At 72.9% G+C, this 115,343-nt stretch carries 78 protein-coding genes and 1 pseudogene (2 of these 79 only partly in view); 41 read left to right on the top strand and 38 right to left on the bottom strand.

Translation table 11 applies throughout. The annotated features are described in order from the left end of the window. Nucleotides 1-192 carry the 5' end (the start) of a threonine ammonia-lyase gene (locus J421_RS20885; RefSeq protein ID WP_025413123.1) on the bottom strand. It extends 771 nt beyond the left edge of the window, so the window shows 192 of its 963 coding nt (coding positions 1-192); the start codon lies at nucleotides 190-192; its stop codon lies off the left edge, out of view. Between the two features lie 134 nt (nucleotides 193-326). Between J421_RS20885 and J421_RS20880 the strand changes: the two genes are divergently transcribed. The 5 genes from J421_RS20880 to J421_RS20860 are packed head-to-tail and all read left to right on the top strand — an operon-like array spanning nucleotide 327 to nucleotide 8,399. Further along, nucleotides 327-794, top strand: coding sequence for a hypothetical protein (locus tag J421_RS20880; RefSeq protein WP_025413122.1), 468 nt, complete (start codon nucleotides 327-329; stop codon nucleotides 792-794). 13 nt (nucleotides 795-807) lie between these two features. After that, a complete protein-coding gene (locus J421_RS20875; protein ID WP_025413121.1) occupies nucleotides 808-1,551 on the top strand; it encodes an ATP-binding protein in 744 nt (247 codons plus the stop codon). Between the two features lie 18 nt (nucleotides 1,552-1,569). Then, a complete protein-coding gene (locus J421_RS20870; RefSeq protein ID WP_025413120.1) occupies nucleotides 1,570-2,571 on the top strand; it encodes a hypothetical protein in 1,002 nt (333 codons plus the stop codon). Continuing rightward, a complete protein-coding gene (locus tag J421_RS20865) occupies nucleotides 2,564-6,745 on the top strand; it encodes an FHIPEP family type III secretion protein (protein WP_148306441.1) in 4,182 nt (1,393 codons plus the stop codon). The genes J421_RS20870 and J421_RS20865 overlap by 8 nt, the downstream gene beginning before the upstream one ends. Continuing rightward, nucleotides 6,729-8,399, top strand: a complete 1,671-nt coding sequence (locus tag J421_RS20860) for an FHIPEP family type III secretion protein (protein WP_025413118.1) — start codon at nucleotides 6,729-6,731, stop codon at nucleotides 8,397-8,399. Before J421_RS20865 ends, J421_RS20860 begins: the two co-directional genes overlap by 17 nt. Before the next feature lie 3 nt (nucleotides 8,400-8,402). Here the strand turns inward: J421_RS20860 and J421_RS20855 are convergent, their stop codons facing one another. From J421_RS20855 to J421_RS20845, 3 genes are all read right to left on the bottom strand, one after another. Continuing rightward, nucleotides 8,403-8,636 (bottom strand): hypothetical protein, encoded by a 234-nt coding sequence (locus tag J421_RS20855; RefSeq protein ID WP_025413117.1) that lies wholly within the window; start codon nucleotides 8,634-8,636, stop codon nucleotides 8,403-8,405. Between the two features lie 53 nt (nucleotides 8,637-8,689). Next, entirely contained in the window at nucleotides 8,690-11,224 is a 2,535-nt protein-coding gene (locus J421_RS20850) for a hypothetical protein (protein ID WP_148306440.1), read from the bottom strand. Nucleotides 11,225-11,334: 110 nt separating this feature from the next. Then, on the bottom strand, nucleotides 11,335-14,031 hold the full coding sequence (locus J421_RS20845; RefSeq protein WP_025413115.1) for a protein kinase domain-containing protein: 2,697 nt from the start codon (nucleotides 14,029-14,031) through the stop codon (nucleotides 11,335-11,337). Nucleotides 14,032-14,273: 242 nt separating this feature from the next. Here J421_RS20845 and J421_RS20840 point away from each other — a divergent pair, with 242 nt between their 5' ends. Together J421_RS20840 and J421_RS20835 are read left to right on the top strand one after the other, a co-directional pair. Further along, nucleotides 14,274-14,750 (top strand): helix-turn-helix transcriptional regulator, encoded by a 477-nt coding sequence (locus J421_RS20840; protein WP_025413114.1) that lies wholly within the window; start codon nucleotides 14,274-14,276, stop codon nucleotides 14,748-14,750. A 126-nt stretch (nucleotides 14,751-14,876) separates the two neighbouring features. After that, nucleotides 14,877-15,431, top strand: coding sequence for a DUF4199 domain-containing protein (locus tag J421_RS20835; protein WP_025413113.1), 555 nt, complete (start codon nucleotides 14,877-14,879; stop codon nucleotides 15,429-15,431). 136 nt (nucleotides 15,432-15,567) lie between these two features. Here J421_RS20835 and J421_RS20830 read toward each other — a convergent pair whose 3' ends face one another. Further along, nucleotides 15,568-15,918, bottom strand: a complete 351-nt coding sequence (locus J421_RS20830) for a hypothetical protein (RefSeq protein WP_025413112.1) — start codon at nucleotides 15,916-15,918, stop codon at nucleotides 15,568-15,570. A 114-nt stretch (nucleotides 15,919-16,032) separates the two neighbouring features. Beyond that, complete coding sequence (locus J421_RS20825; RefSeq protein WP_025413111.1) at nucleotides 16,033-18,660, bottom strand: glycoside hydrolase 5 family protein; 2,628 nt, start codon at nucleotides 18,658-18,660, stop codon at nucleotides 16,033-16,035. A gap of 153 nt (nucleotides 18,661-18,813) precedes the next feature. On the opposite strand from J421_RS20825, the gene J421_RS20820 reads away from it, so the two are divergent. The 5 genes from J421_RS20820 to J421_RS20800 all read left to right on the top strand — a co-directional run bounded on the left by J421_RS20820 (nucleotide 18,814) and on the right by J421_RS20800 (nucleotide 27,407). Next, nucleotides 18,814-21,795, top strand: a complete 2,982-nt coding sequence (locus J421_RS20820) for a SusC/RagA family TonB-linked outer membrane protein (protein WP_104022884.1) — start codon at nucleotides 18,814-18,816, stop codon at nucleotides 21,793-21,795. An 11-nt stretch (nucleotides 21,796-21,806) separates the two neighbouring features. Next, nucleotides 21,807-23,399, top strand: coding sequence for a RagB/SusD family nutrient uptake outer membrane protein (locus tag J421_RS20815; protein WP_025413109.1), 1,593 nt, complete (start codon nucleotides 21,807-21,809; stop codon nucleotides 23,397-23,399). Between the two features lie 50 nt (nucleotides 23,400-23,449). Further along, on the top strand, nucleotides 23,450-25,087 hold the full coding sequence (locus J421_RS20810) for an alpha-amylase family glycosyl hydrolase (RefSeq protein ID WP_201773058.1): 1,638 nt from the start codon (nucleotides 23,450-23,452) through the stop codon (nucleotides 25,085-25,087). After that, nucleotides 25,084-26,667 carry an alpha-amylase gene (locus tag J421_RS20805; RefSeq protein WP_025413107.1) on the top strand — a complete coding sequence of 528 codons (1,584 nt, stop codon included), beginning with the start codon at nucleotides 25,084-25,086 and terminating at the stop codon, nucleotides 26,665-26,667. The genes J421_RS20810 and J421_RS20805 overlap by 4 nt, the downstream gene beginning before the upstream one ends. An 89-nt stretch (nucleotides 26,668-26,756) precedes the next feature. Beyond that, nucleotides 26,757-27,407: an NAD(P)-dependent oxidoreductase gene (locus tag J421_RS20800; RefSeq protein ID WP_025413106.1), complete on the top strand. Its 651-nt coding sequence runs from the start codon at nucleotides 26,757-26,759 to the stop codon at nucleotides 27,405-27,407. A 37-nt stretch (nucleotides 27,408-27,444) separates the two neighbouring features. On the opposite strand, the gene J421_RS20795 is transcribed toward J421_RS20800, so the two are convergent. Both J421_RS20795 and J421_RS20790 read right to left on the bottom strand, forming a co-directional pair. After that, nucleotides 27,445-29,247: an amidase gene (locus J421_RS20795; RefSeq protein WP_025413105.1), complete on the bottom strand. Its 1,803-nt coding sequence runs from the start codon at nucleotides 29,245-29,247 to the stop codon at nucleotides 27,445-27,447. A 13-nt stretch (nucleotides 29,248-29,260) separates the two neighbouring features. Continuing rightward, on the bottom strand, nucleotides 29,261-29,782 hold the full coding sequence (locus tag J421_RS20790) for a hypothetical protein (protein ID WP_025413104.1): 522 nt from the start codon (nucleotides 29,780-29,782) through the stop codon (nucleotides 29,261-29,263). Nucleotides 29,783-29,982: 200 nt separating this feature from the next. Between J421_RS20790 and J421_RS20785 the strand changes: the two genes are divergently transcribed. Continuing rightward, nucleotides 29,983-31,005: a glycoside hydrolase family 43 protein gene (locus J421_RS20785; protein WP_025413103.1), complete on the top strand. Its 1,023-nt coding sequence runs from the start codon at nucleotides 29,983-29,985 to the stop codon at nucleotides 31,003-31,005. A 7-nt stretch (nucleotides 31,006-31,012) separates the two neighbouring features. Here the strand turns inward: J421_RS20785 and J421_RS20780 are convergent, their stop codons facing one another. The 3 genes from J421_RS20780 to J421_RS20770 are packed head-to-tail and all read right to left on the bottom strand — an operon-like array spanning nucleotide 31,013 to nucleotide 34,348. Beyond that, on the bottom strand, nucleotides 31,013-31,669 hold the full coding sequence (locus tag J421_RS20780; RefSeq protein ID WP_025413102.1) for a DsbA family oxidoreductase: 657 nt from the start codon (nucleotides 31,667-31,669) through the stop codon (nucleotides 31,013-31,015). Between the two features lie 45 nt (nucleotides 31,670-31,714). Continuing rightward, on the bottom strand, nucleotides 31,715-33,664 hold the full coding sequence (locus tag J421_RS20775) for an LVIVD repeat-containing protein (protein WP_201773057.1): 1,950 nt from the start codon (nucleotides 33,662-33,664) through the stop codon (nucleotides 31,715-31,717). Between the two features lie 30 nt (nucleotides 33,665-33,694). After that, entirely contained in the window at nucleotides 33,695-34,348 is a 654-nt protein-coding gene (locus J421_RS20770) for a DUF305 domain-containing protein (protein WP_104022883.1), read from the bottom strand. 133 nt (nucleotides 34,349-34,481) lie between these two features. Here J421_RS20770 and J421_RS20765 point away from each other — a divergent pair, with 133 nt between their 5' ends. Both J421_RS20765 and J421_RS20760 read left to right on the top strand, forming a co-directional pair. Beyond that, the gene (locus J421_RS20765; RefSeq protein ID WP_158508858.1) at nucleotides 34,482-35,975 is read left to right on the top strand and encodes an MATE family efflux transporter; all 1,494 of its coding nucleotides are present in this window, start codon (nucleotides 34,482-34,484) and stop codon (nucleotides 35,973-35,975) included. An 18-nt stretch (nucleotides 35,976-35,993) separates the two neighbouring features. After that, a complete protein-coding gene (locus J421_RS20760; protein WP_025413098.1) occupies nucleotides 35,994-39,344 on the top strand; it encodes an FHA domain-containing serine/threonine-protein kinase in 3,351 nt (1,116 codons plus the stop codon). Between the two features lie 14 nt (nucleotides 39,345-39,358). Here J421_RS20760 and J421_RS20755 read toward each other — a convergent pair whose 3' ends face one another. Beyond that, nucleotides 39,359-39,868 carry a DinB family protein gene (locus J421_RS20755; protein WP_236646275.1) on the bottom strand — a complete coding sequence of 170 codons (510 nt, stop codon included), beginning with the start codon at nucleotides 39,866-39,868 and terminating at the stop codon, nucleotides 39,359-39,361. Between the two features lie 140 nt (nucleotides 39,869-40,008). Between J421_RS20755 and J421_RS20750 the strand changes: the two genes are divergently transcribed. Genes J421_RS20750 through J421_RS20740 form a run of 3 tightly spaced genes read left to right on the top strand, consistent with a single transcriptional unit; the run spans nucleotide 40,009 to nucleotide 43,387 of the window. Next, complete coding sequence (locus tag J421_RS20750) at nucleotides 40,009-40,377, top strand: PadR family transcriptional regulator (RefSeq protein ID WP_025413096.1); 369 nt, start codon at nucleotides 40,009-40,011, stop codon at nucleotides 40,375-40,377. Next, nucleotides 40,374-42,962, top strand: coding sequence for an ABC transporter permease (locus tag J421_RS20745; RefSeq protein WP_025413095.1), 2,589 nt, complete (start codon nucleotides 40,374-40,376; stop codon nucleotides 42,960-42,962). Before J421_RS20750 ends, J421_RS20745 begins: the two co-directional genes overlap by 4 nt. A gap of 14 nt (nucleotides 42,963-42,976) precedes the next feature. Continuing rightward, on the top strand, nucleotides 42,977-43,387 hold the full coding sequence (locus tag J421_RS20740) for a VOC family protein (RefSeq protein WP_025413094.1): 411 nt from the start codon (nucleotides 42,977-42,979) through the stop codon (nucleotides 43,385-43,387). Between the two features lie 152 nt (nucleotides 43,388-43,539). Here the strand turns inward: J421_RS20740 and J421_RS32190 are convergent, their stop codons facing one another. The 5 genes from J421_RS32190 to J421_RS20715 all read right to left on the bottom strand — a co-directional run bounded on the left by J421_RS32190 (nucleotide 43,540) and on the right by J421_RS20715 (nucleotide 52,072). Continuing rightward, a complete protein-coding gene (locus tag J421_RS32190; RefSeq protein WP_025413093.1) occupies nucleotides 43,540-44,160 on the bottom strand; it encodes a response regulator in 621 nt (206 codons plus the stop codon). Nucleotides 44,161-44,163: 3 nt separating this feature from the next. Further along, on the bottom strand, nucleotides 44,164-45,690 hold the full coding sequence (locus tag J421_RS20730) for a sensor histidine kinase (RefSeq protein ID WP_025413092.1): 1,527 nt from the start codon (nucleotides 45,688-45,690) through the stop codon (nucleotides 44,164-44,166). Then, nucleotides 45,687-50,096 carry a PAS domain S-box protein gene (locus J421_RS20725; RefSeq protein ID WP_025413091.1) on the bottom strand — a complete coding sequence of 1,470 codons (4,410 nt, stop codon included), beginning with the start codon at nucleotides 50,094-50,096 and terminating at the stop codon, nucleotides 45,687-45,689. The genes J421_RS20730 and J421_RS20725 overlap by 4 nt, the downstream gene beginning before the upstream one ends. 231 nt (nucleotides 50,097-50,327) lie before the next feature. Further along, nucleotides 50,328-50,975: a DUF2934 domain-containing protein gene (locus J421_RS20720; RefSeq protein ID WP_104022881.1), complete on the bottom strand. Its 648-nt coding sequence runs from the start codon at nucleotides 50,973-50,975 to the stop codon at nucleotides 50,328-50,330. A gap of 179 nt (nucleotides 50,976-51,154) precedes the next feature. Continuing rightward, the gene (locus tag J421_RS20715; RefSeq protein WP_025413089.1) at nucleotides 51,155-52,072 is read right to left on the bottom strand and encodes a hypothetical protein; all 918 of its coding nucleotides are present in this window, start codon (nucleotides 52,070-52,072) and stop codon (nucleotides 51,155-51,157) included. Between the two features lie 437 nt (nucleotides 52,073-52,509). On the opposite strand from J421_RS20715, the gene J421_RS20710 reads away from it, so the two are divergent. Continuing rightward, the gene (locus tag J421_RS20710) at nucleotides 52,510-54,303 is read left to right on the top strand and encodes an alpha-amylase family glycosyl hydrolase (RefSeq protein ID WP_025413088.1); all 1,794 of its coding nucleotides are present in this window, start codon (nucleotides 52,510-52,512) and stop codon (nucleotides 54,301-54,303) included. Between the two features lie 72 nt (nucleotides 54,304-54,375). Here the strand turns inward: J421_RS20710 and J421_RS20705 are convergent, their stop codons facing one another. The 5 genes from J421_RS20705 to J421_RS20685 form a co-directional block, all read right to left on the bottom strand. Next, nucleotides 54,376-56,460, bottom strand: coding sequence for a S9 family peptidase (locus tag J421_RS20705; RefSeq protein WP_025413087.1), 2,085 nt, complete (start codon nucleotides 56,458-56,460; stop codon nucleotides 54,376-54,378). 81 nt (nucleotides 56,461-56,541) lie between these two features. After that, nucleotides 56,542-57,606 carry a tetratricopeptide repeat protein gene (locus J421_RS20700; protein ID WP_148306438.1) on the bottom strand — a complete coding sequence of 355 codons (1,065 nt, stop codon included), beginning with the start codon at nucleotides 57,604-57,606 and terminating at the stop codon, nucleotides 56,542-56,544. A gap of 23 nt (nucleotides 57,607-57,629) precedes the next feature. Then, nucleotides 57,630-59,243 carry an Ig-like domain-containing protein gene (locus tag J421_RS20695; RefSeq protein WP_025413085.1) on the bottom strand — a complete coding sequence of 538 codons (1,614 nt, stop codon included), beginning with the start codon at nucleotides 59,241-59,243 and terminating at the stop codon, nucleotides 57,630-57,632. Continuing rightward, nucleotides 59,240-63,325, bottom strand: a complete 4,086-nt coding sequence (locus tag J421_RS20690) for a beta strand repeat-containing protein (protein ID WP_104022879.1) — start codon at nucleotides 63,323-63,325, stop codon at nucleotides 59,240-59,242. Before J421_RS20690 ends, J421_RS20695 begins: the two co-directional genes overlap by 4 nt. Then, nucleotides 63,322-65,856: an RCC1 domain-containing protein gene (locus J421_RS20685; protein ID WP_025413084.1), complete on the bottom strand. Its 2,535-nt coding sequence runs from the start codon at nucleotides 65,854-65,856 to the stop codon at nucleotides 63,322-63,324. The genes J421_RS20690 and J421_RS20685 overlap by 4 nt, the downstream gene beginning before the upstream one ends. A 402-nt stretch (nucleotides 65,857-66,258) precedes the next feature. Between J421_RS20685 and J421_RS20680 the strand changes: the two genes are divergently transcribed. The 7 genes from J421_RS20680 (at nucleotide 66,259) to J421_RS20650 (ending at nucleotide 75,771) form a co-directional block, all read left to right on the top strand. Beyond that, nucleotides 66,259-68,220 (top strand): TonB-dependent receptor, encoded by a 1,962-nt coding sequence (locus J421_RS20680; protein WP_025413083.1) that lies wholly within the window; start codon nucleotides 66,259-66,261, stop codon nucleotides 68,218-68,220. After that, a complete protein-coding gene (locus J421_RS20675) occupies nucleotides 68,217-68,618 on the top strand; it encodes a hypothetical protein (protein ID WP_158508857.1) in 402 nt (133 codons plus the stop codon). Before J421_RS20680 ends, J421_RS20675 begins: the two co-directional genes overlap by 4 nt. A gap of 119 nt (nucleotides 68,619-68,737) precedes the next feature. After that, complete coding sequence (locus J421_RS20670; RefSeq protein ID WP_148306437.1) at nucleotides 68,738-69,547, top strand: hypothetical protein; 810 nt, start codon at nucleotides 68,738-68,740, stop codon at nucleotides 69,545-69,547. 67 nt (nucleotides 69,548-69,614) lie between these two features. Next, the gene (locus J421_RS20665; RefSeq protein WP_025413080.1) at nucleotides 69,615-71,921 is read left to right on the top strand and encodes an ADOP family duplicated permease; all 2,307 of its coding nucleotides are present in this window, start codon (nucleotides 69,615-69,617) and stop codon (nucleotides 71,919-71,921) included. Then, the gene (locus J421_RS20660) at nucleotides 71,870-72,289 is read left to right on the top strand and encodes an FtsX-like permease family protein (protein WP_158508856.1); all 420 of its coding nucleotides are present in this window, start codon (nucleotides 71,870-71,872) and stop codon (nucleotides 72,287-72,289) included. The genes J421_RS20665 and J421_RS20660 overlap by 52 nt, the downstream gene beginning before the upstream one ends. A gap of 286 nt (nucleotides 72,290-72,575) precedes the next feature. Further along, complete coding sequence (locus J421_RS20655; protein WP_148306436.1) at nucleotides 72,576-74,525, top strand: hypothetical protein; 1,950 nt, start codon at nucleotides 72,576-72,578, stop codon at nucleotides 74,523-74,525. A gap of 94 nt (nucleotides 74,526-74,619) precedes the next feature. Beyond that, nucleotides 74,620-75,771 (top strand): alpha/beta hydrolase family protein, encoded by a 1,152-nt coding sequence (locus tag J421_RS20650; protein WP_025413077.1) that lies wholly within the window; start codon nucleotides 74,620-74,622, stop codon nucleotides 75,769-75,771. A gap of 87 nt (nucleotides 75,772-75,858) precedes the next feature. Here the strand turns inward: J421_RS20650 and J421_RS20645 are convergent, their stop codons facing one another. Continuing rightward, complete coding sequence (locus J421_RS20645; RefSeq protein WP_025413076.1) at nucleotides 75,859-77,031, bottom strand: zinc-dependent alcohol dehydrogenase; 1,173 nt, start codon at nucleotides 77,029-77,031, stop codon at nucleotides 75,859-75,861. Nucleotides 77,032-77,047: 16 nt separating this feature from the next. Then, the gene (locus J421_RS20640; protein WP_025413075.1) at nucleotides 77,048-78,100 is read right to left on the bottom strand and encodes an SRPBCC family protein; all 1,053 of its coding nucleotides are present in this window, start codon (nucleotides 78,098-78,100) and stop codon (nucleotides 77,048-77,050) included. Nucleotides 78,101-78,267: 167 nt separating this feature from the next. Between J421_RS20640 and J421_RS20635 the strand changes: the two genes are divergently transcribed. Then, the gene (locus J421_RS20635) at nucleotides 78,268-78,855 is read left to right on the top strand and encodes a DUF2239 family protein (RefSeq protein ID WP_025413074.1); all 588 of its coding nucleotides are present in this window, start codon (nucleotides 78,268-78,270) and stop codon (nucleotides 78,853-78,855) included. Nucleotides 78,856-78,915: 60 nt separating this feature from the next. Beyond that, nucleotides 78,916-79,491 (top strand): YceI family protein, encoded by a 576-nt coding sequence (locus tag J421_RS20630; protein WP_201773055.1) that lies wholly within the window; start codon nucleotides 78,916-78,918, stop codon nucleotides 79,489-79,491. A gap of 76 nt (nucleotides 79,492-79,567) precedes the next feature. Here J421_RS20630 and J421_RS20625 read toward each other — a convergent pair whose 3' ends face one another. After that, nucleotides 79,568-80,362, bottom strand: a complete 795-nt coding sequence (locus tag J421_RS20625) for a TonB family protein (protein ID WP_148306435.1) — start codon at nucleotides 80,360-80,362, stop codon at nucleotides 79,568-79,570. A 130-nt stretch (nucleotides 80,363-80,492) separates the two neighbouring features. After that, entirely contained in the window at nucleotides 80,493-80,651 is a 159-nt protein-coding gene (locus J421_RS32940) for a hypothetical protein (protein ID WP_158508855.1), read from the bottom strand. Between the two features lie 29 nt (nucleotides 80,652-80,680). On the opposite strand from J421_RS32940, the gene J421_RS20620 reads away from it, so the two are divergent. The 5 genes from J421_RS20620 to J421_RS20600 all read left to right on the top strand — a co-directional run bounded on the left by J421_RS20620 (nucleotide 80,681) and on the right by J421_RS20600 (nucleotide 88,476). Continuing rightward, nucleotides 80,681-81,247 (top strand): OsmC family protein, encoded by a 567-nt coding sequence (locus J421_RS20620; RefSeq protein WP_025413071.1) that lies wholly within the window; start codon nucleotides 80,681-80,683, stop codon nucleotides 81,245-81,247. Nucleotides 81,248-81,484: 237 nt separating this feature from the next. Beyond that, nucleotides 81,485-82,768, top strand: a complete 1,284-nt coding sequence (locus J421_RS20615; RefSeq protein ID WP_025413070.1) for a serine hydrolase domain-containing protein — start codon at nucleotides 81,485-81,487, stop codon at nucleotides 82,766-82,768. Between the two features lie 16 nt (nucleotides 82,769-82,784). Further along, nucleotides 82,785-85,379: an amylo-alpha-1,6-glucosidase gene (locus tag J421_RS20610; RefSeq protein ID WP_148306434.1), complete on the top strand. Its 2,595-nt coding sequence runs from the start codon at nucleotides 82,785-82,787 to the stop codon at nucleotides 85,377-85,379. Nucleotides 85,380-85,493: 114 nt separating this feature from the next. Beyond that, on the top strand, nucleotides 85,494-87,953 hold the full coding sequence (locus J421_RS20605) for an MGH1-like glycoside hydrolase domain-containing protein (protein WP_148306433.1): 2,460 nt from the start codon (nucleotides 85,494-85,496) through the stop codon (nucleotides 87,951-87,953). 10 nt (nucleotides 87,954-87,963) lie between these two features. After that, a complete protein-coding gene (locus J421_RS20600) occupies nucleotides 87,964-88,476 on the top strand; it encodes a CcdC family protein (protein WP_025413067.1) in 513 nt (170 codons plus the stop codon). Here J421_RS20600 and J421_RS20595 read toward each other — a convergent pair. Genes J421_RS20595 through J421_RS20585 form a run of 3 tightly spaced genes read right to left on the bottom strand, consistent with a single transcriptional unit; the run spans nucleotide 88,427 to nucleotide 91,683 of the window. After that, the gene (locus J421_RS20595) at nucleotides 88,427-89,755 is read right to left on the bottom strand and encodes a fibronectin type III domain-containing protein (RefSeq protein ID WP_025413066.1); all 1,329 of its coding nucleotides are present in this window, start codon (nucleotides 89,753-89,755) and stop codon (nucleotides 88,427-88,429) included. The two genes, J421_RS20600 and J421_RS20595, sit on opposite strands and share 50 nt — an antisense overlap. Nucleotides 89,756-89,773: 18 nt before the next feature. Further along, complete coding sequence (locus J421_RS20590; RefSeq protein WP_025413065.1) at nucleotides 89,774-91,126, bottom strand: TolB family protein; 1,353 nt, start codon at nucleotides 91,124-91,126, stop codon at nucleotides 89,774-89,776. Between the two features lie 32 nt (nucleotides 91,127-91,158). Further along, nucleotides 91,159-91,683 carry a hypothetical protein gene (locus J421_RS20585; RefSeq protein WP_025413064.1) on the bottom strand — a complete coding sequence of 175 codons (525 nt, stop codon included), beginning with the start codon at nucleotides 91,681-91,683 and terminating at the stop codon, nucleotides 91,159-91,161. A 160-nt stretch (nucleotides 91,684-91,843) separates the two neighbouring features. Here J421_RS20585 and J421_RS34790 point away from each other — a divergent pair. The 5 genes and pseudogenes from J421_RS34790 to J421_RS20565 all read left to right on the top strand — a co-directional run. Further along, nucleotides 91,844-92,431: pseudogene (locus tag J421_RS34790) on the top strand (AfsR/SARP family transcriptional regulator); the annotation flags it as partial. A 65-nt stretch (nucleotides 92,432-92,496) separates the two neighbouring features. Next, nucleotides 92,497-94,761, top strand: coding sequence for a tetratricopeptide repeat protein (locus tag J421_RS32185; protein ID WP_025413062.1), 2,265 nt, complete (start codon nucleotides 92,497-92,499; stop codon nucleotides 94,759-94,761). Nucleotides 94,762-94,824: 63 nt separating this feature from the next. Continuing rightward, the gene (locus J421_RS20575; RefSeq protein WP_025413061.1) at nucleotides 94,825-96,456 is read left to right on the top strand and encodes an alpha-D-glucose phosphate-specific phosphoglucomutase; all 1,632 of its coding nucleotides are present in this window, start codon (nucleotides 94,825-94,827) and stop codon (nucleotides 96,454-96,456) included. Nucleotides 96,457-96,644: 188 nt separating this feature from the next. Then, a complete protein-coding gene (locus tag J421_RS20570; protein ID WP_025413060.1) occupies nucleotides 96,645-97,493 on the top strand; it encodes a DUF72 domain-containing protein in 849 nt (282 codons plus the stop codon). 105 nt (nucleotides 97,494-97,598) lie between these two features. Continuing rightward, complete coding sequence (locus J421_RS20565; RefSeq protein ID WP_312845242.1) at nucleotides 97,599-99,395, top strand: protein kinase domain-containing protein; 1,797 nt, start codon at nucleotides 97,599-97,601, stop codon at nucleotides 99,393-99,395. Nucleotides 99,396-99,483: 88 nt separating this feature from the next. On the opposite strand, the gene J421_RS20560 is transcribed toward J421_RS20565, so the two are convergent. Beyond that, nucleotides 99,484-100,146 (bottom strand): hypothetical protein, encoded by a 663-nt coding sequence (locus J421_RS20560; RefSeq protein WP_025413058.1) that lies wholly within the window; start codon nucleotides 100,144-100,146, stop codon nucleotides 99,484-99,486. A gap of 183 nt (nucleotides 100,147-100,329) precedes the next feature. On the opposite strand from J421_RS20560, the gene J421_RS20555 reads away from it, so the two are divergent. Then, nucleotides 100,330-100,785 (top strand): NanQ anomerase/TabA/YiaL family protein, encoded by a 456-nt coding sequence (locus J421_RS20555; RefSeq protein WP_025413057.1) that lies wholly within the window; start codon nucleotides 100,330-100,332, stop codon nucleotides 100,783-100,785. 8 nt (nucleotides 100,786-100,793) lie between these two features. Here the strand turns inward: J421_RS20555 and J421_RS20550 are convergent, their stop codons facing one another. Next, on the bottom strand, nucleotides 100,794-102,068 hold the full coding sequence (locus J421_RS20550; RefSeq protein ID WP_025413056.1) for an amidohydrolase family protein: 1,275 nt from the start codon (nucleotides 102,066-102,068) through the stop codon (nucleotides 100,794-100,796). 282 nt (nucleotides 102,069-102,350) lie between these two features. Between J421_RS20550 and J421_RS20545 the strand changes: the two genes are divergently transcribed. Both J421_RS20545 and J421_RS20540 read left to right on the top strand, forming a co-directional pair. Then, nucleotides 102,351-105,371: a S9 family peptidase gene (locus J421_RS20545; protein WP_025413055.1), complete on the top strand. Its 3,021-nt coding sequence runs from the start codon at nucleotides 102,351-102,353 to the stop codon at nucleotides 105,369-105,371. 166 nt (nucleotides 105,372-105,537) lie between these two features. Beyond that, a complete protein-coding gene (locus J421_RS20540) occupies nucleotides 105,538-107,472 on the top strand; it encodes a pyrroloquinoline quinone-dependent dehydrogenase (RefSeq protein ID WP_025413054.1) in 1,935 nt (644 codons plus the stop codon). A gap of 14 nt (nucleotides 107,473-107,486) precedes the next feature. Here J421_RS20540 and J421_RS20535 read toward each other — a convergent pair whose 3' ends face one another. The 7 genes from J421_RS20535 to J421_RS20505 form a co-directional block, all read right to left on the bottom strand. Continuing rightward, nucleotides 107,487-108,458: an NAD(P)-dependent alcohol dehydrogenase gene (locus J421_RS20535; protein WP_025413053.1), complete on the bottom strand. Its 972-nt coding sequence runs from the start codon at nucleotides 108,456-108,458 to the stop codon at nucleotides 107,487-107,489. 19 nt (nucleotides 108,459-108,477) lie between these two features. Next, nucleotides 108,478-108,969, bottom strand: a complete 492-nt coding sequence (locus tag J421_RS20530) for a c-type cytochrome (protein WP_148306428.1) — start codon at nucleotides 108,967-108,969, stop codon at nucleotides 108,478-108,480. A gap of 190 nt (nucleotides 108,970-109,159) precedes the next feature. Further along, nucleotides 109,160-110,899, bottom strand: a complete 1,740-nt coding sequence (locus J421_RS20525) for an amidohydrolase (RefSeq protein WP_104022874.1) — start codon at nucleotides 110,897-110,899, stop codon at nucleotides 109,160-109,162. Nucleotides 110,900-110,927: 28 nt separating this feature from the next. Continuing rightward, a complete protein-coding gene (locus J421_RS20520; RefSeq protein ID WP_201773054.1) occupies nucleotides 110,928-112,769 on the bottom strand; it encodes a PQQ-dependent dehydrogenase, methanol/ethanol family in 1,842 nt (613 codons plus the stop codon). Further along, entirely contained in the window at nucleotides 112,766-113,200 is a 435-nt protein-coding gene (locus J421_RS20515) for a nuclear transport factor 2 family protein (protein ID WP_025413049.1), read from the bottom strand. The genes J421_RS20520 and J421_RS20515 overlap by 4 nt, the downstream gene beginning before the upstream one ends. A gap of 65 nt (nucleotides 113,201-113,265) precedes the next feature. Then, entirely contained in the window at nucleotides 113,266-114,828 is a 1,563-nt protein-coding gene (locus J421_RS20510) for a serine/threonine-protein kinase (RefSeq protein ID WP_025413048.1), read from the bottom strand. Between the two features lie 25 nt (nucleotides 114,829-114,853). Then, a protein-coding gene (locus J421_RS20505) for a tetratricopeptide repeat protein (protein WP_025413047.1) crosses the window boundary here: on the bottom strand, nucleotides 114,854-115,343 show its final stretch. Its footprint extends 1,682 nt past the window's final position; only the last 490 of its 2,172 coding nucleotides appear in the window; its start codon lies beyond the right edge, outside the window; its stop codon occupies nucleotides 114,854-114,856.

Below are 115,343 nucleotides of genomic sequence, written 5' to 3'. Positions count from 1 at the left end.
CGACGCGCAGAAGAAGTCGGTGCCGCGTCCCTTGAACGAGCGGATCGGGTTCACCGTCTCCACCTTGCACAGCACGCGCGCGCCGAGCCGCGCGCTCAGCGCGTCAGACACGAACTGCGGCGTGCCGGCGAACACCGGGTCGATCGCCGACGCCGCGCGCGCGATGCGATCGACCGAGAGTCGTGAGGTCACGCGTCGAGTATGCGCTCCGCGCCGAACGCTCGCCAGACGACCAGTCCGGCGCGCCGCCGCCGCGCTCTGGCACGTCCGCGTGGGGCGCCGCATACTCTGCAAGCCGTCGACTCGCCCTGACCGGAGGTGGCGCCATGCCCATCGACCTCGCCCTGCTCGCGTCGACCGTCGTCAGCTCGTTCCTCGTCCCGATGGCCAAGCGCGGCCTCGAGAAGCTGCGCGAGAACGCCAGCGAAGCGGCGGGGGAGGCCGTCGGCGACGCGACCGCCTCCGGCGTCTCCAAGGTGTGGGAGCGGGTCAAGTCGCTGTTCACGAGCGACCGCGAGCGCGTGCAGTTCGAGGAGCTCGAGCAGCACCCCGACGACGGCGCGGCCACCGTGCGCCGGGTGCTCGAGGAGAAGCTGCGCGCCGACCCGACCGCGGCGCAGGAGCTCGACCGGCTCGTGAACGCGCCGGTGGGCAGTGGCGGTGCCACGCTGCAGCACCTCATGGCCGGCACGTTGGGGTTCGTCGACGCGCGCGGCGCGCACGTGAGCGGGTCGGCGCAGGTCGCCGGCGTGGTGATCAACGCCGCGGCCCGCCCGCGCGCGGATGAGAGCTGACGCCGCGCCGGCCATGACCATTGCCGACGGCACGCCGCCCGTCGTGGGGCGGGGAACGCGCCTGCGGCAGGTGGTCGAGGCGCTCGGCCGCGCCGCGCCGTCGGTCGTCCTGTTGAACGTGCCGGCAGGGATGGGCCAGACCACGTTCCTCGGCGCGCTCGCCACGGCCGCCACCGACGAGGGGTGGCGCGTCGTGCACGCGGACGCGGACGGCGAGTTCACGGTGGCGCGCGACACGAGGCCCGACGCGTTCGCGAAGCGGCTGCGCGACGCGCTGGACGTCGCAGAGCCGAGCGCCATCACCGGCGGCACACGCGACTTCGCCGTCGACGCCAGCACCCAGCGCCCGGTGCAGGACCCCGTGCTCGAGGCGCTGCGCGAGCACCGCGACCGCTGGCTGCTGCTCCTCGACGGCTTCCGTCCGTCGCCGACGTTCGCCGCGTGGTTCCGCGACACGTTCGTCGGCGACCTGCTTGCGCACGGGCGCGCCGCCGTGGTCGTCGCCGACACCGACAGCGCGCTGGAACCGTTCGCCACGCTCCCGCACGAGCGCGTGACGTTAGGCGCGCTGGACCGCGACGAGGTGCGTGACCTGTTCCGCGCGCTCGCTCCGACGACGGAGCCGCCGCTGACCGCGGAGGAGATCGAGCAGTACACGGAGGCGAGCGTGTGGCGGCCGGACGTCGTCGGCGCGCTGTACCGCTTGCTCACGCTGCCGATGCGACCCGGCCAGCGGTCCCTCGTGCCGACCGTCTGAGTGCCAGCCTCGTAGCGCATGCCGCCACTGACGAAGCAGATCCCCGAGAAGGACATTCCCGACAACGGTCCGCAGCAAGGGATCTTCGAGGAGATGATCGTGCGCGGTCGGCCCGCGCGCGTCTATCTCATCCGCGACCGACGCGCCGGCTGCGGCAAGACGCTCCTGCTGCGCAAGCTGCACTGGGCGTGCAGACAGCACCGCAAGCTGCCGCCGCGCATCGCGGCGTGCGCGGTCGACCTCGAGGACCACGCCGGCCCGACGGCGTACTCGCTCGTCAGTGCGCTCGCCGACCAGCTCGGCCGCGACGCGCTGCCGGAGTTCGACCGCCTGCAGGTCGCGCTCGAGCTGAAGGATCCCGCGCCGTTCGTCCCCCAGCCGCGCGCTCGCGAGCGTGCGGACACCGCGTCGCTGATCCCCGATCCGCTCGTCGGACGCGTGGACGCCGCCGGGGCCGAGGTCCGCGATCACGCGCAGGTCGGCGGGATAATCATCAACACGCAGGCGCCGACGTACCTGCACGTGCCGGAGCGCGCCCGACCGCAGTGGCAGGAGGAGCTGCGGCCGCGCGCCGAGCGCGCGATCGTCAACGCGTTCTTCGAGGACCTCCGTGGCGTCGGCGAAGACCGGCTCATGGTGATCTTCATCGACTCCGTCGACGCGAAGGCACAGTACCAGGAGCTGGTGCACTGGGTGCTCGAGACGCTGCTGACGAGCGTGTTTCTCGACCCGGACCAGCGGCCGAAGAACGCGATCCTCTGCCTCGCCGGGCGCGATCTGCCGGACGACGGTTATCTGCGGCTGCCGGGCGACGACGCGGCGGAGTGGATCGAGGCGCCGACGCTGCTCACGGCGTGGCAGCCGGAGCACACCGGCGACTTCCTGCGGCTCATGCTGGGGCGCGAGCCGTCGCAGGACATGCTCGACTTCGCGCACAACCGCATCATCTCCAAGGCGGTCCCGCTGCGGAAGATCTACGAGGGCGCGAAGGCCTTCGAGCCGGACGACGACCATGGCTGAGTTGAACGCGCCATTGCATGCCGGGCTGAACGCGCCACCGCCGTTCTCGATCGCGGAGTTCGATCGGCTCACCGCGCCCGACTCCGATGCAGAGCTGCTGGAGCGGACGCTCGCCGTCGCCGCGCGTCGCCACGCGGAGCTGCCCGCGGTGATCCGCCTCGCCGCCATCCCGCGCCACATCAACGCGCGGATCATCGGCATCCTGCGCGACCGCCCGGACGACCACTCGGCGAACGCCGAGCTGTTCGCGATGCTCGCCGCGCTGCCCATCACGCGGCTGCGGCAGGACGGCGACTGCGCGCTCCACCACGACGCGCGCGAGCTGCTGCTCCGCCAGTGGCTCGAGCCCGACGTCGACCGGACCGCGTTCGACGCGTGCAATCTGCGGCTGGCCGCGCACTTCCGATCCGAGGTGAGCGCGTTCCGTCGCCTGACGCGCGACCTGGAGCTCGCCGGCGCGGTCGTGCGCCAGGCCAACCGCGCGCGATACGACGCGCTGCTCCGTCGCGTGGAGACGCTGGAGATCGCGCCGCTGCTCGAGGAGCAGTATCACGACACGCTGCGGTCGATCGACGCGGGCTACGAGACGTTCCGCGATCGCTTTCAGGAATACCAGCGCGAGGGGCGCACCACGGTCTGCAACGCGCTGCTCGTCGCGATGCGCGACAACCTCCGGCGGCGTCCCGGTGACGACGACGCGAAGATGTCGACGTCGCGCTGGCTGGAGTACTGGGCGGGACGACTCGACGTGCTGCAGTCGCGCTACGGCGAGGCGGTGCGTCGCCTGTCCGACCTCGAGCGACGCGTGGGCGAGGACGTCACGCTGCTGCTGTGGACGATCTCGAGCCTGGGCGACGCGTACTCGGGCCTCGGTCAGCTCGACGTCGCCGTCGAGATCTATCGCCGGGAGCTGGAGCTCTCGACGTCGAGCCGCGTCGATCCGTTCAACATCCCGGTGTCGTACGCGCGCGTCGCCAGCAACCTGTTCCTGCGCGACGACCTGGACGCGTCCATCGACTACTACCGGCAGTCGGTTCGCTCCGCGCGCGAGGAAGCGAACCGATACATGGAGGGGACGTCGCTCGTCGGGCTGGCCGGGGCGCTGGCCGATCGCGGCAACCTGTCCGGTGCGGTGGCGAGCACGCTGCAGGCGCTCGACCTGGTCTGGATGGCGGAGGAGCCGAAGCCGGACGACGCGATCGCGGTCCTCGGCGCGCTGCTCCGCCTCGTGCCGCCGAGCGATCCCGCGCTGGTCGACACGCTGTACCACGAGCTCCGCGCGCTGGTGCCAGCCGGCGCCGACGTGAACCTGCGGCTCGACTACGACCGCCGCTACATGGACGCGCTGGTCTCGGCGACGCGACTGCGGCTTGCGGACCAGACCATGGACACGCTGGCGCGAGACGCGGCCGGGCAGGTGAGCGAGGAGTTTCTCGCGCAGCTGCAGCTCAGCCAGGGCGGGCTCCGCTCGGAGCAGGGAAACGTGGACGCCGCGATCGAGGCGTACTCGCTGGCGCTCGCGTTCGCGCCGCCCGACGAGAACGGCGTCACCTGGACCGGCGCGGCCGCGCTCTCGAACCGCGGGCTGCTGCTGCGCGAGCGCGGCGACCTGGATGCGGCGGTTCACGACTTCCGCGTCGCGCGAGAGCACTGGCGCAAGATCGGGCACCGACGGCTCACCGCCGCGATGCTCACGTTCGAGGCGCAGGTGCTCGAGCGGCGCGCCCGCCTCGCGGCGGCCGCGCGTGACCGCGCCCACGACGCCGCGGGAAGCGACGTCGAGACCACCGCGCTCGCGCGTGCCGAGAGCCACCGGCTGACCGGCGACGTGCACGGCCTGCATCGACGCCACGCCGAGGCGGACGACGAGCACGCGCGCGCGATCGCGGCGTCCGAGGAGGCCGGTGCCGCCGGCGCGTGGATCGCCGCGCGGAGCTGGCACGCGCGCGCCGCGATCCGTGCCAACGACGCCGACTGGCCGCGTGCGACGACGCTCATCGCGTCGGCGCTCGCCGCGTGCGCCGCGTGCGCGGCATCGCCCGCACCCGCACGGGCCGCGGCGGATTCGGACGCGGACGCCGCCGACCTCGCGGAAGCGCAGCGCTTGCTCGACGACGCACGGACCGAGATCGGCGCCGACCTGCCGCAGCGCTTCGCCGAGCTGCGGCACACGGACGCGCTCGTGCTGCGCCGGCGCGGACGCATCGACGAGGCGTTCGCCGCGTTCACCGACGCGGCCGCGTCGTACGACATGCTGCAGCGACCGCGGCTGGTCGCGACCGTGCTCGTCGATCGCGCGGACATGGCGCTCGCGGTCGGCCGTGCCGAGGAGGCCGCACGATCGCTCGCCTCGCTGAGCACGATTTGGAGCTCCATCGCGGCGCTCGACGCGTACCGTCCCACCTCGGAAGTCGTCGCCGCGGACGAGGACGACGCGCGCGCGATGCGCGCGTTCTTCACCGGCGGCAAGGAGCGGCTGCGGCAGCTCCGCGCGGCGCGCGACCTGTTCGAGAACGCGAATCAGCAGGCGCCGCCGGCGTACTGGTATCGCCTCAACGCGGCGTACACCGCCGCGCAGCTCGGCGAGTGGGACGCGGCGATCGACCAGATGGACGCGCTGCTGCGCATGGCGCCGGCGTGGATGCCGCGGCGGACGCTCCACCATCGACTGGCCGAGTGGCACCTGGCGACCGCCGGCGCCGATGCCGATGCGACCGACGCGCCGACCGGCGTCGTCGCGCGCGAGCACGCGCGGCGCGCTCGCGAGCTGCTCGACCCGCGCGCGGAGGAGGCGACCGACGTGCCCGTGCCGCCGCCGGTCGATGCGTGGACCCGTGTCGGCAAGGCGCTCGCCACCCATGGCGACGTCGACGCGGCGCGCGAGTTCTACCGCCGCTGCCTCGACACGCTCCGCGGCGCGGGGTGCGCCGCCAGGTTCGACGGCGGCGTGCGCGGGCTCGCGGAGGCGCGGGCCCGGCTCGCGGCCGGCGCGATCGGCGCCGACGGGAACGCGCCCGTCGCCGACGCGTTCCGCGCCGCGATGGAGGACTACGTGCGGGGCGGCGCCGAGGAGGTCGGCGCGGCGTTAGGCAGCGTCGCGAGCGGCATGCTCACCGACGTCGACGCGTACTGGAAGATCGACGAGATCTGGGCGCGGCTCGCGTCCGAGCCGGGCCCGCGATCGGCCGAATGGGAGCGGGCGCGCGCCGCGCTGCGGCCGTGGCTCGATGCGCGCTGGCGGCTCGACGCGGCGCAGGGCGGCGAGTCCCAGGTCTCGATGGTGACGGCCATCCGCGTCGAGATCGCGCGGGACCTCGTGCCCGAGGACACGAGCAGCGAATGGTCGCTGTTCAAGTCGCTCATCCCCGAGATGCGCGACCGCATCGTGCGGTCGACGGGCGTGGAGGTCACCGGCGTGCGCATCGCGTCGAACGACTCGCTCGCGCCCGGCGAGTATCGGATCGAGCTCGAGGAGGCGCCGGTCGCGCGCGGACGCACCGGCAACGACGTGCCCGGGGCCGATGGCGAGCCGCTGCGCCCCATGATGCGTCACCTGGAGGAGGTGCTCCGCGCGCAGCTCGGCCGGTTCGTCGACGTGGGACGACTCGGCGGCATCCTGAGCCGGTGGGTCCAGGCCGGCGTCGAAGCGCACATGACGACGTCGCTGCTCCCCGACTGGCGCGCGCGCGCGCGATTCGCGGCGCTCCTCCGCGCGCTCGTGGACGACGGCGTCCCGATCACGGCGGGGCGCGAGATCGTGGAGACGGTCGGCGCGATCGGACTCGGTGCGGGCAGCCTCGCGCCGCTCGTGCGCGCGGTGCGTGCGGCGCTGCGGCCCAACCTGCCGGGGAACGAGCCGGGCATCCGCCGCGTCGCCGTGCCGGCGCTCTGGGAGCACGTGCTCGCTGCCGTGGACGAGCGCGGGACGCCCGCCGTGGTGCCGCCGCGCGACGCGCTCGCCATGCTGCGCGTGCTGCGGGCGGCGATGGCGCCGATCACCGAGCCCGCCGTCCTCGTGACGCGCAGCGATGCCGCGCGGCCGACGCTCCGAGGGCTCGTGCGCGCCGAGTTCCCGACGCTCATGGTGATCGCGCGCGACGAGCTGCTCGACGACGCGGCGGTCGTCGACACGGAGACGCTTCAGGAGGCACGCCAGCATGCGCACGCTCGGTGACGAGCGCCCGACGAGCGACGCGGCGGTCGAGCTGCCGGTCGTCGTCGAGCTGCACCCGATCCTCGCCGGCAGGGCGGACGAGCCGGGCGAGAGTGAGTTCCCCGAGGCGGTGCGCGATGCGGTCGCGCACGAGGTGTCCGCGCTGCTCTCGGCGCTCGGCATCCCGGGGCGGCCGGCCGTGCGCGTGGAGCCGCGCGCGGAAGCCGCCGGCCGTGCGCACCGCCTGCTGCGCCTAACGGTCGGCGACCGCGTCGCGCGCTTCCCGGAGGACGTCGTGCGGGCGACGTACCGCGCCCGGCAGCGCGCCGCGGAGGCGCCGACGTGGGTGGAGATCCTCATGCAGCTGCGCGCGGCGGAGACGCCGTCCGTCGCGGCATTCCTCGCCGACGTCTGCCGCGAAGCGATCGTGCGTCGACCGCAGGTGCTGCTCGCGCGCGCGCAGCTCGAGGCGTACCGCGACGGCGCGCCGACGCTCGCCGAGCTGCGATGGGGGCGCGACATCGACGTCCTCGAGCGAATTCTCATGCGGGTGCTGTCGCTCGGCATCTCGCTCGGCGATCGCGCCGGAGTCGCGCGCGTGTTGGGCAGCGAGTCCGTGGAGCGGTGGGAGGACGTCGCGGAGGATCTCGTCTCGGCGCTGCGGGAGCCGGCGATCGTCGTGCAGATGGCGCCGGAGTATCTCCGCGAGCTCACGGAGAGGTTCACCGATGCCGGCGGACCCGACTCGATCTCGGACACTCGCCAGGAGCTCTTCACGGAGCTGGGCGTCCCGCTCCCGGCGTTCCGCTTCGAGCCCGCGCCGCGGTTCGCGGCCGGCAGCTTCGCGTTCCGCATCAACGCGCTGTCCACGCAGCCCATCGTCGGGGTGCCCGCCGACCACGTGTTCGTGAACGAGCAGGCGGACGTCCTCCGCTCGCGCGACATCGACGCGGAGCCGATGCCGTACCCGATGAGCGACTCGCAGGGCAGCATCGTGCACGCGACCTCGCGGGAGCGCGTGGAGAGCACGGGGGCGCGGTGGTGGAGCCCCGTCGCGTACCTCGCGGGCTGCCTCACGCAGACGGTGCGCAGCGACGTCGGGCGCGTGCTGGAGCAGGGCACCGTCGCGCGGCAGCTGCGCGATCTCGCCACCTGGAACGTCATCCCCGCGCTCTCCGACGTCGACGCGCCGGAGATGGCACCGCGCGCGCTCACGCCGGTGCTGCGCGCGCTCGTCGACGAGCGCGTCTCCGTGCGGAACCTCCCGCTCATCTACGGCCGGCTTCTCGAGCGCGCGGCCGGTGTCGAGACCGACGGCGAGCTGCCGGGGCGGCTCGCGTTCGTGCGCGCGCAGCTCGCGAGCCAGATCGCGAACCGGTCGGCGAGCGGCGCCGCGTACGTGGCCGCCTATCTCATGAGCGAGGATTTCGAGACCGCGCTGTCGGCGCCGCGCACCGTCGACGGTGACGATGCGCTCCTCGACGCGATCCACGCCGAATTCGATCGACTCGGCACCGTCACCACCAAGCCGGCGCTGCTCACCGAGGGCGCGCATCGCGAGGCGCTCGCGGCGCTCGTCGCATCGGAGCTGCCGCAGGTGTCGGTGCTGTCCTACGAGGAGATCCCGCCGGCGATGAACGTGCAGCCGATCGGCCGCATCACGATCGACGCGTGAGCCTCACGTCGTCGCGCCGGCGATGGAGCCTCGCGTGTCGCCGCGCATGATCGACTCGATGCGCCGCAGCAGCGCGGCCTGGTACACGCGCGTCCCGCAGTCGCCGCACCGGGATTCCGGGACGTCCTCGAGCGCCCCGCCCGGCCCGAGCGCGTTCAATGGGACCGTGATGAGCCGGCTCGCGAACGTCCCGCCGCAGGGACACTGTCCCGTATCGAGCACCGTGGATCTCGGCATGCGTCATACCCCCTCGTCGAGGCGTCGGATAGGTTGCCGCCGCGCGCTCGTGCCTAACGGCCGCGCACGACGAGCCCCACGCTCTTGCGGTACGCGCTCCCCGCCGGGTACGGCGTGAGCGCGTTCACCTCCGTCGCCGCGCACGACGGGGGCGCCTTGCAGCTCGAGCCCGGGGCGCACGGTCCGGTGTTGAACGAGATCGTCGAGTTGTCGGGATTCGTGAGCACGCGCAGCGTCACCATGACCGGCGGCGACTGGCTGGCGCCCACGATGGGCGCGGCCAGCGCGAACGTCGCCGCCTTGCTCTCGGAGTTGCTGCCGCGCAGGAACACGGTGGCCGTCGTCGTCGTCGGCGGCGCGAACGTCGCGTCGAACGAGCCGCGCTGCGTCGAGAGCTCGATCGTGTACGCCGTCGGCGCGTTCGCCTTGCCCGCGGACGAGAAGTACAGCTCGATCTCGCGCACCGTCTTGTTCGGTCCGGGACCCGGGAACCAGAACGCGTACGTCTTGCCCGGCGCGTTCACCGGGTCGCCGGGCCCGTTCCCCGGCGCGCAGCTGTTCAGCACCGACAGCGAGGTCGTGCCGGTCGCCGTGAACAGCACGGAGAGGTCGCCCAGACCCGGGCGCGCGAGCGTCGCGAGCAGCTCGTTCGCGTCGGCACCGAGCGTCCACTGCGTCGCGGTGCGGCCGTTGCTGCCGGTGACGCTCTGCGTGGGCGACACGGAGCCGCCGGACGAGCCGCCCGGGGTCCACGCGATCGGCGCGCCGGCCACCAGGTTGCCGAACGCGTCGCTCACCTCGACGGTCGGCGCCACCGGTACCACGCTCCCCGCGGGCGCCGTCTGGCCATTCCCCTGCACGATGCGCAGCGCGCTCGCCGCCGCGGGCACGACGTCGAACGCGTTGCCGAGGACCGACGCCGTGGTCCCGAGGAGCGTGGCGCTCGCCGTCGGCTGGTAGCCGGCCGCCGCCTTGTCGATCGCGAGCCCCGTGAACGTCGCCACGCCCTGGCTCGCCGCGGCGCTCGCCGTCGTCGCGCCGCTCGCGAACGTGTACCGGTTCAACGTGAGCGTGACCGTGCCACTCCATCCGAGCGCCGTCGTGCCGTTGTGGTCCACCGCCGCGACCGCGTACGACAGCGGCGCGCCGGCGACGACGGTGCTGCCGGCGGCCGGCTGCTGCGTGAAGCGCAGCGCCGTCGGCGCGTTCGCCGTCGCCGTGAAGGTCACCGACGCGGGCGTGAAGTACGCGACCGGCGAGTTGACGTCGCCGCCCGCCGCAGGGGTCGCGCGCACCGTGTTCGTGCCCGGCGTCAGGCCGAGCGTCCAGCACGCGCGCGCGGCGCCGGACGCGTCGCTCGGCGCGAGCGCGGTCGGGCCGAACGTGCCGCACGCGCCGGCGCTCTCCGGCGCCACGACGCCGTTGTCGCCGGGCGCCGTGGCGAGCGTCGTCGGCACGCCCTGCAGCGGGGTGCCGAGCGGCGTGCGCAGGCGCAGTTCCGGGCGGCAGTCGGCCGACAGCGGCGTGCCGATCGGCGCCTCGACGGCGGTGCAGCTCAACGCCGCGGCGACGCTCGCCCGCGCGCCGAACGGCAGGCGTGTGAACTCGTTCGCCGTGCCGCCCACGCCGCCCACCGCCATCACCTGCGGGTCCACCGGCGCGAACGGACTGAACTCGCTCGCCGTCCCGCCGACGCCGCCCGTGGCGAGGACCGCGGCATGCAGCTCGCTCGGCAGCAGCGCGTCGGCGAGCGTGCGCACCCACCCCGGCAGCGCGACGGACACCGACGACGTCGGGTCGGGGCAGGAGAGGAAGTTCGCGCTCGCCGGCGGCGTGATCTCGAAGCCGGCCGTCGCGTTGTGTCCGAGTCGGAGCCGCGCGCGCACGTCCGCGGGGATCGCACCGATGGGGCACACGCCGACGACGACCGGCGCCTTGAACGGCGCGTTGGTCTCCGAGCTCTTCGCGAACTCGTAGAAGCCGGGATACTGATCGAGCTTCGTCGACAGCGGTCCCGAGCCGGGCGCGGGGAAGCCCGTCGTCGGGATCGCGTCGATCGTGATCAGCGTCGGCTCGCTCACCGGATCCGAGGGAAGCTGCGTGCCGGCCAGCCCATCCGCCGAGAGCAGCGTCTGCGGCGGGTCGAGCGGGTAGACGAGGAAGGCGTCCGTGGCGTCGCTCGTGGTGATCGTCAGGCCGGCGTAGCAGAACACGCCGTTCACGAGCGCGGTGACCGCGGTGGCTCCGCCGGGGAGCGGACGCTGGCGGTTCTTCTGCAGGATGAACGAGACGATGTTGAACGCCTGCGCCTTCGCGCCGGCGAGGTCGCCGTCCGCCACCTGCTTCTCCATGTTGTGCACCTTGCCGAGCGCCGAGTTGGCGTCGGGCGAGCCGGCGCCGAACGCGTCGTTCACGAGCTGCTCGAGCTGGACGTCGGTGACGCAGGTGCCCGCCGTCGTCGCGACGCGCGCGGGCGCTTTAGGCGCCGTCGGCAGCGCGCGGCGGTCGACGGTGTCGCGGCAGGCCGAAAGCAGCGCGACGACGCAGACGAGCGATGCGAGCCGGGATGCCGCCGCCACACGTGCCATGAGCGTCTCCGGGACGGAGCGTGCACGACGCGCCGCGTGCGGTCGCCGGGAGGTCGGCGCCGCACCACGACTCGAGGAGATGTTGGAGGACTAACGAAACGGCGGGGCGTTCACTCGGTCGCGCCGACGAGCCGACGGAAGCGCGGATCGCCGGCCATGTCGCGGAACCACCACCCCGGATCGTCGCGGAACGCGTCGACGCGTCCGGGGTTCGCGGCGAGGTACTCTCGCAGCAGCTGCAGCGCGGCGTCGCGGTCGCCGAGCAGCGAGTACACCCAGGCACCGGTGTATGCCGCGTCGCGCGCGGGGTCGATCGTCGCGTCGCCCGTCGCGCGGCGCACGACGTGCCGCGCGCTGTCGGCGAGGGCCGGCGTCGTGCGGCTCGCGCGCGCGATCACGGCGCCGACGAGCATGTCCATGAACAGCCGCTGCGCCGGCCGCTGCGCCGCCGGCGCGCGCGCGACCACCGAGTCGGCCAGACGCCACGCGAGGGCGACGTCGGGCGCCTTGTTCTTGGTGGTGAGCAGGTAGAGCCGGCAGCGCACGGCGAGCGGGATGGCGGCGAAGCGGCGTCCGAGCTCGCCGCACCACTGCTCCGCCTTGTCGAACTGCCCGAGGTCGTACGACGACAGGAACAGCCGCCCGAGGATGACGTCCGCGTTCGACAGGAACTCGTCGGCCTCCAGCGCGCGCTGCGCCGCGATCTGCACCTCGGTCGGCGTCGCGACCTGGTAGTAGAGATGCGACAGCGTCGCCCACGCGCCCGCCTGGCGCGGGTTGAGCGTCGTCGCCTTCTCGAGATCCGCGCGCGCCGAGTCGAGCAGGGCCTTCTGCCTAACGGGATCGGCCTCGAGCCCCATCAGCCAGCTCCAGTAGCGCAGGTTGCCGCGCAGCTCCAGCCCGTCCGGAAGCTGCGGGGCGAGAGCGAGCGCGCGCGCCACGTGCACCACGCCGCTGTCCACCCAGCGGCGGATGAGCGCGGGGTCGCGGCCGACCAGGCGTGAGCGGCGGTACGCGACGACGCCGCGCAGCAGCTCCGGCTGCGGCCATCGCGGGTCCGCCGTCGCGGCGCGCGCGAGCAGCGTGTCCGCCTCGCTGAACGCGCGATCGTTGCCCGCCGGGTCGCCGTTCGCTGCGGCGGCCTCGCCGCGCCGGCGCGCCTGCTCGCCGCGCTGCACGAGCAGCCACGCGTCGGCGCTCGCGGTGCTCGCGCGCTGCGCCTTCAGTCGCAGCTCCTGCCCGAGCTCCGCGCGGAGCAGCTCCGCGGCGACGTCGGTGAGGGTGTCGCGGATGGCGAGCAGGTTGCCGGCCGGGCGCCGGAAGCTCACGCGCCGCAGGTTGACGCCGCTCGCGTCGTCGAGCCGCAGCGTGACGCGGATGTCGTCGCGCTCCGGCTCCACCTCGCCGCGCACGAGATAGCCCGCGCGCACCGCGCGCGCGACGCTGTCCGGCGCCACGGCCGCCCCGCGGAAGCGCGCCACCGCGTCGCGCGAGATCACCGTGAGGCTCGGCGCGCTGGCCAGCGCGTCGATGAGCCCCTCGGTGAGTCCGTCGGCGAGCGGGCCGAGCGTGTGCTCCGCGCTGCGGTCGTCGAAGTAGAGCACCGCGACGCGCCCCGACCCGTTGCCGGCGGTGCCAGACGCGGCGCCGCGCCCCGCGAAGCGCCACGCCGCCGCGCCGGCGAGCAGCAGCGCGACGATCGCGCCGAGCGCGCCGAGCATCGCCGGCCGGCGCCACCGCGCGACCGGTGCCGCCGGCGGTGCGGTCGTGATGTACGGGTTGGACGGAAGGCGCCGCGTCGCCGTGTACCCGCGCACGCGCATCGTCGCCGTGCTGCCGGGCGCGGCGCCGAGCAGCTGCGCGAACGCGGCCGCGCTCTTCGGCCGGTCGGCGGGCGACTTCTCGAGGGCGGCGAAGATCGCCTCCTCCACCTCTTCGGGCACGGCGCTGCGCACGACGCGCACGCTCCGCGGCGGCTCCATGGCGTGGCGCGCCATGATCGCCGTCGCGTTCTTGCCGGCGAACGGCGGCTCGCCGGCGAGCAGCTCGAACAGCACGCACGCCAGGCTGTAGATGTCCGCCTGCGGCCCGACCTTCTCCCCCATCGACTGCTCCGGCGCCATGTACACCGGGGTGCCGACGGCCATCCCCGTCTGCGTCAGCTTGTGGCTGTCCGCCTCGCTCAGCGCGCGGGCGATGCCGAAGTCCGCGACCAGCGCGTGGCCGTTCGCGAGCAGGATGTTCTCCGGCTTCACGTCGCGGTGGATGATCCCATGGTCGTGCGCGTGCCCGAGCGCGTCGGCCACCTCCAGCGTGATCTGGATCGCCTCGTCGACGGGGAGCTGTCCCTCGCGCGCGAGCCGGTCGCGCAGCGACTCGCCCCGCACGAACGGCATCACGTAGTACAGCAGCCCCTCCGCGACGCCGGAGTCGTAGAGCCCGAGGATGTGCGGGTGCTGCAGCTTCGCGGCGAGTCGGATCTCGCGCTCGAACCGATCGCCGCCGAGCGTGGCGGCCAGCTCGGGGTGCAGCACTTTGATGGCGACCTCGCGGTCGTGCCGCGGCTCGCGCGCGAGGAACACCGTGGCCATCCCGCCGCGCCCGAGCTCGCGCTCGACGTCGTAGCGTCCCGCGAGCGCGATGCGCAGCGTCCCGAGGATGTCGAGCGTCGGGGCGCCGGAGAGCGTCGGCACGCCCGGAGGCGTCGCGATGGCGACGCTCGCCTGCGAGAGACTTCGCCCGCAGCCGCTGCAGAACAGCGCGCTCGGCGCGGTCGCGGCACCGCAGTGCGAACAGGTGGTCGTCACCGCATGTCCCTCCGGGGTCCGACACGGAGGGTCACGCGGGTCGCCCCGCGGCTCGGAGCGACCGAGCTGACACACCCCACCGTGACGCGGTATCGGCGCGTCCGACTGCTCGGCCGATCATTACGATGTTCTCACGAACATGCGCCGTGGGAACGGGTGTCGCAAGAACGACGACGTAGGTGTCGTCGCGCGCTCGCCGCTGGCCGCGTTGCCAAGCTTGCGGGCGCCCGGCAAGTTGGGGCGTGAAGAAGCACGTCCTCGTCTACGGCCTCGCCTGCGGCGCCCTCATCGCGCTGCTCGACGTCATCGAGTACCGCTGGCTCGTCGTCGAGCGGTCGGTGGAGATCTACGGTGCGCTCGTCGCCGCCCTGTTCGCCGCGCTCGGCATCTGGCTCGGCCTCCGCATGACGCGCCCGCGCCCCACGGCGACCGTGGTGGTGCGCGAGGTGCCGGTGCCGGTCCCTACGGAGGTGCCCGTGCCCACGCCGGTGCCGTTCGCCCGCGACGCGGCGCGCGTGCAGGCGCTCGGCGTGACCCCGCGCGAGCTGGAGATCCTCGAGCTCATCGCGGCGGGGCTCAGCACGCGCGAGATCGCGGAGCGGAGCCACGTCAGCGAGAACACCGTGAAGACCCACGCCAGCCGCATCCTCGACAAGCTCGGCGCGCGGCGGCGCACGCAGGCCGTGCAGCTCGCGAAGCAGCACGGGCTGATCCCGTAGCCCGCGGCGTCATCCCGACGGGTGATTCTCGCCGCTCGCGCGCGAAATCACCCGAACGGGTGACGACATCCCTCCCGCCTCGGCCCCATCCTCCGGCCATCCCACCCCTCACCGGAGCCCACACACATGCGACGGATCGTCCTCACGTTCGGCCTCATCGCCGGCGGGCTGCTCTCGCTCATGATGGTCGTGAGCATGGCCTTCCACGAGCAGATCGGCTTCGACCGCGGCCTCGTCGTCGGCTACACGACGATGGTGCTCTCGTTCCTGCTCGTCTTCTTCGGCGTGCGGGCGTACCGCGACACCGTGGGCGGCGGCAGCATCTCGTTCGGCCGGGCACTCGGTGTCGGCCTGCTGATCTCGCTCGTGGCGTGCGTGTGCTACGTCGTGACGTGGCAGTTCGTCTACCGCCTCATGATGCCCGACTACATGGAGCGGTACGCGGCGTACGTGCTCGAGAAGGCGCGCGCGTCCGGGGCGACGCCCGAGCAGCTCGCGGCGCAGTCGCAGGAGATGGCGCGGTTCCGCGAGATGTACCGCAACCCGCTCGTGAACGCGGCGATGACGTTCGTCGAGCCGCTCCCGGTCGCGCTCCTGATGACGCTCGTGAGCGCCGGCATCCTGCGGCGCCGCGGGCCGGCGGTCGAGCGAGTCGCCGCGGAGACGTCGCTCGTGGTCTGAGCGACATCGCTGACTCTGGAATCGAACCGCAGAGGACGCAGAGGGCCGCAGAGGACAACGATTGCAGTCCTCTGCGGCCCTCTGCGTCCTCTGCGGTTCGATACGAGGAGGAACCGCGTCTCCGCGCGCGGTCAGGTCAGAGCGCCTCGCAGACCACCGAGATCAGCGTCGACGACTGCAGCGTGCGCGTGACCTCGGTGCTCGTGTCGTACACCGGCCCTTCGACGCCATGAGCGAACGTCGTCGTCGTCACGGTCACGAGGAACGTGTCGAGGAAGGTCAGCGAGCGGCGGCCGGGGATCCCGTCGGGGCCGTACAGGCAGCCGGCGGTGGCGACGTGCGTCGACGTCTCGGTGGACTGGGAGGTCGTCGTGCAGGTCGTGGTGCCGCGCGCGAACGTGCAGCCGTCGTCGACGCGGGGCCGGGCCGCGCCGATCGACGTGAGCGCCAGGGCCGTCGCGGCCAGCGGGATGAGGCGGGGAGTCATCGGGTCCCTCCGTGGGGGTGAGTGAGCTGCCGGTGCTCCAGCGGTGCCGCGCGCCGAACATACGACCGCGCGGCGCCGATGCCATCACCCGCTCTCGGGGGTCGCGTCCGTCCGCTACCGGAACGCGAGCCACACCGACTCCACCTCCACGCCGTACGGCCCCGTCGTCGTCTCGTTAGGCTCCCTCCGCAGCGAGAGCTGCAGCCGCTCGACGTCGGGCAGCCGGATCGCGTCGCCGGCGCCGCCGCGTCCCGCCGGCGGCGACGCCCAGTAGTTCCACTCGCCGGGAAATCCCTCGGGGAGCATCGCCCAGCGCGCGGGGCGGAGATCGGCGAGCGGGATGGCGCGCTCCGTCCACGCGCTGTCGAGCGCGATCGCGGTGCTCCACGCCGTTCCGTCGCGCTCCACCAGCGTGACGTGCACCGTCTGACCGGAGCCGAGCGCCCGCGCGCGCAGCACGAGCGCCCGCGCGCCCGCGATCGCGTCGCCGCGCGCGGCCACGCGCTCCGTCACGACGAGTGACGCGGTGTAGTCGCCCGGACCGCCGCGCGCCATCGGACGCTCGAGGTGGAACGCCGGCGCGCCCGTCGCGCTCGACGGCACCACGCGGAACTGCCCCTGCCGCCCCGCGTCGCCGATGCGCGTCAACGCGAGGCGCGCCGCGTCGACTCCGGGCGCGAACAGTCGCAGCGGCGTCTCCGGCGACACGACCCGCAGCGGCCAGAATCGCTGCGCGCCGAAGTTCCACTGCCACGGCGTCTGGTGCGCACCCTCGGGGAACGTCGTCAGCAAGTCGCCGCACGCCGCCTCGCCGCACTGCACGCTGATGGCGTAGTCGTACGTGCCGGCGCCTAACGTGCCGGCGGGGATCGTCGCGCGGTAGCGGTACGCGCCGTCGGGCAGCATCGGGAAGCGGCGGAACCAGCTCCCCGTCGGTCGCACCCACAGCGTGACGGCGCTCGGCGGCGTCGTCGTCGCGACGCGCGCCGCGATGTCGATCGCGCGGTCGGCGACGCGCTCCATCGGACCCTCGACGATGCCCAGCGGCTCCACGCGCGCGCCCATCGTGTCCGCCGGCGGCGCGTGGAACTCGTCGAAGCCGAGATGGCCGATCGTGGCCGGCAGCGACGCGCGGTCGACGCGGCCCGATGCGGCGAGCACGTACACGCCGGGCGTCACCGTGAACCGCCCGTCCACCGCGCGCGCCGTCGTGCCGCCCGGCGTGATCGGCTCCGCGGCGAACGTCGCGCCGAGGTCGGGCAGGCGCACCGTCATCGGCCACGCGTGCGACACGGCGCGCGTCACGATCTTGTCGGGGCTCGGCATCTCGAACGGGTCGCGCACCGGCACGGCGTCCGGGTACACCTCGAGCCGCCACACGCCGTCGCGCACCTTGTCGAGGAAGTAGATCCCCGCGCCGTCGTACTGCACCACCGGCGAGGAGCCGACGCCGGCGATGCGCCGCAGCGTGGCGGCGTTAGGCGGGGCGGTCTTCGTGTCGCCCGTGTAGAGGAACGCGTCCGGCGCCGCGAGCTCGCCGAGGTTCTCCTCCGCGCTCACGCGGAAGTCGCCGAAGCGCGTGTTCGCCGGGTACGGCCCCCAGCCTCGCCCGCGCGGCAGCCGCCGCATCGCCTCGGCGGCGATCACCGCGCTCATCGCCTTGCGCGGCGTGTACACGAGGTTGAGGTGATGCGTCTGCCAGCCGAGGTTGCGCGACGCCGTCTCCAGCATGTCGTACGCGAACATCGCGGCGAACTGCGCGCCCACGGAGCGCATCGTGCGCACCATCGCCGGATACATGTAGCCCGTGCGCAGGTCCGCCGAGTCGAACTCGTAGACGATGCGCGGCAGGCCGGCGAGCGTCGTGTCGCGCATCGGCGGGTAGTCGTCCACCGCGCGCAGGTAGCTGCCGCGCAGCTCGTGCCCCGAGTTGAGCCCCGTCGGATACCAGCCGAACGTCGCGCCCTGCACCTTCGAGCGTCGGATGGCGCGCGCGATCGCGAAGTCCTGGCTCACGTTGTGGAACGTGATCTTCGTGCATCCCGTGCTGCGCACCGCGTCCACCAGCGCGTCGATGTACCGCACCGAGCCGGCGACGTCGGCGCTGTGGTGCGCCGGCTCGTTGATCATCTCCACGAACAGGATCGCCGGCTCGTCCTTGATCGCGGTGCGCGTGTACGGGTTGACGTGGTTCAGCAGCTGCCGGATGTAGTTCACCTGCGCCGCGATCGCCGCCGGATCGGTGCCGAGCGTCTCCTTCTTGTAGAAGCGCGAGAAGCCGGGCGACGTGGTGTCGCCGAGCGCGTCGGGCCACGTCGCCTGATACGTCTGGATGGGACTCAGCAGCACGTAGATGCCGCGCTCGCGCGCCTTCGCCAGCGCGTAGTCGAGCAGGTCGAGGTGCTCGTTCGCCAGCAGGTTGCCGGCGCGGTCGGTGTTCTCCCAGTCGCCCCACAGGGCGAGCCGGATCCCGTCCCATCCCATGCGCGCCATCTGCGCGAGGTCCTCGTCCACGAGGCGCTTGCGGTCGAGCGCGAGGTAGCCGGCGGCGCGGAAGTCGGAGGCCGAGGCCAGGGTGTAGTTCGCGCCGAACAGCGCGACCTCCGCGCGGGTGTCGCGCCAGCGGATCACGCCGGCGGGATCCACGTACGCGGCACGCGTGGCCGGCTGCGCGTGCCCGGAGCGCGCGGCGGCCGCGCAGGCAGCCAGGCAGAGCACGAGCGCGGAGCGCGACGGACGCATCGGGGGGCTCCCTCCGACGGGGGATGTTAAGACTTCATGTGCAAACACACACGGCAGTGACGGCCCGTTCCCGGATCGGGTCTATCCGGGCCAAGAGAAATAGTACGGACGCCGGACCCACCGCGTGCCCCGCCGGAGCCCGGTCGGCGTCCCATGCCCAAGAGGAACCTCATGATGTCGCGCACAGCAGCACTGCTGGCGATCGGAACCCTCGCCCTGGGATCCCCGGCGCTCGCGCAGCAGGGGCGCATCTCGGGCACGGTGACCTCGGCCGACGACGCCCGACCCGTCGCCGCCGTGCAGGTCGTCGTGGTCGGCACGACGAACGGCACCGTGACCCGCGAGGACGGCCGGTACACGATCACCGCGCGCCCCGGCACGTATCGTGTCCGCGCCATCCGCATCGGCTACGCGCCCGACTCGGCCACCGTCACCGTGACCGACGGCGGCGACGCGACCGCGAACTTCACGCTGCATCCGACGGCGACCATCCTCTCCACCGTCGTCAGCATCGGCTACGGCACGCAGGAGAAGCGCGACCGCACCGGCGCGGTCGAGGTGGTCGACTCGTCGCAGTTCAACAAGGGACGCATCATCAGCCCGGACCAGCTCATCAAGGCGAAGGTGCCGGGCGTGCAGGTCGTCGACAACAACGAGCCGGGCGGCGGCGTCGCGGTGCGGATCCGGGGCGGCACGTCGATCAACGCGAGCAACGACCCGCTCTACGTCGTCGACGGCGTGCCGCTCCAGGTGGGCGGCGGCGTGTCGGCCGGGCGCAACCCGCTGAACTTCCTGAACCCGAACGACATCGAGGGGATCTCGGTGCTGAAGGACGCGTCGGCCACCGCGATCTACGGATCGCGCGGCGCGAACGGCGTCGTCATCATCACCACGAAGCAGGGCAAGCGCGGCACGCAGGTGGACTACGCGAGCTCCGTGTCGAGCTCCGTCGTCACCGGGCAGCCCGACATGCTCGATGCGGCGCAGATCCGCGCGGCGGTGCAGCAGTACGCGCCCGAGAACCTGAACCAGCTCGGCAACGCGTCGACGAACTGGCGCGACCTCATCGAGCGCAACGCCGGTGGCCAGGAGCACACGCTCGGCATCTCGGGCATGCGCGAGGACATGCGCTACCGCGTGTCGCTCGGCTACCTCGACCAGGGGGGCGTGCTGATCGGCACCGACACGCGCCGCGCGTCGCTCGGCGTGAACTACGCGGACCAGCTGTTCGCGAAGCGCCTCGAGGTGACGGCGAGCCTGAAGGGCAGCCGGTCGGACGACAAGTTCACGCCGGGTGGGGTGCTGAGCGGCGCGACGCTGTTCTCGCCCACGCTCGCGCCGTACACCGCGAACGGCGGTTTCACGCAGTACGCGAACATCCTCGCCGCCGCCAACCCGCTCTCCGAGCTCGCCTACATCTCCGACGCCGGGCGCACCTACCGCAGCATCGGCAACGTCGAGGCGCGCTACAAGACGCCGTGGGTGCCGGGGCTCTCGGCCACGGTGCGCGGCGGCTACGACGTGGCGACCGCGGAGCGCACGACGTTCACGTCGTCGCTGCAGCACGGGCAGGTCGGCGCCGACAACCCGGGCACGTTCTACCGCAACAGCCCGGAGCAGACGGGGCTCGTGCTCGAGACGTTCGGCAACTACGTGCACGACGTCGGCGCGAAGAGCACGGTCGACCTCACGGCCGGGTACACGTACGAGCAGGCGAACGGCGACTATCCGTCGTTCACCGCGCGCGGGCTCGCGTCGAACCTGCTCGGGCCGAACGGCGTGCCGGCCGCGAAGCAGGTCGACCAGTTCCTCACCCAGGACGAGAGCAAGCTCGTCTCCGGCTTCGCGCGCGCGAACCTCTCGCTCGCCGACCGCTACCTGCTGACGCTGAGCGTGCGCCGCGACGGCTCGTCGCGCTTCGGCCCGGCGAACCAGTGGGGATGGTTCCCGTCGGCCGCGCTCGCGTGGCGCGTCATCAACGAGCCGTGGTTCCAGAACCACGCCGGGCCGTTCTCCGACCTCAAGCTGCGCGTCTCGTACGGCGTGAACGGCAACCAGGCCTTCGGCAACTACCTGCAGTACTCGACGTACACGTACGCGAACAACCTCGCGCAGGTGCAGTTCGGCAACACGTTCGTGACGCCCATCCGGCCGTCGGCGGTGGACCCCGACATCAAGTGGGAGCAGACCGCGTCGACGAACTTCGGCGTCGACTACGGATTCCTCGACAACCGCTTCACCGGCTCGGTCGAGGTCTACAACAAGAAGACGACGAACCTGATCTTCAACGTGCCGGTCGCGGCGGGCACGAACCTGTCGAACTTCGTCACGACGAACATCGGCTCGATGCAGAACCGCGGCGTCGAGTTCGGGCTCACGGCGCAGGTGCTCGAGGGCGGCTCGCGCGGGCTGAGCTACACGGCGAGCTTCAACGCGGCGACGAACACGAACAAGCTGCTGCGCATCACCGGCGCCGGGAGCGACCAGATCGCGGTCGGCGGCATCGCGGGCGGCGTCGGGACGACGATCCAGGTGCTGCAGCCGGGCGTGCCGGTGAACTCGTTCTTCGTCTACCGCCACCGCACCGACGCGAGCGGCAACCCGGTCGTCGGCGACAAGCCGGACAGCGCGCTCTACGTCGACCAGAACGGCGACAAGACGATCAACCAGGCGGACCGCGTCGCCTACAAGAGCCCGCAGCCGAAGTGGATCCTCGGCCACACGTCGAACCTCGCTTACCGCCGCGTCGACCTGAACTTCACGCTGCGGTCGTATCTCGGGAACTACGTGTACAACAACGTCGCGTCGAACCTCGGGCACTACGACGCGCTGAAGGGGATCTGGCCGAGCAACCTGCAGGCGTCGGTGCTGAAGAACGGGTTCGTGAAGATGCAGTCGTTCTCCGACCTGTACGTCGAGGACGCGTCGTTCCTGCGGCTGGACAACGTGACGCTCGGCTACACGTTCAAGCAGCCGCGCGGCTTCCGCGCGCTGCGGCTGTACGGCTCGGTGCAGAACGTCTTCACGCTCACCGGCTACAGCGGGCTCGATCCCGCGGCCGGGCTGAACGGCATCGACAACAACATCTACCCGCTGTCGCGCACGTTCTCGGCGGGCATCAACGTCGGCTTCTGAGGCGCCCCGACATGCACATCACCACTCGCAAGACGCTGCTCGGCGCGCTCGTCCTCGCTGCGGGCGTCGCCGCCTGCACCGACGTGACGGTGGAGCCGAAGAGCACCGTCAGCAGCGCGAACATCTTCAGCGACACGACGTCGTACAAAGCGTTCCTCGCCAAGATCTACGGCGGGCTCGCGCTGACCGGGCAGCAGGGGCCCGCGGGCAACGCGTCGACGCAGGACATCAAGGGCATCGACGAGGGCTTCTCGCACTACCTCCGCCTGCTCTGGCAGATGGAGGAGCTGCCCACCGACGAGGTGGCGATCGCGTGGGGCGGCGACGCCGGCCTCACCGACATGAACACGCAGCTCTGGTCGTCGAACAACCAGTTCCTCGTGGCGATGTACTACCGGATCTACTTCCAGGTGGGCATGGCCAACGAGTTCCTGCGGCAGACGACGCCGGAGCAGCTCGCGTCGCGCGGCGTCGGCGGCACGCTCGCGAGCGACATCAAGACGTACCGCGCCGAAGCGCGCTTCCTCCGCGCGCTGAGCTACTGGCACGCGATCGACCTGTTCGGCCCCGTGCCGCTCGTGACGGAGGAGAACGCGCTCGGCAAGACGCCGCCGCAGCAGGCCACGCGGCAGCAGGTGTACGATTTCGTCGTCTCCGAGCTGAACGCGGTGCGCGGCGACCTGCCGGCGCCGAAGGGCGGCCAGTACGGCCGCGCCGACCAGGGCGCCGTCGCGATGCTGCTCGCGAAGGTCTACCTGAACGCCGGCGTCTACACCGGCACGCCGCACTACGCCGAGGCGCTGGCCGAGGTGCAGAAGGTGATCGGCTCGGGCGCGTACTCGCTCGACCCGAACTTCATCCGGATGTTCCGCGCCGACAACGACAAGTCGCCGGAGCTGATCTTCGTCGTGCCGCAGGACGCGCTGCACACGCAGTCGTACGGCGGGACGACGTTCCTCACGCACGCCGCGGTCGGCGGCTCGATGGACGCCGGGAAGCTCGGCCTCGACGGCGGGTGGTGGGGCACGCGGCTCAAGCCCGAGGCGTACAACCTGATCACCAGCACCGGCGCGAGCGACAAGCGCGCGTCGGTGCTGTACACGGCGGGGCAGACGGTCGCGATGCCGAACCTCACCGACTTCACGAACGGCATCGGCTACCTGAAGTTCGTGAATGTCACGTCCAGCGGCGGCCCGCCGCAGGGCAACCAGTTCTCCGACGTCGACTACCCGATGTTCCGGCTCGGCGACGCGTACCTCATGTACGCGGAGCTGGTGCTGCGCGGCGCGGGCGGCACGCGCGCGCAGGCGCTCGACTACGTGAACCAGCTGCGCCGGCGCGCGTTCGGCAACAACAGCGGCGACATCACCGACGCGCAGCTCACGCTCAACTTCATCCTCGACGAGCGTGGCCGCGAGCTGCAGTGGGAGGGCCACCGCCGCACGGACCTCATTCGCTTCGACCGGTTCACGACGAGCGGCGTGTGGGCATGGAAGGGGAACGTCGTCACGGGCAAGACGACCGAGGCGTTCCGCAACCTCTACCCGCTGCCGGCGTCGGAGCTGCTGGCGAATCCGAACCTGAAGCAGAACCCCGGATACTGAGCACGCCAATTCGCACGAGCATGTCGAGCGTGGAGCGAGGAGCGTGGAGCGTGGCAGCGACGGGCGCTCCACGCTCCCCGCTCCACGCTCCACGCTCACTCTTTCGGTGGCTGTGGCTCGCCCTGGCGGCGACGACGCTCGCGCCGCCGGCGGACTCGCAGGTCCCAACGTGGACCCGCGGCGCGACGTGCTACGAGATCTTCGTCCGCTCGTTCTACGACAGCGACGGCGACGGCATCGGGGATCTGAACGGGCTGACGCAGAAGCTCGACTACGTGCAGCGGCTCGGCGCGCGCTGCATCTGGCTCATGCCGGTGGCGGAGTCGCCGAGCTACCACGGCTACGACGTCAGCGACTACTATCGCGTCGAGAAGGACTACGGCACGAACGACGACTTCAAGCGGCTCGTCGCCGCGGCGCACGGGCGGGGCATCAAGGTGCTCGTCGACATGGTGCTGAATCACACGTCGAGCGAGCATCCGTGGTTCCAGGCCGCGCTGCGCGACACCGCGTCGCCGTACCGCGCGTGGTACCGCTGGTCGCAGGGCGGGCCGGGGGCCCCGGGGCCGTGGGCGGGGAGCCAGCCGTGGCACAAGTCGCCGGTGCGCGACGAGTGGTATTACGGGTTGTTCTGGGTCGGCATGCCCGATCTGAACTACGTCCGCACGCCCGTGCTCGACGAGGCGAAGCGCATCGCGCGCTTCTGGATGCGCGACATGGGCGTCGACGGCTTCCGCCTCGACGCGGTGCCGTATCTCGTCGAGGAGCCGGGACGCGCGCAGAACAGCCCGGGCACGCACCGCGTGCTGCACACGTACGGCGACTACGTGCGGTCGCTCGGCGGCTACACGGTGGGCGAGGTGTTCTTTCCCACCGACACGCTGCTGTCGTACTACCCCGACCAGCTCACCGGCTACTTCGCGTTCGAGATCGCCGACAGCCTGATCGCGGGCGTGAGGCGCGGCGACGCGCGCGGCGTGCTCGCGCCCGCGCTCCGTCTGCAGCAGGCCGTCAGGCCGGCCGAGCGATTCTCGCCGTTCCTTCGCAACCACGACCAGCCGCGCACGCGCACGGAGCTCGGCGGCGACGTCGCGAAGGCGAAGGTCGCGGCGCTGCTGCTGCTCACGCTCCCCGGCCTCCCGTACGTCTACTACGGCGAGGAGATCGGCATGCTCGGCGCGAAGCCGGACCCGCGCATCCGCACGCCGATGCAGTGGAGCGCGTCGCACGCGGCGGGCTTCACGCGCGGCACGCCGTGGGAGCGGCTGGCCGACGACTCGCTCGCGATGACCGTGGAGGCGCAGGAGCGCGACTCGTCGTCGCTGCTTTCGCTCTACCGGCGGCTCATCCACCTGCGCGCGAGCGACGCCGCGCTGGCGAGCGGCACGCTCGCGCCGCTCGTCGCCTCGGACGACGCCGTCGCCGCGTACGTGCGCCGCGCCGGTGATCGCGTCGTGCTCGTCGTCGCGAACCTCGACTCGACGGCGCGCCGCGGCGTGACGCTGTCCGCGGCCACCGGCACGCTGCCACCGGGGCGGTGGGCCGTGCGCGCACTGTTAGGCAACGGTCCTGCGGCGCCGCTCGTCGTGCGGGCCGACGGCTCGGTGCAGGGCTACGTACCGCTCGACACGCTCGCGCCGCGCGCGGGCGTCGTGCTGGAGCTCGTGCGCGCGACACGCCGCCCATGAGCCGTGGCCGCCCCACGTGGGCGGCCGCCGCGCTCCTGGTCGCGGTGGCGTGCGGCGGCGGCGACGGCATCCCCGCGCCGACCGGCGGCGAGGCGCCCGCCGTCCGCCCGGCGCTCGCGACGACGTACCGGCCGAGCGGGCACGCGGCCGCCGGCGACGTGTTCGTGCACCTGTTCGAGTGGCGGTGGAGCGACGTCGCGTCGGAGTGCGAGGCCGTTCTGGGCCCCGCCGGCTTCCGCGCCGTGCAGGTGTCGCCCCCACAGGAGCACAGCATCACCCCGGCGCGCGACTGGAGCGAGCGCTATCAGCCGGTGAGCTACTCGATCGACCGCAGCCGCTCGGGCACGCGCGACGAGTTCGTGGCCATGGTGAGCCGCTGCCGCGCGGCGGGCGTGGACGTCTACGTCGACGCGGTCATCAATCACATGACCAACTTCCCGAGTCCCGGCGTCGGCAGCGCGGGCACCGCGTACACGAAGTACAGCTATCCGGGGCTCTACGGCCCGAGCGACTTTCACGCGCCGTGCACGGTGACCGACTACCGCGACGCGGCGAACGTGCAGGACTGCGAGCTGCTCTCGCTCCCCGACCTGAACACGGGCCTGGCGTCCGTTAGGCAGCAGATCGCCGGCTATCTCGTGTCGCTCTCGCGCCTCGGCGTCGCCGGCTTCCGCATCGATGCGGCGAAGCACATCCAGCAGGTGGAGCTCGACGGCATCCTGTCGATCGTCGATTCCACCGCGGTCGCCGAGGCGCGCCCGATCCCGTACTGGTTTCTCGAGGTCTCGGGCGGGGCGGGGGAGGCGCTCTCGCCACGCGACTACTTCGGCGAGGCGTATCGCTCCGGCGGCGCCGCGGACATCACCGAGTTCACGTTCGTCGGCGTCGGCAACAAGTTCCGCGGCGTGAACGGCGAGCACGTGTCGCAGCTCGACCCGAACGGGGCCCCGGGTGGCCAGTTCTCCGCGACCGCGTGGGGCCTCATGCCGGCGGACAAGGCCGTGGTGTTCCTGCAGAACCACGACACGCAGCACGACTGCGGCATCGGATATCGCGACGCGCAGGTCTTCCGGCTCGCGAACGTGTGGATGCTCGCGCAGCCGTACGGGTATCCGTCGGTGCTCTCGAGCTACGCGTTCGTCTGCCCGGCCGGGAACGCCGCCGGCCCGCCCTCCGACGCCGACGGGTGGACGCTGCCCGTGCGCTGCGCGTCGAGCCTCGAGACGGCGACGCTCGGCCAGTGGGTGTGCGAGCACCGTGACCCGTACATCCGCAACATGGTCCGCTTCCGTCGCACCGTCGCCGGCACCGACGTCACCGACTGGTGGAGCGACGGCGCGAACGCCATCGCGTTCTCGCGCGGCGACCGCGGATTCGTGGCGATCAACCGCGGCGCCGCGACGCTCGCCGCGACGGTACGCACCAGCGTCGCGCCGGGCGCGTACTGCGACCTGCTCACCGGCGGGCGCTCGGCCGCCGGGTGCGCGGGCGCGGTCGTGACGGTCGCGCCGGACGGATCGATCGCGCTCGCGCTGCCGCCTAACGGCGCGGTGGCGATCGACGTGACGACGCGCCGTTGACCCGCGCGAGCGACTCCATGCGGCGACGCCGCCTTGACGGGCGGCGTGTGTGTATCTAGCATGGATACACACACTGAAGGAGTCACCTGATGAAGATCGTCGTCTTCGGCGCCACCGGGAACGTCGGCCGGCGCGTCGTGGCCGAGGCGCTCGGCCGTGGCCACGACGTCGTCGGCGTCGTGCGCGACCCCGGCGCCGTGCCGTCGCCCGACCCCCGCGTCGTGCTCGTGCGCGGCGACGCCACGGATGCCGCGAGCATCGCGTCCGCGGCGCGCGGCGCCGACGCCGTCGTGAGCGCCATCTCGCCGCGCCCGAACGCGCGCGGCCTCCCCGCGCCGTCCCTCGTCGCCAACGCGCGCGCGATGATCGCCGGGCTGCGCGACGCCGGCGTCAAGCGCGTGCTGTATGTCGGCGGTGCGTCGACCCTCGAGGTCGCGCCGGGCAAGCAGCTGCTCGACCAGCCCGGCTTCCCCGAGGCCTACAAGGCGGAAGCGCTCGAGGGACGCGGCGCGCTCGGCGTGTGGCGTGGCGAGGCCGAGGGGCTCGACTGGACCTTCCTCAGTCCCGCGATCGAGATCGGGCCGGGGGAGCGCACGGGGCACTACCGCACCACGGACGAGCAGCTCCTGTTCGACGCCGAGGGGAAGAGCTTCATCAGCTTCGAGGACTACGCGGTCGCGGTGCTGGACGAGCTGGAGCGGCCGCAGCACGTCGGCCAGCGGTTCGGCGTCGCGTACTGACGCGGCAGCCGATCGGCATGGCGGGAGCGCCGCCCGCTCAGAACCCGGGCGGCCGCTCCCCCGTCACGCCTAACGACCGCTCCAGCGCCAGCCCCGCCCGCGCGATCGTCCCCTCGTCGAACAGCCGCCCGATCAGCGTCACGCCGTGCGGCACGCGCCGCGGCGGGTCGAACGTCGGCAGCGGGTGCGCGGGATCCGGCGCCCAGTCGCTGCGCGCCCGCGACACCTGCACGAACCCCGTGCGCAGCGTGAGCGACGGGTGCCCCGTGTTGTTCGAGATCACCAGCATCTCGTCGCGCAGCGAGGGCACGAGCAGCAGATCGACCTGCGACATCACGCGTCCCATCTCCGCGGCCACCTTGCGCCGCAAGCGGTCCGCCTGCACGAAGTCCACCGCGGAGAGGAAGCGCGCCTCGCGGAACAGGTTCGGCCACGCGTCGGGCACCTGCACCTTGAGCCGGTCCGCCGCGCCGCTCAGCGTCAGATCCTCGAACGCCGCGGCCGCCTCGGCGAACAGGATCAGGTTCAGCGAATCGTACGGCCAGTCGGGCAGCGTGATCGGCGTCGGCGTCATGCCGAGACGCGTCATCGCGTCGAGCGTCGCGCGATCGACATCGGTCGCCGGCGCTTCCTTCATCCACGCGTCGACGTAGCCCACGCGCAGACCGCGCACCGGCGCCGCCGCGTCGAACTCGAGATGCGCCGGCACGCTCGCCACGTCGCCCGCGTCGGGCCCGCCGATCGCCTGGAGCACGAGCATCGCGTCCTCCACGCCGCGCGTCATCGGGCCGAGCTTGTCGAGCGACCAGCAGAGCGTCATCGCGCCCGAGCGCGGCACGCGGCCGTACGTCGGGCGCAGCCCCGTCACGCCGCAGCGCATGCTCGGGCTCACGATGCTGCCGCCCGTCTCGCTGCCGATGGAGAAGCCGACGAGCGCCGCAGCCGTCGCCGCGCCGGGCCCGGCGCTCGATCCCGATGCCCCCTCCTCGAGCAGCCACGGGTTCATCGTCTGCCCGCCGAACCAGATGTCGTTCAGCGCGAGCGCGCCCATGCTCAGCTTCGCGAGCAGTACCGCGCCGGCCGACCGCAGCCGCGCGACGACCGCGGAATCCGCGTTAGGCACCCGATCTCGCCAGGGCTCCGCGCCGTACGTCGTCGCGACGCCCGCCGTGTCGAGCAGGTCCTTCACGCCGTACGGGATGCCGTGCAGCGGCCCGCGATAGCGTCCGCCGGCGATCTCGCCATCGGCGCGCGCGGCGTCGGCGAGCGCGGCGTCGGGCACCGCGGTGATGATCGCGCGCAGCTTCGGGTCGAAGCGGCGCACGCGGTCGAGGTAGATCCGCGTGAGTCGATCGGCGGTCAGCTTCCGCGTCTCGATCCACCGCGACAGCCGCGCGACGGTGGCGTACGCGATCTCGTCGTCGCTCGCCGGCAGCGGGCCGGGGTCGTCGGTGGTGCGCACGAAGCGATCGCTCGCCGGCATCGTCGTCGCCGCGACCGACGCGGGCTCCCAGCGCGATGCCGGCGCGAGCGTCGGCTCGAGCGCGAGCTTGCGCGGCCCCGTGCGCCGCTCGAGCAGCGCCGCCATCGACGTGCGCCAGCTGCGGGCCATCATCTCGCGCTGCGCGTCGGTCATCGAGACCTGCGCGAGCTTCTCCGCCTCGGCGAACGTCGTCGCCGACACCTCGGGGCCGACGGGCGGCGCGGTGTTGAACGCGGGCGGCGCGCCGGGCGTCGCCGTGGTCGACGTGGACGGCGGCTGGTCGTTGCCGCGGCATGCGGCGAGTGCGCCCGCGAGCCCGAGCGGCGCGCGGATGAGGAACTGTCGGCGGGAGTTCATGCGTGCGTGTGCATCATCCGCCCGCGCCCTCGCTCTTCTGGAAGGCCGAGCAGTCGATCGTGGCGTGGATCTCCTCACCTTCGTGGCTGCGCCCCGCGACGTCGAACCGCGCGCCGTCGCCGTGCCGCGTCACTCGCACCGTGCCCGATCCCATCCGCTGCGAGCCGGACACGGTCTGGATCGTCGCCGCGCGCGCGCCGTCGCCGAACGCGAACACGAACTCGTTCGACGCTTCCGACGCGGCGCCGCGCCGGATCTCGAGGTTGACGTGCCACTGCGGCTGGTCGGGCGCCGGCCGCTGCCCGAACCACGGGTACATCATCACGAAGTACGCGCGCGGGCCGCCCGCCGTCGCCCGTGGATCGACGTGACAGTCCGCGTCGACCTGCGCGGTGTAGCGCGTGCCGCCTAACGAGACGGTGACGTCGGTGAGGGGGCCGCGCGGTGCGCCGGGCGCGCCGCGGCGCAATGTCGTCGCCGTGCGCTGCGCGTGGGCGTGCGTCGGCGCGGCGAGCGCCAGCACGGTCGCCAGCACGATGACTCTGGTTGGCCGCGCGCGCGGCCCGTGGAGTGAGTTGCTCGACACGCGTCCTCCTGCGTCGGCGTCCGGCTCTCCGACCGGGGTGGTCGGGCGGCTAGTGTACCGCCGGGCCGCCGCCCCGGCAATCGCTTGCTCGCCCTCGGCGCGTCTTCTAGCGTCAGGTCACCGAGATGTCGTCCCCCACCGGAGATGTGATGCGGAGAACGCTGCTCGTGCTCGCGCTGCTCGTCGCGTGCCATCGAGGCGCACCGCGTGCCGCGCCCGCCGCGCGCGAGTCGTTCGTGAACCCGCTCGTGCGGCAGCGCGCCGACCCGCACGTCTTCCGCGACACCGACGGGACGTACTGGTATACCGCGACCGTCCCCGAGTACGACCGCATCGAGCTGCGCCACGCCCGCTCGCTCCAGGCGTTAGGCAGCGCCGAGCCGGTGGTGGTCTGGCGCGAGCACGCGCAGGGGCCGATGGGCGCGCACATCTGGGCGCCGGAGATCCACCGCATCGGCGGCAAGTGGTACGTCTACTTCGCCGCCGGGCGCGCGGACTCGGTGTGGAACATCCGCCTCTACGCGCTCGAGAACGCGTCGGCGAACCCGCTCGCCGGCGAGTGGGTCGAGCGCGGGCAGATCCGCACCGGCCGCGAGTCGTTCGCGCTCGACGCCACCACGTTCGAGCATCGCGGGGTCCGCTATCTGGTGTGGGCACAGAAGGACCCGGCGATCCGCGGCAACAGCAACCTGTACATCGCGGCCATGGAGAACCCGTGGACGATCCGCGGCACGCCCGTCCTGCTCTCGCGGCCGGAGTACGATTGGGAGACGCGTGGCTACTGGGTGAACGAGGCCCCGGCCGTCCTCGTGCGCCACGGCCGCGTCTTCCTCACGTACTCGGCCAGCGCGACGGACGCGAGCTACTGCATGGGGATGCTCACCGCGAGCGACACGAGCGACCTCCTGGAGCCGCGGTCGTGGACGAAGTCGCGCGCGCCGGTCTTCGCGAGCAGCGACTCGACGCGGCAGTACGGGCCGGGGCACAACGCGTTCACCGCCGACGCGAGCGGTGCCGACGTGCTGGTCTACCACGCGCGGAGCTACCGCGACATCGTCGGCGATCCGCTGCGCGACCCGAATCGCCACACCCGCATCCAGCACATTCGCTGGCGCCCGGACGGCACGCCCGACTTCGGCGTCCCCGTCGCCGATGGGCCAGAATCGAGATGATGCGTCCTCACGCCTCACGCATCGCGGAGTCCGTCTCCTCCCACGCCTGCCGCAGCGCCTGGAGCAGCACCTCCGTCGGCTGCGCGCCGGGCACGCCGTAGCGCTCGTCGAGCGCGAAGAACGGCACGCCGTCGACGCCGAAGTCGCGCGCGCGTGCTTCGTCGGCGCGCACCGCGTCGGCGAACGCGTCGCCGTCGAGCGCGGTGCGCGCCTCCGCTTCCGAGATCCCGACGTCCGCGGCGAGGCGCGCGAGCACGTCGCGGTCGCCGAGCTCCGCGCCCTCGGTGAAGTGGGCGGCGAACAGGCGCTCCACCATCTGCGCGCGTCGTCCGACCGTCGCCGCCAGGTGCGCGAGCCGGTGCGCGTCGAACGTGTTCGCCGGGCGCACGCGGTCGAAGCGCATGACGAGCCCCTCCTTCGCCGCCTCGCCGGCCATGCGCGCGTTCATCGACTGCGCCTGCGCGAGCGGCACGCGATACTTGCGCGCGAGCGCCTCCGCCGACGTCCCCTCCTGCCGCGCCGGCGCGTTCGGGTTCAGCTCGAAGCTGCGCCACACGACGTCGATCGCGTCGCGATGCGCGAACTCGTCGAGCGCACGCTCGAAGCGCCGCTTCCCGAGATAGCACCACGGACACGCGATGTCCGACCAGATCTCGACTCGCATCTGCGGCGTCGGTTGCACTTGAAAGGCGCCGTGAGATCGGACGGCTCAGCGCGCCGTCGACAGATCCCGCACCGCGGCCGCGAGCAGGCGAGCCTTCGCCCCGTCGCTCGACCGGCCGGCGTCGGCGGAGAGCGCGCCGGCGAGCGTCGATAGTGTGCCGGAGCGCGCCGATCCGCTCTGTCCTTCGGCCGTCGTGAGCGCCTGCCGCACGGCGGCGATGCGCGCGGCCGGCAGGCCGCCGGAGCGCTCGAGCTGGTCGACGTACGCGCGCGCGAGCGCGAACGACGGCGGCCACACGATCTTCGGCTGCCCCTGCGCGTTGAGGTAGTCGAGGTGCACCGTCTTCGCGGCGTCGATCTCGTTCTGCGTCAGCGCGTCGCTCGGCAGCAGCTCGAGTACGTCGAGGCCGCGCGCGATCTCGGAGCTCACGATCGCGCCGTTGTACCAGTACACCGACCACGAGCCGGCCATGTCCATCCGCGTCGCGTCGAGCGGGCCGCGGTCGAAGAACGCGATCTCCGTCGGGTGCTTCGGGTCGGTCCAGTCGAACACCGAGATGCCGCCCTGGTACCACGCCTGCACCATTACGTCGCGCCCGGGGATCGGGATGAGCGAGCCGTTGTGCGCGACGCAGTTCTCCTGCGACGTCTGCGCCGCCGGCATCTTGTAGTAGTTCTGGAACTGCAGCTTACCGTTCTCCACGGTGAAGATCGCGTCGGCGCCCCACTGCTTCGGGTCGGAGGCGCGGCACTTCGGCGAGCCGCCGCCGCCCCACTCGTCGCTGAACAGCATCTTCGTGCCGTCGTTGCTGAACGTCGCGGAGTGCCAGTACGAGAAGTTCGAGTCGGCCACCGCGGCGATGCGCCTCGGGTGCGCGGGGTCGCGAATGTCGATCAGCATCCCGTATCCCTCGCATGCGCCGCCGGCGAGTCCGATTCCCGGGTAGAGCGTGATGTCGTGGCACTGCGTCGGCCCCGGGCGCGGCCCGTTCCCCGGTGTCTCCGGCTCGCCGAACATCGCGCGCACGATGCGCGGGAACGCCTCGCGCAGCGCCGCCGAGTCGGCCGCCGTCGCCGCGCCGGTGCCGCCGCGCGCCTTCACGATCGAGTCGAGCATCGGCTGCGTGTACTTCGCGCCGAGCACGAACTCGTCGCCGCCCAGGTTGACCGTGTACTCGCCGCGCGCCTTCGCCGCCGCGAGCTCGGCGACGTCCTCCGCCGTCATGCCGTGCGACGCCGGCTCCGTGAGGTCGTTGAAGATGCGCGGGCTCGACACGATGGCCGCCTGCTCGGGATGCGCGAGCGGCACCTTGATCACCTCGATGCGGAACCGCGCCGAGCTCGGGTCGTTCGGGTCGCCGCCGCGGTCGATGCACCCCGGCATCTCGTTAGGCGAGCGCGGGCGCGACGACCCGGAGATGTAGACGTACACGTTCGCCGGATCCTTCGGGTCGACGAGCATCGAGTGCGTGTGCGACCCGCGGCACGTCTGCACGTTGCCGATGTACTTCGGGTTCCGGATGTCGCTGATGTCGAACAGCCGGATGCCGCGGATGCGGTCGTGGCTCACCGTGTCCTGCACCCCCTGATCGCCGCAGTCGAGCCGCGACGAGTTCGACTCGGCGGACACGACGAGCAGGTTCCGGTACACGGACACGTCGCTCTGCGACGCCGGGCAGAAGAACGACGTGGCGAGCGTCGGGTGGCTCGGGTTCGAGATGTCCCATACCTGGAACCCGTTGTAGTTGCCCTGGATCGCGTAGTTGCCGATGAACGCGAGGTCGGAGTTGATCCCGCTCTGGAACCGCTCCGACGGCTTCGTCGCGGAGAGGAGGCGCATGTTCCACGCGGCCGTCGCGGCGTCGTACTTCCCGGCCTTCAGCCCGACGCGCGGGTCGGGATTCGGCGGCGAGACCACGAGGCCGCGCTGGGCGGCCGCACCGGAGGCGACCAGGGCGAGGGCGGCGCCGGCGAGGGGGATGCGAAGCAGTCTCACGGTGTGCTCCGAGAAGAGGAGTGGCGTCGGTCAGCGGGGCGCGCCGAACAGGAGCGCGGCGAGCATGCGCTGCATCCGCGCCACCTCCGTGCTCTGATCGACGTTGACGTCCGTCGCGAACTTGAAGACCGTCTCGTCCTGCCCGGCGCCGTAGCTGTCGAACAGGTCCTTCACCATCGAGATGGCGCCGCTGTGATGCTGGATCATGAACCGCAGGAACAGCCGGTCGAACTCGGGTCCGCGCGCCGAGTCGAGCTGCTGCAGCTGCGCGTCGGTGAGCATGCCGGGCATGAGCTCGTGATGCATGCCTTCCATCCCCGGCATGCCCGCCGTGTGCAGCGGGTCCGGCACCGGCTTCTCGCGGTCGCGCAGCCATCGCTGCATGATGGCGATCTCGTCCTGCTGCGCGTTGATGATGCGCGCGGCGAGCGTGCGCACGGCCTCGCTGGCGTCGTGCGTGGGCGCCATGCGCGACATGTAGATCGCCTGCGCATGGTGCCCGATCATCCCCGACATGAAGCGGACGTCCGCCGCGGTGTACGGGCGGCGCGCGCTGTCCGCCCGCGCGCGCGCCACGTACGCGCTGTCGCGCGCCGCGGGAGACTGGGCGCCGAGCGGGACGGCGAGCACGGCGATCGCGGCCACGAGCAGCGTGGCCGAGGACGCGGGAGCCTGGGGGGGCATCGGAGAGAACTTCGCGACGCGCCGAGCGTTCCGCTACGGGGCGCACCGACTCCCCTGTGATCGACGCCTCTTGTCGCGTCGTGTCCCGCGGGCAGTATTCAGCGACCGCTCTCGCCACCTGCCGCCGGATCCGATGTCGCTCCGACCGTCCGAGGTACCGCGCGCGCTCGGCCCCGACGCACCTCCACTGGCCGCCGCGCCGACGCGCACGCCGATCGCGCCGCCGCGGCCGATCTCATCGCGTCGATTCGACCGCTCCATCGTCGACGGCCCGCTGCGCGAGGCGGTGTGGAAGCTCGCCTGGCCCACGATGCTCACGAACGTCGTCGGCGGGCTGCAGGGGATGATCGACCACGTCCTCGTCGGCAACTTCGTCGGCTACACCGGCAACGCCGCGATCGGCGTGAGCTGGCAGATCTTCGTCGTCGTCATCGTGTTCATGATGTCGCTGTTCACCGGCATGAGCGTGCTGGTGGCGCGCTTCGCCGGCGCGGGCGACGAGGAGACGGCGGATCGCACGGTGTACCAGGCCTTCCTCGTCGCGATCGTGCTGTCGCTCGGCGTGATGGCGCCGGTCGGCTACTTCGCGTCGCCGTTCCTGCTCGACCTCGTGCACGCCGCGCCGGCGGTGCGCGCGGAGGCGCTGCCGTTCCTGCGGATCGTGTTCGCGTTCAGCGGCGGCATGCTCGTGTTCTTCATGCTCGGCGCTGCGCTCCGCTCGGCCGGCGACGCGCGCACGGCGATGGTGCTCGGCATCGTGCTCACGGTGCTGAACGCCGCGCTCAACGTGCTGTTCATCCGCGGTTACGGGCCGGTGCCGGCGTATGGCACGCGGGGCGCCGCGATGGGCACCGTGATCGCGTCGGCGCTCGTCGGCGCGTACTCGCTGTGGCGGCTGTGGCACGGCGGCTGGGTCGTGCGCTTCCCGCGCGGCCGCGCCCTGCTCCCCGACTGGACGCTCATCCGCTCGATCTTCCGCTTCGGTCTTCCGACGGGGATCCAGGGGATCGCGATGAACGTGGGCGGCGTGCTGATGCTCGGCTTCATCGGCTCGCTCGCCCAGAGCGCGGCGGCGCAGGCGGCGTTCGCGGTCGGCTACTCGCAGCTCTTCTCGCTCATCACGTGGACGTCCACCGGACTGCTCGGCGCGGCGGCCGCGGTCGCGGGACAGAACCTCGGCGCGGGGAACGCCGACCGCGCCGAGGAAGCGGTGCACGCGGCGGCCCGCTACGGGCTCGGCGGCGCGGCGCTGCTCGGCGCGCTGTTCTTCTTCATTCCGGGGCCGCTCCTCGCGCTGTTCGGCATGCACGACGCCGCGCGCGAGATCGGCGTGCAGCTGCTCCGCGTGCTCAGCGTGTCGGGGCTGTTCATCGCCGTCGCGCTCACGTACACCGGCGGGCTGCAGGGCACCGGCGACACGAAGAGCCCTCTCTACATCTCCATCGTGTCGCAGATCGTCGTGCCGCTCGGCATCTGCTTCGTGGTGCAGCGGCTCGGCCACCTCGACCCGATCGACATCTGGGTGGCGATCCTGGTGGGGCACGTGACGCGCTGCGCGCTGAGCGTGCTGCGGTTCAACCAGGGGAAGTGGCGCGCGATCGCGGTGGACCTCGACGGGCGCCGTTAGGCGCCGAAGGGGGCGCACATGGTGTTCTGCTCGACCTGCGGCCACGGCAACGCCGACGGCGTCGCGTTCTGCGTCAACTGCGGCGTCCTGCTCGCGTCGAGGCCCGCGCCCGTGCCCGCGCCACCGCCGCCACCGCCGCCACCGTCGCACACGCTCGCCGCGACGCGGCCCGCCACGACGCTCGTCACCTCGCTCGCCGCCACGCTCGTCCGGGTGCGGCCCCAGCCGCAGCGGATTCCGCCGTTGTCGGCACGTCTCCGCGGCTGGATGCGGCGCCCCACGACCGTGCCCCCGCCGCTGCCACCACCGTTCCGGATCTACCCGGACAAGCGCGAGGTCACGGTGCCGCTGCTCCCCGCGTTCCGCTTCGTGCACGAGCCGGTGGGGCAGTGCGCGGCGCCGCGCTTCGTCGGACGGCGCAACGAGCTGGAGTCGCTCGCCGAGCGGATCCTGTTCTCCGAGGGCGGCTCGTTCCTCGTCACGGGCTACCGCGGCGTCGGCAAGACGTCGTTCGTCAACCAGGTCATCCGCACGCTCGACGATTCGCTCGCCTGGGCGCGGACGCTGCTCGGCGAGACCGAGGTCGTCGACGTGTACCTGAACGTCGCGCGTCCCGTGCGGCCGGGCGAGATGATGCACCACATCATCCGCCGGCTGCACGATCGGCTGCGCGAGCGCGGGATCTACGAGCGGCTCGACGCGGATCTGCGCGACGCGCTGACGCTCGCGTTCCAGCGCACGTCCATGAACATGGCGCGGCAGACCGCGGAGTCGTCGGAGCTCGGCGTCGACGAGGCGAGCCTCGGCGGCGAGTGGATGAAGGCCGCGCTCAAGCTCTCGCTCACGGCGAAGCGCTCGCGCTCGAGCCAGCAGGAGACGTCGTTCCTCGGCTACGACGACAAGGCGGCGGAGCACGACGTCATCACGATCTCGCGGCGGCTCGCGGCGGGCTACGTGCCGCCGACGTCGCGCTGGCGCCGGTTCCGCGACGGGCCGCCGGCGCGCGTGCGTCTCAAGATCATCTTCGTGTTCGACGAGCTGGACAAGCTCGAGGAGTTCGCGCGCGCCGCCGACGGGGAGAAGCCGCGCCGGCCGGCGATCGACGGCATCATCGGCGCGCTGAAGAACCTGTTCACGACGTCGGGCATCACGTTCATCTTCGTCGCCGGCAAGGACCTCCACGAGCGATGGCTCGAGGACGTGGGGCGCGGCGACTCGGTGTACGAGAGCGTCTTCGCGTACGACAAGTACCTGCCGTGCCTGTGGACCGACGTCGACGCCATCTGCGACACGCTCGTCGACGACTCGAACGGGTGGGCGCCGTGGGGGCGCGAGGTCTACGCGGCGTTCAAGAAGTATCTCGCCTACCGCGGCCGCGGCATCCCGCGCCGCATCATCCGCACGTTCAACGAGTACGTCGAGTGGGACGGCCACCGGCCCGCGCTCGCGTTCACCGCGGAGGACGTGCGGCGCGTGCGGCTGTTCGCCGGCCTGCAGGATCTGATCGACGCGCACGCCGCGACGCTGTTCGGGGAGTCGCACGAGGAGGTCGTCGGGACCCAGAGCGACAAGCGCCGGCTCGGCGTCTACTATCTCATCGATTGGATCCTGCGGCGCGGCACCGCGGAGTTCACGCTGAAGGACGTGCTCGACGCGTCGCGCCGCCTGAGCGCCAAGATCGCGCTCGCCGAGGAGATCGCGCCGCGCGTGGCCGAGGACATCGTGCGCATCCTGCTCGACGCCGAGTACATCCAGTCGTCGAAGCAGAGCCTCTCACGCGTGGTCGTCGGCGCGGCCGCCGCCGAGGAAGGTGCACGCTACCGCGTCACGGCGCGACGGCTCGTGGAGCTCGGTGCACGCGCCACGACCGCGGAGCTCGATGCGCTCGACGGCGACGCGGCGGACGCCGCGCCGGGGAAGGGCACACCGGCGCCGAAGGCGGTCGGACGCTTCCGCATCGTGCGCGAGATCGGGCGCGGCGGCATGGGCGTCGTCTACGAGGCGCTCGACGAGCGGAGCGGCGAGCGCGTCGCGGTGAAGCTGCTGCTCGACGCGCTGGCGAACAACGACGAGATGGTCGCGCGGTTCGAGCGCGAGGCGAGAGTGTTGGGCGCGCTCGACCACCCGAACATCGTGCGGCTGCGCGACACGGGCCGCTCGAACGGGCACGTGTACATCGCGATGGATCTCGTCGATGGCGTGACGGCGGAGGAGGTCGTGCGGCGCTGCGGCCGGCTCGACCTCGACACCGTGGTGGCGATCGCCGGCCCCGCTGCGGAGGCGATCGACTACGTGCACCAGCACGGCTTCGTGCGCAACGACGTGAAGCCGGAGAACATCATGGTGACGTCGGCCGGGCGCGTGTGCGTGCTCGACTTCGGCATCAGCCGGCGCGGCATGGCCGACGGCGAGCACGGGTCGCGCACGCGCGACGGCATGCTCGTGGGCACGCCGCGCTTCATCTCCCCCGAGCAGGCGTTGGGCCGCAGTGTCGACGAGCGCTCGGACGTGTACTCGTTCGGCGTCGTGCTCTATCGCCTGCTCACGGGTGTCTACCCGTTCGACGACGCGGACCTCGTCGACGTGCTGGCGGCGCACGCGCATCGCGAGCCGCCCCCGCTCTCGCGTCACGCGCCGATCGCGCCCGAGGTCGAGGCGATCGTGTTGCGCTGTCTCGCGAAGGACCCGGCGGACCGGTACGAGCGGATGTCGGCGGTGGCGAACGAGCTTCGCGCGGCCGCGGGGAACGACGCGCCGGTGGACCTGCAGGCCCTCGTCCGCGAGGTGCGTGACGCGGGGCGCGCGGTGGAGGCGCTCGATCAGGCGCGCACCAACGCGGGCGTGGAACCGGTCGCGGAGCACTCCGTGTGGAGCGGCGGGGACGAGGTGAGCCTCGCCGACCTGCCGACACCCCACTGGACCCCCGCGCTGCCCGCGGCGCAGGCCGCACCGGTGAAGGGAGCCGCGGCGCCGGTCGTGGCGTCGCGCACCGCACCGGGGCTCGTCGCCGCGCCGCCGCCCACGCCGTACACGCCGCCCGACCCCACGCGCGCACCGCGTCCCGGCCTCGCGCTCGTGGACGGGCCCGCGGACCACGTGAGCTCGCGGACGCGCGCCGCGCCGGCGGGCTTCCGGCTCGAGGGACGCACCACGCTCGGCCGCAACAGCGAGAACGACATCGTGCTCGCGCACTGGAGCGTGTCGCGCTACCACGCCGTGCTGGACGTGGACGACGGCGGCTGGTTCGTCGAGGACGCGAACTCGTCGAACGGCACCGCCGTCGCCGGCGAGCGGATCCTCGGCCGCCGACCGCTGCGCGACGGCGAGGAGATCCGAATGGGCGTGTTCGGCTTCGTGTTCCGCCGCTGATCGCGCTCGACCCGCTACTGCCGCTCCCAGAACGGCGGCGGCTCGATGCCCAACGCGCGCAGGTAGACGTAGCCCTGGCCGCGGTGGTGGACCTCGTTGTCGATCGTGTACAGCAGCAGGTCGTTCGTGACGCCGGTGAAGCTGCCGAACGCGGTGATGGTCTCGTTGAACCGCTCGGCGGGGATCCGCGCCCAGTTCGCGTCGATGTCCGCGGTGCTCTGGTCCCACGCGCGCAGCAGCTCGTCGCGCGACTGCGGGGGCGCGGCCTTCCAGTCGACCACGGCCCACTCGCCCGTCGCCGCACCGCGCACCATCGGCGCGGCCATGCGCACGAGCTCCCAGGCGAGGTCGCCGAACGAGCGCATCCCGCCGATGGAGAACGTGAACAGCTTGTCCTCGGGGAACGCCTCGATCATGCGGCGGGTGAGCCGGCGATGCCCCTGCCAGTGCTGCCGGAAGGCGTCGGCGGTGAGGAACGCGACGCCGGCGGCGTCGGCGCGAGCGGGAGTCACGGGGCTGGACACGGCGGACCTCGGTGCTGGTTCGGCGTTTGTACGGGGAGCCCCAAATTAGCCGAGTCATTTGTCTCCGCAAGCGGATCCCGGTCGCGCGGCTCGTCACTATAGCCATTGACGATATAGCCACGCTGGATATAGTAGCGGGCATGACCCGCACCGACGTCGACGCCCTGCTCCCGCTGCCGCCCGCCACGTTCCACATCCTGCTTGCGCTCGTCGACCAGGAGCGGCACGGCTACGCCATCATCCAGGACGTCGAGGCGCGCACCGAGGGCGCTCTGCGGCTCAGCGCGGGGACGCTCTACCGCTCCGTCGCGCGCATGGTGGAGCAGGGGCTCATCAAGGAGACGTCGCGCCGCCCCCCGATCGCGCTCGACGACGAGCGGCGCCGCTACTACCGCATCACGCCGTTCGGCACCGACGTCGCCCGCGCCGAGATGCGGCGCCTCACGGAGCTCGTGCGGCTGGCGCGCGCGCGCGGCCTCACGCCCACCGCCACCCCGGAGACGGCATGAGCCGCCGATTCTACCGGGCGCTGTTGTGGCTCTACCCGAAGTCGTTCCGCGTGGAGTACGGCGCGGAGCTGGCCCACACGTTCGAGGAGTCCACACGCGGCCGGAGCCGGTTGGCCGCCCACCTCGCCGCCATCGGAGACGTCGTGCCTAACGCGATGCTCGCCCACGGGACGGTCCTGCGGCAGGACCTGCGCTACGCCGTCCGCGCCATGAGCCGTTCGCGCGGCTTCGTCACCGCCGTGGTGCTCGTCACCGCGCTCGGCGTCGGCGCCAACACCGCCACGTTCTCCGTCGCCGACGCGGTGCTGCTCCGACCGCTGCCGTTCCCGCAGCCGGACGCGCTCGTGCGGCTCTGCGAGGGGCCGCGCGACGGCAGCGGGTGGGGCTGCATGAACGAGCTGTCGCCCGCGAACTTCCGCGACGTCGTCGCCATGGCGAGAAAGACGCGCGGGTGGGGCGCGTTCACCGGAGCCGAGGCGAATCTCGTCGGCGGCGGCGAGCCGGTGCGGCTCTCGGCGACGGCCGTCACGCCGGAGGTGCTGCCCGTCCTCGGCGTGCGCCCGCTGCTCGGCCGCGTGTTCGACGCGAAGGACGCGACGGACCCGCGTGCCGGCACCGTCGTGCTGAGCTACGGCCTCTGGCAGTCCCAGTTCGGCGGCAACCCGGACGTCGTCGGCACGACCATCCGGCTCGACGACGTGCCGCGCGTGGTCATCGGCGTGATGCCGCGCAGCTTCCACTTCCCGACGACGAACGACCAGCTCTGGACGCCGCTCGTGCTCCGCGAGGAGGACTACGCGGAGCGCGACAACACGTACCTGCAGGCGATCGGCCGACTGGCGCCCGGCGTGACGTTCGAGTCGGCGCGCGGCGAGCTCGCGATGATCGCGGCGCGGCTCGCCCGGGATCACCCGGAGACGAACGAGGACGTGGGCTTCTCCTTCTTCCGGCAGCGCGACCAGGTGCTGCCCCGGTACCGGGTGATGCTGCTCGCGCTCTGCGGCGCGAGTCTCAGTCTGCTGCTGCTCACCGGCGCCAACCTGGCGAACCTGCTGCTCGTGCGCGCATCGGCGCGAGAAAGGGAGCTGGCGGTGCGCGCCGCGTTAGGCGCGGGGCGCGAGCGGCTCGTGCGGCAGATGCTCACCGAGAGCGTGGTGCTCGCGCTGCTCGGCGGCGCGGTCGGCCTGCTCGTCGCGATGCTCGCGGTGCCGCTGCTGACGCATCTCGTGCCGACGTCGCTGCCGCTCGCCCACGAGCCGCGGCTCGATCCGCGCGCGCTGCTCATCGCCGGCGCGTTCACGGCGCTCACCGGCATCGGCTTCGGCCTCCTCCCCGCCACCATGGTGGGCGGACGGGCCGCGTTCTCGGCGCTGCGCGACGGCGCGCGCGCCGGCGGTGGACGTCGCCAGCGACTGCGCGCGGTGCTCGTCGCGGTGGAGGTCGCGGTCTCCGTTGTGCTGCTCGTCTCGTCCGGGCTGCTGATTCGCGCCGTCTGGAAGGTGCGCGCGGTCGACCCCGGATTCACGACCGAGCAGGTGCTGACGATGCGCACCGCGCTGCCGTCGCCGCGCGCCGCCGACACGCTGCGCCGCACGGAGTTCTACGACCGCGTGCTGGCGGGGGTGCAGAGCCTCCCCGGCGTCCAGGCTGCGGCGTACACGAGCGGTCTCCCGTTCGTGCTGTGGGGCGGGATCGGGGCCGCGGAGATCCCCGGCGAGGACGAGCGCAACCGACGGGCCGACGGCGAGAGTCTCCGCTGGATCACGCCGCAGTTCTTCACCGCGCTCGGCGTGCCGGTCCTCCGCGGGCGCGCGATCGCCGACGGCGACCGGTTCGGCCGCCCGCTCGTCGCGGTCGTGAGCGAGGCGTTCGTGCGGCGGCACTGGCCTAACGGCGAGCCGCTCGGCAAGCGCTTCCGCCTGCGAGGCATGGACTACACGGTCGTCGGCGTCGTGCGCGACATCCGGGTGCGCGGCCTGGAGCGCAGCAGCGAGCCGCAGCTCTACTTCGCGGCTGCGCAGGCCGGCCAGCTCGGCGGGCTGTACGTCCCGAAGGACCTCATCGTCCGCGCGAACGGCCGCAGCGAGACGCTCCTCCCCGCGATCCGTCGCGTGATCCGCGGCGTGGATCCGGAGCAGCCGATCTCCGACGTGCGGCAGCTCAGCGAGGTGGTGAGCAACCAGACCGCGGACCGTCGCGCGCAGCTCGGCGTGCTCACGGCGCTCGCCGTGGTCGCGCTGCTGCTCACGGGCATCGGCATCTACGGGCTGCTCGCGTTCATCGTCGCCCAGCGCGCGCGAGAGATCGGCGTCCGCCTCGCGCTCGGCGCCGATCCGCGGCGCGCGGCACGCATGATCGTCTTCGAGGCGGTGCGTCTCGCGCTCCTCGGCGGCATCCCGGGCGTGCTCGTGGCGTACGCCGCGGCGCGCGCCATGCGAGCGTTGCTCTTCGGGGTGCCGCCGAGCGACCCGCTGGCGCTCGCCGCCGGCGTGGGCGTGGTGCTCGTGGCGACGCTCATCGGCTCGCTCGCTCCGGCGCTGAGCGCGGTGCGCGTGAGCCCGCTGCTCGCCATGCGCGCTGACTGATCACCGAGGAGCACGTGCTCGACATCTTGACGATTCACCACGTCGCGCTGCCGGTGACCGACCTCGCGCGCGCGAAGCGCTTCTACGCGGACGTCATCGGGCTGCACGAGGTCGCGCGCCCAGCGTTCTCGTTTCCCGGCGCCTGGTTTCAGGCCGGCGATCGCATCCTGCACCTCATCGTGAACGACGATCAGACCTTTCGGGCCGGCAAGGGCGTCGACACGCGCGACATCCATTTCGCGATCCGTGTGTCGAGCTATCGTGCCGCGATCGACCATCTCGCCGCGCTCGGGTACCGGCCCGACGCGGAGGACCCGATGCGGCGCACGGTGGAGCAGCCGCACGCGACGGCGGGGTTTCCGCAGGTCTTTCTGCTCGATCCCGACAGGAACGTGGTCGAGCTGAACGCCGAGCGGCTCGATTGACCTGCGTTTCACGCGGAGCCTGGAGTCGTGCTCGGCGACACTGAATCGCGCCCGGGACGACTCCACGACGTGGGGCTCGATTCAGAGAATCTCGAGAATTCGAGAAATCCTCAGGTGTTCTCCGCGTCCTCCGCGGCTCCGCGTGAGACGCCTCAGGCCTCCTCGTACATCAGCGCCCCCACCGCGGCGCGCGACGACACGCCGAGCTTCGCCATCACCTGCTCGGCGTGGTTGCGCGCGGTGTAGAAGCTGAGCCCCAGCCGCGTCGCGATCTCGGCGTTCGTGCACCCTTCCGCGATCAGCCGCGCGACGGTCACCTGGCGATCGGTGAGGCCGTACCGGTCGCGCAGGTCGGCGTCCTCCAGCGCGCGCACGTCGGCCGATGCGGCGGGGGTGGCGGGCTGGCCGCGGCGGGCGCGGCGGAGCAGCGCGGAGATGCGCGCGAGCAGCTCCAGCGCGCTGAACGGCTTCGTGACGTAGTCGTCGGCGCCCAACCGGAAGCCCTCGATCTTGTCCGACTCCAGCGATCGCGCGGAGAGGATGAGCACCGGGCACTCGTTGCCCCGCTCGCGCATCTGCCGCAGCACGTGATAGCCGTCCTTGTCGGGGAGCCCGAGATCGAGCACCACGAGGTCCGGCGACTCGTGCGTCACGCGCGCGATCGCTTCCGCGGCGCGCGTGGCGAGCAGCACGTGGTGTCCCTCGAGCGTGAGGTTCCGCTCGAGCGCCTCGGCGAAGGCGGGCGTGTCTTCTACGACGAGAATCCGATGCATGGCTCAGTCCTCCCACCGTCGCGTGGGGGCGGAGAAGGGGAGCGAGAAATGGAACGTCGTGCCGTGCCCGTGATGCGACTGCACCTGCAGTCGGCCGCCGTGCGCCTCGACGATCGCGCGCGCGATCCACAGACCGAGGCCCACGCCGCGGCGGTCCTTCGGCTCGCGCTGCCAGAACGCGGTGAACAGGTGCGGCAGGTCCTCGGCGGCGATGCCCGGGCCGGTGTCGCTCACCCACACCTCCAGCGTCTCGTCGCTCGCCGTGTAGCGCACTTCCACCACGCCGCGCTCCGGCGTGAACTTCAGCGCGTTGCCGACGAGGTTCGACAGCACTTGCACGAGGCGCGCCCCGTCGATCGGGGCCGAGCGCTGCGCGGAATCGCCTTCCGCGAGGAAGCCTAACGCGATGGCGCGCGCCGCCGCGAGCGGCCGCAGCATGCGCTCGGCCTCCTCCATCGGAGCGCCGACGCGCTGCTCCGTGCGGTGGATGCGCAGGGCACCCTCGCGCAGCGCGCTCACGTCGAGCAGGTCCTCCACGAGGCGCTGCATCGTCGTCGCGCCGTCGCGGATGGTCGCGAGCGCGGCGCTCGTGTACTCGTCGGCATCCTCCGGCTGCATGCTGGCGAGCATCTCGGCGTACATGCCGACGACGCCGAGCGGGTTGCGCAGGTCGTGTGCGACGACGGCGAGCAACCGCTCGCGCTCCTGCGTCGCGCGCTCGGCGGCTGCGAAGAGCCGCGCGTGCTCGGCGGCCTGCCCGGCGCGCGCCGCCAGCTCGGCGAACAGCGCGCCGTCGATCGTCTCGCCGTGCGCGTGCTCGACGACGATGTCGCCCACCGTCTCGCCCTCGCTCGCGATGGCCACGACGTGCATCGCCTCGGGGAGCCGCGTCGGGTCGCCCGTGCGCGCCTCGGCGATCACCGCGTCGCCGAGTCGTACGACGCATCCCGTGGCCCACCGCGGCACCACGAGGCGCGGCAGGTGCGCGAACGACGTCGACGGATCGAGCGACGACGCGAGCAGCCGGCTCCACTCGGCGAGCAGCGCGGCGCGCGCCTCGGCGGCCTCCGCGCGCTCGCGCGCCGCGCGCTGGTCGTCGTGCAGCACGCGCGTCTCCAGCAGGTTGCCGACGCGCAGCAGCACCTCGGTGGCGTCGAACGGCTTCGTGACGAAGTCGCGCGCCCCGAGCGCGAGCGCGCGCTCCTTCGCCTCCCACGTCGCGTCGGCGGTGAGCACGAGCACCGGGCGATAGTCGCCGGGCGTCGTCGTCTCGCGCAGCTCGCCGAGGACCTCCAGGCCGTGGCGGTGCGGCATGTGGAGGTCGAGCAGGATGAGATCCGGTGCGTGGCGCGCGACGAGCGCCGTGACCTCGCGCGCGTCCGACGTGCGCACGAGCGCCGTGTAACCCTCGGCCGTCAGCAGCGCGTCGAGCAGGTCGAGGTTCGCCTCCTCGTCGTCCACCAGCAGGATGGTGCGGTCGCGCAGGCGGTCCGCGGCCGGCGCGGCCGCCGGCATCTGCGTCGTGCTCACGCGCGCGTCCTCGCGCCGCCCGGCGGCAGGAAGCTCTCGACGACGCGGAGGAACTCGTCGACGTCGAGCGGCTTCGTGAGATATGCGTCGGCCCCGGAGGCGCGCAGCCGCTCCAGCGACGTCGGCGTCGCGTCGGCGCTCACGACGACGATCGGGATGCGCGCCGTGCGCGCGTCGCCGCGCAGCCGGCGCAGCACCTCCTCGCCCGGGATGTCGGGGAGATGCAGGTCGAGCAGGATCACGTCGGGCAGGTGCTCGCGCGCGAGCTCCACGCCGAGCTGTCCCTGCAGTGCGGGCATCGTGCGCCACCCCGGCCGCGAGAGAAGAATCGTGTCGACGAGGCTCAGGTTCGCGAGGTTGTCCTCGACGTACAGCAGCGTCGCCTCGCGGTGCGGGCCGGCGGGGACGGCGAACGTGCCGGTCTCCTCCAGCGTGCCTAACGGGTCCACGGCGCCGTCGAGCTCCAGCCGGAACGTGCTGCCGTCGCCGCCCGTCGTCTCCAGGGCGAGCGAGCCGCCCATCGCCTCGCACAGGCGCCGCGACAGCGCGAGCCCGAGCCCCGTGCCCTCCACCTCGGTCTGCTCCGCGCCGAGCCGCGCGAACGGCGTGAACAGCTGGCCCGCGCGCTCCGCCGGGATGCCGCGCCCGCTGTCCTCCACGCGCACGATCCAGCGGCCGTCCGCCTGCACGCTCGTGAGGCGCACGTGGCCGCCGCGGCGGTTGTACTTGATCGCGTTCGACAGGAGGTTCAGCAGCACCTGCACGAGGCGCTGTCGATCGGCCTGGACGAACGCGTCGCTCGGCCACGCGCCCTCGCGCAGCTCCACCTCCCACTGCTGCGCGAGCGGCCGCACGAGCCCGAACGCTTCCTGCAGCACCGACGCGAGCGCCACCGGCTCCAGCGAGAAGTTCTCGCGCCCCGCCTCGATCCGCGCGATCTCCAGCACCTCGTTGATGAGGTGCAGCAGGTGCCGTCCCGCCTTCAGGATGTGGCCCACCGCCTTACCGTGCTGCGGCGGCAGCTCGGCGCGCTGCAGCAGCTGCGCGAAGCCGAGGATGGAGTTCATCGGCGTGCGCAGCTCGTGGCTCATGCGCGACAGGAACTCGCTCTTCGCGCGGTTCGCGCGCTCGGCTTCCTCCTTCGCGCGCGCGAGCGCCTCCTCGCCGAGCTTGCGCTCGGTGATGTCGCGGCCGTTCGCGACGATCCCCTCGGCGGCGCTGGACGGCGACAGCGTGCGGCCGAGGTTCTCGAACACACGGTACGTGCCGTCCTTGCAGCGAATGCGGAACGTGGAGTTGTGCGTCTGGCCGGGATGCTCGACGATCCATTGGAAGTCTTCCATCACGCGCGGCACGTCGTCCGGATGCACGAGGTCCGACGGGCGCGTGCCCATCATCTCCTCGGGCTGCCAGCCGAGCATCCGCTCAACCGACGGACCGACGTACGTGATGGCCGCCGTCTCGTCGACGATCATCACGAAGTCGCTCGTGTTCTCGATGAGCCGGCGGAAGTGCTCCTCGCGCTCGGCGAGCGCGCGCTCGGCGACCTTGCGCTCCGTGACGTCCTGCGAGCTGCCGACCATGCGCAGCGGCGTGCCGTCGGGCGCGGTGACGAGGCTGCCGCGGCCGTGCAGGTGGCGCACGGTGCCGTCGGGGTGCACCACGCGGTGGTCGAACGAGAACGGCTTGCCCGTCGCCCGCGCCTGCGCCGAGACCTCGCGCGCGAAGTCGCGGTCGTGCGGGTGCACGAGGGCGAGGTACCCCTCGAGGTCGCGCGGCGCGCTCGCCGGCGTGACGCCGTACAGCTCGCACACGACGGCGTCCCACGCGAGCTGGCCCGTGCGGAGATCCATCTGCCACGAGCCGAGGCGCGCGATGCGCTGCGTCTCGCGCAGCTGCGCCTCGCGCTCGCGCAGCGCACGCTCCACGCGCTTGCGATCGGTGATGTCGCGCACGACGCTGATGTACGAGCCGTCGACGAGCGGGAAGAAGCGCGCCTCGAAGTCGCGCATCTCGTCGCCCGCGGGGAGCTCGTACTCGACCGTCGCGAGCTCGCCCGGGCGCGCGTCGTGGAGCGCCTCGTCGAACCGGTCGCACAGCTCGACCGGCATCACGTCGCGGAGCCGCTTGCCGAGGAACGCCTCCGGCGGCACGTACAGCCGGTCGGTGCTCGATGCGCGGTAGTCGAGGATCCGCAGCTCCGACGACAAGCGGAAGTACAGATCCGGGAGCGCCTGGAAGATCCCCTCGAGCTCGCGCGTGCGCTGCAGCAGCGCCTCCTTCGCGCGCGCGTGCTCCGCGACCTCCGCCGCCAGCTCCGCGGTGCGCGCCTCGACGCGCAGCTCGAGCACCTCGTTCGCCTCGCGCAGCGCCGCCTCGGCGCGCTTGCGGTCGTTCGTGTCGCGCGCGGTTGCGAGAATGCGGTCCACGCCGGCGAGCGTGACGCGACGCAGGCGCACCTCGGCCCACACGGCGCGTCCGTCCTTGTGTCGGCCGAGCCACTCGAAGCGCGGCGTCAGGCCGGCCGCGGCCTGCTGGAGATAGCGCCACCCCTGCTCGGGGGTGTATGGCGCGCGCCCGTCGCTGATGCCGGCGATGCCTAACGCCTTCTGCTCGTCGGCGGAGAAGCCGTACAGCTCCACCGCGGCGTTGTTCACGTCGAGGAACGCGCCCGTGTCCACGTCGTGCAGCCACATCGCATCCGACGCGCTCTGGAAGATCGTGCGATAGCTCTCCTCGCTCGCGCGCAGCCGCTGCTCGGCCGCCTTGCGATCGTTGATGTCGCGGGCCGTGGCGAGGACGCGGTCGACGCCGCCGATGTTCACGCGGCGGAGACGCACCTCGTTCCACACCGGGCGGCCATCCTTGTGGCGGCACAGCCACTCGAAGCGCTGCGGCTCGCCCGCCGCGGCGCGCCGCAGGTACTCCAGGCTCGCCTCCGGCGTGTACGGCGGCCGGTTGTCGCTGATGAGCGGCACGCCGCCCGCCTTCTGCTCCTCCGCCGTGAAGCCGTAGATCTCCTCCGCCGCCCTGTTCACCTCGAGGAACGCGCCGGTGTCGACGTCGTGCATCCACATCGCGTCGGACGCGTTCTCGAAGATGCCGCGGTAGTTCTCCTCGCTCGCGCGCAGCGCCAGCTCCACCTGCTTGCGGTCGCGGATGTCGCGCACGAGCGCGAGCAGGCGGGCCTCGCCGCGGATCGTCACGCGCTGCAGGCTCACCTCGACCCACATCTCCTCGTGCGTCTTGCGGTGCACCGTCATCCACTCGAACCGCACCGACTCGCCGGCCGCGGCGCGGTGCATGTACGCCAGCGCGCGATCGGGCGTGAACGGCGGCGGGCCGTTCGCGATGACCGACAGCCCGCTCGCGCGCAGCTCGTCGAGCGTGACGTCGTTCACCTCGCACGCACGCCGGTTCGCGTCGAGGATGCGACCGGTCTCGAGATCCTGCACGAAGATCGCGTCGTTCGACGAGTCGAAGATCGCGCGATAGCTCTCCTCCGACGCACGCAGCGCCAGCTCCGTGGCGCGGCGCTCCGTGATGTCGAGCGACGTGCCGATCACGCGCGAGTACTCGCCGTCGACGCCGGGCGCGAGCAGCCCCTGCGCCTGCAGCAGGCGGATCTCGCCGTCGGGGCGCACGATGCGGAACTCCACCGTCACCGGCGCGAGCCCCGTGAGGCGCGCCATCCCGTCGTCGATGATGCGCCGGTCGTCCGGGTGCACCATCGCCATGAACTCGGTGTGCGTGCGTGGCCGCGTCTCGACGTCGAAGCCGTGGATGCGCGACTGCTCGCGCGACCAGGTGATCGCGTCGGAGCGCAGGTCGATCTCCCAGCTCCCGAGCCCCGCGATCTGCTCGACGAGGTCCATCTGCTGCTCGCGCTCGCGCAGCGCCTGCTCGGCGAGCCGCTTCCCCTCGGCGGTGGCCTCGCCGGCGAGGCGGTCGGCGAGGCGGGCGAGGAAGCTCCGTTCGGCGGGCGTCCACGGCGCCGACGCGCCGCGCTTCGCGCACAGCACGCCGCCGAGCCGCCCGCCGGTCCACAGCGCGACGTCGAGCACCGCGGCGTCGCCCTCGCGTCGCTCCGCCGCGTCGTCGGTCGCGAGCGCGTCCGCGTTCGGCCGGTCGCCGGCGACGTCCCACAGCGTGGGATGCTCGCAGCTCACGACGCCGAGCGGATGGTGCACCATCGGCTCGAGCCCTCCGCTCGCGCCGGGCAGCCACACGACGAGCGTGTGGGCGCCGAGCGCCTCCGCCGCGATCCGCAGCAGGCCCACCGCGTTCGCCGTCGGATCGCCCCAGCTGCGGCGGCGGAGGTCGGAGAGCAGCCGGTCCAGCGACGACGCGTCGGCCGTGAACGGCGTCGGGGCGCCGGCGAGACCGGTCGGGGCGGGGGAAGTCATGTCGGATGCGGCGAGGCGGGGCGGGCGTGCGGCGGCGAAGGTACGACGCGCGCACGGGGACCGACAGCGAGCGCGTCGCAAAGGTCGGTCGCCGCACCCCGGGTTGGATGGGTCGGATGACCCGGGCGCCGCACCAAAGGTATGCACGGGTCCGGCGTGACGGGATGCGAGACGGGGGCGTGGCGACCGCTCGGTCACCACGCCCCCGTTCCGTCGCAGGGAGACTTCGCCTCAAGCGGAGGCGTCGCCGGCGCTGCCGTCGCCCGGGCCGCGGGGCTTTCGCCGCGGCGCTTCCTTGGAGGACGGCGCGCTCGCGGGATTGCCGTTCGTCGCCGGCGAGGGCGACGGAGACTTCGCCGCCGCCTGCTTCGCCGCTGCCGGCTTCGGCGTGGCGGCCTTCGTGGCGGCCGGCTTCGTGGCCGCCGGCTTCGGAGCGGCCGGCTTCGGGGCCGCGGCCTTGGCGGCCGTCTTCGCCGGGGTCGCCGACTTCGTGGCGCCGGTCTTCGCCGCCGTCTTGGCGGTCGCCGTCTTCGTGCGCGCGGTCTTCGCCGCCGTGCCGCCGGCGGTGCTGCGTGGCGTCGCGGCGGTCGGCGTGTCGGTGGCACTCGGCGCGCCGAGGACCCCGGCGTCGGCGGTCACCCGGTCGGCGAGCCCCGGCATCTCGGGGGGGCGGTACAGCTCGCGCTCCGCCGTCAGCCAGTCCTCCATGTCGTTCCCGTGGCGGCCGCCACGCGCGACGAACAGCTCGTAGGCCCGCTGGCGGATCCGGTCCAGCAGGCCATGCCCGCGCTCGCGCCCTGCCTTGTCTTCGCCGGACCGCGCTCCGGTTCCGGCATCGGCCGGCGCGCCCGAACGGCTCGCCTCGCCTGAATGTTCCATGCGTATGCCTCCATGCGTACGGAAGAGATGCGTGGAATATGCGCGAGCCGTGGTCCGGATGCACAACGGCAGGCGGCGACGTCGGACGCTGGAAAAACGTGCGATCCCAACTTTCTGGACCGCATCCTACGAGCGCATGGGTCCGTATGGCAAGGGTCGAGCCCGGCGATCGCTCGCGCTCAGCGTGGGGTGCGCAGCGCCATGCACGACGCGTCGCTGCGCCGCGCCGCATCGCACCACGCACCGATCACCGCGCGCGCCGTGGTCGGGTCGCGCAGGTAGCCGAGCAGCCCATGAGGATCGTCACGATGTGGTGACTCGGTGCGCAGATCGGCGACGCGCGCGCTGTCGGCGAGCGAGTCGATCGACGTGGCGTGCGCCGCGAACGGATCGCCCTCGCCCACGACGTTGCGCCACGACCCCACACCCGGCGGCACGTCGGCCGAGCGCTCGTCGCCGAACAGCAGCCGGCGCACGTCGGCCGACGCGACGGGCGAGCCGAGCGTGACGAGTCGGTAGACGAGCGGCGCGCGCGACGTGGTCGTGTCGCGCAGCAGGTCGCCCCACGCGACGAGGCCGCCCAAGCTGCGCGCGACGAGCACCACGGGGCGGTGCTCGCGCCGCGCCCGCGCCAGCGCGTCGCCCACACGACGCTCGGCCGCGCAGCGCGAGCCGGGATCGCCGAGGAAGTGCAGGTCGCCGGCGAGGCTTCCGAGCTCGCGCGTCGACGAGTCGTTCGGCGCGTCCGAGCGTGCCGCGCTCGCGACGGCGTCGAGCAGCGCGCCGGCGACCTGGGCGAAGACGCCGAGCGGCGAGTCCTTCGCCACGGGGAGCCTAACGTCGTCGCCGCAGCCGCCCGTCGTGCCGCGCGCCGCGAGCAGATCGGCGTACCACACCACGCGCACGTCGTCGTCGTCGAGCAGCGCGCGCCCGGTGGCCGCGCGCGCCCCCTCGCGCAGCGCGTCGAGCGCGTCGCGCCGCAGCGCGGCCGAGTCGCGCCCGGCCTGTCCGCGGCCGTGCACGATCAGCACGATGGGCCGCGGCGGCTGCGCGGTCGCGAGCGACAGCAAGGTGAGTGCGACGAGTGGGAGCTGCATGCTGTTCGGATCTCACGCGGAGACGCGGAGCACGCGGAGCACTGCCTCTTGTTGGTTTTGAACCACAGAGGGCACGGAGGACACGAAGCAGTACCGCTACAGTTGGTTTTCTCCGTGTCCTCTGTGCCCTCCGTGGTCAAGAGCAGTTGAGGTTTCTCTGCGGCCCTCTGCGTCCTCTGCGGTTCGACTCAAAGAGGCCGTGCTCCGCGTCCTCCGCGCCTCCGCGCGAGACGATGCCGCGCAAGAATGGCTCCGCGACCGCCGGGGACGCTTGCCGCCCCGCGCGTGCACACCCATGCTCCCCGCGGCGCGCCACGTCGCGAAGTGGCGACGGCGCGGCGCCGCACCACGAGCCGCGAAAGGGAATCATGCCCCGGTCACCGCGCTCCCGCACGCGTCCTGCTCCCGCGCCGTTCACCGGCGCTCCCCCCACCGCCGTGCCGCGATCGGTGCGCGGGCCCGAGGTTCGCGCCGCGATCGACGCGGTGCGCGAGCCCGATCCGGTGCGCCCGCTCACGCCGTCGCCGGCGGACTGGCGCGACGGGTGGATCTACTTCGCGATGGTGGACCGGTTCGACAACCCGCACGCGCCGCCGCGGCACCTGCCGTTCGACGCGCCGTTCGGCGGCTTCCAGGGCGGCACGATCGACGGCGTGCGGCGGCGGCTCGACTACCTGCAGTCGTTAGGCGTCGGCGCGCTGTGGATCACGCCCGTGCTGCGCAACGTCGCGCGCGTCGACGGCGCGCCGAACGAGGGCACGTACCACGGCTACGGGATCCAGAACTTCCTCGCCGTCGATCCCCGCTACGCCTCGGACCCGCGGCACGCCGACGCCGAGCTGCGGCGGCTCGTCGACGACGCGCACGCGCGCGGGATCTACGTCATCCTCGACATCGTGTTGAACCACACAGGCGACGTGTTCGCGTACGACGGCGGATCGACGGCCGCGCACGCCGACGCGCCGCGCAGGATCCACTGGCGCGACGCGCACGGCGTGGCGCGGCCGGAGTGGACCACCGCGGACGCCATCGGCAGCCTGCCGCCGCTCGACGCCGCGGTGTTCCCCGACGAGCTGCGGCACGACGCGATGTTCCGCCGCCAGGGCGCGCCCGCCGCCGACGGCCCCGAGACGATCGGCGACTTCGGCTCGCTGAAGCAGCTCGTGACGAGCGATCCCGCGGTCGCCGACGCGCTCATTCGCGCGCACCAGTACGTCATCGCGCGGTGGGACGTCGACGGCTTCCGCGTCGACACGCTGAAGTACCTCGACCGCGAGTTCGCGCGCACGTTCGGCAACGCGATGCGCGAGTTCGCGCTCGGCGCCGGCAAGAAGAACTTCTTCACGTTCGGCGAGGTGTACGACGACGAGGCGCAGATCGCGCGGTTCGTCGGCCGCAACACGCGCGACGCGAACGCGGAGATCGTCGGCGTCGACGCGGCGCTCGACTTCCCGCTGTTCTTCAAGCTTCCGGCCGTGCTGAAGGGGATGCTGCCGCCGAGCGAGATCGCCGGCGTGTACCAGCGGCGCAAGGCGGTGGAGCGCGAGGTCGTGAGCTCGCACGGCGAAGCGACGCGCTTCTTCGTCACGTTCCTCGACAACCACGACCAGCACGAGCGATTCCGCTTCGAGGCGGCCGACGACCCGCATCGCTACGACGACCAGGTGACGCTGGCGCTCGCGTGCCAGTTCGCGCTGCCCGGGATCCCGTGCGTGTACTACGGCACGGAGCAGGGGCTCGCCGGCCGCGGCGCGAGCGACCAGAACGTGCGCGAGGCGCTGTGGGGGAAGCCGGGCGCGTTCGACCCCGCGCACCCGCTCGCGCGAGCGCTGCGCGCGCTCTCCGACCTGCGCCGCCGCACGCCCGCGCTGCGCTACGGTCGCTTCTACTTCCGCCCCGTGTCGGGGGACGGCGTGCACTTCGGCGTGTCACCGTTCCGCGCCGGCGTGCTCGCGTTCTCGCGCATCCTCGGTGACCGCGAGGTGCTCGTCGTCGCGAACACGAGCGCGAGCGACGGGTTCGTCGGGGAGGTGATCGTCGACGCATCGCTCAATGCCCCGGGATCGACGTTCGCCGTGCTGCACGCGAACCGCGCCGACCCCGCGGCACCCGGTGCGGTGCGCGTGACCGGCGCGATCGAGGTCCGCGAGGTCGACGGATCGTCAGGCACCGGCCCCGCGGCGGTGGTGCGGGTGGCGCTGCGGCCGATGGAAGTGCAGGTGCTCGGGTGAGTCGCTGCGTGGCTGCGCGGCTGCGTGGGTCCCGTCACGCAGGCACGCAGCCACGCAGCCACGCAGCCGCGTTCACTGCATCGCTGCCGTCGTCGCGCGCGGGCCGGGCGCGAAGCGGTCGAACCAGCTCCGCAGGTAGAGCTGCGTCCGCAGGAAGTTCGACGGCGTGCTCGAGGTGCCGTGGTACTCGTTGTTCATGCGGATCATCGCCGTCGGCACGCCGCGCATCTTCAGCGCGCGATAGAACTCCTCCGTCTGCGGGATCGGCGTGCGCAGATCCTGCACGCCGGTCATGAGCAGCGTCGGCGTCTTCACGTTGCCGACGTACATGATCGGCGAGCGGCGCAGGTACTCGCTCGGATCTTCCCAGAACGGCTTCTCGAAGTTGTCGTACCACGCCGCGCCGTCCGTCGTGCCGACGAAGCTCATCCAGTTCGTGACCGGGCAGAGCGACGCCGCCGCGGCGAAGCGGTCGGTGTGGCCGACGATCCACGCGGTGAGCACGCCGCCGCCCGAGCAGCCGTACACGAACATCCGCTTCGTGTCGACGTAGCCGCGCCCGACGACGGTGTCGACGCCCGCCATGAGGTCGTCGAAGTCCTTGCCCGGGTACGCGTTCTTGATCTCGTTCGTGAACTTGATGCCGTAGCCCGTGCTGCCGCGCGGATTCGTGTACAGCACGACGTAGCCGTCCGCCGCGTGGTCCTGCCGCGCGAAGCTGAACGCCACGTTGTACATCGACTGCGGCCCGCCGTGGATGTCGAGGATGAGCGGGTACTTCCTCGACGGGTCGAAGTCCGGCGGCTTCACGATCCATCCCTGGATCTTCAGGCCGTCCTTCGACGGATACCAGATCTCCTCCGTCGTCGCGAGCTTCTTGCCGGTGAGCACGTCGTCGTTGACGTTCGTGAGCTGCGCGAACGTCGTCGCGGCGCCGGTCTTCGGGATCGTGAACGTCACCACGTCGTTCGGCTTCGTGGGCGTCGAGCGTACGCCGACGGCGAGGCCGTTGCGGCCGACGTTCGAGACCACGAGCACGTGCGTGCCCGTGGTCACCGGCCGCGGCGCGCCCGTCAGCCCGGTCACGTACAAGTTGCGCGACCCCTCGCTCTCGACGTTGAAGTAGAGGCTCGCGCCGTCGGGCGACCAGAACTGCCCCGCGATCGGGCGGTCGAGCGTGCCCGACGCGACGTGCGGGGCCGAGCCGTCCGCGTTCATGACGACGAGCTTCGTCTCCGCGGTGGCCGAGTGGTCGGTGGAGTCGGCCGAGAGATACGCGATGTGGCGGCCGTCGGGCGAGTACACCGGATTGCCGTTGTTCCCGACGCTCTGGGTGAGCTGCTTGATCTCCCCGGTCTCCACGTTCGCCGCGTAGATCTGCGAGCGGCGGAACATGCGCTCGGAGTCGGCGACGCGGAACGCGGAGAACGCGACCCACTTGCCGTCGGCGGAGAAGCTCGGCGCGGCGTGGTTGAAGTCGCCCGTCGTGAGCTGGCGCGGCGTGCCGCCGTCGGCCGGGATCACGAACACGTGACGGTACGCCTCGTCGGTGAAGCCGATGCGGTCGGAGCGGTAGTTCAGCCGCGTGACGACCTTCGGGGCCTCGATCCACTTCGCGCCCTTCGGCGGCGTGGGCATCGCGATGCGCCAGTTGTCGCGCACCGGGACGTTCATCGTGAACGCGAGCTGCTTGCCGTCGGGCGACCACTCGAGCGCCGACGGCGCCTCGGTGACGTGCGAGATCTGGGTCGTCGCGCCCTCGGCGTCCATCCACCGCACGAAGATCTGCGACGAGGCGTTGGGCTCCCCGCGCGCGATGTACGCGATGCGCTTGCCGTCGGGCGACCAGTGCGCGTCGGAGCCCTGCGCGAGCGCGCGCGGGCGCGTGCCGTCGGCGTTCATCTGCCACAGTGACGTCTCCCAGCGGTCGTTCATCTTGTCCACCCAGCGGCGGGTGAAGATGATCGTCGAGCCGTCGGGGGAGATCTGCGGATTCTGGACGTCCTCCCAGTCCAGGTACTGCTCGAGCGCGACGCGGTCGCGGGGGCGCGCCGCGGCCGCGTTAGGCGGCGTCGCAGCAGGCTGCGCAGGGACGGCCGGCGGCGTCGCGACCAGGAGCAGGACGAGCGCCGCGTACGGCAGACGGTGGCGGGGCATGCGATCCTCCGAGTGATGCGCGTGGTGGCGAGGATCGTACTGGTGGGCGCGGCGCGCCGCCAGACGACGCTGCGCAACCGATCAGAACGTCGCGCGCACCTGCACGCCCGCGCGTCCCCGCGGTGACACCACCGGTGCCGCGCCGACGCGTCGCGCGCTCGCCGTCGACGCGCCGGCGTGATGTCGCGCCTCGAGCGCGGCGAGCAGCCACACGCCGGCCCCCGCGGCGATCGACGGCACGACGTACGGGCGCTCGCGCTCCGGCACCGCCTGCGTGTACGGGCGGCCGAACGCGTCGAGGAACGTGCGATCGCGCACCACCGTCCGCTCGTACAGCGCGCCGCCCACCGCGGCGCCCGCGAGTCCGACGGCGACGACGCCGAGCGCGGGCCGCCCCGTGTAGAACTGGCCGAGCCCGGGGAACACCAGCCCGCGCACGAGCGCCGTCGACGCGTCGTACGTCGGGCGGCGGAGCGCGTCGAGCGCGCGGAGCACCGCCGCGCGGTCGTCCGCCGACTGCGACGCCGTGAGGTACGCCTCGAGGTCGCGCGCGGCGGCGTCGCGCCGGCCGAGCCGAAGCCGCGCGATGGCGCGGTCGTACACCGCTTCCGGCGCGGGCGGCGCGAGGCGCACGGTCTCGTCGAACGCCGCCGCGGCGGCCTCCCACCGGCCGGCGTCGAGCGCGGCGAGGCCGGCGCGGAAGCGCTCCTGGGCGCGCCGCGCGGCGTCCGCGGTACCCGCCGGCGAGAGCCGGAGCACGCGCTGCTGCACGTCGTCGGCGTCGCGTCCCGTCGGCGACAGCGCGAGATAGCGGCAGTAGTCGACGACGGCGGCCGCGGCGTCGCCGAGCTCCTCGTCGGCGCGGCCTAACGCGTAGGCGATCTGGTCGTCGTTCGGGTCGAGCGCGGCGGCGCGGCGGAACGCGTCGCGCGCCCCGCTGCGGTCGCCCACGAGCGCCGCCTCGCGCCCCTGCGCCGCGAGCCGGCGGGCCTCGGCGTTGTCCTGGCGCGGCGTGGCCGCGGCGACGGCGCGCGCGCAGCCCGGCGGCGGCAGCGGCAGCGTGCGCTTCGGTGCGAGCGTCTGCGCGACCGCGTGCGTGGAGAGGAGCAGCGTGGCGAGAATGACGGCGGCAGTGCGGCGGATCATCGAGGCGTCGTTAGGCGTGAGGCTCACGGCGTGATCGTCACCGTCGCGGTGCCGGTCGCGCCGCCGCTCGCGGCGCCGATGGTGACGGTGCCGACGGCGAGGCCCACGACGCGGCCGCTGCTCGATACGATGGCGACCGATGCGTCGCTCGTCGACCACGTGACGGGAAGTCCCGTGATCGTCGCACCCGCCGCGTCGACCGGCGTCGCGACGAGCGTCACGGACGACCCGACGGGGGTCGACGCGGTGCCCGGCGAGACGATCACGCGCTGCACCGTCGGCGCCTGCACGATCACCACGGCCTGGCCCACGACGCCACCCGTCTGCGCGAAGATCACCGCGACGCCGCCGGACAGCGCGGTGACCGTGCCGTCGCTCGCCACGGTCGCCACGCCGGGCGCTCCGCTCGTCCACGCGATCGTGCGGCCGGCGATCGGCGCGCCGCCGGCGGTGAGCGGCGTCGCGGTGAGCCGCGCCGTCGCGCCGACGGCGAGCCGCGTGGTGTCGGGGCTGACGCGCACCGCCGCGACGGCGAGCGCGGTCACGCGGACGACGACCGTGCCGCGCACGCCCTCGCTCGTCGCCGACAGCGTCGCCGTTCCCGCGGCGACGGCCGTCACGAGCCCCGTCGCGCTCACGCGGGCGACGTTCGGCGCGTCGCTCGCGAACGTCACGTCGCGTCCGCTCAGCGGCTGCCCCTGCGCGTCGGCGAGCCTGACGGCGAGGCGCGCGGTATCGCCCTCGGCGAGCGTGGTGCTCGCGAGCGACAGCGTGACCGACGCGACGGGGCGGGGGAGCACGGTGAGCGTGGCGCTCGCCGAGCGCCCCTCGATCGTCGCGGTGATGCGCGCGGTGCCGACGCCGGTGCCCGTCGCCAGCCCGCCCGAGGAGACCGTGGCCACCGCCTGGTCGCTCGACGTCCACGTCACGGCGCGCCCGGCGAGCGGTCGGCCGAGCGAGTCGAGCGTCGTGGCCGCGAGCTGCACGGTACCGCCTAACGGAATCGACGGCGCCGACGGCGCGACGGTGACCGAGGCGACCGGGATCGGGGTCACGGTGACGGCGACGAGCGCGGTGCGCCCCTCGCTCGCGACGGTGATCGACGCCGTCCCCGGCGCCACGGCCGTCACCAGCCCGTCCGGCGCGACCGTCGCGACGGCGGCGGCGTTCGACGCGAACGTCACCGTGCGCCCCGTCAGCTCGCCGCCCGCCGCGTCGAGCGTGCGTGCGCGGAGCTGCGCCGTGCCGCCGACGCGCAGGTCCACCGTCGACGGCTGCACGACGACGGACGCGACCGGCCGCGGCGTGACGGTGACCGTGGCGACGGCGTAGCGGCCAGCGAAGTTCGCGGCGACCTGGGTGGTTCCCGGAGCGACGCCGCGCACGATCCCCGTGCTCGAGGCCGACGACGTGACCGCCGCGATGCCCGCGTCGCGCGTCGTCCACACCACCGTGCCGCCGACGTCGCGGCCGCCGGCGTCGCGCACGCGCGCGGTGAGCGGCGCGTCCGCGCCGGCGACGACGGTGAGCGTCGATGCCGACAGCTCGACGCTCGCCGCGTCGATCGGATCGCTCGCCGTGCTCGAGCAGGCGGCGAGCGCCAGCGCGGCGCCCACCGCGAGGCGCCGACGCGTCATCGCACCTTCACTTTCACGGTCGCGCTGACGCTGCCGGAGCGCACCGTGACCACGGCGTCGCCGTCGTTCAGCGCGACCACCGTCGCGAGGTTGCTGAGGAGCGAGTTCACGTTGAGCGCGGCGACCGACGGATCGTCGATCGACCACGTGAACTTCGCCGTCAGGATCACGTTGTCGCTCGCATCGTACGCGATGGCGGCCATGTCCGCCGCGTCCTTCGGCGTCTTGCCGCTCTTCAGGTTGATCGCGCCGGGACGCACGTCGATGCGCGCGACGACGGGGGCCGGCGGAGGCGGCGGCTGTTGCACCGTCACGCCCGCCGAGCCGCTCACGCCGCCGCTCGTCGCCGTGATCGATGCCGACCCGGCGCTCACCGCCGTGACGACGCCCGACGACGACACCGTCGCGATCGACGGGTCGGAGCTCGTCCACGCGATCGGGCGTCCCGTGAGGACGTTGCCGCTCGCGTCGCTCAGCGTGGCGGTCGCCGTCGTCGTCGCGCCGATCGCGAGCGTCGACGCGCCGAGCGTGACGGACACCGCGGCGACCGGCGCCGGCGGCGGCGCGGTCACCGTGAGCGCGGCGGATCCGGTGACGCCCCCGCTCGTCGCCGAGATCGTCGCGCTGCCGACGCCGACCGCGATCACGCCGCCGCTCGGCGACACCGTCGCCACCGTGGGATCGGAGCTCGCCCACGTCAGCGGGCGCCCGGTGAGCACGTTGCCGGCGGCATCCCGCAGCGTCGCCGTCGCGGAGGTCGCGCTGCCGACGGTGAGGCTCGTGCTGCCCAACGACACCGCGATCGACGCCACCGGCGCCGGCGGCGGTGCCGTCACGGTGAGCGTCGCGGACCCCGTGACGCCGCCGCTCGTCGCGCTGATCGTGACGGTTCCCGGCGCCACCGCCGTGACGCCGCCGCTCGCCGACACCGTGGCGATCGACGCGTCCGACGACGCCCACGTGACCGGACGTCCGGTGAGCACGTTCCCCGCCGCGTCACGCAGCGTGGCCGACGCGGTGGTGCTGCCACCCGTGACGAGCGACGACGCGCCCAACGACACCGAGACCGTCGCCACCGGCGCCGGCGGCGGCGCGCTGACCGTGAGCGACGCCGACCCGCTCGCGCTGCCGCTCGTCGCGGTGATCGTCGCCGTTCCCGGCGCGACCGCGACGACCTGGCCGCTCGACGACACCGTCGCGACCGATGCGTTCGACGTCGTCCACGCGATGGGCCGGCCGGTGAGCACGTTGCCGGCCGCGTCGCGCAGCGTCGCCGTCGCGCCCGTGCTCTGTCCCACGACGAGGCTCGCGCTGCCCAACGACACGCTGATCGCAGCCACCGGCGCGGGCGCCTGCGCGACGACCGTCACCGACGCGGAGCCGGTCACGCCGCCGCTCGTCGCCGAGATCGTCGCGCTGCCGAGGCCGACGCCGATCACGGCGCCGCTCGGCGCGACCGTCGCGACCGTGAGATCGGAGCTCGCCCATGTCACCGTGCGTCCGGTGAGCACGTTGCCGGCGGCGTCGCGCACCGTCGCCGTCGCGAGCGTCGCGTTCCCGAGCGGAAGACTCGCAGTGCCTAACGACACCGTGATGGACGCGACCGCCGGCGGTGGGGGCGGTGGCGGCGGCGAGACGGCGGTCACGGTGAGCGTCGCGCTGCCCGTCACGCCGCCGCTCGTCGCGCTGATCGTGGCGGTTCCGGCGGCGACCGCGGTCACGGCGCCGGTCGTCGACACGGTGGCGATGGCGGGGTCGGACGTCGCCCACGTCACCGGCCGGCCGGTGAGCACGTTGCCGCTCGCATCGCGCAGCGTCGCGGTCGCGGCGGTCCCCTGTCCCACCGTGAGGCTCGGCGACGCGAGCGACACGGCCACCGTCGCCACGGACGGCGGTGGTGGGGGCGGCGGCGGTGGCGTCGCCGGCGTCGTGACGGTCACGGTGGCCGACGCGCTCTGCCCGCCGGCGGACGCCGTGATCGTCGCGGTGCCGTCGGCGACGGCGGTCACGACGCCCGACGCGGACACGGTCGCGACCGCGGCGTTGCTCGTCGTGAACGCGAACGCGCGCCCGGCGAGCGCGTTGCCCGCGGCGTCGTACGCCGTGGCCGTCGCCTGCGTCGTCTGCGCGGGCTGGAGCGATCCGGTGCCTAACGCGATCGTCACCCGCGCCACCGGCACCTGCGACACGCTCGCGGTGGTCGAGCCGGTGACGCCGTCGATCGTCGCCGAGATCACGGCGCTCCCCGCGCCGACCGCGGTCACGAGGCCGCCGGGCGACACGGTGGCGACCGCGGCGTCGCTCGTCGCCCACGTCACGGGGCGGCCGGTGACCGCGGTACCGAAGCGGTTCGTCGCGGCGGCGGAGAGCTGCGCCGTCGCGCCGGGCAGCAGCGACGGCGGCATGCCGCTCACCGCGACGGCGACGACGGGGTCCGGCACCACGCTCACCGTCGCCGTGCCCTGCGCGCCGCCCGCCGACGCGGTGATCTGCACCGTGCCCAGCGCGAGCGCGAGCACCCGTCCCGCGCTCGACACGACGGCGACCCGCTCGTCGCTCGACGCGAACGTGATCGGGTACGGCAGCGCGTTGCCGCCGGCGTCGACCGCGGTCGCCGCGAGGTCGCGCGCGTCGCCGACGAGCATGACGAGCGACGAGGGCAGGATGCGCACGCCGGCCGCGGGCACGGCGCGCACGGTGACGGTCATCGTCGCCGAGGCGCGCCCCGACGTCGCGAGGATCACCGCGGTGCCGGCGCCGAGCGCGGTCAGCTTGCCGTTAGGCGCGGCGGACACCACGCCCGGCGCGCCGCTCGTCCATGTGATGACGCGGCCGGCGAGCGCGTGCCCCGCCGCGTCGAGCGCCGTCGCGCGCACGGTGAGCGTGTCGCCCACGGTGAGCGACGCGGCCGCCGGCTGCAGGTCGAGCGACGCGACGTTCGCCGGAGCCACGGTCACCGTCGCCGTGCCGGTCGCGCTGCCGCTCGTCGCCGTGATGGTCGCCGAGCCGAGCCCCGTCGCCGTGACGACGCCGTCCGCACTCACGCGCGCCACGGTGGTGTCGGACGACGCGAACGCGACGGCGCGGCCCGCGAGCACGGCACCGGACGCGTCGGTCACGAGCGCCTCGAGCCGCAGCGTGTCGCCCACCGCGAGCGACGAGCTGCTCGGCGACACGATCACCGACGCGACGGGACGCGCGACGACGACGACGTGCGCGGCAGCGCTGCGTCCCTCGGCGGACGCGGTCACGTCCACGGCGCCCGGCGCCGCGGCGAGCACGAGCCCCGACGACGACACCGACGCGACGGCCGGGTCGCTCGAGCTCCACGCGATCGTGCGACCCGCGAGCACGCCGCCCGCCGAGTCGGTCGCCGTCGCCGAGAGCTGCGTCGACTGGCCGACGACCAGCGTGTCGGTCGCCGGCGCGACGGCGAGCGCCGCCACCGGCACCGCGACGACGGTGACGCCCACGGATGCGACGTGTCCCTCGCTCGTCGCCGTGACCGTCGCGACGCCGGGCGCGCGTCCCTCGATCGTCCCCACGCTGTCCACCGACACGATGCGCGGGTCGGTCGTCGTCCACGTGACGACGCGTCCCGTCAGCTCGCTCCCGTCGGCGTGCAGCGTGTGCGCGACGAGCGTCATGCGCGCGCCGACCATCAGACGTGCCGCGTCGGGCGAGAGCTGCACCGTCGCCACGGCGCGCGGGCCGACGGTGACGGTGGCCTTCGTGAACTTGCCCTCGACGTTCGCCGCGACCTCCGCGCGGCCCACCGCGACGCCGGTCACGCGTCCGTCGCTCGACACGCGCACGATCGTCGTGTCGCTGCTGGACCAGACGATGGAGCGGGGAAGCGCGTGCCCCTGCGGATCGAGCGCCTGCGCCTGCAGCGTCGTCGAGCCGCCGACCTCCAGCGTCACCGTCGGGCTGGAGATCGACACCGCCGCGACCGTGCCGACGACCGTGGCGCCGGTGATGCCGCCGTCGGCGCCCGCACCACCGCCACACGCCGTCGCCGCGGCCAGCGCGGCCGCCACGAGCGCACGACCGAGCCTGCGAGCCAGAGCGCGTCCGATCATGGTAGCGCCTTCTCGAGGTACGTCGGCGACGCGTGATGCGTGCGCGTGCCGTCGCCGAGCTGTCCCTCGACGTTGTAGCCCCAGCACGCGACGCCGCCCGCGGCGGTCGTGCCGCAGGTGTGGGCGCCCGTCGCGTCGATGCTCGTGAACGTACCCGGCACCCGCACCGGCGACGTGCGGTCGACGGTCGTGCCGTCGCCGAGCTGGCCGTAGACGTTGCGCCCCCAGCACATGACGACGCCGGCCCCGGTGCGCGCGCAGGAGTGCACGCTCCCCGCAGCGACCGACGCGAAGCGCATCGGCGCGTCGACGCGCGTCGGCGTCGCGCGGTCGCCGCCGCCGCCGGTGCCTAACTGCCCGTACGCGTTCCGCCCCCAGCAGTACACCTCGCCGGCAGCGGTGAGCGCGCAGGTGTGCGCGCTGCCCGCCGCGATGTCGACGAAGCGGAGCCCGCCGGCGACCGGCGTCGCGACGCGCTTGGCGTCGTGCGTGCCGTCGCCCAACTGCCCGTCGTCGTTCGCGCCCCAGCAGAACGCGATGCCGTCGGACGTGAGCGCGCAGCTGTGGCGCCACCCCGCGGCGATGGTCGTGAAGCGCGCCGACCCGGTCGTCGCGAGCACCGGCGTGGTGTGCGTCGCCGTCGTGCCGTCGCCGAGCTGGCCGGATCCGTTCGCGCCCCAGCACGCGACGCCGCCGTCGATGGTCACGCCGCAGGTGTGCGAGAGTCCCGTGCGGAGCACGCGGAAGCGGAGCCCGCCCGCGACCCGCACCGGTGCATCGCGGCTGCTCGTCGTCGCGTCGCCGAGCTCCCCGTGCTCGTCGTTCCCCCAGCAGTACGCGTCGCCGGTGGACGTGAGCGCGCACGTGTGCGCGACGCCCGCGGCGATCTCGGCGAACTGCACGTCGCTCGCGACGGGGACCGGCGTCGCGCGCCCCTCGGCGTCGTCGGCGCCGAGCTGGCCACGGTCGTTCGCTCCCCAGCAGTACGCGCGGCCGCTGCCGCCGAGCGCGCACGTGTGGCGTCCGCCGACGGCGATCGTCGAGCGCTCGACGGGGAGAGGCGCGGGCACCGCCGCGGGCACCGCCGCGGGCACCGCCGCGGGCGCGGGCGCGGCGGCAGGGGCGTTGGGCGCGGTGTCCGGCGTCGGGGTCGGCGTCACGGCGGCCTCGCGCGCCTGCACGCTCGCGGCGACGTTCGCCGCGCTCGGCGGCGCCGACGTCGGCGACGGCGCGGGGATCTGCGCGGAGTCGAGCGCGGGCGCCGCGTCGGGCACCGGCCGTGTCGCCGGCACCTCGATCGCGGGGCGACGGGCGTCCGTCTGCGCGGCGATCGGCACGAGACGCGACGCGCCACGCGAGATCGCGAACGCGCCCGCCGCGCCGACGATCACGACGGCGGCCGCGCCCGCGACGAGCCAGCGCGACCGACGCGTGCGCGCCTCGGCGACCCACACCGGCGTCGCGTCCGCGGCGCCTAACGGCACGGGCTGCGTGAAGTCGGCGCGCGACACGCGCTCGGTGGGGAGCCCCACGGCCGCCTTGCGGTGCGCCTCCACGCGCCGGCGGTGGGCCCGCAGCCACGGCGCGTAGTCGGCGGGGAGGACGCCGCGGCCGTCGATCAGCGCGAGCACGCTCTCCACGTTCGCCCACCGCGCGCCGCGCTCCTTCTGGAGCATGCGCTCGATGACGTACTGCAGCTGGAGCGGCACCGGGTCGCGGTCGGCGGGGCGCACCGCCTCGATCGGCGCCAGCGTGGAGGTCCGCTGCTTCTCGAGCATCTCGTACAGCCCCGCGCCCTCCCACGGCTGCCGCCCGGTGAGCATCTCCCACGCGACGAGCCCCAGGCTGTAGAGATCCGACCGCCCGTCCACCGCGCCGCCGGCGATCTGCTCGGGCGACATGTACGCCGGCGTGCCGATCGTCGTGCCGGTCTGCGTCAGCCGCGTGTCCGACTCGTCGACGCGCGCGATGCCGAAGTCGGAGAGCAGCACGCGGCCGGACCCCGCCTCGAGGAAGATGTTCTCCGGCTTCACGTCGCGGTGCACCACACCGTGCTTGTGCGAGAATCGCAGCGCCTCCCCGACGTCGCGCAGCACCTGCGTCGCGCGCTCGGTGGACAGCGCGCCCTCGTCGCGCAGCACGTCCTTCAACGTGCGGCCGGGGATGAGCTCCATGACGAGCGCGAGCCCACCCTGCTGCAGCCGGCGGATGGCGTACACGCCGACGATGTTCGGGTGCTGCAGACGGGCCACGGCGCGCGCCTCGCGCGCCAGCCGGGCGAGCGGCTCGTCGGCCCCGGGGGAGCGATTGAGCATCCCACCCTGCGGCGTGGTGACGAGATCGGCGGGGCCCGCGGGACGCACGACCTTCACGGCGACCTCGCGTCCGAGCTCCCGATCGCGGGCGCGATAGACGATGGCCGTGCCGCCGCGCCCGAGCTCCCCGAGGACCTCGTAGTCCGCCTCGAGGTCGACGAGCGTGGTCGGATCGAGCGCGTCCGCGTGCGCCGCGCTTACGGCATCGTCAGCCATCTGCCTCTCCCCTCCCCGTGCGCCGGGCGCGTGCAGCGGCGTCCGGCCGGATCGCTCGTCGTGTCGTTCCTCGATCGCTTGGCCCATCATGCTCCGTCGCACCGGCGTATGGGAGTGGCCCAACGCAAGAACGCGCGACGGGTGGCACGCCACTGGGGCGCGCCATCGGGATACCGACGCACGGTGAGTCGGTTCCAGGCGGCGGAATATGCGTGCCAGGCCGATCCGTGAGGGGGGCGGATCGCGTACCCGCTGTGATCTGGCTCACACGCGCCCTCCCGGGCATCGCGGTGAGGGTCCGCGCCGTCTACGGTGTCGTCCCAGAAGCAGACCGAGGCACGTGCCGGACTCGGGTCCACGCGGTACTGTACGACTCCTTCCCCACGTCTCACCCCGTCGCGGATGCCCGTCTCGCCCGGCCGCGTGCTCGTGCAGGCGCAGGTGCTGGCGCTCGCGCTGTCGCTCACGATGCCGCTCCGCGCGCAGACCGTCCCCGCCGCGCGGCTGGACGGCGTCGTGACCGACTCGGCGTCCGGCGAAGCGGTGCGCGCGACGGTGACGCTCGCGCCGGGCGGGCACGCGACGCGGACGAACGCCGTCGGGCGGTTCGCGTTCGTCGACGTCGCGCCGGGGGAGCTCACGGTGACGACGACCGCCGTCGGCTACCGCGCCGCGCGCACCACCGTGCGCCTGCCCAGCGGTACGTCGACGTCGATCCAGGTGACGCTCGCCCGCACCGTGCGCGAGCTGGAGCTGGTGCGCACGCGCGCCGAGCGTTCGCCGGAGCGCGCGCAGGCGGCGGCGCCCGCGGGTCCGAGCGTCACGAGCCTCGGCGCGCGCGAGATGTCGGTGATCCCCGCGGTCGGCGAGACCGACGTGCTGCGGGCCGCGTCGCTGCTCCCCGGCATCGCGGCGCGTAACGACTTCTGGGCGGGGTTCAACGTGCGCGGCGGCGAGTCGGACCAGACGCAGGTGCGGCTCGACGGCATGCCGGTCTTCAGCCCGTTCCACCTCGGGGGCCTGTTCAGCACGTTCATCCCCGAAGCGGTCGGCGAGGTGGAGGCGCGGGCCGGCGCGCTTCCCGCCTCGCACGGGGGTCGCCTCTCCGGCACGCTCGACGTCGAGAGCTCGCGCGACGATCGCGACGGCGTGCACGGCGCGGTGGATCTCTCCGTGATCTCCGCGACCGCGAAGCTCGGCGGCGCGCTCGGACGCGGCGGCTCGTGGAACGTCGCCGCGCGGCGCACCTACGCCGACGCGCTCGCGGCGGTCGTGATGGAGCCGGGCGCGTTCCCGTACCACTTCCAGGACGCGCAGGTGCACGCGACCACGCTCGTGCCGGGCGGCGGCACGGTGGAGATGACCGCCTACGCGGGGCTCGACCTGCTCGAGCCGACCGCGGCGTCGACGTCCGACGTGCTCGGAGGAGAGGGGAACACGTTCCGCTTCGACTGGGGGAACCGGCTCGTCGGTGCGGCGCTCACCCAACCGTTAGGCCCGACGGCGGAGGCGGTGCAGCGCGTGTCCTGGTCGGCGTTCTCCACGGCGTACGACGACGACTCCACCGGCGTGCGGCTCGCGAACCGCATCGGCGAGCTGCGCGTGTCGGGCGAGCTCACGCGCCGCTTCGGCCGCGGCGACACGACGACGAACGCGCTGCGCGCGGGCTACGAGCTGTCGCTCCTCCGCACGCGCTACGACGAGCACATCTCGTCGCTCGGCGCCGACGAGCTGGGGGCGACGTTCGTCATCGACGACACGCTCGTGCGGCAGCGGAGCGGCGCGCGCGCGCTGTTCGTGGAGGACGTGTGGACGCCGAACGCGCGGCTCAGCGTGCGCCCCGGCGTGCGCGTGGAGCAGGTGCGCGGCGCCGACTGGCGCGGCGTGTCGCCGCGGCTCGCGGTGAAGTACAAGGTGCGCGACGACCTCGCGCTCTCCTTCGCGACGGGGCGCTACGCGCAGTGGGTGCACGCGGTGCGCAACGAGGATCTGCCGCTCCGCATCGTGGACGTGTGGTTCGCGAGCGACGCGAACGTCCCGGTGTCGACGGGCATGGAGCTCGTCGGGGGCGGAGAGCTGTGGCTCACGGGCGACGACTTCGTGCGCGTCGAGGCGTACACGAAACGATTCGACGACCTCGTGGAGCCCGCGTCGACGGTGGATCCGCGGCTGCGGCCGGCGGAGCTGCGCCGCTTCGGCGGGACGTCGCGCGGCGTGGAGGTGCTCGTGCGCCACCTCGCGACGGCGCGCCTCAGCGGATGGATCTCGTACAGCTACGCGCGCGCGCCATCCGCGAGTCGGCGACGACGGGCGAGCGGTACTTCGCCGCGCACGATCGCCGCCACGACGCGAACGTGGTGGTGAGCTATCGTCCGGGCGCGCGCGTGGTGCTCGCCGCGCGGCTCGGCGTCGCGACGGGGACGCCGTACACGGGGTGGGCGGGGACGTACCCACGCTGGACGTACGATCCGGTGGGACGCCGGTGGCGCGTTCCGGGATCGACGAGCGCGGCGCGCAACGAGCAGGTGCGCACCGAGCGGAACACGGAGCGCTATCCGACGTACCGCCGCCTCGACGTCGGCGCGCACCGCGCGTTCCACCTCGGCCGCGCCGACTGCGATGCGTTCGTCAACCTCGTGAACGTGCTGAACCAGCGCAACGTGCTCCTCTACGCGTTCGACACCGCGCAGAACCCGCCCGACGTGCGCGGCTACTCCCAGCTGCCGTTCCTCCCGACGTTAGGCATGCGGGTGGCCTTTTGAAGCGCGAGGGCAGGAGGGCAGGAGGGCAGGAGGGCAGGAGCCCCTGGTGGCGACGCGGGTGGAGGAGGAAGGTCGCTCTTGCCCTCCTGCCCTCCTGCCCTCTTGCCCTCTCCTGTGACGTGCCCGCGCCGAGTGCGCCGGACCTGCAGCCGGGGATCGTCGTGTTCTCGGTGCTCGATCCGGCGAGCGCGGAGCAGGTCGTGCTGCTCATGCAGTCGCGCGCGTCGGTGCCCGATACGACGGGGCAGATCATCGCGCCGAACGACCCGATCGTGTCGTCGGGAGAGACGCCGATCACCGGCGCGCGCGTGGTGCTGTACGGGTCGACGGGCGACTCCGCGGTCGCCATCGAGGACCGCGTGCTGCGCAGCGACCACCTCGGCGCCGGCGTGTACCGGTTCTACAGCGGGCTGCAGTCCGTGGCGCCGCGCGGCGCGTACATCCCGATCGTCGCCGGGCGCACGTATCGGCTGCGCGTGTCGTCGACGCTCGGCGACGCGGAGGGCACCACGCGCGTCCCGACGGTGGATCGCGTGACTGCGGGCCCGGCGCGCAACCTCAACATGGCGCGCGACTCGGTGGTGCTGACGAACAATCCGCAGGCGGCCGGCTACGTGTATTCCCTGCGCGCCGCGAACGGCACGTCGACCGAGGGCGACCTGCAGTACCACCGCGACTTCGAGCGCCGCCTGATCCTGCCGACCGGCGACGCGTGGGCGTTCGCGTTCGTGCGCGAGCGGTTCGTGCTCGCCTCGCGCCACGTGCTCACCGTCTCGGCGGCCGACTCGAACTACTTCGAGTACTACGGCGCGCAGGGGGATCCGTTCGCCGACCGCACCCAGCGGACGACGCTGAAGGGGGCGGCCGGCGTCTTCGGGTCGGTGCTGGTGATCGTCGCGCTGCCGGTCACGGTGACGCAGGTGCCGTAGCCGCGGCGGGGTTGCAAACCGTTCGCCGCGGCGTAGTGTCTACCCCGGAAACATTCCGGGGAGACCCATGACTCGACCCGACGGCGTCCGCCGCCTCTTCCGCCTCGCCGACTCGACGCGCTCCGCCGCTCGCGACGTCGACGACGAGCTCCGCTTCCATCTCGAGACGCGCGTGGCCGAGCTGGTGGCGCGCGGCGTGCCACGCGACGAAGCGGAGCGCGAGGCCGCGCGCGAGTTCGGCGACGTCGGGGCCGCACGCGCGGAGCTGGCGGCGATGGACCGCGCGCGACTGCGCCACGGCGCCCGCGCCGACTGGTGGAGCGGATGGCGGCAGGACCTGCGCTACGCCGTGCGCGCGCTCACCCGGCAGCCGGGGTTCACCGCCACCGTGCTGCTCACGATCGCGCTCTCCGTCGGCGCGAACGGCGCGATCTTCAGCGCGCTCGACGCGGCGCTCCTGCGGCCGCTGCCGTACCGCGAGCCGGATCGGCTCGTCGCGCTCTGGCAGACGTCGGCCACGACGCGGACCGACAAGTCGAACACCACCTACCCGAACCTGCTCGACTGGCGGCGCGAGTCGACGTCGTTCGTGGGCATCGCGGGCTATCACAGCAACCGCATGGTGCTGTCGCGCGACGAGCGGCCGCGCGTCGTGTGGACGGGCAAGACGTCGGCGAACTTCTTCGAGGTGCTCGGCGTGCGCCCGGCGGTGGGGCGTCTGTTCGCGGAAGGGGAGGACGCGGTCGGCGCGCCGCGCGTGGTGGTGCTCGCGCACGACCTCTGGCGGCGCGAGTTCGACGCCGACCCGCGCATCGTCGGACGGAGCGTGCGGCTGGACGGCGCGTCGTACACCGTCGTCGGCGTGCTGCCGGCCGACTTCCAGTTCTCGCGCGTCGGCGCGGCGGAGGTCTGGGTGCCGTTCGACCGCGGCGCGTCGATGCGCGAGAATCGCGGCGGCGGGTGGTTCGACTCCATCGCGCGGCTCAAGCCCGGCGTGACGATCGAGCGCGCGGGCGAGGAGATGCGCGCCATCGCCGCATCGCTCGCGCACCGCTACCCCGACCCCGACGCCGACGTGAGCGTGCTCGTGACGCCGCTGCGCGACGAGCTCACGGGGAACGTGCGCCCCATGCTGCTGGTGCTGTTCGGCGCGGCGGGGCTCGTGCTGCTCGTCGCGCTGGCGAACGTCGCCAGCCTGCTGCTCGTGCGCGGCGCGTCGCGCGCCCGCGAGCTCGCGGTGCGCGCGTCGTTAGGCGCGGGGCGCGGGCGCATCGTGCGGCAGCTGCTCACGGAGAGCCTGCTGCTGTCGCTCGTCGGCGGCGTGCTCGCGCTCGTCGTCGCGAACGCGAGCGTGCGCGCGCTCGTCGCCGCCATCCCGCCGCAGCGCCTGCTCACGATGCCGTACCTCGCGCACGTGGGCCTCGACGCGCGCCTCGTGGCGTACATGCTCGCGCTGTCCATCGTCGCCGGCGCGTGCTTCGGCGTGCTGCCCGCGCTGCGCGCCGCGCGGCCGCGACTCGGCGAGCTGCTCCGCCAGGGCGCGCGCGGCTCGTCGGTCGGCGGCGGCGTCGGACGCACGCGCGACGCGCTCGTCGTCGGCGAGCTCGCGCTCACGGTGATCCTCGTCTCCGGCGCCGCGCTGTTCGGGCGGAGCCTCGCGCGGCTGCTCGCCGTCGATCCGGGGTTCCGGGCCGACCGCGTGCTCACCGCGTTCATCCCGCTGCCGCGCGTCGAGTACGCGAAGCCGGACCGCCAGCGCGCGTTCTTTCTCTCGCTCGAGGAACGGCTGCGCGCGCTCCCCGGCGTGGCGACCGTCGGCCTCACGTCGAAGCTGCCGCTCGACCCCGGGAACGCGACGTCGTACCGCGTGGAGGGCGAGCCGGAGCCCGCGCCGGGGCACGCGAAGGAGACGCTGTTTCGCGTCGTGACGCCGAGCTACTTCCGCACGCTCGGCATCCAGCTCGTGCGCGGCACGGTGTTCGACGCGGGGCTCGACAGCCTCCGGCCGCGCGAGCTGATGGTGAGCGAGCGGTTCGTGCGCGAGGCGTTCGACGACCGCGACGCGGTCGGGCGCCGACTCATCATCGGCTCGAACACGTGGACCGTCGTCGGGATCGTGCGCGACGTCGCGGTCACGCGGCTCGACGAGCCGCTGCGCGGCGCGATCTATCTGCCGTTCGCGCGCGCGCGCCCGAGGTGGCGATGCGCGTCGCGCTGCGCACGCACGGCGACGTGGCGGGGCTCGAGACGTCGCTGCGCCGCGTCGTGCACGACATCGATCCGGAGGTCGCGCTGTACCAGGTCTTCCCGATGGAGAGCCTGGTGCGCCAGTCCGAGTCGGTGTTCCTGCGCCGCTATCCGCTCATCCTCGTGACCGCGTTCGCGTGCACGGCGCTCGCGCTCGCGATCGTCGGCACGTACGGCGTCATCAGCTACGCGGTCGCGCAGCGCTTCCGCGAGCTCGGCATCCGCGTCGCGCTCGGCGCCTCGGCGCGCGACGTCGTGTCGCTCGTCGTGCGTCACGCGGCGGTGCTCGCCGCGATCGGCATCGCCGTCGGCGTCGCGCTCGCGCTCGCGCTGTCGCGGCTCGCCTCGTCGCTGCTCTACGACGTGCGCGCGACCGATCCGTCGACGTACGCCGGCGCGGCGCTGCTGCTGTGCGTGGTCGCGGGCCTCGCCGCGGCGATCCCGGCGCGTCGCGCGGCCCGCGTGGATCCGGTGATCACGTTGCGCGACGAGTGACGTGGCTGCGTGGCTGCGTGGCTGCGTGGCTGCGTGGCTGCGTGGCTGCGTGGCTGCGTGGACGTGCCGTCACGCAGCGACGCAGCCACGCAGCCACACTTGAGCGTGGTTGCCGAGACATCTGGTCCGCCGCATCGTGGGCGTCCGGCGCGGAGCAGGAGGCTCCACGTCGGATACGGTGTCGCGCGAGCGCGACGCGGCGTCCGCGCGCCCCTCTCTCCTCGTGCCGCGTCGGCGGACGCGGGAGGTGGCGATGGACCAGTCGTTTGCGGGAACCGAACGCGCCGTGACCGACTATCGTCGGGGCGCGACGTCCGGACCGACGAGCTTCATCCTCCAGGGGCGGCTCGAGGGGCTGCTCGGGCCGGACTTCCCGGAGCCGCTCGCCGGCGCGCGCGTGCGGCTCTACCGGCCCACCGACGTGCCCGAGGTGACCGCGGCGCGCGCCGCGGCGCTGCCAAAGGACACGCTCGCCGTGCTCACCGACGAGCAGGTGGCGGCGAAGGCGGGCAACCTGCTCGCCGAGGGGCTGCTCGACGAGGACGGCCGCTTCGCGATCACCATCAGTGCCGATCGCGGCTACGGCGGCGCCGCGTTCGAGATCGACGTCTACTGCGGCACCGTGCCGCATCTCCCGCCGCGTCCGCGGCCGCACGGCCCGGTGCAGTTCGCGCTCACCACGCTGCAGCCGCGGTGGCGCGTGCGCGAGGAGACGGCGATCGCCGCGTTCGACTACACGGTGCCGGCGCGCTTCTGGTGCGGCATCCGCACCCTGTTCGGCGGCTGGACCGTGTACGGCACGGTGAGCGCGGGGGCGCTCAACACGCCGGTGCCTAACGTGCGCGTCCGCGCGTTCGACGTCGACTGGCTGCAGAACGACGCCCTCGGCTCGGATCTCACGAACGGGGCGGGGCGCTACCGGATCGACTACGCCACCGACGACTTCACGCCGACGATCTTCCCGTTCCTGCAGATCGAGTTCGTGAGCGGGCCGGATCTGTACTTCCGCGTCGAGACGGCGGGCGGCACCGCGCTGCTCACCGAACCGCCGTCGCGCGGGCGCGCGGCGGACCGCGAGAACGTGGGCCACTGCAAGCGTGTGGACCTGCACCTCGACGACGCGCCGACCGATGGCGGGGACCTCGACCAGCAGCCGATCACGTCGTTCTTCCAGGTCGGGCGCTACCAGGCGACGACGGGGATCGACTCCGACCCACTCACCGGCAACGGCCGCACGCTGCACGTGAACCCGGCGCTCGCCGACCGCGCGTTCTTCGCCACGCTACCGCTGCGCGGCGTGCTCGGGCAGCACATGCCGTTCACCACCGACCCGCTCGAGTACCGCTTCGAGTTCGCCGAGTACGCGTTGGGCAGCACGAACGAGGCGGCACTGTCGTTCGCGCCCGTGCCGATCGCCGCGATCGGCGAGACGCAGATCGGCGTCATCCAGCTCTTCGACCCGTCCGCGCTCGATCCGGACGACATCCTCACCGAGCTGCGCGTGCTCGTGAACGGCCCGCCGGGACCGCCGCCGCCGAACGCCGACTACGTGAACGCGGACATCGTCGGCGGGTGGATCCGCGTGCCGCAGAACAACAACATCAACAAGGCGTCGGGCGGGCTGTTCGTCGCGAACACGGGCCTCCTCGCGAACGTCGCGTCCACCGCGCTCGCCACGTTCGAGACGATCGACTGCTCGGCGCTGCAGGCGGGCGACGCGGCACAGTCCGAGGGGCGCACGGTGCCGCGCGAGCACTTCTTCGCGATCCGGATGCGCGTGCGCCGGTGGGCGGTGGCGCCGAGCGAGATCGCCGCGGGGCGCGTGCGCCGCATGGCGATCTCGAACCCGACGTACACGAACATCACGCGCCACCCGGAGTGGAGCCCAACGCCGGCGTTCTCCGACATCGCGGTGACGGTCGTCGATCTCGCGGAGCTCTCCGGCGGCGCCGGGTGCACGCCGATCAACGCGACGCTCACGCCGCAGTTCACCGCGGCGCACCCGAACCTCGGCGCGGTCTCGATGTGGGTGGAGGGTGGCCCGACGCCGGCGAAGCCGCTCAACGTGCCGAACCCGTCGCCGGACGACCGCTTCGGCACCGCCACGCCGAACGGCTGGGTGCTGACCGACCTCGCGCCCTGCTCGTACCTCGTGCAGCTGTTCGCCGAGGTGCGCGTGACCACCGGCGAGGCCGAGCCGTCGGACCGGCACGACTACATCGGCTTCTGTCGGTAGAGCCGTCCTCGAGTCCGCAGATTACGCCGATCACGCCGATTCCCCTTCTGCGTAATCGGCGTAATCTGCGGATGCTCCCACCGAGGACACAGCAATGCAGCGTCGCGAGTTCCTGAAGCACGGCACGATGGCGGGCGCGCTCGCCGCTACGGGCAACCTTGCCGGCGCGCGAGCCGCGAGCGCCGAGCCGACGGCCGACGTGGCGCCGACGGAGCTGGAAGCGCGGCTCGACAGCCAGGCGTTCTGCCTGGCCGCGTACGACGACATCACCCCGGCGCACGCGTTCCGCGCCACCGACGCCGCGTCGGCGAAGCGGTGGCAGCGGCGCGCGCGGCAGCGGCTTCTGGATCGGATCGGCGGCCTGCCCACGACGCGCGTGCCGCTGAACGCGGAGGTCGTGTCGACGGCGGACTTCGGCGGCTACACGCGCGAGAAGGTCGTGTTCGACACGCGCGCGCACCTCTCGGCCGTCGGCTACCTGCTGCTGCCGACGGAAGGACGGCGTCCGCTGCCGGCGATCGTCGCACTGCCGGGGCACGGCCGCGGCGTCGCCGACATCATGGGCTTCGGCGTCGACGAGACGCCGTCCGGGCAACGCGGCGTCGGGTACGCGAAGGAGTACGCGCTGCAGTGCGTGGAGCACGGCTACGCGGTGCTCGCGCTCGAGCAGCTCGGCTTCGGCATGCGGCGCGACGCCGCGGCACGCCGCGCGGGACCGACCGAGAACTCGTGTCGTCCGGCGGCGTGCGCCGCGCTGCTGTTCGGCCAGTCGATGCTCGGCTGGCGCGTGTGGGACGCGATGCGCGCGATCGACTACCTGCAGTCGCGCCCCGAGGTGGACGGCCGCCGCATCGCCACGTTAGGCGCGTCGAGCGGCGGCACGACGTCGCTGTTCACCGCCGCGCTCGACGGCCGGGTGAAGGCCGCGGTGGTGAGCGCGTACTTCAACACGTTCCGCGACAGCATCGTGCAGATCTCGCACTGCCCGGACAACTACGTGCCCGGCCTGCTGCACGACATGGAGATGGCCGACGTCGCGGGGCTCGTCGCGCCGCGCGCCCTGTTCGTCGAGTCCGGGCGCGCCGACCACATCTTCCCCATCGCCGGCTTCGACCGCGCCGCCGCGACGGGGCGCCGCATCTACGACGCCTTCGGCGCGACCGACCGCTTCGGCTCCGCCGTGCACGACGGCGGCCACGAGTTCAACGGCGTGGCGGCGTTCCAGTTCCTGTCGCGGACGCTCTGACAAGTCTCACGCGGAGGCGCGGAGGCCGCGGAGAACACCTGAGCGGTCGGTGTCGTCCGCGGCCTCCGCATCTCCGCGTGAGACGAATCAGGCCGAGAGCACGATCTTCTCGCAGTTGTCCAGCTTGTCGTTGAAGATCTTGTACCCCTTCGGCGCCTCGTCGAGCTTCATGTGGTGCGAGATCACGAACGTCGGGTCGATCTCGCCCTTCTGGATGCGCTCGAGCAGCGGCTTCATGTAGCGGTGCACGTGGCACTGGCCGGTCTTGATCGTGAGCGACCGGTTCATCACGGCGTTCATCGGGAACTTGTCGATGAGCCCCGTATACACGCCGATCACGGAGACCGTGCCGCCGTTGCGGCAGGAGTGGATGGCCTCGCGGAGCGCGATCGGGCGATCGGTCTGCACGCGCATCATCTGCTTCGCGCGGTCGTGCAGATACTGCACCCCGTGGGTGTGCCCCTCGGCGCCCACCGCGTCGATGCAGTGATCGGGGCCGCGGCCGGCGGTGAGGTCGAGCAGTACGTCGGGGACCGAGTCGACCTCCTCGTAGTTGATCGTGATGGCACCGGCCTGCTCGCGCGCGCGCTGCAGCCGGTACTCGAACCGGTCGATCGCGAACACGCGCTCGGCACCCAGCAGATACGCGCTCGCGATCGCGAACTGGCCCACCGGGCCACATCCCCACACCGCGACCGTGTCGCCGGGCTTGATGCCGCACATCTCGGCGCCCATGTAGCCCGTCGGCAGGATGTCGGTGAGGAACAGCACCTGGTCGTCGGTGAGCCCCTCGGGCACGACCATCGGCCCGAAGTCGGCGAACGGGACGCGCGCGTACTCCGCCTGCCCGCCCGCGAAGCCGCCCGTGAGATGCGAGTAGCCGAAGATCCCGGACGGCGAGTGGCCGAGCATCTTCTCGGCGATGTACGCGTTCGGGTTCGAGTTCTCGCACAGCGACGTCGCGCCCGCCTTGCACGGCTCGCACGCGCCGCACGCGATCGGGAAGGGGACGACCACGCGGTCGCCGACCTTGAGGTTCTTCACGTCGCGCCCCACCTCGACCACCTCGCCCATGAACTCGTGGCCCATGATGTCGCCGGGCTCCATCATCGGCAGGAACCCGTTGTAGAGGTGCAGGTCGGAGCCGCAGATCGCCGTCGACGTCACCTTCACGATGCAGTCGCGCTGGTTCAGGATCTTCGGATCCGGCACCTCGCGCGCCTGCATGTTCTGCGGTCCCATCCAGCAAATGGCCTTCATCGACAGTACCTCGGGATCAGAGTTCGACCGGCTTGTCGTCGGGCGCCGCCGGGTGCGGGCCGCGCTGCTTCGTCGCGTCGGAGACCAGGATCTCGCCGATCTCCATCACCTGCTTGAAGTGGCGCAGGTCGTCCTGCACCTGCTGCCCGGGCTCCTCGCGCCACAGCATCGCGACCTTGGACCCGAGCTTGCCTAACGGCGGGTCGTAGCTGAGGTCCACGCGCACCTCGGTGCCGCGGCCGCCCGGCGCCGGCTGGAAGCGCACCGTCCCCGCGTTCCAGATCCCGCTCCCCTCGATCGAGCGCCACGCGATCAGCTCGTTCGGCCGATCCTCCGTGAGCTCCGCGTCCCACTCGACCCGCTGGCCGGCGGGCGCCTTCGCGACCCAGTGCGAGCGGCGGTCGTCGAGCACCGTCACCGACTCGAGATGGCGCATGAACCGCGGCAGGTTGGCGAAGTCGCGCCAGTACGCGTAGACCTCCGCCACCGGCTTGCCGACGGTGATGGAGCGCTTCGTGTGGATGATCCCCGCGTCGGCGCCGGCGTTCGCCTCGGTCTTCGGCTGCTTCGAGAGCTGCCGCGCCGCCATGACGTCGAGTGCCGAGACGGCGAGCACGTTCGCGGTGGCGAACAGCGTGCGGCCGCGCGAGTTCTTCGGGTTCGTGAGCGCCTTGCCGAGGAGCGCGAGGTCGAGCGCGTCGCCGGCGACGCGCGACCACATCGCCTTCTCCGGCTGCTGCTTGCCGAGCACCGCGAGCCCGTTCGTGATCTCCCGCAGCCCCATCAGCCGGAGCGTGTTGCGGTTCGTCTCGTCCTCGTGGTCGATGCCGATGACGCGCGCCATGACGCCGGGCATGAGCGACTCGGCGAGCCCGAGCCCGATGCTGAAGTAGCCGAGGAAGTCCGAGAGGCTCTCCCCGCCCGTGCCGCGGTCCGCGTCGGCGAGCCGCTGATAGCGAGCGTTCTCGGTGCGCGTGGCAGGGCGCTCGCCCCCATCGGCGCGTCGGCGCCACGCGAGGCCGTCGCCCGTTCCCGTCGTCGTCGTGCTGCCGTCGAGTCCCGTACCCATGCGTCGCCCCCTCGCCATGATCGGCGTTGATGTGATCCGTGAGAGCGGGCACCGGGCGCATAGGGCATGCCCCGCGTGCCGGGACCGCGGAATCGTTAGGCGCCCTTGACGCCCGCGCCGGTCCGGCGGTAGACTGGGGCACGATTTTACCCGGACACAATATGGCGATGGACGGACGACAGGGGGCGCGGTGCACCGCGTTCGAGGGGACCCGGCGCATCGCGTCGGGGGCGCTCGGCGAGGTGGCGCTGGCGACGAAAGCGGTCGTGGAGCGCGGCCCGACCGGGCCGGTGCTCGTGTTCGACGACGACACGAGCGAGCCGATCGAGCTCGATCTGCGCGGCTCCGACGAGGACGTGCTCCGTCGGCTCGCGCCCCCACCACCGCCGGCGGAGGAGCCGAAGGCGACGCGCGGTCCCGGGCGTCCGCGGCTCGGCGTCGTGGCGCGCGAGGTGACGCTGCTGCCCCGGCACTGGGAGTGGCTGGCGGCGCAGCCGGGCGGCGCGTCGGTGGCGCTGCGGCGGCTCGTGGACGAGGCGCGCCGGGATCGCGAGCCGGCGGACCGGCTTCGCGCGGCGCGCGAGGCTGCCTACCGCTTCATGTCGGCGATGGCGGGCGACGCGCCGGGATTCGAGGAGGCGACGCGCGCGCTGTTCGCCGGCGACCGCGTGCGGTTCACGGCGCAGACCGCCGACTGGCCGTCGGACGTCCGCGACCACGCGCGCCGCCTCGCCGCCGCCGCGTTCGACGCCTAACGATCCGACTGGCACGCCACTGGCCGCCCTGCGCTGGCTTCCTTCAGTGGAGGGAGTGACGTGACTGGAATCGCCGACACGCAGGCCGGCACGCAGACGTGGCAGCTCGACGCATCGCACTCGAGCGTCGAGTTCGCCGTGAAGCACATGATGATGACCACGGTGCGCGGCCGCTTCAAATCGGTTCGCGCGACGCTCACGGGGAGCGAGGAGCACCCGGAAGGGTGCTGCGTCGAGGCCGAGCTCGACGTGGCGAGCATCGACACCGGCTCACCCGACCGCGACGCGCACCTCAAGGGCGCGGACTTCTTCGACGGCGACCGCTTCCCGAAGATCACGTTCCGCAGCACGCGGATCGACGGCTCCCAGCCGCGGGCCGAGGGCGACCGGTTCAAGCTCGTGGGCGACCTGACGATCCGCGACACGAAGATGGAGGTCGTGTTCGACTGCGAGTTCGAGGGGCGCGGCACCGACCCGTGGGGCGGCGAGCGCGTCGGCTTCAGCGCCCACACCGACATCGACCGTCGCGACTGGGGGCTGCGCTGGAACCAGGCGATCGAGACGGGCGGCGTGCTCGTCGCGAACCGGGTGCGGATCGATCTCGAGGTGCAGTTCGTGATGCAGGCGAACACCTGAGCACCGCGGCGTGGCGGCGTGGCTGCGTGGACGTGCCGTCACGCAGCCACGCCGCCACGCCGCCGCGCAGCAGGATTCACCGCAGCCGTTCCAGCGTGAACGAGAACCGCTGTTGGACGAGCTGCGGCACGTGGCGTCCGGCCAGCTCCGCGGGCAGGTAGCGCGAGCGGAGCAGCGCGTCGCGGATCGACTTGATGAACAGCTTGTGCGCGGTCGTGGGGAATTGGAGGCTCTTCGACTCGACGCGTCCCGTGCTGTCGACGACGAAGCGCACGATGAAGCTCCCCTCGACCTGGTCGGCCTGAAGCCGCGCCGGGTAGTGGGGGCGCGGGTTGTTGCCGAACGGCGCGACGACTTTCTCGACGATTTCTTCGGTGTAGGCGTCGCCGGCGTTCGGCCGCGGGGCGAACTTCACGCGCCCGCTGAACTCCTCGACCGCGTCGCGGGCGAACTCGATGCCGCCGCTGGCGCGCGTCTCGAGATCGACGTCGGGCACGTCGAGCTGCATGGCGTCGAGGACGGCGAGCAGCGATTCGTCGGTGAGCGCGAGCGCGGCGGCGAGGTCGCGCGTCACCACGCGGGTCGTGGCCTGGGCGGCGAGGCGGGCGAGCCCGCGGCCGCGTCGCGCGTGTCGCACCGCGCGGGCCGCCGACGCCGTGGCGACCCGCAGCGGATCGGCGTGCGTGATGCCGGTGAAGACGACGTGCTCGACGCCCGGGCTGCGCACCACGACGGAGCGCGACAGCTTCGGGGCCGTGGCGGCGACGGCGAGCGCGATGATGCCGCCGTGCAGGGCCACGCTGGTGAAAACACCGCCCACGTCATGACGCGGCAGGCGGACCGATCGCGCGCTGATGAATGGGTGTAGCATCGACGACGTCCTTTGGACCCCGAAGTGGTCACCGGAACCCGACGTGGCCCCCGGCTGACGGGTCGTATCACAAAGCTCGGGCCACGGCGCGGAATTGCCGCCAATTCACGCGACGCGCGTCACCGACCTGTCACGGCGGCGTCATCGCCGGCCGCGTCGCCGCCGCCGAGCCGGGCCGCATGCGCGCGCAAACGGATGACGGCTCGCGGCGCCCGCGCCGGTGCCTAACGACGCGCGAGATCGTTAGGCACCGCGGCCCGCGCTTGACGCGCGACGCGCGGCGCGCCATGGTCGCGCATCCCTCACGAGGAGCGACCGATGAGCGACCTCACCACCGCGGCGGCCGCCGAGCCCCGACTGTCCGACGGCGCCGAGTCGATCCGGCGCGCGGCCGAGCGCAACGCGCAGGCCGTGGCGAGCAGTCCCGGCGACGGCCAGGGCACCGCGGTCACCCGCGTGCGGCTCCGGCCGGGGCTCGCGTGCGACGTGGAGGACGGGCCGTGGCGCTTCACCGTCGGCATGAGCGCGAAGCACGGCGGCACCGACGCTGGCCCGAACCCCGGCGTCTACGGCCGCGGCGCCGTCGGCTCGTGCCTCGCCGTGGGCTACGGCATCTGGGCCGCGCGACTCGGCGTGCCGATCGACGCGCTGGAGGTGGCGGTGCACGCCGACTACGACGCGCGCGGGGAGCTCGGCGTCGACGAGAGCGTGCCGCCCGGCTATCTCGCCATGCGCTACGTCGTCACCGTCCAGAGCCCGGCGAGCGAGGCGGAGATCCTGCGGCTGCTCGACACCGCGGACCGCTTCAGCTCCTGGCGCGACGACATGATGCGCGCCATGCCGCTGACGCGCGAGGTGCGCATCAACGGCGCGGCCGTCGGCTAACACGGGCGCTCGTGCCCTTTCTGCGCGCTCGTCAGGGCTTCACGTACGTGTTACATGAGGACTGAAGAAGGACTGAAGAGGGACTGAAGAGGGACTGAAGAGGGACTGAAGAAGGACAACAACAACGACGTTGTGTTTGGTCCTGCTTCGGTCCTCCTTCAGTCCCCCTTCAGTCCCATGGAAACTCATACGTGGAGTCGTCCACGGCGCTCCCGACCCGACACGTCCACCCGACCGATGACCACGTACACGTTCGCACGCCGGCTCGCCGTTCACCTCGCTCTCCTCGCGCCGGCGGTCGCGCCACTGCGCGCCCAGGCCCCCGCCGTCCGCCTCGGCTTCGCCGTCGACCGGCTCGCCCGCATCGACTCGGCGTTCCAGCGCGCCGTCGACCGCGGCGAGATCGCGGGCGCCGTCGCGCTCGTGTGGCGCGATGGGCAGCCGGTGTACGAGAAGGCGTTCGGGTGGGCCGACCGCGAGGCGGGGCGGCGCATGACGACGGACGCGCTGTTCCGCATCGCGTCGCAGTCGAAGGCGCTGGCGAGCGTCGCGGTGATGCAGCTCGTCGAGGAAGGGAAGATCTCGCTCTCGGATCCGGTGAGCCGCTTCATCCCCGCGTTCGCCCGCACCACGGTGGCGACGCGTACCGACACCGGTCGTGCGATCGTCCCGGCGCGGCGGCAGATCACCATCCGCGATCTGCTCACGCACACCGCCGGCATCTCGTACGGCACAGACAGCCTCGTCGCGACGCTCTACGCGCCGACGGGGCTCGGCCCGTCCGCGGGCTACGGCTGGTACACGGCCGACAAGGACGAGCCGATCTGCACCACGATGGAGCGCCTCGCGGCGGTGCCGTTCGTGGCGCAGCCGGGGACGCAGTTCGTCTACGGCTACAACACCGACATCCTCGGCTGCGTCGTGGAGCGCGCGTCGGGGATGCCGCTCGACCGCTACCTCGAGGCGCGCATCACGGGACCGTTAGGCATGCGCGACACGTTCTTCTTCGTGCCCGCGGAGAAGCGCGCGCGGCTCACCGCGGTGTACATGAGCACCGACTCCGCGCCCGCGCGCGCGCCCGAGGGAGCGCGCGGGCAGGGCGCCTACGCGGACGGGCCGCGTCGCAGCTTCTCGGGCGGCGCGGGGCTCGTCTCGACGGCGCGCGACTACGCGCGCTTCCTCCAGGCCCTGCTCGACGGGGGCGCGCTCGGCGGCGCGCGCATGCTCGGCCCGAAGACCGTCGCGCTCATGACGACGAACCAGACCGGCACGCTGTTCTCGCAGACGGGACAGGGCTTCGGCCTCGGCTTCCAGGTGCTGCTCACGCCGGGCGCCGACGGCCGGCCCGAGTCGGTCGGGACGTTCAGCTGGGGCGGTGCGTACGGCAGCCAGTACGAGGTGGACCCGAAGGAGCGCCTCGTGCTCGTCTACATGGTGCAGCTCCTGCCGAGTCGCAGCTCGCTCGGCGCGCGCTTCCCGATGCTCGTGTACCAGGCGCTCGTGACGCCCGCGAGGCCGTGACGCGCGACGCGTGGTCGTGAGCGTGCGTTCCCGCCGTCCCGCGTCGTTCACGTCGTCGGCGCTCGCGCTGGTCGTGGCGTCGGCCGTGCTCGCGGCCGCCGCGCAGGCGCAGGGCACGGTGCCGTCCTTCCCGTTAGGCGCCTCGCCGATCGCGCTCGACGGCGACGCGCGCCCCGGCGTGTTCGTCTCGGCGGTCGGCCGCCGCGCGATCGCCATGGGCACCGAGGACGGCCGCCTCGAGCTGTGGAGTTGGCCGCTGAAGTGGCTGCACGACTTCGAGCTGTCGTTCCGGATTCCCAAGTACGCGGAGCCGATCGCGGGGCGCGCGGTGGCGCGGCGCGTCGTGCAGCGGCCGGAGGGGGTCACGATCGAGTACGCGCACGAGCAGTTCACGGTGCGGCAGCACGTGTTCGCGCCGCTCGACCTGCCGGCGGTCGTGATGCTGCTGGAGGTCGACGCGCTGCGGCCGATGGAGATCGTCGCGCGGTTCACGCCGGACATCCACTACGCGTGGCCGGCATCGCTCGGTGGGCAGTATCTCGTGTGGAACGACGACGCGCGGGCGTTCCTGTTCTCGGAGAGCCGTCGCCGCGTGAACGCGTTTCTGGGATCGCCCGCGGTGACGGAAGCGTCGGACGTGCCGGCGCACATGCTCGCGGCGGCGCCGCCGCAGCTCGTGCTCGCGGTCGGCGGCGAGCGCTACACGCCGCCGAAGCTCGGCGAGCCGCCGGGGCGGCGCATCGACGCGCACGTCGCGTACATCCCGATCGTGCTCGCCGGCGGCGCCATGCCGCGCGACTCCGCGCGCGCGCTGTACGAGCGGCTCGTGAAGCCCGGTGCCGCGGAGGCGGAGTGGCGGCGACGCGTCGCGCACGCCGACTCGCTGCGCACCACGCGGCTGTCGCTGCACTCGCCGGACTCGCTGCTCGACCGCGCGGTGGAGTGGGCGAAGGTGAACCTCGACGAGTCGATGGTCTGCAATCCCGATCTCGGGTGCGGCCTCGTCGCGGGGCACGGGCTCTCGGGCGCGGCGAGCGATCGGCCGGGGTTCGGGTGGTTCTTCGGTGGCGACGCGGCGATCAACTCGTTCGCGATGAGCGGGTCGGGGCAGACGGCGCTCGTGCGCGACGGCGCGCTGCGGTTCTTCGCGCGGTACCAGCGCGCCGACGGCAAGATCACGCACGAGATCTCGCAGGGCGCCGGACAGATCGACTGGTTCGGCGCGTATCCCTACGCGTTCTACCACGGCGACACGACGCCGTTCTGGCTGCTCGCCTTCGGCGAGTACTGGCGGCAGACGGCGGACACGACGCTCGTGCGCGAGCTGTGGCCGAACCTGCGGAAGGCGTACCTCTGGTCGCGCGCCACGGACACGGACGGCGACGGCCTGATGGAGAACACGTCGGCCGGCGCGGGCGCGCTCGAGGTCGGGGATCTGCAGATCGGCATCCGCTCCGACGTGTACCTGGCCGGCGTATGGATCGCGGCGCTCGACCGGTTCGCGCGCCTCGCCGCGGCCGCTGGCGAGCCGGCGTTGGGCGACTCGGCTCGCGCCCTCCGCACGCGCGCGGTGCGCACGCTCGAGTCGCGGCTGTGGCTCCCGGCGCGCGGGCAGTACGCGTTCGCACTGCTGGAGGCCGGCGCGGTGAACGAGAGCCTGACGGCCTGGCCCGCGACGGCGATGGCGTTCGACGTGCTCGACCCATCGCGCGGCGCGGCGATGGCCGAGCGGCTGGCGTCGAGCGAGATCATGACCGACTGGGGCGCGCGGCCACTCTCCGCGGCGAGCCCGCTGTTCGACCCGCTGCACTACAACAACGGCGCGGTGTGGCCGTTCGTGACCGGGTGGGTGGCGCTCGCCGCGTACCGCTACCACGCGCCGCTCGCCGGTCGCTTCGCGCTCGACGCGGTGGCGCGCACGGGGTTCGACGAGGCGCGCGGGCGCAATCCCGAAGTGATCTCGGGCCGACTGTACAAGCCGCTCGACACCGCGGTGCCGCAGCAGTTCTTCGCGACGTCGATGGTGCTCACGCCGCTGATCCGCGGGCTCTTGGGGATCGACGTCGACGCGCCGGCGGGGCGTCTCACGGTGGCGCCGCACCTGCCGGCCGAGTGGGACTCGGTGCGCGTGGAGAACGTGCCGGTGGGCCAGTCGCGGGTGACCGTCGCGATCCGCCGCGCGGCCGGACGGCTCACGGCGTCGTTCACGAAGGAAGGCGGAGCGCCGCTCGCGGTGACGTTCTCGCCGGCGCTCCCGTTAGGCGCGACGACGACCGCGGCGCACATCGAGACGCCGGGCGACGTGCACGCCACGGTGACCGGCACGCTCAACGATCGGCTCGTGCTCGAGGTTCCGTACGTCGGCGGCTGGTCGCTCATCCCGCCGCGGGCGCGTCCACGCATCGGCGACCGCTCGTCGGCGATGCGCGTGCTCTCGGAGCGGATCGTCAACGGGAAGTACGTCGCGACGCTGGAAGGCTTCGCGGGGCGTAGCTACGCGTTCCGGCTCCGCGTGCCCGACGGCTCCGTGCGCGAGGAGAGCGTCACGTTCCCGGCGACGGGCGCGAACGCGGATGGCTATGTGACGATGACGTTCGCTCCAGGGCGCTGAATGTCTGAACCGCAGAGGACGCAGAGGACGCAGAGGAGAACTCGTTCTCGTTGGTTTCCTCTGCGTCCTCTGCGTCCTCTGCGGTTCATGCTGTTGGTCGGCACGGCCGCCTCCGTGCACGCGCAGGTCCTCGACAAGCGCGCCCAGCTCGCCCGCTACGACTGGCTCGACAACCGCGACTACGACTGGTTCGCCGAGCGCATCCCGTTCTTCGAGTCGCCGGAGCCTGAGCTCGACGCGACGTACTACTACCGGTGGGAGCTGCTCACGAAGCACCTCACCTACGGCGACCCGCGCACCGGCTACACGTTCACGGAGTTCATCGATCGCCCGTTCTGGTCGGGCGCGTACGGCGCGATCTCGTGCCCGTTAGGCCACCAGTTCGCCGAGGTGCGCTGGCTCAAGGACCGGCGCGTGATCGACGACTTCGCGCGCTACTGGTTCGAGACGCCGGGGGCGCAGCCGCGGAGCTACAGCAACTGGTACGGCGACGCGATGTGGGGCACGTTCGCGGTGCTCGGCGACACCGCGTTCCTGCATCGCGTGCTGCCGTACATGAAGCGTCAGTACGACGGCTGGGTCGCCGAGCGCTTCGACGCGGCGCACGGGCTGTTTCACTGGGACGGCCTGCACGACGGCATGGAGCGCAACATCAACAGCCGGCAGACCGACGACGTCGACGAGGGCGCCGACGGGTACCGCCCGACGCTGAACAGCTATCTGTTCGCCGACGCCCGCGCGATCTCGCGCGCGTCCGCGCTGTTCGGCGACAGCGCCACCGCGCGCCTGTTCGCCGAGCGCGCGGCGGCGATCAAGCGGCGCGTGCAGGAGGAGCTGTGGGACGCGCGGCGCGGGTTCTTCCTGCACCAGAACGCGCACGACGACCGCGACGGGCTGCGCGCGAAGGCGCGGACATACGACAGTGGCAAGTACGCCGGCAACCCGCACGGCCGAGAGCTGCTCGGCTACGTGCCGTGGCAGTTCTCGCTCCCCGACTCCGGCTACGAGCGCGCGTGGTGGTTCCTCATGGACACCGCGTACTTCGCCGCGCCCCATGGTCCGACGACCGCGGAGCGGCACGACCCGCTGTTCCTCGTCGCGCCGCGCTGCTGCCACTGGAGCGGCAACTCGTGGCCCTACGCGACGGCGCAGACGCTCGACGCGCTCGCGAACCTGCTGAACGACTACCACCAGTCGTACGTCACGAAGCGCGACTACGCGACGCTGCTGCGCACCTACGCGCGCACCCAGCGCAAGCAGGGACGCCCGTACGTGGCGGAGGCGGCGAACCCCGACGACGGCTCGTGGGCGGGACACGACACGTTCGATCACAGCGAGCACTACTTCCACTCGTCGTTCGTGGACCTCGTCGTGACGGGGCTCGTGGGCCTGCGCCCGCGTGCCGACGACACGCTGGAGGTGAACCCGCTCGCGCCCGACGAGTGGTTGCACTTCGCGCTCGACGACGTCGCGTACCACGGGCACCGCGTCTCGGTGCTGTGGGATCGCGACGGCTCGCGCTATCGCCGCGGCCGCGGGCTCGTGCTGCTCGTCGACGGCCGCGTCGCCGGGTCGCGCGCGACGTTAGGCCGCCTGTCCGTGCCCATCGCGCCGCCGCCGCCCGTGCCGCCGCCGCGCCCGCGCGTGAACGTCGCCGTGAACAACGGCCGCGGCGCGTGGCCGCTGGTCCGCGCGACCTTCAGCGCGCCCGACGCGCCGCCGTACGCGCTCGTCGACGGCACGTACCGCTACACCGTCTCGCCGCCGAACCGTTGGACCGACTCGGGCTCCACGCGGGCGCGCGAGTCGCTCGTGCTCGACTTCGGCGCCGAGCGCGCGATCGACGAGGTGACGGTGTACCTGCTGGACGACGGGGCGGGGAGCCGCGTGCGCGCGCCGGCGCGCTACGACGTCGAGACGTGGACCGGCGAGCGGTGGGTGCCGGCACCCGTGCGCGAGCGCGTGCCGGCGCGCCCCACGGGACACATGGCGAACCACGTGCGCCTCGCGCGCACGGTGCGCACGTCGCGCATCCGCGTCGTGCTGACGCACCGCGCCGGCGCGTACACCGGGCTCACGGAGCTCGAAGCATGGAGCGACGCGCCCCCGCCGGACGAGTCGACGCGCGCGAGCGACGATCTCGCGTTCGGCGCGGCGACGTCGGCGTCGTTCGCGGCGCCCGGCTTCCCGGCGGCCGACGCGACCGACCTGCGCGTCGCGTTCTCGCGCTACTCGCGCAACCGGTGGAGCACCGTCGGCTCGCCGAACGCGCGCGACTCGCTGGAGCTGGACCTCGGCGGCCCGCGCGACGTCGAGACGATCGAGGCGTACCTGTGGGGCGACGGCGATCGCGTGCGGGCGCCGCGCGCGATGACGGTGGAGCTGTGGGACGCGGGGCAGTGGCACGAGGCGCGGGTGGTCGCGCGGAGCCCCGAGCGACCGGCGACGTGGGCGGCGAACACGGTGCGCATCGCGCCGGCGCGCGCGTCGCGGATCCGCGTCACGTTCACGCACGATGCGCCGGCGGCGACCGCGGTCACGGAGCTCATGGTCTGGGGGCCCGCGCGCCGCTAGTCTCCGACGCATGCAGTTCCCGCGTCTCCTCCTCCCACTGTTCGGCGGCGTCGCCGCCGTCGGCGGCGCCGTGGTCATCCTCGCGTGGCGCGTGCGCGAGCAGCAGCGCCCCGTCACCGCGCGCAGCATCCTGATCCCGCCGCTCGGCATGAGCACGGGGTTCTGCATGTTCCTCGTGCCGATCTTCCGCGTGCCGTGGACGTGGGCGCTCGGCGCGTTCGTGCTCGGCGCGCTCGTGCTGTCGTATCCGCTCGTGCACACGTCGCGGCTCACGCGCACGGGCGACGTCGTCATGCTCACGCGCTCGCGCGCGTTCCTCGCGATCCTCGTCGGGCTCGTCGTGCTGCGGCTCGCGCTGCGCGGCTACGTGGAGCACCTCGTGTCGCACACCCAGACCGCGGGGCTGTTCTTCATCCTCGCGTTCGGGATGATCGTGCGATGGCGCGTGGGGATGTACCTCGAGTACCGCCGCCTCATGGAAACGCGACCGGTACCGAGCTCCCCGCAGCGTTCACTGCCGTGATGCGGTACTTCGGGTTCAGCTTCGCCGCGCCCGCGAGGTTGTCGAGCATGGCGGTGACGTTGCCGGCGAGCGTGGCGGCGAGCTGCCAGGTCCCTCCACCGATCGCGCGCTCGATGCGGTAGCTCGTCGCGCCGGGCGACGCCCTCCAGCTCAGCGACACGGAGCTGGTGCCGATCACCGCGTGCGGAGCGCCGACCGGCGGCGGCGCGCTCGCGGCACCCGCACCAACGCCGCTCGTGCCCGAGCCGCTGGTGCCGCTCGTGCCGCTCGTGCCGCCTACGGTCGTCGAGAGCACGCCGCTCGCGGTCGACGGCGACGACGCGCCGAGGGCGTTGGTCGCCGACAGCGCGTAGCGCGGCGCGAGCGTGAGGCCGCCGCATGCGGCGCTCGAGACGGCGGCGGACAGGTCGTCGGTGAAGCGCTGCTGCGCGGCGGGCGTCGCGCCGACCGTGACGGTGCGCGAGAAGTCGGTCGAGCCGCAGAACAGGATGCGCCGCAGCTGGTACGACGTCGCGCCGAAGCTCGCCTGCCACGTGAGATCCATCGTCGTCGCGCCCGACACGACGGCCGCGAGCTGTGCCGGCGCCGGTGGCGGCGTGCCGCCGCCCGAGCCGGCGACGCCCTTGCCGCCCGGCGTCACGGGGGGCGTGCGCACGCGCGTCGAGATGCCGAGCGCGTTCGCCGCGGCGATGGAGTACTCGTACGACTCGCCGGGGATCACGCCGCGATCGACGTAGCTCGTGCCCGGGCAGCGCGCGCACACCATGTGAAAGCCCTGTCGATACGGCGCGCGCATGATCTCGTACGCCGTCGCGCCGGCCGCGGCGGTCCAGGAGAGCTGCACGTCGCCGGTCGTCGTCGCGATCGCGCTCGCGCCAATGGGCGGCGGCGGCACCGCCGTCGGCGTGGCGAGCGTCACGGCGGGGAAGTCGACGCGCACCGAGACGTTGCCGCGCGCGTCCGCGCTCTCCACCGCGTACTGCTGCGCCACCTTCGCGAGCGCGACGGGCACGACGGCGACGAACCGCGGGTACGTGCCGGGCACGCGGCCGAGCAGCTTCGTCGCCGTCGTCGCCCCGGCGGTCGGCAGCCCGTACACGCGGTACTCGGCGACGCCGGGCATCGTGTCCCAGGTGAGCACGATCTCGCGCGGCGAGATCTGGATCGCCACCGGGTTCGTCGGCGCCGGCGTCTGCGCCGGCGTCTGCGCCGGCGCGCTCGCGGCGATCGCCGGGGTGAGGAGCGCGCCGAGCGCGCCCCGTCGGAGTCCGTTAGGCATGGGGGTGGAGCTCAGGCGTCAGCGGAGGCGCGGGTTCCAGGCCGGGGCGCGCGCGTCGCGCACGAGCAGCCGCGCGCCGGTGCCGTCGCGTCGCACGACCCACAGGTCGGACGGACCCTTGAGATCCGTCACGCGCTCGAACGCGATCTGCTGCCCGTCCGGTGAGACCGAGAACTGTCGCACGAACGAGCCGGTGAAGTTCGTGATCTGCCGCTCCGCCTTCGTGGCGAAGACGTACTCGTGGATGTTCACCGCCTGGTCGAGCAGATCGTTCGTCCGCGCGAACAGGAAGCCGCTGCCGTCGGGAAGCCAGCGAACGTCGGTGATGCGCGGGTAGCGGCCGACGGTGAGCAGCGGGCTTCCCGCGGAGCGCGCGCTCTCGGCGACGCGGAAGAACTGCACCTCGCCGGCGTCGACGAACCTGCGCTCGTCGACGTACACGATCTGATCCGCCGTCGCGGCGGTCGGCCCCCAGTCGACGGCGCACGTGGCGCCGAAGACCGCCGGGTCGAGGAGGCGCGACTGCGACGGCCCCGCGGGCGGCGTCGCGGCGACCTGCATGAGATTGCACGTCGGCGAGCCGATGAATCCGACGCGCTGTCCGTCGGCGCGCCAGAACGGGACGTCCGCGCCGTAGTGCGGGATACCGCCGAACGCGGTGACGACGAGCGATCCCGCATCCACCGAGCGGCCGCCCTGCACGTCGGCCACCGCGTCGCCGAACCAGCGGTTCGTGCCGTTGATGACGACGACCGGCTGCGCGACGTTCCCGAGATCGGCGACGTTCGTGAACGTGAGCGCCCGCGACGACGCCGCCGGGATGGTGACCTGCTGCGGCGCCGGCGCGCCGAGGACGTAGACGAAGTACGGCCCCGCGTCGCCGGTGAGGTTCTGCACGCGCACCGTGACGGTGCCTTTCGGGAACGTCGCGAGCGCGTCGAGCGCGGGCGCGTTCGTCAGCCGGCGCAGCCGCGCGCCGTCGGCGGAGACGACGTAGATGTCCCGCTCGTACCACGACGTCGCCATCTCGTGGTCGCTCGAGAACGCGAGCTCGGTGCCGTCGGGGCGCCAGGCGAGCCCGCCGATCGTCGCGGCGAGCGACGCGTTAGGCACCTGCCACAGCGCGCGGTCGCTCGACCCGTCGGCGTTCACGAGGCGGATCGCGCCGCCGCGCGCGTAGGCGATGGTGCCCGGCGGCGCCGCGGCGCCCGTCGTCCCCGTGGTCGGCGGCGTGGGCGTCGTGGGCTGCTGCGGCGTCGACGGCTGCGACGGTGTCGTCGGCTGCTCGGGGCCCGGCGGCTCGGGGATCTGCGGCCCGCCGGTGTCGCAGGCGCCGAGCGCGACGACCGCGAGCGCGATGGGAAGGAGCATGCGTCGAGTCCCGTGAGAGCGTGATGCCGACATCAGCCGCCCTCGGCGACGAGCGGCGTGAAGCGCGAGCAGAGCACGGTGCCGCGGATGGCGGCCCCCTTCGCCGTGGTGCCGTCGATCGTGAACTCGCCGCCGTCGCCCTTCGGCGCGAGCGAGACCGTCCCGCTCCCCGTGACCGTTCCTCCTTTCACGGTGGCGATGGTGTGCGTGGTGCCGCCGCCGCCGAGCGAGAGGCTGAACTGCGACGCGCCACCGGCGTTGCTCGGCCGCCAGAGCGTGAGGAGCACGGATGGCCCGGTGGCGGGCGCGAGCTGCGCCGTCCACACCGCGGCGGGCACGCCGTAGATCGACGCCTGCGACGCGTGCTGACACGACCCGGCGCCGGTCGCGTCGAGCCGACGGCCGCCCGCCGTGAGCGACATGGTGACGGTCGGCTGCGACGACGCGCCGCGCGGCACGCGGGCCTGCGCTCCCGCGTCCGGTGCGCGCAGGGCGAGCGCGGCGAGCGTGACGGCCGCGGCCGCGAGAGCCCGGCATGATCGAGACGGCAGCGACATCGTGACGACTCCCGGCGCGCCAGATGCGCGCCCTGTGGTGAAGGACGGATGCGCGCGGCGCGACCGGCCGGCTGGCCGGCCCCGTGCGGCGCGGATACGTTGGCGATCGGGCACGCATGCTACGCGCGTGCGTCTCCGCCGCTTCGACTTTTTCAACACGATGCGAGAGACGGAGTTACGCCTCGTGACGCTGGGCCGGCTGGCGCTCGTCGCCGTCGGCCGCCCGCCCGCCGCACCGGGGCCGGGCGAGGAGGAGCCGCTGCAGGCGCTGAACAGTCGCCGCCGCAAGCTCGCCCTCCTCGCCGTGCTCGCGCTCTCGCCGCGTCCGGTGTCGCGCGACGCGCTGCTCGCGATGTTCTGGCCCGAGCAGGACGACACGCGCGCGCGCCATTCGCTCAGCGACGCGATGTCGCACCTGCGCCGCGTGCTCGGCCGCTCCGCGCTCGTCGCGACGCGCTTCGAGCTCGCGCTCGCCGCCGACGCGCCGCTCGTGGTCGACGTACGCGAGCTCGTCGCCGCGGCGGCCGAGCCGAGCACGCGGCTGCGCGCGATCGAGCTGTACGAGGCGCCGTTCCTCGACGGCGTGCACGTCGACGGGTCGGCGGTGTTCGAGGCGTGGGTGGCGCGCGAGCGGTCGCAGGTCGAGCGCGTCGTCGTCGGCGCGTGCGCGGCGGAATGCGAGGCGCTCGCGGCGCGCGGCGATCACGGTGCGCGCGCCGCCGTGGCGTCGCGGTGGGTCGACGTCGACCCGCTGTCGGTGGACGCCGCGCGGCATCTGCTGACGGCGCTCGCCGCGCCGGAGACGCGCGAAGGATGCGCGCGCGCGCGGTCGACGCGTACGACCGACTGCGCGCGCGGCTCGCGCGCGAGTACGAGCTGCGCCCGGATGCGTCGATCACCGCACTCGCGGAGGATCTCGCGCGCCGCGCGTCGGCGCCGGAGACGCTCACGCCGGAGACGCTCACGCCGGAGACGCCGGCCCCGGAGATGTCGACGCCGAGCGAGCCGCGCGCGGCACGATCGCAGGTGCGGCCGGCCGCCCCACGGGCGTCGCGGTCGCGCGTGCGCGCCGCGGGGGTCCTCGCCGCGGTGGGGCTCGTCGCACTCGGGCTCGCGGCCCGCCGCGCACCGCGCACGCCGCCGTCCACGACGACCACGCCGGTCGTCGCGGTCGTGCCGATCGACGTGGCCGCGGCGGACACCGCGCTCCAGTGGCTGTCCGCGGGGCTGCCGCAGCTCATCGTGGCCAGGCTGTCGCGGGCCGACGGGATGGAGGTCGTGACGCCCGCGCAGGTGCGCGCGGTGCTGCGCCGCGGCGAGCTCGGATCGGCCCCGCTGACGGCGAAGCAGCTCCGCGCCGTGGGGCGCGCGGTCGGCGCATCGTTCGTCGTCAGCGGCACCGTGGAGCGCGGCGCCACGGGCATGGTGCTCGGCCTCGCCGTGCACGACGCGGCGACCGGGCGGCTCGTGCGCGCCGACGTCGTCGCCGACTCCGGGGTGATCGCGCTCGCCGACCGCGCCACCGTCCGGCTGCTCGACGTCGTGGGCGTGCGCCCGACCGGGCCGCGGCTGGCCGACCTCGAGACGTCGAGCGTGGAGGCGTACCACCACTTCGTGCGCTTCAATGAGATCGTCTACGAGCGCGCCGACGAGGCGAGCGCGGAGCTCGACGCCGCGATCGCGCTCGACTCCGGGTTCACGAGCGCCGTGCTCGCGCGGCTGGCGCGCGCGTACGCCGACAACGACGGCGCGGTCATCGACGCGCTGACCGCGGTGCTGCATCGGCGGGCGGGTCGCATCCCCGAGCGCGACCGCGTGGAGTGGCAGGCGAGGCAGGCGATGCTCGCGGGCGACGTCGCGGGCAGCGAGGCGGCGTCGCGGCTGCTCGTCGCGCGCTACCCTCGCGACCCGCGCGGCTACGAGATGCTCGCCACGGTCCTCGACAACGCCGGCCGGTGGGACGCGCGGGCCCGCGCGCTCGAGTCGCTGCTCGCGCTCGACTCGCTCGGCATCGAGGCGGGGCGCGGCCCGTGCACGTCGTGCACCGCGTACTCGTCGCTCACCGAGGTGCGGCTCGCCCTCGGCGACTGGGACGGCGCGGAGCGGGCGGCGCGGCGCTGGACGGTCGTCGCGCCGGAGATGCACGCGGCGTGGACGAACCTCGCGCTGGTGCACGCGTACCGCGGCCGACACGATCTCGCGCTCGAGGCGATGCGCCGCGCGATCTCGCTCGCGCCCGACGAGCCGGGCGTGCGCATGGCGTGGGGCTGGGTGCTCGTCATGGCGCGTCGACTCGACGACGCCGACACCGCGATCGCGAGCTGGCGGGCGAGCGGCGTGCGCGCGCTGCAGGTGCAGGCGGAAGACCTCGCGAGCGTCGTGCTGCGCGAGCGCGGCCAGTTCCGCGCGTCGACGGAGGCGATCGCGCGGGCCGAGGCCACGTATCCGGAGCTCGCGTATCTCGAGCTCGTGCGCGCGAACGGGCTCGCGCGCGCCGGCGACTGCGCGGCCGCGGTCCGCGCGTACGAGCGCGTGCACGGCGCCGGCGCCGCGGAGCCGCCCCCCGGCGGCCCGTCGCGCGCGTTCGCCTGGCACCACGCGCTGCTCGCCGACGCGGTCGCCGATACGCCGTGCGCCCGCGACGGGTGGCTGCGCGCGCTCGCCGACAGCATCGAGCGCATCGGGGCGCGGAGCTACTTCGGGCGCGACTGGGTGCTGCACCACCACGTGCGCGGCCTCGTCGCGATGCGCGCCGGCGACTGGCCGGAAGCGGAGCGGCAGCTGCGGCGGGCCCGCTGGCGCGTCGCCGACGGGTGGACGAGCACGTCGATCGCGCTCGCGCGCACCCAGCTCGCGCTCGGCCGGCCGCTCGACGCGGTGGCGACGCTGCGCGACGCGTACGCCATCCGCCCCGACGCCGTGGGCCGCTACGTGCCGCGGACCGAGATCGACCATTACATGGCGCTCGCGTTCCGGCGCGCCGGGATGGCCGACAGCGCGGCGCTGTACGCCGCGTACGTGCGGCGGGCCTGGGCGCACGCCGACCCCGCGCTGCGCACCCTGTCGCTCGAGCGCTGACGCTGGTATGACACGTGCGCCGCGGCCGCACGCCCGACCAGCCCGCACACGAGAGCCCGCGCCATGAACACGCTCAGCGTCCCGACGTCCCCGTTCTCCGACCAGGTGCCCGGCACCTCCGGCCTGCGCAAGCGCGTGCCGGTGTTCCAGCAGCCGCGCTACCTCGAGAACTTCGTGCAGGCGATCCTCGACGTCGCCGCGCTGCCCGCAGGCGCCACGCTCGTCGTCGGCGGCGACGGCCGCTACCTGAACCGCGAGGCGGTGCAGACCATCCTGAAGATGGCGGCGGCGAACGACGTCGGCCGAGTCGTCGTGGGGCAGGGCGGGCTGCTCTCGACGCCGGCGGCGTCGCACCTCATCCGACAGGGCGCGGCGGGCGGGATCATCCTCTCCGCGAGCCACAACCCCGGCGGTCCGGACGGCGACTTCGGCATCAAGTACAACACCGGCAACGGCGGGCCGGCACCCGAGGGCGTCACGGCGGCGATCGCGGCGCGCGCCCGCGAGCTCTCGGCCTACCGCATCGCCGACGCCCCCGACGTGGCGCTCGACGCCATCGGCACGACGACGCTCGACGGCATGCGCGTCGACGTCGTGGATCCGGTGGCCGACTACGCGGCGCTCATGGAGACGCTGTTCGATTTCGCCGCGCTGCGCGCGCTGCTTGGCGGCGGCGAATTCCGCATGCGGTTCGACGCGATGCACGCGATCACCGGGCCGTACGCGACGGAGATCCTCGAGCGGCGGTTGGGCGCGCCGGCCGGCACGGTGATCAACGGCACGCCGCTCCCCGACTTCGGCGGCGGGCATCCGGATCCGAACCTCACGTACGCGCACGATCTCGTGGAGGAGATGTTCGGCCCCGACGCGCCCGACTTCGGCGCGGCGTCGGACGGCGACGGCGACCGCAATATGGTCCTCGGTCGCCGCTTCTTCGTGACGCCGTCGGACAGCCTCGCGGTGCTCGCGGCGAACGCGACGCTCGCGCCTGGCTACGCGCGCGGCCTCGCCGGCGTCGCCCGCTCGATGCCGACGAGCCAGGCCGTCGACCAGGTGGCGAGGGCGTTAGGCATCGACTGCTACGAGACGCCCACCGGGTGGAAGTTCTTCGGCAACCTGCTCGACGCCGGGCGCATCACGCTCTGCGGCGAGGAGAGCTTCGGCACCGGCAGCGACCACGTGCGCGAGAAGGACGGGCTGTGGGCGGTGCTGTTCTGGCTCAACGTCGTCGCGGCGCGCGGCGAGACGGTGGAGGCGATCGTCCGCGACCACTGGCGGACGTACGGCCGCAACTACTACACGCGGCACGACTACGAGGCGATCCCCACCGACGCCGCGAACGGCGTGATGGCGCTGCTGCGCGAGCGGCTGGCGACGCTTCCCGGCACGACGTTAGGCGGCCTGCGCGTCGCGGCGGCGGACGACTTCGCGTACCACGATCCGGTGGACGGGAGCACGAGCGCGCGGCAGGGGCTGCGCGTGCTGTTCGAGAACGGCGCGCGTATCGTGTACCGCCTCTCCGGCACCGGCACCGAGGGCGCGACGCTCCGCATCTACATCGAGTCGTACGAGCCCGAGCCCGCGCGCCACGACCTCGACGCGCAGGACGCGCTGCGGCCGCTCATCGACACCGCGCTGTCGCTCGCCGAGCTGCGGGAGCGCACGGGGCGCGAGGCTCCGACGGTCATCACGTGAAGCGTCGTCTTCACGGCTCCACGTACGAGTTCTGGTAGGACTGAGGAAGGACTGAAGGAGGACTGAAGAAGGACCAACAACAAAGACGTCGTGTTTGGTCCTTCTTCAGTCGCTCTTCAGTCCTTCCTCAGTCCTGGTCAAACACGTACGTGGAGTCCAGCCGGCGCGACCCTCTCTCCTCGACCCGCATGCCCGGACGCGCATGGATCGGCATCAGCGGCTACGACTACAAGCCGTGGCGCGGCCGCTTCTATCCGGACGAGCTGCCGGCGCGGCGGTGGCTGGAGTACGCGAGCCGGAAGTTCGACAGCGTGGAGCTGAACGGCACGTTCTACAGCCTGAAGTCGCCCGCCGTGTTCGAGCGGTGGGCCAGCGAGGTGCCCGACGACTTCGTGTTCGCGGTGAAGGGTGGGCGATTCATCACGCACAACCTGAAGCTCCGCAACGCCGAGTCGTCGTTAGGCAACTTCTTCGCGAGCGGCGTGCTGGCGCTCGGCGCGAAGACCGGCCCGTTCCTCTGGCAGCTGCCCGGCACGTACCGGTTCGACGCCGAGCGGATGGACGCGTTCATGGCGATGCTGCCGCGCACCGCCCGCGAGGCGGAGAGCGTGGCACTGTGGCACGACGAGCGGCTGCGCCGCGGTGCGCTCGTCGAGGCACCCGCCGACGTGCCGTTCCGCCACGCGTTCGAGGTGCGGCATCCGTCGTACTTCCACGACGAGTTCTACGCGATCCTGCGCGCCCACGGCTACGCGTTCGTCGTCGCCGACACCGCGGGGAAGTTCCCGTACGCCGAGGAGGTGACCGCGGACTTCGTCTACGTGCGGCTGCACGGGTCACAGGTGCTCTACGCGAGCGGCTACACCGACGCGGAGCTCGACGCGTGGGCCGGGAAGATCCGCGCGTGGCAGCACGGCGGCGCGGACGTCTACGTCTACTTCGACAACGACGCCAAGGTCCACGCGCCGTTCGACGCCGAGCGGCTGGGCGCGCGGGTCGGGACTCGGGACTCGGGACTCGGGACTCGTAACGGCTGAGCTCCCGAGTCCCGAGTCCCGAGTCCCGAGTCCCGAGTCCCGGCAAGGCATGGAGGATGCTCGTTATAGCCGGACCCATCCACCGAGGAGGTCCTTACGTCTCCGCTGCCCAACGATGCGATCGCCCCCGCGGCACGCCGGCTGACCGAGCGGTACGAGTTCCTGCGGGAGCTCGGCCGAGGCGGGATGGCCATCGTGTATCTGGCGCGGGAGCTCGCCACCGGACAGATCGTCGCCATCAAGCTGCTCGGCGCGCTGCAGGGCGGAAGCACGGAGGCGGCTCGGCGGTTCGCGCGCGAGGCGGAGACGGTCTCGGCGCTCGAGCACCCCAACATCGTGCGCGTGCTGCGCGTCGAGGACCTCGACGGGCCGGCGCCGGCGATCATCAGCGTCTACATCCCAGGCGAGACGCTGCGCGACCTGCTGCGGCGCGGGCCGCTGCCGTACGAGCGCGCGACGCAGATCCTCCGCGAGATCGCATCGGCGCTGGCCTACGCGCACGACCGGCGCATCGTGCACCGCGACGTGAAGCCGGAGAACATCGTCCTCGAGCTGCACACCGGACGCGCGCTGCTCGCCGACTTCGGCGTCGCGCGGCAGCTCGACGCGGAGACGATCCTCACCGTGGTCGGGACGTCGGTGGGGACGCCGGCGTACATGGCGCCGGAGCAGATCATCGGCTCGCACGTCGACGCGCGCGCCGACGTCTACGCGCTCGGCCTCATCGGATGGGAGATGTTGAGCGGGCGTCGGCCGTGGGAGGGCGAGACGCTGTACGGCGTGCTGCACAAGCAGCAGCACGAGAAGCTGCCGCCGCTCGACGAGCTGCGCCCCGACATCCCGACGTACCTGCTGCGCGCGATCGCCGGCGCGATGGAGAAGGATCCCGAGTGCCGCTGGCGCGACGCGAGCGAGTTCCTGGAGCGACTGAACCCGTCGCCCGCCGCGCTGCCGCCGCTCCCGGTCCGCGGGGACCTGGACGGACCGTCGGCGGACGTGGGGCCGATCTTCGTTCCCGACGCGGTGGTGCCGGTCGTGTCGCCGACGGCGGCGGAGGAGCCCGAGGTCGTGCCGGTGCCGGTGGCCGCGAGCACGGTCGCGCCGCCGCCGCCCCTCGCGGAGGTCGCGCCGGTGACGCCGACAGCGCCCGTGACGCCCGTGACGCCCGTGACGCCCGTGCCGCCCGTGCCGCCCGTGCCGCCGGTGGCGCCCGTGACGCCCCCGCCGAGCGCACCGCATCCGGCGTTCGTGACGGCGGAGCGCCGGCAGCCGCGCGCGGCGCGTCGACGCTGGTGGCCGGCCGCCGCCGCGGTCGTCGCGCTGCTGCTCGTCGCCGTGCTGCTCTCCACCACGCGCCACGCGAAGGCGCGGCCCGTGTCCGGCGACCGCGGGCTCGACTCGCTGCTGAACGCCGCCGGAGCCGACGGCGTGGTGCTCGTCGACTCGGCGAACCGCGCGGCGACGGAGAAGAAGCTCACCACCGCGCAGCGCAAGAAGGCGCGCACCGACAGCATCGCGCGAGCGCGCTCGGGGAACCGCGTCGAGGCCGCGGGCACGGTCGACCTCGCGCCGCCCGCCGGCTCCGACCGCTGTCGCTCGACGGCGAGCGCCGACCAGCGCGCGTGCCTCATGTCGGCCATCGCGCGCAACGACGCGCCGCTCAACCGCGCCTACCAGGCGCTGATCACCGATCTCCGCGGCCGGCTCTCCGGCGACGCGGAGGCGCAGGCGGTGGAGCGGCTGCGCGAGGAGCAGCGCGCATGGCTCGACAAGCGCGACCGCGAGTGCCGCGCCGCGACCCCGGAAGGATCGACCGGGCTGTGGGGCGTCGCGCGCGCGCCCTGCTTCGCACAGCGCTCGGCACAGCGGACGACGGAGCTGCGCGCGAGAGTGGGGCACTGATCGGGACTCGGGACTCGGGACTCGGGACTCGGGACTCGTGGGCTGACAGCGCCCGAGTCCCGAGTCCCGAGTCCCGAGTCCCGATCACTCAGCTCGCCCGCAGGTACTTGCACCCCGCATCCTGCGCCCGCAGCGCCGCGAACACGCCCGACGGCTGCAGGATGACGCCGGGCACGAACGACGCGACCGCTTCCTGACGCAGCGCCGGGACCGCGCCGCCCTCGCGCGCCGCGATCTTTCCCACCATGTCGTCGAGCGCGAGGTTGCAGGCGAGCACGATGCCGCCGCGCTTGATGAAGCGGTCGAGCGCGACCTCGTCGAGCTCCGCGGGCACCTCGTTGCGCGACGACGTGAGCAGCACCGGGTTGCGGTCGGTCGCCTGCTGCGTGAGCGGGTGCTTCACGTCGTTCGCCTTGCCGAGGGCGTGCTTGTCCCAGAACGGCTGCTGCATGGCGAGCGCGATGCCGTTGTGCCGCAGCACGAGCACGCTCGAGAGGTCGGCGGGCTTCACGCCGAGGACCTGCTGGTACTGCTGCTCCCAGAGCGAGGCGCGCCAGACGCCGTAGCCCTGGTCGATCTCCGGCACGTCGAACACGGCGCGGTACTTCCCCTTGATGCGGTCGGTCCAGCTCAGGTCCCACTTCATGTCCGGCTGCGCGCTCGGCTCGGCGAGGGCAAGCGCCGGGGCGAGCGACAGGGGAAGGGCGCCGAGGACGAGCTGGCCGAGGAACTCGCGGCGGTCGTGTAGCACGGAAGCCTCCAGGTGGTCGGGACGGCGGAGTGGAATGCCCGGACGGGCCGGACGGTTCCCGACGGTGGTCGTGCCGGGCGAAGCGAGCTACGAGTGCCACGGAGCGCCCGGATTGCCGACGGCGCAAGTCCCGGCCGCGCGGCTACGTTTCGCCGATCACCGTCTCCACTCACCGAGCCGCCCATGATCGTCGACGCCCTCGCGAACGCCGCCCGCTATCGCACCCTCCACCCCCGCCTCGCCGCCGCGTTCGACTACCTCGCGGCGTTCGACCCGTCGACCGCCGACGGCAAGTACCCGATCGACGGCGACGCGGTGTACGCGCAGGTCCAGTCGTACACGACGAAGCCCGCGTCGGAGAAGAAGTGGGAGTCGCACCGCCGCTACCTCGACGTGCAGTACATGGTCTCGGGGCGCGAGCGCATGACCGTCTCGCCGCTCCCCGGCCTCGCCGGCGCGACGCCGTACAACGACGCGAAGGACGTCGTCAACTACGCCGGCGCGTCGGGCGAGGCGAGCTCCGTGTATCTCGAGGGCGGGCAGTTCGCGATCTTCTTTCCCGAGGACGGACACCAGCCCGGCGTGCAGGCGGGGGAGAGCGGGGAGGTGCGGAAGGTCGTGGTGAAGGTGCTGCTGTGATGCCGTCGTTACGGCTTGCCTAACGTATAGGCTTTGAGGGCATTCTCCCGCAGCACCATCCGCGCGAGCGCCTCGGCCCGCGGTCGATCGATCTCGCCGTCCCGCAGCATGCCGGTGAGCGCGATGGCGAGCGCGCGGCGCGCGGTGGTGCTCCCGACCCACGCGACCTGCTCCCACCCCTGCTCGGCGCCGCCGTCGAACGCGTCGGTGCCGAACAGCACCTTGTCGGGCCACTCGGCGAGCCACTGCCGCAGCACGGCGGCGAGCGCCGTCGGCGCGAGGATCTGATCCATCATCGACACGTCGGCGTAGACGTTCGGCTTCGCGAGCAGCCCCTGCGTCTCCCCGACGAGCGGCCAGCCGCCGTGCACGATCACGAACCGGGTGCCGCGCAGCGTCGAGTCGATCAGCGCCGGCTCGAGCAGCCGCGGCGCCGCGCCGGCGGAGGCGTAGAAGCCGCCGAACGTCTCGAGCACGTGGATCTGCACCGTCATGCCGAGCCGCCCCGCCTCGCGCGCGACGACGCGAAAGAGGTGGTCCTGCAGCGTCTTGTACTCGGCGCGCGACGGCACGCCGCCGCGCACGTAGCGCGCATACACCGCGCGCGCCCTCGCCGCGTCGTCGGTGTCGAAGTCGAGCGGGCGCAGGTACGCGGCCTCGAACTTCACGCCCACCGCGCCGCCGTCGTGCTGGCGCGCGAGCGTGGCGCGGACGACGTCGCGCTCGTACGCGTCGAGCGTCGCGGGGAGCGCCGTCAGCCGCAGCTCGCGCAGGAACCGGCGCAGCAGCGCGGTCTCGTGCGGGTAGAGCACGCGCGTGTCGGGCGTACGCGCCGCCTCGCCGCGCGTGTCGAGCGGCAGCAGCAGCGCGTCGACGAACGGCACCCACCGGAAGCGCGGCGCCGCGAGCCCCGCGCCCATGGCGATGCGGTTCGCGAGCATGACGTCGATCCCCGCGCGGTCGAGCGCCCACTCGGGGAACCGATCGCCGTGCTCCGTCCGCGCGCGCTCCGGCGCGGCGTCGCCGTACAGGGCGCTCCGTGCCTCGCGCCAGATCGGGGCGTCGGTCGTGAGCCGATGCGGCACGGCGAACGCCGGGATCCCGTCGAGCGGCAGCGCGTCGAACTCGCTGTCCGGCGGCGCGCCGCGCGCCACCACCCGCATCGGGTGCGCGTGCACGTCGATCGCGCGCACCGAGTCGACGTAGCGGAGCAGGGCGGTGTCCACCGGCGTCTGCGCGTGCAGGCGCGCGGCGAGGGCGAGCGCGGTCAGGGCGAGTCGCATGGGACGTGGGGCGTGTTCATTCGACCGCAGAGGACGCAGAGGGCCGCAGAGCCTCTCATCTGAACCACAGAGGACACGGAGGACACAGAGGAGAACCCTTCTGAAGAGAGTTGGTTTTCCTCCGTGTCCTCCGCGGTTCCATCGATCAGGAGCACATACCCGCCGCCCAGCGCTGGCGCCAGAGCCGGGTGGCCCCCGAGACTGCCCGGCCCCGCGTTTCGGGCGGGCCGTGCGTAGAAGAGGGGCGGCCCGTCGCCGCCCGTTCCTCCCACCGCATCCCACATGCGACCGCAGCATCTCTCCCGCACGACCCTCGCCGCGCTCTGTGCGTTCGCCGTCGTGGCGAGCACGCCCCTCGGCGCGCAGCCCGCCGCCGGCGCGCGGCAGTTCACGAGCGCCGACCTGAAGGCCTGGCGCACGATCCGCAATCCCACGCTGTCGAACGACGGCCGGTGGTTCGCGTACGTGCTCGCGCCTAACGAAGGCGACGCGACCGTCGTCATCCGTCCGACGGCGGAGGGCGGGAAGGAGCTGCGCTTCGCGGTCGGCTCGCCGCCGCCGGCCGCGACCGGGGGCGGGCAGGGGATCGCCGCCGTCGCCGGGGCGGCCCAGGCGCCGCTGCTCCTCTCGGGCGATGGGCAGTGGGCCGCGTTCACGGTCTATCCGACGCAGGCGGAGACGCGACGCGCCCGCACCGCGCGGCGCCCCACGTACACGAAGGTCGCGCTCGTGAACCTCGCGACCGGCGAGAAGCGCGACTTCGACCGTGCGCGCCGCTTCGCGTTCAACGCCGACCGCGCGACGGTCCTCGCGCTGCAAGGCTATCCCGCCGAGGCGGCGCCTAACGCGACCGCCGCCGCGAACGGCGCTGCGAACGGCGCTGCGCCGTCGTCGCGCGCCGAGGGCACCGATCTGCTGCTCGTGCCGCTCGGCGCCGGCGAGATGGTGAACGTCGGCAACGTCGGCGAGTTCGACTTCGACGACTCCGGCGAGTGGCTCGCCTACACCATCGACGCGCGCGACCTGCTCGGCAACGGCGTGCAGCTCCGCAACGTGCGCACGGGCGTCGTGCGGGCGCTGGAGAGCGAGCGGGCGCTGTACCGCCGCCTCGCGTGGGCCGACAGCGCGCCGGCGCTCGCGGTGCTGCGCGGCACCGTCGACTCCGTGGCGCGCGACACGAGCTTCGCCGTCGTGTCGTTCACCGGCGTCGCCGCGGCGCCGAAGAAGACGGTGTTCGATTCGAAGGGACGCGCCGACTTCCCGGCCGGCCTGCGCGTCGCGGGCGATCGCGCGCCGCGCTTCTCGGAGGACCTGCAGGCGGTGTACTTCGGCATCCGCGAGGCACGGGCGCCCAACGCGCGCCGCGGCGGCATCACCGCGTCGCTCGTGCAGCCCGGCGCACCCGGCATGGGCGGCACGGTGAACCAGCCGCGGCTCGGCGACGGCAGCGACGACGAGACGCCGACGCTCGTCCTCTGGCACTGGAAGGATCCGCGGCTGCAGTCGATGCAGATCGTGCAGGAGCAGCAGGACCGTGCGTACAGCTACCTGGCCGCGTTCCGTCCGGCGGAGAACCGTTTCGTGCGCGTCGCCGACGACTCGCTGCGCGCCGTGACGACGCTGCCGCACGACCGATGGGCGACGGCGACCGACGTGCGGGCGTACCAGCAGGCGGCGAGCTACAGCGGCCGCGCCTACGCCGACGTGTACGCGATCGATCTGAAGACGGGAGCGCGCCGTCCCGTGTTGCGCAAGCAGGCCTCGTCGGCGCTGATCCCGTCGCCCGACGGCACGCGCGCGCTCTACTGGGGCGACGACGCGAACTGGTGGACGATCGACCTCGCGACGGGCGCGACGCGCAACGTGACGAAGGGCGCGCCGGTGAGCTTCGCGAACACGGAGGACGACCACAACAACCTGTTCCCGCCGCCGCAGCAGCCGTTCGGCTGGACGAAGGACGGCGCCGCGGTGCTGCTGTCCGACGGATGGGACGCGTGGCTCGTGCCCGTGAACGGCGGCGCCGCGACGAACCTCACCGTCGACGGCCGGAAGAACCGCGTGCGCTACCAGCGGCTCTACAGCTTCGACGCGCAGGCGCAGCCCACGCGCGCCGGGCGCTCCGGCACCGGCAACGCGCCGACGATCGACAGGCGCAAGCCGCTCTACTTCGCGACGTACGGCGAATGGACGAAGAAGTCCGGGCTCTCGCGCGTCAGCGTCGGCAAGCCCGGCGCCGTGCCGCTCGTGTGGGACGACGCCTCGTTCGCGTTCACGAAGGCGAAGGACGCCGACGTGTACCTCTACACGCGCCAGTCGTCGACGGAGTTCCCGAACTGGTGGATCGCGAGCGCGGACCTCAAGAGCGGCCGCCAGCTCACCGACGCGAACCCCGAGCAGAGCATGTTCGCGTGGTCGAGCGGCGTGAAGCTCGTGAACTACGTGAGCGAGAAGGGCGACTCGCTCCAGGGCGCGCTGTACCTGCCGGCGAACTACCAGCCGGGGAAGCAGTACCCGCTGCTCGTGACCATCTACGAGAAGCGCTCGCAGAACGCGAACGTGTTCGTGCAGCCGAACGAGACGAGCACGCCGAACCGAAGCCTCTACACGAGCCGCGGCTACGCGGTGCTCGACCCGGACATCGTCTACAAGGTGAACGATCCCGGGATGTCGGCGGTGTGGAGCGTGGTGCCGGCGGTGAAGGCGGCGATCGCGACGGGCGTCGTGGACTCGGCCAACGTCGGGCTGTGGGGCCACTCGTGGGGCGGCTACCAGACGGCGTTCCTCGTCACGCAGACGAACATCTTCAAGAGCGCGATCGCCGGCGCGCCGCTCACCGACATGGTGAGCATGTACAGCTCCATCTACTGGAACACCGGCGGCACGAACCAGGCGATCTTCGAGGCGAGCCAGGGCCGCTTCAAGGGGAACTACACCGACAACCTCGAGGCGTACCTGCGCAACTCCCCCGTCTTCCACGCGAAGAACGTGCAGACGCCGCTCGTCATCCTGCACAACGACAAGGACGGCGCGGTGGACTTCAACCAGGGGATCACGTACTACAACACGCTGCGCCAGCTCGGCAAGGACGTCATCCTGCTGGAGTACGTCGGCGAGAACCACGGCCTCGCGCGGCCGGTGAACCAGAAGGATTACGCGGTGCGCATGCGCGAGTGGTTCGACGCGTACCTCAAGGGCGCGCCGGCGCCGGACTGGATGAAGAACGGCGTGCCGCGCCTGCAGATGGCGGAGCACCTGCGCATGCGCGCCGACACGACCCAGGCGAGGACGGACGTGGTGCCGTGAGGTGCGCTCGTCACGGCTCCACGTACGAGTCTCTGAAGGACTGAAGCAGGACTGAAGGGAGACTGAAGAAGGACCAAACACAAAAGAACGTGTTGTTGGTCCTCCTTCAGTCCTCCTTCAGTCCTTCTTCAGTCCCACTGGAAAACACGTACGTGGAGTCCTGACAATGACGACACCGCGCGCGATCCGACTGCTCCTCGCCCTGCACGCGTGCGTATCGGTGGCCCAGGCCCAGCGTGTCGACTGGCCGACGCCGAGCGGTGACGCGGGCGCCATGCGCTACTCGCCGCTCGCCGACGTCAATCGCGACAACGTGAGCCGGCTGCGGCTCGCGTGGACGTGGAAGACGGGCGAGCACGCGATCCCCGCCGGCCCGAACCAGAGGCCGGCGCGCCCCGGACTCTTCCAGGCCTCGCCCGTGGCGATCGGCGACACGCTGTACGTGTCCACGCCGTACGCCGCCGTCGCTGCGCTCGACGCGGCTACGGGGCGGGAGCTCTGGCGCTACGATCCGGAGGTGTGGCGCGCCGGCCAGCCGTCGAACGGCACGGGATTCGTCCATCGCGGCGTCGCCACGTGGAGCGACGGGCGCGAGCGGCGCGTCTACGTCAACGCGCGGTGGAAGCTCGTCGCGCTCGACGCGCGTACCGGCAGGCCGGTGCCCGCGTTCGGCGACCACGGCGTCGTGAGTCTCACGGCGCGGCTGCGCCGTGCCGTCGACACGCTGCACTACACGAACACGTCGCCGCCCGTCGTCTGGCGCGACCTCGTCATCGTCGGCAACGGCGTGGGCGATCGGCTGCGCTACCGCGACGACCCGCCGGGGGACGTGCAGGCGTTCGACGCGCGCACCGGGCGCCGCGTGTGGAGCTTCCACACGGTTCCCGACTCCGGCGAGTACGGGTGGACGACGTGGGAGAACGGGTCCTGGAAGTACATGGGCCACACGAACGTGTGGGCGCCGATGAGCGTCGACGTCGCGCGCGGCCTCGTGTTCCTCCCCGTGAGCACGCCGTCGAACGACTGGTACGGCGGCGACCGCAAGGGCGACGACCTGTTCGCCGAATCGATCGTCGCGCTGGACGCGCGCACCGGGCGACGCGTGTGGCACTACCAGATCGTGCACCACGGCCTGTGGGACTACGACCTGCCCGCGCCGCCCGTGCTCGCGACGATCCGCTGGAACGGGCGCCCGCGCGACGTCGTCGCGGTGCCGTCGAAGACCGGCTGGGTCTACGTCCTCGATCGCGTCACGGGGAAGCCGGTGTGGCCGATCGTCGAGCGACCCGTGCCGCCGAGCGACGTGCCCGGCGAGCGCGCGTCGCCGACGCAGCCGATGCCGACCAAGCCGGCGCCGTTCGCCGTGCAGGGGATCGGCGAGGACGACCTGATCGACTTCACGCCGGAGCTGAAGCGGCGCGCGCTGGAGCTGTACCACCGCTATCGCGGGGGACCGATCTTCACGCCGCCGTCGCTCGAGGGCACCATCACCATGCCGGGCGCCATCGGCGGCGCGGGGTGGGGAAGCGCCGCGTATGACCCGACGACGCGCACGCTCTACGTGAAGGCGACGAACGCCCCGGCGCTCTACCGCATTCGCGAGGGCGTGCCGAACGACACGATCGGCTACCGCTGGACCGCCGACCTGCAGGCGAGCGGCATCGGCCTCACCGTGGATCCCGACTCGGCGCGCGGCGACCATCTGCCGCCGGAGACGCTGCCGATCGTGAAGCCGCCGTACGGCACGCTCACCGCGATCGATCTCGACACGGGCGAGCGGCGGTGGCAGGTGCCGCTTGGCGACACGCCGGCCGTGCGCGAGCACCCGCTGCTGAAGGGGCTCGCCCTCCCGCCGTTAGGCGTCGCCGGCGCGCCCGGCGGCACCGTGACGGCCGGTGGCCTGATCTTCGCCACCGGCGGCGGCGATGTGCTGTATGCGTTGGGCGCGCGCGATGGGCGCGTCCTCTGGCAGCAGAGGCTCCGCGCGGGGCGCGGCTACGCCAACCCCGTCACGTACCGCACCGCGGCCGGCATCCAGTACGTCGTCGTCGCCACGGGCGGCGGCGGCGACGCGGAGCTCGTCGCGTTCGCGCTGCGCTGACGGTATGCGTACGGTCACGTCGTGCCGGCCACCGTGACGACCAGCTTTCCGCGCGCGTGCCGCGTGTCGAGCTCGCGGAACGCGTCGGACGCTTCGGTCATCGCGTAGCGCCGGCCGATGACGGGCCGCACCGCGCCCGACGCCATGAGGTCGCGCAGCGCTTCCAGATCCGCGGCGCGCACGCGCGCCACGAACGCGCCGAGCTTGCGGTTCGAGAGCGGTGAGAGCGCAGCCGCGCCCACGATGCGCGCCAGCATGACGGCGATCCGCGGCGGCGCTCCGACGAGCACGCACCGCCCGCCCGGCTTCAGCACCCGTCGATACGCCGTCAGCGGACGGTTGCCGACGCAGTCGAGCAGGACGTCGTAGCGCTGCGGATCGCGCGTGAAGTCGTCGCGCGAGTAGGCGATCACCCGGTCCGCGCCGATCGACCGCACCAGCTCCACGTTGCGCGTGCTGCACACGCCGGTGACCTGGGCGCCTAACGCCTTCGCGATCTGCACGGCGAACGTGCCCACGCCGCCGGCGGCGCCGTTGATCAGCACGTCCATGCCGGCCCGCGTCCGTCCGTGATCGCGCAGTCCCTGCAGCGCCGTCAGGCCGGCGATCGGGGCCGCCGCCGCGTCCTCGAACGACACGCCGCGCGGCATGTCCGCGAGCGCCGACTGCTTCGCGCACGCGTACTCGGCGAGCGCGCCGCGGCACACACCGAACACGGCATCGCCCGGCGCGAACCGGGTGACGGCGCGGCCGACGGATTCCACCACGCCCGCGACGTCGTGCCCGACGCGCGGATCCTTCGGTCGCCGGAGGCCCGTCATGAGACGGAGCATCGGGACCGGTGCCTCGAACATGCGGTCGGCCGGGTTCACGGACGCGGCGCGGACGGCGAGGAGCACCTCGTCGTCGGCGGGGACGGGCGTGGGGACGTCCTCGCAGCGCAGGACGTCGGGCGGGCCATAGCGTGGAGCGACGATCGCTCTCATGGGTTGCGGCCCCCTCCGCTCAGTGACCGGTGCGCTCCACGGTGCGGCCGGTGAAGTTCTCCGTCGTCACGTCCTTGCCGGCGGAGAGCGACTGCACGTAGGTCACGAGCCGCCAGATCTGGTCGGGCGCGATGAGGCTTCCCCACGCGGGCATCCCGTCGGGCCGGCCCTGGTAGATCGACTCGTAGACCTCCGCCGCCGAGCCGCCGAAGTGCCAGCGGCCGTCGGCGAGGCTCGGCCCCATCGCGCCGCTGCCGTCGGCACCGTGGCAGTCGACGCAGTTGTACGCGACGAACAGCTTCGCGCCGTCGGAGGCGGCGGCGGCGTTCCCCTCGTACGGGTTGCGCAGCGCGGCGCCGACGAACGGCTTCACCGCGCCGGGCTGGATGTGCTCCGCGTGCGAGACGAACGCGCTTGGTTGCGGCGATGGCGGCCGTGCGGGCGGCTCCTGCGCCACGACCGCCACGCCCACCGCGAGCGCCGAGCCGACGACGAGGGAATGAGGTCGCATGGAGGTCTCCTGGCTCGAGCGGTCGTGCACGACCCGCGCCACTCACCGGTGGTGCTCCCGTCTTGGCTCCACGTACGAGTGTTCGTTGGACTGAAGGAGGACTGAAGAGGGACTGAAGAAGGACAACACCAACAGAGTTGTCGGTCCTTCTTCAGTCCTCCTTCAGTCCTTCCAAAAGACGTACGTGGAGTCACGGCCGCATCGCGACGCGCTCCTTCGAGACGCCGCGCTCGTACTTCACCTTGCCGCCAAGGATCGTGAGGTCCACGCGCGCCGTCGGGATCTCGTCCTCGGCGACGGTCATGATGTTCTTCGACAGCACCACGAGGTCCGCCAGCTTCCCCGGCGTGATGGAGCCCTTCTCCCTCTCCTCGAACGCGGCGTACGCGTTGTTGATCGTGTACGCGGCGAGCGCCTCCGCGCGCGTGACGCGCTGCTCCGGCAGGAACACGGTGCCCTCCTTCGTCTTCCGCGACACCGAGCCGTAGAAGCTCACGATCGGGTCGACGTCCTCGACCGGCGTGTCGGTGCCGTTCGTCACCACCGCGCCGGCGTCGATGAGCGAGCGCCAGAGATATGACGTGCGCCGCGCGCGCTCCTCGCCGAGCCGCTTGGCGACCCACGGTCCGTCGGAGATCGTGTGCACGCCCTGCATGCTCGCGATGACGCCGAGCTGCTTGAACCGCGGCACGTCCGACGGATCGATGTGCTGCGCGTGCTCGTCGCGCCAGCGCAGGTCGCGCTTGTCGGGGTTGTCGCGGAAGACGCGCTCGTAGGCATCGAGCACCTCGCGATTCGCGCGGTCGCCGATGGCGTGCGTGTTCACCTGGAAGCCGTGCCTGATCGCGACCCGCGCCGTGCGCTCGAAGTCGGGCACGGGCTTCAGCGTGAGGCCGCTGCTCGTCGGCAGGTCGGTGTACGGCGCGAGCAGCCATGCGCCGTGCGAGCCGAGCGCGCCGTCGAGCTGCTGCTTCACGGAACGCACCGTGAGCATGCCGCCGCCGTAGCCGATCATGCGGTACGAATCCAGCTTCGCGTCCATCGCCGAGTCGGTCTCGAAGCGCACCATGACGTAGAGCCGCAGCGGAAGCTTTCCCTCGTCGGCGAGGCGCTTGAACCCGTCGATCGTGCGGAAGCTCGAGCCGGCGTCGTGGAACGTCGTGACGCCCTTCGACAGCGCGTCGGCGCCGGCCAGCGCGACGACCTGCCGGAATCGTGCCTCCTCCTGCTCGGCCGTCGGCTGCGGCAGCTTCGCCGTGCCGCGCGCGGTGAGGCGCTGCGCGGTCTCCTTCAGCAGCCCGGTGGGCTCGCCGGTCGCATCGCGCACGATCTCGCCGCCGTCGGGGTTCGGTGTGTCGCGTCCGATCTCGGCCAGGCGCAGCATGGCGCCGTTCACGAACGACGCGTGCCCGCTGGCGTGGCCGAGCACGACCGGATTGTCGGGGCTCACGCGGTCGAGCGACGCGTGCAACGGCACGCCTTCCACGTTAGGCACCGGCGGCGACGCCCACTTGTCCTGGTGCCAGCCGCGCCCCTGGATCAGCTCTCCCGGCCGCGCCTTCCTCACCGCCTCGCCCACCTGCACGACGATGTCGTCCCACGTGCGCGCCTTCGTGAGGTCGAGGACCAGCTTCGCGTTGCCGAGCCCCGTGAAGTGCCCGTGTCCCTCGATGAAGCCGGGCATGAGCAGCCGGCCCTTGAGGTCGATCGTGCGGGTGTCGGGCCCGGCGAGCTTCCGGATCTCCGCGTCGCTGCCGACCGCGAGGATCCGGTCGCCGCGCACCGCCACCGCCTGCGCGTTCGGCCGCTGGGAGTCGACGGTGACGACGGTGCCGTGGACCAGCACGAGGTCGGCGCGGGGAGCCTGGGCACGGGCGGGAGCGGCGAGGCACGCCGACAGCACGAACGCATACTTCACATGCTTGGACATGATGGCAACGCGATGGAGATGATGCATCTCACAACGAGAACACGAACAGCATCCCGCCCCACGACGTCCACCGCGACAGGTCGGGCAGGGTGGTGCCGCGCTCGCGCACGTCGTAGGGCAGGTTGGCCGCGACGTCGCCCGCGATGAGCAGCCCCATGTCGCCGCCGATGCCCGCGTAGACGGCGATGTATTGCTTGCCGTCGGGCCCGAGGTACGTCATCGGGTTGCCGACGACGCCCGAGCCGACCTTGAACTGCCACAGCACGCGGCCGTCGCGCGCGTCGGCGGCCTTGAGCCATCCGTCGAGCGTGCCGTAGAACACGACGTCGCCCTGTGTGACGAGCGCGCCGCCCCACACCGGATACGGCTCCTTGATGCCCCACTTCTTCGTGCCCGTCGTCGCGTCCCACGCCATGAACTCGCCGCGGTGGCCGCCGGGCCCCGCGTACTCCGGCGCCGACGCCCCGATGTACGGCGTCCCCGCGATGTAGCTCACCTCGCGCGCCTCGAAGTCCATGCACAGGTTGTTCGTCGGCACGTAGAACAGCCCCGTGCGCGGCGAGAACGCCGCCGGCTGCTGGTTCTTTCCGCCCTCGAGGCTCGGGCAGATGTTGGTCACCTTCTTCCCGGCGCCCGTGACCTTGTCGGGGTTCAGCACCGGGCGGCCGCTCGCGAGGTCCACGCCGGTCGACCAGTTCATCTCCACGTACGCCTTCGCGAGCAGCACCTCGCCCGTGGTGCGGTCGATCGTGTACGCGTAGCCGTTGCGGTCGAAGTGGACGAGCGCCTTGCGCGTGCGGCCGCCTACCGGCAGGTCGACGAGGATGTTCTCGTTCACCGCGTCGTAGTCCCACAGGTCGTGCGGCGTGGGCTGGAACGCCCACACCATCTCGCCGGTGTCCGCGTCGCGCGCGATGATCGACGTCGCCCACTTGTTGTCGCCCGGGCGCTGCGGTCCGTTCCACGGTCCGGGGTTCGACGTGCCGTGGTAGACGAGGTTGAGCTCCGGGTCGTACGACAGCCAGCCCCAGACCGCGGCGCCGCCCTGCTTCCACGACTCGCCGGGCCAGCTCGACACCCCCTGGTTCGGGCCGCGGTCCCGCGCGTAGAACGGCTTGAAGCGCGCGCCGACCTTCATGTCGGCGTCGGGGCCGACGTTGTACGCGCGCCAGACCTCCTTGCCGCTCGCCGCGTCGATCGCCGCGATCCAGCCGCGCACGCCCATCTCGCCGCCGCTCGAGCCGACGAGGACTTTGCCCTTCACCGCGAGCGGCGCCATGGTCATCGTCTCGCCGCGTCCGACGTCGGCCATGCGCGTGGACCACAGCAGCTTGCCCGTCGCGACGTCGACCGCGACGGTGTGGCCGTCGAGCAGGTTGTAGAAGATCTTGCCGTCGGCGTACGACGCGCCGCGGTTCACGACGTCGCAGCACGCCACGCCGACCGCCGCCTGCGCGTTGTCGGGGCGCACCTTCCACTTCAGCGGCTGGCCGGGCTGCGCCAGGTCGAGCGCGTACGCGACGTTCGGGTACGGGGTGATGACGTACATCGTGTTGCCGACGACGAGCGGGTTCCCCTCGTGCCCGCGCAGCACGCCGGTGGAGAACGCCCACGCCGCGTGCAGCCCCTTCACGTTCGCCGCGGTGATCTGATCGAGCGCGCTGTAGCGCGAGCTCGCGTAGTCCCCGGCCGGCAGGCTCCACTCGCCGGCGGGCCCCGGCCGCTCGCTCGCGATGCGTGTCCCTGGGACGGTCGTGGCGCGGCCCGTCGTCGTCGCGCGCGCCGCCGCGCTCGTGCCGGCGTCTCCGCCGCCGCGCGAGCACGCCGCGAGCGTGACCAACACCGTTAGGCGCCGAGTGGCCCGGATCACGGGCGACGCTCCGGCAGGAGGTAGTCTTGCGACGCGACGCACTGCCAGCGGCCGTCGAGCTTCATCCACGTGTCGGTGTAGCGGTAGCGGTGCGTGAAGGCGCCCCGCGGCCCGCGCCCGCGCATCCACAGCTCGCCGATGACGACGGCGGTGTTGCCGTAGACCATCGCCCGCATGCGGTCGTTGCCGGCCGAGGTGACCGTGTCGGTGCCGCTCGTGAACGCCTTCACGCCGGCGTCGCGCTCCATCACGCCGCTCTCGTCGGAGTACACCCATCGCGGCCCCACCAGCCGCCTGAGCGCCGCCGCGTCGCGCTTCACCACGGCCTGCGCGAACCGGTCCTCGAGCCGGTACAGCTCGCGCTCCGCGGGCGCGGCCGGCTGACGGAGTGCGGCGAGCGTGAGTGCCAGGGCGGCGAGGCTCTGCGGCATCGAACTCTCCGGTTGATGTGCGACCCGCTGTGCGACGCGCCGGGCTCACGTCGGCGCGCGGCACGTCACCCGCCGCACGTCAGCTGGCTCTGATACCGGCGAACCTCCGCGCGCTCCTCGGCCGACTGAGCGAGCGTCTGCACCCGGCGAAGCCAGTTGCAGGCGGCCCGCGTGTCGCCTGCGAGCACGTGCGCGTCGATGAGGCGGAACATCGCGCGGCGTCGCGCGGGAGGGTAGAGGCGTGGCAGCAGCGGCAGGATCGCGCGCGCGACCGCGCGTGCCGCCACCCCGCGCGGCCGCTGATCGCGCAGCACAGCCGACAGCGAGTCGAGCGCGCGGTGTGCGGCCTGGCGCTCATCGAGAACCGGCGCGCGTCGCTTCGTGGCCGGCGTGTCGCGCGACACCGACGGCCTGGGTGCAGCGGTGTCGCGCGATGCCGGGCGATGCGTCACGCTCGTCGTCGGCGCGGTCGTGTCGCGGCGCACGGCGGCGGGCGGCCGGGTGGGCGCGATCGGCGCGGGTGGGAGCTGCGCGCGTGGCGGGCGGCCGGCGGGCCCGCGTGCGTTCACGATCAGCGCGCCCGCGCCGACGAGGACGAGCGCGCCGACCGCCGCGCCGACGAGCCGACCACGCCGTCGCGTCGGCCGCGCGGCGGCCGCGGGTGCGGCCGCCGTCGTCGTCTGCCACGCGCCGATCGCGTCGGCGAGCGCGCGGGCGAACGCGCCGGCCGACGCGGGGCGTCGCTCGGGCTCGCGCGACAGCGCGGCCTCGAACACCGCCTCCACCGCGGGCGGCCACGACACGTCGCTCTTCGCCTCCGACAGGCGGCGCGGCGCCGACGTTAGGCGCGTGGCGAGCGTGCGCTCCGGTGTCGTCGCGTCGAACGCCATCTCGCCGGTCAGGCACTGGAACGCCACGAGCGCGAGCGCGTACACGTCGCTCGGCACGTCGACCGGCGCGCCGAGGAGCTGCTCGGGGCTCATGAACTGCGGCGTGCCGACGACGAAGCCGGTGCGCGTGAGCCCACCCTCGTCGGCGCCGACGGCCTTCGCGATCCCGAAGTCGACGACCTTCACGCGGTCGCGCCCGTCCGCGCCCTCGACGACGAGCACGTTGTCCGGCTTGAGATCGCGGTGGATGATCCGCAGCGCGTGCGCGGCGTCGAGCCCGTCCGCGATCTGCGTCACGATCGCCGCGGCGCGCGTCGGCGGCAGCGGCCCGTCGGCGATGATGCTGCGCAGCGTGCGCCCCGCGACGTACTCCATCGCGAGGTACACCAGGCCGTCGGCCGTCTCGCCGAAATCGTAGACGCGCGCGACGCGGTCGTGATCGATGCGGCTCGCGTTCGCGGCCTCGCGGTTGAACCGCGCGCGGGCCGACGGGTCGGACACGAGCTCGCGGCGCAGCACCTTGATCGCCGCGCGCTGCGGCAGCCGCACGTGCTGCGCGAGATAGACCGTGCCCATCCCACCCTCGCCGAGGAGATCGGTCACCACGTACCGATCGGCGAGGGTGGTGCCGCTCAGACCCGCATCGACGTCGGCGGCGTGCAGCGCGGTGCCGTCGGCCGGACAGAACGCCACGGTCTCCGGGTACGTGATGCCGCACACCGGACAGACCTTCGGCATGTCACGCCGCTCACGCGTCAGCGGGTCACTGCTTGCGGCACTTCTTGTCGTCCCAGCCGAGCGAGCAGGCGCGCTGCACGAGCTGCTGTGCCCTCGCCGCGTTCGCCGGCACGCCCTTGCCGTCGCTCACCTGCTCGGCGAGCAGCGCGCACGCCCGCGCGTCCCCGCCGTCGCAGCCGCGGCCGAGGATCTCGGCGCCCTTCGTCTCGTCCTTCGGGACGTTGTCGCCCTTCACGAGACGCTGGCCGTAGCTGTAGCACGCGCCGGCGTCGTTCGACTTGCACCCCTGATCGAACAGCGTGATCGCCTTCGCACGGTCCTTCGGCACCGGCTTGCCGCGCCAGTAGTAGTCGCCGAGCACGTTGCACGCGTCGCCGTTGCCTAACGAGCAGCCCTTGTCGAACGTCAGCACCGCCTTGCCGAGGTCCGTCGCCACGCCGGAGCCGTCGGCGAGCGCGTGGGCGAGCTGCGCGCAGCCGAGCGCGTCGCTCGCGTCGCAGGCGCCGGCGAACAGG

The organism is Gemmatirosa kalamazoonensis (genome assembly GCF_000522985.1).
In the GTDB taxonomy this organism is placed as follows: domain Bacteria; phylum Gemmatimonadota; class Gemmatimonadetes; order Gemmatimonadales; family Gemmatimonadaceae; genus Gemmatirosa; species Gemmatirosa kalamazoonensis.
This window is presented reverse-complemented; position numbering and strand designations above follow the sequence as displayed.

Excerpts from the sequence above, each read along its gene's own strand:
- J421_RS32940 (WP_158508855.1), bottom strand. The coding sequence starts at position 80,651 with ATGGCGCGCCGCGCGTCGCGCGTCAAGCGCGGGCCGCGGTGCCTAACG.
- J421_RS20540 (WP_025413054.1), top strand. The coding sequence starts at position 105,538 with ATGACGACACCGCGCGCGATCCGACTGCTCCTCGCCCTGCACGCGTGC.
- J421_RS20640 (WP_025413075.1), bottom strand. The coding sequence starts at position 78,100 with ATGGGTACGGGACTCGACGGCAGCACGACGACGACGGGAACGGGCGAC.
- J421_RS20620 (WP_025413071.1), top strand. The coding sequence starts at position 80,681 with ATGAGCGACCTCACCACCGCGGCGGCCGCCGAGCCCCGACTGTCCGAC.
- J421_RS20695 (WP_025413085.1), bottom strand. The coding sequence starts at position 59,243 with ATGACGCGTCGGCGCCTCGCGGTGGGCGCCGCGCTGGCGCTCGCCGCC.
- J421_RS20880 (WP_025413122.1), top strand. The coding sequence starts at position 327 with ATGCCCATCGACCTCGCCCTGCTCGCGTCGACCGTCGTCAGCTCGTTC.
- J421_RS20510 (WP_025413048.1), bottom strand. The coding sequence starts at position 114,828 with ATGCCGAAGGTCTGTCCGGTGTGCGGCATCACGTACCCGGAGACCGTG.
- J421_RS20600 (WP_025413067.1), top strand. The coding sequence starts at position 87,964 with ATGCAGTTCCCGCGTCTCCTCCTCCCACTGTTCGGCGGCGTCGCCGCC.
- J421_RS20680 (WP_025413083.1), top strand. The coding sequence starts at position 66,259 with ATGCCCGTCTCGCCCGGCCGCGTGCTCGTGCAGGCGCAGGTGCTGGCG.
- J421_RS20625 (WP_148306435.1), bottom strand. The coding sequence starts at position 80,362 with ATGCTACACCCATTCATCAGCGCGCGATCGGTCCGCCTGCCGCGTCAT.
- J421_RS20720 (WP_104022881.1), bottom strand. The coding sequence starts at position 50,975 with ATGGAACATTCAGGCGAGGCGAGCCGTTCGGGCGCGCCGGCCGATGCC.
- J421_RS20545 (WP_025413055.1), top strand. The coding sequence starts at position 102,351 with ATGCGACCGCAGCATCTCTCCCGCACGACCCTCGCCGCGCTCTGTGCG.
- J421_RS20645 (WP_025413076.1), bottom strand. The coding sequence starts at position 77,031 with ATGAAGGCCATTTGCTGGATGGGACCGCAGAACATGCAGGCGCGCGAG.
- J421_RS20860 (WP_025413118.1), top strand. The coding sequence starts at position 6,729 with ATGCGCACGCTCGGTGACGAGCGCCCGACGAGCGACGCGGCGGTCGAG.
- J421_RS20555 (WP_025413057.1), top strand. The coding sequence starts at position 100,330 with ATGATCGTCGACGCCCTCGCGAACGCCGCCCGCTATCGCACCCTCCAC.
- J421_RS20830 (WP_025413112.1), bottom strand. The coding sequence starts at position 15,918 with ATGACTCCCCGCCTCATCCCGCTGGCCGCGACGGCCCTGGCGCTCACG.
- J421_RS20820 (WP_104022884.1), top strand. The coding sequence starts at position 18,814 with ATGCCCAAGAGGAACCTCATGATGTCGCGCACAGCAGCACTGCTGGCG.
- J421_RS20875 (WP_025413121.1), top strand. The coding sequence starts at position 808 with ATGACCATTGCCGACGGCACGCCGCCCGTCGTGGGGCGGGGAACGCGC.
- J421_RS20515 (WP_025413049.1), bottom strand. The coding sequence starts at position 113,200 with ATGCCGCAGAGCCTCGCCGCCCTGGCACTCACGCTCGCCGCACTCCGT.
- J421_RS20835 (WP_025413113.1), top strand. The coding sequence starts at position 14,877 with ATGCGACGGATCGTCCTCACGTTCGGCCTCATCGCCGGCGGGCTGCTC.
- J421_RS20525 (WP_104022874.1), bottom strand. The coding sequence starts at position 110,899 with ATGTCCAAGCATGTGAAGTATGCGTTCGTGCTGTCGGCGTGCCTCGCC.
- J421_RS20745 (WP_025413095.1), top strand. The coding sequence starts at position 40,374 with ATGAGCCGCCGATTCTACCGGGCGCTGTTGTGGCTCTACCCGAAGTCG.
- J421_RS20615 (WP_025413070.1), top strand. The coding sequence starts at position 81,485 with ATGACCACGTACACGTTCGCACGCCGGCTCGCCGTTCACCTCGCTCTC.
- J421_RS20635 (WP_025413074.1), top strand. The coding sequence starts at position 78,268 with ATGGACGGACGACAGGGGGCGCGGTGCACCGCGTTCGAGGGGACCCGG.
- J421_RS20725 (WP_025413091.1), bottom strand. The coding sequence starts at position 50,096 with ATGACTTCCCCCGCCCCGACCGGTCTCGCCGGCGCCCCGACGCCGTTC.
- J421_RS20865 (WP_148306441.1), top strand. The coding sequence starts at position 2,564 with ATGGCTGAGTTGAACGCGCCATTGCATGCCGGGCTGAACGCGCCACCG.
- J421_RS20590 (WP_025413065.1), bottom strand. The coding sequence starts at position 91,126 with ATGCTCCTTCCCATCGCGCTCGCGGTCGTCGCGCTCGGCGCCTGCGAC.
- J421_RS20815 (WP_025413109.1), top strand. The coding sequence starts at position 21,807 with ATGCACATCACCACTCGCAAGACGCTGCTCGGCGCGCTCGTCCTCGCT.
- J421_RS32190 (WP_025413093.1), bottom strand. The coding sequence starts at position 44,160 with ATGCATCGGATTCTCGTCGTAGAAGACACGCCCGCCTTCGCCGAGGCG.
- J421_RS32185 (WP_025413062.1), top strand. The coding sequence starts at position 92,497 with ATGCGCGCGCGCGCGGTCGACGCGTACGACCGACTGCGCGCGCGGCTC.
- J421_RS20595 (WP_025413066.1), bottom strand. The coding sequence starts at position 89,755 with ATGCCTAACGGACTCCGACGGGGCGCGCTCGGCGCGCTCCTCACCCCG.
- J421_RS20850 (WP_148306440.1), bottom strand. The coding sequence starts at position 11,224 with ATGGCACGTGTGGCGGCGGCATCCCGGCTCGCATCGCTCGTCTGCGTC.
- J421_RS20530 (WP_148306428.1), bottom strand. The coding sequence starts at position 108,969 with ATGCGACCTCATTCCCTCGTCGTCGGCTCGGCGCTCGCGGTGGGCGTG.
- J421_RS20825 (WP_025413111.1), bottom strand. The coding sequence starts at position 18,660 with ATGCGTCCGTCGCGCTCCGCGCTCGTGCTCTGCCTGGCTGCCTGCGCG.
- J421_RS20715 (WP_025413089.1), bottom strand. The coding sequence starts at position 52,072 with ATGCAGCTCCCACTCGTCGCACTCACCTTGCTGTCGCTCGCGACCGCG.
- J421_RS20700 (WP_148306438.1), bottom strand. The coding sequence starts at position 57,606 with ATGATCCGCCGCACTGCCGCCGTCATTCTCGCCACGCTGCTCCTCTCC.
- J421_RS20575 (WP_025413061.1), top strand. The coding sequence starts at position 94,825 with ATGAACACGCTCAGCGTCCCGACGTCCCCGTTCTCCGACCAGGTGCCC.
- J421_RS20770 (WP_104022883.1), bottom strand. The coding sequence starts at position 34,348 with ATGCCCCCCCAGGCTCCCGCGTCCTCGGCCACGCTGCTCGTGGCCGCG.
- J421_RS20535 (WP_025413053.1), bottom strand. The coding sequence starts at position 108,458 with ATGAGAGCGATCGTCGCTCCACGCTATGGCCCGCCCGACGTCCTGCGC.
- J421_RS20690 (WP_104022879.1), bottom strand. The coding sequence starts at position 63,325 with ATGATCGGACGCGCTCTGGCTCGCAGGCTCGGTCGTGCGCTCGTGGCG.
- J421_RS20780 (WP_025413102.1), bottom strand. The coding sequence starts at position 31,669 with ATGCGAGTCGAGATCTGGTCGGACATCGCGTGTCCGTGGTGCTATCTC.
- J421_RS20800 (WP_025413106.1), top strand. The coding sequence starts at position 26,757 with ATGAAGATCGTCGTCTTCGGCGCCACCGGGAACGTCGGCCGGCGCGTC.
- J421_RS20870 (WP_025413120.1), top strand. The coding sequence starts at position 1,570 with ATGCCGCCACTGACGAAGCAGATCCCCGAGAAGGACATTCCCGACAAC.
- J421_RS20855 (WP_025413117.1), bottom strand. The coding sequence starts at position 8,636 with ATGCCGAGATCCACGGTGCTCGATACGGGACAGTGTCCCTGCGGCGGG.
- J421_RS20550 (WP_025413056.1), bottom strand. The coding sequence starts at position 102,068 with ATGCGACTCGCCCTGACCGCGCTCGCCCTCGCCGCGCGCCTGCACGCG.
- J421_RS20685 (WP_025413084.1), bottom strand. The coding sequence starts at position 65,856 with ATGGCTGACGATGCCGTAAGCGCGGCGCACGCGGACGCGCTCGATCCG.
- J421_RS20760 (WP_025413098.1), top strand. The coding sequence starts at position 35,994 with ATGGTGTTCTGCTCGACCTGCGGCCACGGCAACGCCGACGGCGTCGCG.
- J421_RS20795 (WP_025413105.1), bottom strand. The coding sequence starts at position 29,247 with ATGAACTCCCGCCGACAGTTCCTCATCCGCGCGCCGCTCGGGCTCGCG.
- J421_RS20765 (WP_158508858.1), top strand. The coding sequence starts at position 34,482 with ATGTCGCTCCGACCGTCCGAGGTACCGCGCGCGCTCGGCCCCGACGCA.
- J421_RS20570 (WP_025413060.1), top strand. The coding sequence starts at position 96,645 with ATGCCCGGACGCGCATGGATCGGCATCAGCGGCTACGACTACAAGCCG.
- J421_RS20750 (WP_025413096.1), top strand. The coding sequence starts at position 40,009 with ATGACCCGCACCGACGTCGACGCCCTGCTCCCGCTGCCGCCCGCCACG.
- J421_RS20805 (WP_025413107.1), top strand. The coding sequence starts at position 25,084 with ATGAGCCGTGGCCGCCCCACGTGGGCGGCCGCCGCGCTCCTGGTCGCG.
- J421_RS20785 (WP_025413103.1), top strand. The coding sequence starts at position 29,983 with ATGCGGAGAACGCTGCTCGTGCTCGCGCTGCTCGTCGCGTGCCATCGA.
- J421_RS20585 (WP_025413064.1), bottom strand. The coding sequence starts at position 91,683 with ATGTCGCTGCCGTCTCGATCATGCCGGGCTCTCGCGGCCGCGGCCGTC.
- J421_RS20665 (WP_025413080.1), top strand. The coding sequence starts at position 69,615 with ATGACTCGACCCGACGGCGTCCGCCGCCTCTTCCGCCTCGCCGACTCG.
- J421_RS20650 (WP_025413077.1), top strand. The coding sequence starts at position 74,620 with ATGCAGCGTCGCGAGTTCCTGAAGCACGGCACGATGGCGGGCGCGCTC.
- J421_RS20705 (WP_025413087.1), bottom strand. The coding sequence starts at position 56,460 with ATGCCCCGCCACCGTCTGCCGTACGCGGCGCTCGTCCTGCTCCTGGTC.